This window comes from Alteromonas sp. 5NW40-0090 (assembly GCF_057552975.1).
This window is the reverse complement of sequence record NZ_BAAJLT010000007.1, coordinates 1-115,343: the sequence shown is the minus strand read 5'-3', so window position 1 is coordinate 115,343 and position 115,343 is coordinate 1. Positions and strand designations below refer to the sequence as shown.

Sequence of the window (115,343 nt, the reverse complement as noted above, 5' to 3'; positions counted from 1 at the left end):
CGGGTAACATTAAGCCCCATATAAGCCGCCTCTTTTTCACCAAGCGCGAGTAAATTAAGCGCATTACGTGACTTCATAAGACCAGTAAAAGCAACAAGCCCTGCTAGCGCAATAAGACCACAAAGCGTCCAGCTTGCTCCGGCTAAACTACCCATGGTCCAATAGCTTATTTGGCGAAGTGCATCATCGCTTGCTACATAACTAATAGCCCCTATCACAGTTCCGGTTAAGGCGTTAATGGCAACCCCAGCCAAAATAAGCGCGGCTACTGAAACGCCTTGCGGTCCATTTGAAAACCGAAGCACTGTCCATACAGAAAGTAGTGCACCACCAAAGGCCCACATGGCTACCCATATAGACTCAAGCGCAGGGATGAGCGGAGGTACTATGGTCATACTAAGGGCTGCGGCTGCGGCTGCGCCACCTGCAATACCAATTAAACCAGGGTCGGCAAGCGGATTGCGCACTAGCCCCTGCATTGCACAGCCAGATACGGCTAGAAGCGCGCCAATCAGCATTGTCATGATCACCCTCGGCAGCCTTATTTCAGACAACACATACCAATGAGTGGTATTTGCTACCGTATTTGCTGCCGTATTTTCTACCGTATTTGCGCCGCTAATGAAGTATCTAACTTGCTGTTCAATATCAATGGGTAAACTGCCGCAGGTTAACCCTACATAAGCACAGATCAGCAGCAATACAACCAGTATTCCCATACCTATATGTTTTCGCTGCGCGCGGGCATTAATTAGCTGAAGGACTACAGGCCCAGATGAATAATCGCTAGGATAATCACTTGAATAATCGCTTGGGTAATCACTTGAATAATTGCTTAAATAATCGCGTGGGTTATCACCTAGATTATCACTGCGCTTTGCTGCGGAAGATAACTGCATTATAGACTCGTTCTACTGTTAGCAGCATTTTGCCTTTGTTTCATATCAATGGCTTTTCCTGCGTGCTCTGCAACACGCTGAAGCGCCACATCAAAGCGCGGAGAAAGCCCCAAACTAATGCTGCTATCCATGGCTTCAACTAGGCAATGAATACCAGCAAAGGTGGCTGCCAACGCATGGTGCGTACAAAGTGCGTCCTTTGCGCTTTTCCCATGTAGCATGTGACCAGCGGCAATCACAATATCAGGGTTTTGCATCAGCACATACTCGGCACTCATCACTTTGTAGCCTTCCACTGCTGCACCTATATTAACGATACCCAGCGTATCGAATAGCGCTTGGGGCACGGTATTTTTACCCGCAACCGTTATTCCTCTGTCATTATTCGCCACCACAAAAAGCGCTTTAATTGGCGTATTGAACGCTAAGGTTTTATCTGCGTACCGCGCTTTTTGTTGCTCTACCTTCTTTTCAATATCGTGAACAAGGGTAACGGCGTTATCACTTGCCGATAGTTTTTCGCCAATATCCAGTACCAGGCGCTTTAGACCACTTAAGTTTTTGTCTACGTTAAAGGTAGTAACCTCTACGCCAGCATGGGCTATTTGTTCAAGCGCAACACTTGGGCCTGTCGCCTCAGCTCCTAATAACATTGTGGGCTGTTGGGCCAATACTCCTTCAGTGCTGAGCTGACGAAAGTACCCAAGCTTAGTTAAACTTGCCGCTTCTTTTGGGTACATACTGGTACTGTCAGTTGCAATTACCCAATCGCCTCGTCCTAACGCGAAAACAATTTCGGTGATACTGCCGCCAGCGGTAACAATTCGAGGTGATGCAGTTTGCGGTTCATCTAAAGGGGCGCTAAACGCCCCTACCGCAAACAAACTCCACCCAACCATCACAGTACACATCGCTTTTAAGGCAATAGATAAAAGTGAAAGAGCGTGTTGCAACATCATTTACTCTCCACTTACCGGGTCGGCGCGGAAACTATAGGCACCAGATGTCCCCTCTTCATCGTAATAGCTAGTAATTTGAAGCTTGTAAGTCGTATCGCCTGCCTGAATTAAATAAACGCCAAACTGTGAGTAAAGTAAGTGGCTGGCGCTGTCGTAGAAATACCAATTGTTCGAACTCATCGCGTACTCGCTAACGGTCTCTTCACTGAAGCCATAAAACTGTGCCGCTTCGGAATCTACGCCATCGTACGTTTCAGCGTCGGTGCGAAGCACGGTCGCATCATCAGCAATAGAAAGGGAAAACTCCCCCGCTCCGTCCGCACACGGCACTGATAAGTCCCAACCGTCTGCTTGTGTAACTACTTGCTGCATATCGAAGTCAACGTAAACGGCGTCGCTACAACCCACCGCATCAACGGTCAGTGCAACTTCTTCAGCAAAGGTGCTTTGCCCGTCAAGAACGCTTTGATGCATAACGCCAAGGGTTATTTCACCGATACCTCGCCCTTCAGTAACAATATCGGTAACGTGAAATTTTGTGTAGTTGCTGTCAGAGGACACGATGTAATATGTCTCTTCATTTGGCGTTACTACGTGAGTGGTAAAGTCGTAGTTGTAAAAAGTATCGCCGATCACTTGGGTTTCTGTATCTGTGCTGAACGCGTCAGCTTCTGGTATATCGCTTTGAGTAACAGCCAAGTAATCATCTAGTTCGCTGTCAGCACTAGCATTTAGAAACAAGTCAGACACTGGCGCGCCCGTATCATCGTAAAAGTCGCTATTATTTCCGGTAAAATAAAGGCTAACAGCGGTTTCCTGGTTTGTATTTAAAAACACATTGGTACGCTTAAAGCCAATATCCCACGTAGTATCCGTTGCGGCTTCTTCTTCAGTGAGCGTAAGTTGCGTTTGTGTATCTAAGTCAAAGTACACGGCCACAGGCTCGGATGTAGACCCTGTACTAAAAGGCCCGTAAATGGTTCCCTCTTCGTTTTCGCCGTCACTGCTTCCGGCATCTGAATCTCCGCTACCATCGGTCACTTCATCAGGCGTTTCGACTAAGGTGTCATCGCTACTTGAGCTGCCACAAGCAGTTAGTCCGAATGTCATGGCAAGCAGTAACGCTAAATAGGTTTTGTTCATGTGTTTTCCTTTTTAAAATTCGCCGAATTAACCAGCGGTTTTTAGTTGTTGGTTTGGGTTCTGCCGTTAGGTATTTTTTGTTTTGATCTCAAACGCTGTTTTCTGTGTCGGTGCTATCGTTTTATGGTTATTTCAATACTGGTAACTCACACCCAGATACAATCGCCTAGCAGCAATGGGACTTGCATCAAAAGCGCCCGCCACAAGAGCGTCGGATGAGCGATGTTCATCAGTGAGGTTTTCAAGTCCAAGGCGCACTTGCCACTGAGGCGTGAAGTGGTGCTGCACGACTGCGTTTAGCGTGGTAAAGCTGTCTTTGGCAATTGTGATATAGCCACTGGAAGGCGACACATTTCCCTCATGCACTCCGTAAATCTGCAAGCTGGTGTTGGTTTGGCTAAACTGATAGGTAACGGATGCTTTAACTAAATGAGTAGGGCGTTCAGGCAAGCGCTGTGAACTGCCATCTTCTGCAATTAAATAACTGTAATTCAGTTGCCACTGCCAATTATCATTCTGCGCGCTGGCGCTTAAATCTGCACCGTAAAGGGTAGCTTCATCGAGGTTTTGATAAACTGAAATATCTAAACCTGCCTCTTGCGATGCGTCCACGTCTACCGCCGTGGTGATGAAGTCATCAGCTTTAGTGTAATGAAGGTTAATATCAAGGTGATATAACCAGTTACTTTGGGTCGGTTCTACTCGAAGGTTACCGCCTAAGTTGGCATTCAGCGCTGTTTCTGGGGTAAGTGCGTCGTTACCTAGAACCATATAACCTAAGTTACTATGGTCGAAGATGTAATAGCGTTCCTTGAGGTTAGGCACGCGATAGCTACTGCCAGCCCCTGCGCGAAGTTGCCACGAAGTACTGTCAGCACTAAATGACTGGCTTGCACTTGCTTTAAATGCAGTATGCCAACCAAAATCAGAATCGTTTTGTATTCTTGCGCCAGCTAAAAGCTGGGTGTCGTTTTTCTGCCAGTTTCCTTGTAAATAAAGCTCGGCACTTTCTCTACTTACATCGTCAACTTCAACCGTGCCCGTGCTGAGGTTTTGCTGCTCCAGCGTGTCGCCATGCAAAACAAGGCCGCCTACCCACTCAATATCTTTGGTGGAATAAATCTTTTGCGCTTCTAATTCCGCAAGCTGGATATCGGTTTGACGTAACCCATTGCTGTTCCCGCTTTCTTCATTATGTGAAAGATAGCGTGTGTTGATATGCCAATCGTACTGCTGCTCAACGCGAACATCGTGCTGCCACTGGGTAACGTTTGAAAGATAACTAATAATGGTGGCTTGACCCGGTATCGATGACTGAGGTTTGTTTTTTTGCTCGTCCAGCCATTGCCCTTTGTATTGCACGCTAATGTTATTTATCAACGTCGATAAAGACATTTGCACAAAAGATTTGTCTACCGCGCCACCATCTTGTGATGTAGTTTCGCCTTCGTAATCGAAACCGGGGTTAGTAATATTTTGGGCCGTTATGCCAAGCTGCCAATTGCTTACTGCTTTCGCTGCAGTCACCCTAGACGTATGCCCGAATTCATCACCGTCAATTGCATCATCGGTAAAATAAGATGCCTCGTAGTCTGCTGAAAACTGCGAGCCTTCTACCTTTTCGGTAATGATATTGATAACGCCGCCCATCGCAGAGCTGCCGTAAAGCACAGAAGCAGCGCCTCGCACAATTTCAATTTGCTTAATATTAGCAACGCTAATTTGGTCAAGGTCGACCGAAGAACCTGTAGGTGAAATGATGGGCTGGCCGTTGATTAACACCAATACGTGATCACCATTGAAGCCATTTAACTGAACGTTGTACCCGTCTTTTTGACTGCGCCTAACCACAACACCGGGCATCACTTCAAGCACTTGGCGAAGCGTGCCTTTACTTAATCGCGCAATGTCCTCTTTATCTACCACGTCAACTTTTACAGGTGAGGATGCCAATAACTTTGGTGTTCTTGTGCCTGTAACAACAACGCGTTCAAGATCACCTTCTGCTAAAGCTGAAAAAGCCAACGGAAAGCTAGCGGCTACCAAAAGTGAAGGTAAAAAGTGAACTCGTTTCATTTATTTTTCTTTTAACGCAAATGATAATGATTTGCGTTTGATCTTATTTATTTAGAAAAGTTTTGCAAGGCGAATTCTTAGATACGCCCATAAAAATAAGGTAAACGACTAATAAATATGACTTTTTAATTGTTTCTTGTAATTCAAAATGATGAATGGAGAAATTTAGCAAACTTGGCAAGATAATTGATTTACAAGGTAGGAATTAAGGTTTTAACAACGGGATTTTGACACTATGCGCCTGCCTACTAAACAACTTATCAATAAAATCGAAAATTTGTCTAATGGACTGACGCCCGAACAACTATCGAGCTTCTTAGATATTATTGACGCTATGACGGCACTGGTTGAGGAAGCTGGAGATTTTAAAGAAAGTAATAAGCCCGACAAAAAAATAGAGCCAGCGCCGGTGCCGGCACTCTCTAGCGCTGTCCATTAAGCAATATGGTTGGCGTTAAGACCGCTAGTAGTTGATAAATGCTGCACATTGCAATACCTTAGCGCGCGTCCTACTTAGAAAAAGAGATACGCGTGCTTTATCTTGTTGCAGTCACTGTCCTATGGGCATTTTCCTTTTCACTTATTGGCGAGTTTTTGGCGGGCGAGGTAGATAGTTACTTTGCTGTACTGACCCGCATTATTCTTGCTGCTTTGGTATTTCTGCCGTTTCTTAAAATATCACTGCTAAGCGCCAAGCAAAAAGCAATTTTGGCGAGTTTAGGTGCTGTCCAATTAGGGCTGATGTACATCTTCTTCTATCACGCATTTTTGTTTTTAAGCGTGCCAGAAGTGTTGCTTTTCACCATTTTTACGCCGCTTTATGTCGCCATTTTGAACGACGCCCTGTTTAAGCGGTTTACCCCTTTTTATTTATTGTGCGCACTTATTGCCACCGCAGGTGCAGCCATAATTCGCTTTGATGGCGTGACTGATAACTACTGGTTTGGTTTTGCCATTGTTCAGGGTGCCAACCTTTCCTTTGCACTAGGACAAGTAGGTTATAAAAAGCTGACATCGACTTTTACTACACAAGTCCCTTATCACAACGTATTCGCGTGGTTTTATTTAGGCGCACTGGCTGTTGCCTTGCCTGCGTTCTTCCTATTTGGCAACCCAAGTCAACTACCGCAAAACACCGAGCAATGGGGAGTGCTACTGTGGTTGGGTATTGTGGCGTCGGGGCTTGGATATTACTTTTGGAACCAAGGGGCGCTAAAAGTATCTGGTGGTACGTTAGCTATTATGAATAATGCGCTTATTCCGGCAGGGCTTGTGGTTAACTTGCTGCTTTGGCAAAAAGACACAGATTTTACTCGCCTGTTTCTTGGTGGTGCCATCATTGCTGTTGCGCTTTGGATGTCTCATCAATACGCCAAAAACAGGGGCGAGCATAAGCCTTAGCAAAGCCAACACTAAACAGGACTATATTCACTTATCATGGTGTAGTCTTTGCGCGGCCCAACGACCTGCCATGTAGAACGCCACACAGGCCACGCTGTGAAGTCATAGCGGACTACATAATTATCGTCGCCGCATAAGTGCTCAGCGTTTGGGTTGGTCGCACTAAATGTATGAAAATAGCGCTTATCGTCAAACAGCACCTCAAACAACCCCGTTTGAGGCTGCTGCCAGAAATACCGACGCTCAGCTAGCATTATACTGCCGTTAGGCGCAGTAACCTCGCCTTTTTCGTAATACGCCAAGACGCTACTTTCAGCTTGTAAGCGGTCTTTGAGCAAGTTAAATTCAGCCTCGCCAGAAAAGGTAAATACATCGCCACTTCGCTGGATGATTTTGCGCGATAGCGTCCATCGTCCAGCAAAGTCGTCCAAGTTATGAGGAGAATTAACTGTCATTGCACCGTCCTTACCAAAAATAGGTAACAGTGGCAGAGTATTGGTCGCCGCGACCCGGCGTTCCTGGGATTTCTTCAAAGCGCTCATCCCACAAATTATCCACTGCCAATACTAACTTCAACCCTTCAATCTGAGCCGGTGAATAGGTAAGGGTAACATGCGAGAAGAATGCTGAGTCACTGCCGCTTCTTAGCGCATTGGTTTCTTGTTGTCGCCACTCGTTGTCAATGCGTACTTCAACCGTATCGGTTGCAAACCACACCAATCCAAGGGTTGCGCGATGCGGCGGATAGTTAAGCGCGTAAAAGCTCGCGTCTACTTCATCAATTCGATAGTCTTCAGACTTATCTAAAAAGGTATAGCTAGCAACCACATCCGCGCTATCAAAGCGTTTAATGGCAATCACCTCAACACCTAGGGTTTCTATATCAACCGGGTTTGCACTGCGAGCTGAAGTAGCGTCGAAGCTATACGTCCAATCCGTCAGTTCGTTATCCCAGCGATAGAATACGGCAGTATCAACTTTGAAAGACGATTTATCAAATGACGCCCCAAACTCTAGGTTTTTGCTGACTTCTCGCTGTAACTGGTTGTTACTTCTAAACAGACCGCTTGTGGTGCTGCCGCCTACAGCAGTGTAGCCAGCAACCTGCGTTGCTTCTGCATACGAAAGATAGAGCGTACGCGAGGCATTGCTCCCTGTTTGTGTAAGCCAACTGATATCACCCACAAAAGACAGTCGGTCGTCGTCGCGATTCGTATCGTCAAACGCCCCACCTAAACGAACGGTAAGCGATTCATTGCTGTTCAACTGAGTTCGATACTCGGGCACTAGGCTTATTTTGTAGTAGTCGCGAGAGGTGAAATTGTTCTCTAGCGTGGTTGATGTAATGTCGTCTGCAGTAAGCTGTAATGCGTAGTTGATACCAAATTCTTGCGATACATTATGAGTACCATAAAGCGCCAATGACTTCACTTTGGTTTCGTGAAACGCCTGAAACGCTTCAGGGTTTTCACGTGAGAACACGTAATGGTCGTCATTCTCTCTGTAGTAAGCTGAAACCTCAAAGGTATTTTTCATGCTCTCTTCGCCGTAGCGCTGTTTGTGATTTAGCATGACCAAACGTGTTTCAATATCTTCTGTTTCGTTTACGTTAAAAGGCGTGTACAAGTTAGGCCAGCCAAAAAACTTTTGCTGAAAGCCATAAAACACGTCTGTTTGTGAGTCATTACTTGCCAGCTGAATACGTCCTGACGCGCGTTCGAAATTATGATCGCCATTAGCAATAGTGCCATCACTTTCAGAGCGAGAATACTCTCCTTCAACCCCAACCGACCAGCCGGGTAAATCACTAAGCGCGTGCTTTACTGCACCGTGTACACGCTGCAAATTGAAGTTGTTATTACCTACACCCACTGACACACTGCCTGCTGTTTGGACGGGACGCCAGCCGTAAGACACCGTACCTACTGAGCTATTTACGCCGTAAAGTGCGTTATCTACGCCCGTGAAAATACTCGGTTTCGTCAGCATTTCTGGCGCAATAGGAATTTCAGCGAAATAGTGACCCGTTTGTGGGTCGATAAGCGTTGCGCTTCCTATGCGGAAGCCCGTGTTTTCGAATATACCACCACGAATAGTTACGTCAGCCTGCGCTTCTGCCATGTTCCTTGATTGCAAATCGACGCGCGGATCGTATTCTAAGTTAGATATAGGTGAATTAAACGTCCCTACCGGCTTGGTGTTCGCCGTCGCCGCCCCTTCAATCGTGATTTTTTCTACGCCTTTTTCGTGGTTGTCCACGCCAGAATTAGCGTTTGATGAATCAACACTTTCAGCGGCCATGGTGGCAAAAGGTAAAGTACAAAAGAGCAAAGATAGGGTTGTGTGACGCATTCAGTGTCCTAGTTAAAAATTTAGGTTCAGCCTGCAGGCAAGAGTAATAAAAACGCGAAGTGTATAGCATTAGTAGACCAAGGAAAACGCTGCGCAGGTCAGTTTAGACCAGTAAGTTTATTTTTACTCACAGCTCTGCACATTTCCATTTATCAATATAAACAGGCTGTAGTATCTGTAGCAGCCCGCAATAATCATCAATCTCACCTTATTGCCTGCTTACCTTCCTTGCCAAAAGAAACGAGATAACATAACATTCGCGATCTTTACAAAAATTGCCAAAGATACGTGATACCTTGCTTGTGCTTGATCTTAAAAGACCGTTTATATTTTCTTTAGTTGCATTATCAGTAAGTGCCGCTGCGCAAAGTGATGAAAGCTCCCTTCAAGGTGCTCATGATGAACTTGAACACATTGAGGTAAAAAGACACTTTCAACCTTACCGTGGCAACGTACCGCTAATCGATACTCCCCAAGCAATCGACCGAATTACTGCCGATACATTAGCGAATGAAGGGATCACGCGATTTATCGACGCATTAGATTTTGCGCCCACTATTGTTAGACAAAACAACTCTGGCGGCATGTTCGATAGCTTTGCGATCCGAGGTTTTTCTGGCGATGAAAATAACCCATCGGGTTATTTAATAAACGGCTTCAACGTGCGTGGCTATAGCGGTAATAGAAGCACGGTTAACGTTCAAACCATAGAAGTAATGAAGGGTCCAGGATCTGCCCTATATGGTCAAGGGGAGCCTGGCGGCACCATTAACGTTATTACCAAAAAACCTCGGTTTGAAGAGCAAGGCTATATCCAAGGTACCGTAGGTAGTTTTGATAAAAAACAAGTAGAGTTTGATTACACGAACGGTATTAATTCAGATATGGCGTATCGCGTTAACGGTTCATACGAAGACTCTGATACTTATCGCGATAACGTTTTTTTCAAGAATTTGAACCTAAACCCTTCATTTATGTGGAATATTTCTGATCACACCAGCTTAAGCTATCAGATGGAAATACTGGATCAGGAGAAGCCGCTTGACCGCGGTGTATTCATATTGAATAACGACTTTGACGCCGCAGATGCCGAAGACTTTTATGGTGATGTTAGAGACGGAGCCCATGAAGTTAAAGCCTTTGGACATCAGTTAGTGTTAAATCACGAGTTGAATCACAACTGGCATTTACTCAGTGGCTTCGCCTACAGAGACTCTTCTTTTGAAGGGCAGTCTTCAGATACTGAACTGTCAGAAGGCCGTCAGCTTTTGTATACCGACCCATCTATACTTTCAAGGCAACGTAGAACCCGCGACTATCAAGCGCAAGACTTATCACTACGCTTTGAATTAAGTGGCGAGGTAGACGTGGCAGGCTTCGTAAATAACGTCTTATTTGGTTTGGACTATTACAACTACCACATCGATACAGACTATCGTCGTTGGCGCACTGCATGGGGTGCGGGTGATACCACTTACAGCATCGACCCTCAAAATCCAGACTACACCATTTTCAGACCTGAGGTTACGCCCACTACACTCACGGCTGAAAAGCAAAAAGGGTTAGGTTTCTACGCACAAGATGTCATAGAACTTAGCGAAGCAACGAAGCTTTTAGTTGGCTTTCGCGTGGACAAATTCGAGCAAGACATTCTTAATAAGTTAAGCAATGAAGGGCAAGAACAAGACCAAACGGAAGTGACGCCACGCTTTGGCTTCGTGTATGAAATCAATAATTCTGTAAGCCTTTACACTAGCTATGCAGAAGGTTTCAGACCCAACCCAGGACTTGACTCTGACCGCAATGCGTTTGACCCTGAAGAGACTACCTCTTTTGAGGTAGGTGCTAAGTGGGAAAACATTGCTGATATGTTTTCTGGTAGCGTCGCTATTTTTGATGCTGAAAAGACCAACATGCTTACCGCTGAACCTAACACTGGCTTTTCAGCTACGCTCGGTGAAGTTGAAAGCCAAGGGGTAGAATTTCAGTTAACGACTGACCTTACTTCAGACATTCGCCTTGATATGGCCTACGCGTACATAGATGCTAAAACCGCGAACGAAGTTAACAACTTGGATTGGGGCGTGCCTATTCCTAAAGGGTCGCGCTTAATCAATATTGCCAAGCATTCGGGGTATATCTCGCTTAACCATTTCACCAGCGTATTTGAAAAAGAAGCGTTCATTGGTGTGACCATGCGTTACGTGGGCGATCGCTTAGGGCAAACCACCGATCCAACATTCATTTTGCCGTCTTATACCCTTGTGAACTTAGCAGGGTCGGTGAATATCAGCGATGCGCTTTCTATGAGATTTGACGTGAATAATCTGTTCGACAGAGATTATTTTGAGAACTCATACCATCAGCTTTGGACCATGCCGGGCTCACCGACTAACTATACAGTGAGCGTTAAGTACCAGTTCTAGTTTTCTAATTCGAAGGCTTATTATTGTGGTAGTGTTTTTTATCTGCGCGAGAAGCAAATTCAAAACTTTAGCACATACAGATTTAGTATCATGAGAACCAAAAACTATTAGTCCATCATTCGACATTGCAGGTAAAGTTGTAAAAAAACCTCTATGTCGTAACGCCACATCTGAACTCCATCAGAGTTCAACGTATAAAACCTACAACAATAGAAAGAGCTGCCGTTGTTAAAGTGATAAACCCAACATTATAAAGACTCCAAAGAACTTCCCCATCACTACATAGCGCATTGACTCTGCGGTCGGCGCGCTTAGATAAATATTTTCACTATTATCAATCACCGGGCTTGATGAGGAGCCACAGGGAGCCCCCACAAAACCGTATTAAAAAGAACATATCCAGATAATATTCAGGTTAGTAATTCCACTCTTTTCTGCAACGAGAACATCATCGCTTTTATCGATCGCAACACCATCTGGAATCTCTTCTGTTAAAAAATCGAGCTCGATTGCAAACCTTTCATCGCCCACTGCGGGAAATACCTTATTCGAATAGCTGAAATAGAAATATAAAAAAGCTCTCATAAATCACTCTAATGATGTAGCTCTGTATTCACAAAAGAAAATCGGAGAAATAAATAATAGATAAACCTACTGTCACTGTTCCCTAAATATTACCTAGGATAATACACGTAGAAATGATCAAAAATCACACTTCAAACCACACTAACACACCCGACTGTAATAGATAGCTTAAATAAAAATTTAATGGGGATATTTAGTAAAATTTCACTTTGCTACCTGCCAAGTATCATCAGATGTTCTGAGAACACCTTTGGCTTTAACAGTGATGCCGTCCATTAAATGCACTAGGTTTTTTGAATCCGGGGCGTGGCGCCACAGGAAGTCGGCTTTGCCGTCGCCATCGTAATCACCAACGTTGGCAATTTTCCAGTCGGTGTCGGCTACCTTATTTATCATGGTGCTTTCTCTGATAAGTCCACCTTCCATGAAATACGCCCAGTTATCACCGCTTACCTTATTACGCAGGATAATGTCATCAGTACCATCTCCATTCAGGTCACCAGTGCCCGCAATATCCCACTCGGTATTTACACTGTTGAGAATGTAACGGTTAGCTATGGCACCGCCCTGCATTATCCACACATAGTTAATGCCACTGGCCGTGTTACGCCAAATCACATCATCGTCACCATCACCATCAATATCGCCCGTCGCCGCTATTTCATAGTTCAGGTCGGTTACCCACAGTGAGGGCAGGCTGTCTCTTATCACACCGCCTTCCATCAGGTAGAACCAGGTGTCACCGCGGTTGACGTTATGCCACAGCACATCACCAATGCCATCACCATCAAAGTCACCGCTACCGGCTAAACGCCAGTCTTCTGCACCCACATAGTTGAGCGTATAGCGAGACTTATACACCGCGCCGTTCATCAGGTAGATAAAGTTATGCCCTGTATCACGGTTACGCCAAAAGATATCCGACTTACCATCGGCATCATAGTCGCCCTGACCCACTATATCCCAGGTGTATTCTGGCACCACGTTAATCGGCGTGACGGTGGCTGTTTGAATACCATCCATCGCCCACAGGAAGTTCCAGCCCTTGGCATAACTGCGCCACAGGATGTCGGATTTACCATCGCCGTCTACGTCGTTACTTATTTTTGAATTTAATTTATATATATATAATTCATTTCCGCTTTGAGTAGATGCATTAACGAACAATCCATTAGATGATGCATATATAGTATTTATATTTCCACCGTCCAAATCACTAATATCAACTGTTTTTATTTCTTCTGTTTCAATAATAACTTCGTAGAGCTGCTGTGATGAGCCATCATTAGTAGCAGTGAAGAACACTCGTCCATTTGCCTTCACAAAGTTGGCAGGAGAACTACCTAACTGGCCAGGGTATAAATCGCTCAGCAAAGTAAGGGCACTTGTAGCTACATCAAACTTAAATAATTCAACACCGGCAGCGGCATCTAAGGCCCCCAAAAATAATTCATTATCAGTAACGATAATGTCAGTTGGCGACTCAACCAGTTTCGCGCGAACTCCGCTCTCTGTGTTGTAACTATAAAGAGCACGGTTATACACCGCCCCCTCTTCTGCCGTAAAAAAAAGGGTGTTTTCAATACTTCCAACCGGGGCAACATCAGTTAAATCAGTAAGCGATATTTGAATAACTTGCTCGCGGTTCGCATCTATTTGATATATTTCAGATGATGCGAAAAAATAAAGTTTATCATTTCTTTTCAGTATCTTTTCGCTTGAAATATCTGTCAGATGATATCCTCCTAAAAAATCCATGCCCAGATTTCTATAGCTTTTATCAAGCCGGGTCCACTGATTAGCGTTGCAGAAGTTTAAAAACAAAAAGTTGGTTGTGGCTACTACATCACAAACACTCTCCTGACTGATAGATGATAGGTCAACAAGCTCAGAGCTTGTTGCATCTGGATTGGATTTAAAAAGGTGCCGAACTCCATTATTTAATGCCGTAAAATATACATCACCATAATAAAAGAGGAAGTCCTGAGGATTGCCCGAATCTTCACCCGATACCAAATCCTGACTGATAAGTGTACTGCCTAATGAACGAGATACAAAAAGCTCTCTCCCTTCTGCTGCGGTCACAGCAGAAAAAAAGACATGGTCGCCGGATGCGAAAAAGTGTTTAGGGTCAGAGGATGCTGGATCAATTTCAGTAACCTCACTCAATACCAGTGAATCCATATTGAGGTTTACTATAGATTCGGTTCCATATGTTTTAAAATAGAGACTTAAATAAACCGTCGTTCCATGTACTGCAAAATCTGTCAGTTCTCCGATAGGTGGTAATTCACCTAGCTGTGAAAGGAGAATGGGAAAATCAGGAGTAAGTGCAGAAGTCAGGTCCTGAATTTCAGACGAGGCAGGATTATATGAATAAAACGCGAACGGGTTATCGTTAGCCACCGTAGAAAAGTAAATTATTCCGTTGACCTCAAATACACTACTAACCAAATCCATTTGGCTGCTACCAGCCATATTTTCAAAATTTTTAAGCTCATTGATATGCGAATCAACAAATAACGGAAAACGCTCACCGTCTAAAAATAAATTAAAAAATATGCCACTATCAAGCGATTTAAATAAACCTATCCTAGGTGTACCACTTGTATTTTCCAGGCTAATATCAAATCCGAAGGCCCATGTTTTAGCTGTAAGGTCGTAAAAGTAGAAGTCATAAGTGTCGTCGACAGGGTTTTCAGATACATGGAGTAACTCCCCCTTGTGAGCAATAAAAGAAATAATCTCAGAAGAACCAGCACCAGACGTAAAATCCAAGGTATAAGCCTCATTATTAACCAAATCTAACACTCGAACCTCATGGCCGTATGTGGATTCGGTAGCATCAAAAATGATTTTTCCATCGTACTCGATGATTTTACCAACGTTTGTTAGATCACCAAAATCCCCCAAAAAATCTAGCTCCCCGGTCTCCGGTGAGTAATACATTATTCTGCCACCTTGATAGGAAAAATTAGAAAAATTCGCTCTCAAATAAATCGCATCGTTTATTGCGATAAGAGAGCTAAAACTTCCGTTTATGTCGGTAACTTGCTCAGTTTCATAAGAGTCAAGTTCAAGCTTATAAAGCTCTCCGCTACCACCACAAATGAAATATAAGTAATCTCCCGCAATGACGGCGCTGGACACGTGGTTCCTGCTGGATACTGACGCAATAGTTCGCTTTATCTTAGTTGTGAGATTAATCGTATTGATATGAGTGACATTGTCTGAAAATTCAGTGTCAAAGTAAAAAGCCGTATCGCCCTTCCTGACTAGAAACCGATCACTTAAAACATTAATCTCAGTTGATGTATCTATATCAATAAAGCTAACGGGATAGGAAACCTCTGAAAAATGCTGCTCTTTAGCAAAGGTCAAAGAGGGATTAGTGATCGTTAGACCAACAAAAATGAGTAGAGTTGAAATATAACTAATAAAAGCCTTCATCACATTCCCTTTGTTTAGCGTTCAAGAACGATTAATGCTATCTCCTATACTTAATAACAATAACACTTTAGGACAGGTTGATCATGTATTCAGTGTTATTTAAATAGAAATGTTTGAACAATTTGCTTAGCGTTATCTATAAGTGCCTGTCCATTAGAACAGAAAAGGATAGGTGGACGTAAGTTTGCTTGAACCGTCCTAATCTTGAATTTGTCGGTAGTATTTTTACTTTGGCGTCACAGATAAAATCTTGTTGGATCGTTTATTCATCTTCAAATGTTACTTCTGGCGGTGCACAAAGTGGCGGTGATGGCCGAGGTTCAGTAATACAAGCAATGAAATCTAGCGGTTAAAAGAATATGGGTGCTGTACCTAAATGGTAAGGAGTCTTTAGTTCGTATCTGACCTTGCCTATGGATGCCAGACTTAAGCGATTCTCACTTACTGCTGTCCTCGTAATGTTACGGCATAGTCGCTTTCATTTTCGTATCAGCAAGCTCTTTCTTCAGAGCCTTAATACGCTGTTCTGGAGTGAGCTCTACTTTGGACTTATACACGCAGTTACCTCGTTTAAGAAGCTTAGGTCTACCATCCGTCCAATATAGACGACCATGCTTACGAAGCCAAACTAAAACCGTTGAACACCCCTTAATTCCGTAGTGGTCTTGTGCTTGTTTATATGTGAATTCGTCTTTTTCAACTTGGTCTACAACGGCCAGTTTAAAAGCGAGGGAATAATCACGTTGAGTTCTTTTGCTATTTGATTTCATTACACTCTCCAAATTAAGTTTGAAAAGTGTCAACGCTATTTAGGATGGGTCACTTCTAGAAAAAAAGGCCAGAAAGATAATATCTTCTGGCCTTTTTTATTTACAAGTTTTAGCTAAAAATTGTAGACATATAGCCTACAAACTCTCTAAATCAAACGCGCCTTGCTTTGAGAGCTTTTCGTTCAATGGCTTCACTTCTTCGCCAAATAAGGTTTCTAGCTGCACTTTATATTGCTGCCACTTTGCTTCTAAGTCTTCCAACCTTTTCAGTGCACCAGCTTGTGCAGGCGCCCCTGTTCTGTCGAAGTTGTCCATTAAGAAGCGTACTTGTCTGTCGAGCATATTCGGCCAGTTGATGTCGTCTTCAAAAGTTTGATGTTTAGGCTGTATAACTAATGCTTCCCAGTCATCGATTGCGCTAACAATGCGTTCAATTGACGCTGACACATCGCTAGCTAGCATCACGTTGTCTCCAGAAACACCATTGAGTTGAGCTCTTACATCACGGGCTTTTTGCAGGTGTGCAAACAAATCATTCAGTAAGGTTTCTGTTGCCTGAATGCTCTTTTCGACCACTTGAAGCTGCGCTTTATCCGCTTCTTCCCTTGGGTCTGGAAGCACTTTAAACGCACGGGTTTGTGACTGTTCACCTACTGTGATTTTCGCTTTGTAGTCTCCCGGCATAACACGGGCACCGTTCCAACCGCCAAACAGTTTTACGTTATCAATACAGTTCAACGGCTCGCGGCGAAGATCCCATACAAACTCGTTATAACCCGCCTTTGTTGAAGGGTGTTTAAATTTAACGGGGCTGCGAACGTCTTCATTACCCTTCGCACACTTCTCAAATGCATTGGGCGCAGATGATAGTGTGCGAACCAGTTCGTTATCTGCATTAAAGATATCAATGCGTAGCGTTTGTTCTTCTTCTAACGCGTCTTTCAGGTAATAGCGGAAGGTAGCGCCACGCGGCGGGTTTTTCGCTTGTGGCTGGTCGGTCATGCCGCCACCGGATAACAAACGAATACCATCAACGGGTTCAAACTGAAACAGCGCTTCGCCATCAAGTGATTTATGCACTTCTCGTAACGGACTTATGTCATCTAATATCCAAAAACCTCGCCCTTGCGTTGCAACAACTAGGTCATCACCTTTTACCTGCATATCGGTAATCGCTACGGGCGGCAGGTTTAAGTCTAGTTCTTGCCAGTGTTTACCGTCGTCGAAGCTAATAAACATGCCGCTTTCTGTCCCCGCGAACAGCATGCCCTCGCGCTCTATATCCTCGCGCACTACGCGAACAAAGGCGTCTTCTGGCAGCCCTTCGTCAATACGCTTCCAACGCTTGCCGTAGTTGTCGGTTTTATAAATATATGGCGTATAGTCATTTAATTTATAGCCTGCTACCGCAACGTAAGCTCTGCCTTGTGCGTGAGGGCTAAGTTCTATGGCATTAACCTGCGCTTCTTTTTTGTGAGGGGTAATATCTTTCCAGTTTTTGCCTTCATCACGGGTTATATGCAGCTTACCGTCATCGGCTCCCACCCAAAGCTCACCTTTGTTAACTGCCGACTCAGCAATGTAGAAAACCGTGTTGTAGTATTCAGCACCAGCTTGCTCATTCGTTATTGGACCGCCATTGAGCCCTTGTTTTTCTGGCTCATTTCGAGTCAAGTCCGGGCTAATTTCCTGCCAATTCACACCGCGATCGGTGGTTTTTAAGATCATTTGGGTGCCGTAGTACACGGTGTCAGGATCGTGCTTTGACACTATCACTGGAGCATTCCAGTTGGTACGGTACTTTTGATCTCGCGCATTTCTGCCAAACACGTATTCAGGGTAAGGCATTATGGGGCGCGTAAGCCCGGTATCGCGGTTGTATTCAGTGAGTGTCCCATTGATGGTAGTCGCGTAAATAAGGGTTGGATCGTCAGGGTTAAACGCAATGTGTGCACTTTCACCGCCGCCCACGGCGAACTGGTCTTCTATTCCCATGCCGTCTCCCCAGGTTTCAGATGGGGTTGCCATGGTTGAGTTATCTTGCTGCCCACCATAAACATAATAAGGGTTTAGGTTGTCGGTAATGACGCGATAAAACTGCGCCGTTGGCTGGTTGTAAATGCTTGACCACGATTCACCGCCGTCAAAGGTAACCGTTGCGCCACCGTCATTAGCGTTGATCATATTCAAGCTATTTTCAGGATTTATCCACATATCGTGGGTATCGCCATGGGGTAATGAAACCGTTTCGAACGTTTTGCCGCCATCAATAGATTTGTGCAGCTGCACATTCATAACATAAAGGGTGTTTTCGTCGTTAGGGTCAACTTTGATGTGGTTGTAGTACCACGCACGGGCCTTAAGAATATTGTCGCCGTTCATTAGCGACCACGACTTACCAGCGTCATCACTGCGATAGACGCCCCCTTCTTCAGCCTCGACAATGGCGTACAGGCGCTTCGGGTTAGATGCGGAAATATCCACTCCCACTTTACCAATAAGCGTAGGTAACCCTTTTTCTAGCTTATCCCAGTTTTCACCGCCATCCGTTGACTTATAAAGGCCACCGCCCTCGCCGCCTGATTTTATAAACCAAGGCGTTCTGCCGTGATGCCACATGCTGGCATAAAGAATCCTGGGGTTAGTGGGATCGATTGCTAAGTCAGCGGCGCCGGTATCGGCATTCACTTTTAACACGTGCTGCCATGTTTTACCGCCGTCTACCGTTTTGAATATACCGCGCTCTTCATTAGGCCCCCAAATATTGCCTTGTACCGCCGCCCAGGCTACGTCGGGATTGGTTGGATGTACGCGAATTTTGGGGATTTGACCGCGTTTATCTAAACCCACCAGTTTCCATGTTTCACCGCCGTCAGTAGATTTATAGATACCTTTACCGTGGCTAGTGGTTACGCCTCGAATAGGGCCTTCACCCGTACCTACGTAAATAACATTAGGGTCTGAGGGGGCAACGGCGATAGAACCAATACTGCCCAATGTGAAAGTTTTATCAGATATGGCTTTCCACGATAAACCCGCGTTTTCGGTTTTCCAAACACCGCCACCTGCGGTGCCCATAAAATAAAGGTTGGTATTGCCTTCAACCCCTGTAACCGCTACCGAACGCCCACCGCGATAGGGCCCAATAAAGCGATACTCCATTTTATCGAAAAGTTCAGGGTTAACTGTATCTTCAAGTGCGAATGCAGAATGCGAGAAACCAGAAAGTGCGCTTACGCAAATAGCAAAAGCTGCCACCATTTTCCGAGAAACCAGTCTCTGTGAAACCATAGATAGTGCCTTGTCGTGTTTTTTATTTTTAATAATAAGAAGTTCTTATACTGCTTTGTTATAGGCGCTATAGCAAAAGTTTTTGTAACGAACGCTTTAAACGTTCATAGAAAGGGAATAGGAACAACGAAATACTGGATGCGGCGTCTTTTCACGCCGCTGCTGGAAACTAATGACGCAACTTCTCTACGGCAGGGCAGTTGCGTCTATAAAAGGCTAAAGTGTGTGGCTTGCGAAGATCCAAACACCTACCGAAACAAGCACAATGCCACCAAATGTCTCTGCTCGTTTACCTATCAATGTTCCCATAACACTGCCCAACATAATGCCAATAGTTACCATCGAAAAAGTGGCTATCCCAATTAACGTCGCAGCAATAGCAATATTCACCTCAATTAGCGCGAGACTTGCCCCCACTGCCATTGCGTCGATGCTTGTACCTAACGCAGTAATACACAACAAAATAAAGGATTGTTTTTGAGACGTTGACTCTTCTTCGGCAGGTTTCAGGCTCTCGAGTACCATATGAACACCAAAACCAGAAAGAATGATTAGCGCAATCCAATGATCCCATGCTTCAACGTATGAAGACGCTGCGCGACCAATGAACCAGCCTATAAATGGGGTTGTTGCCTCTATGAGTCCGAACAAAAGGCCAATTTTAAGGGCAAAACTTAAACGAGGGCGGTTGATTTTGACACCTTTGCCTATCGCGGCGGCAAACGCATCTGTTGACATAGCAAAGGCTAGCAAGATAAGAGCGAAGATACTCATAGTTTTAGAACTCCGGTCAGGCTAATTGAGTCCATGACAAATCCACACGCCTGACCTTTAAGCGTGGACTTATCGATGGTCTCGCCAACCAAGAGGTGTTTGTACCATGGTAATGTGACCAATTATGTTGATACAAACTTTTCCATTTGAAACGGAAACAGGCTACTCCCCAACCGAGAGCGACACGGTAATACAGCTGCTATAAACTAATCAAGTTGATTGCGACAAACTGCCCAACTTGAGATATAAATGACGGCATGTTCACGCTCTTTCGATTGCACATATTCCACCAGTGGTCATTAAGAGTTGGCAACCCAGTATTTTCTAAGCGTTACGCTTTGTGCCTTTCTCCTACTCATGGATTCCCCGAATAGGCCGCTGTCTTAGCGGTTTAACGATTTCATTGTTTATTCCTTACCTGAGCCCGTACAATACAAGCACTTCGTTGTTGCAGCATGAGTATTCAAGGCTCACGCTGTGTAATTCAACAACTTATTGCTAAAAGAGACCTTTTATGAGAATTCTACTTTCTGTTGCCTTCGCTACCTTACTTGCAGGCTGCGCGACGCTATCTCAACTGGCGGTTTATACCGTTTCTAATGCCGAGTTAGAACAAGTACTTGATAGCCAAGTAAGTAAGCTGCAAAAGCGAACTTCACTTGCAGGTATTCCTCTGTATTTAGACGTGCAGGACATGACAGCAACTATAGGCCCAGATGGCAGAGACGTGGTGCAGTTAGGCGCTATTGCGACGGCACGTGTCAGTGCGTTTGGTTTGAACTACCCTGCAAAAGTAAGCCTTTCGCTGGAAGGCACGCCTTACTATGACAGCGAAGAGAAGGCCATTTTTGTGCGTTCACTGTCATTACTCGACAGCACCATTGATGCAGGCGGCTTTAAAGGTAACTTAGCACCTGTCAGCGGCGAATTCATGCAGCTCATTAATGGCTATTTAGCCAATAACCCTGTTTATCGCTTAGACCCTTCAAACAAAGCAGTAAGCATGCTTTCAACCGTACCCTTGCAGCTAACCGTAGAGCAAGGGCAGCTCGCACTTAGACCTAAGCAATAGCCCAGTAGCCGCTACTTCCAAGCTGGTTAAAAGCTTACTATGTCGTTTAGTTGCGGAATAGAAGCATTCCCCCCTTTGTTCCTTATGGCGCTTTGCAATTCCTGTTTAGCGCCATCTTCTCCGTGAACGAGGTAAACTTTCGGTGGCTTAGTAAAATGCGATAGCCAGCCGATAAGCTGCTCTTGACTCGCATGCGCTGAAAACCCTCCTAATGTATGGATTTGTGCGCGCACAATAATATTTTCTCCAGCCATTTTCATGTGTGTCGCGCCGTCGATAATTTTTCGTCCCGGCGTACCCATTGCCTGAAAGCCGACAAACACCACGTGTGACTGCTTACGCCATAAATTTTGCTTTAAATGATGTCGAATACGACCTCCGTTGCACATGCCACTGCCAGCAATAATAATGGCACCACTTACTACTTTATTAAGCGCAATAGACTCTTCCGTTGATGTGGTGTAGCTCAAAATGGGCAGTAGGGAATGTAAGCTTTGGTTGTGGCTATGCGCACGCTCAGCACTTTCTTCAATGGCATCGAGATCTTCATCATTATAAACATCTTGATAACGGTGATAAATTTCAGTGACCGCGATGGCCATTGGGCTATCTAGAAATACCTTCTGATGACGTAATTTTCCTTGTTGATAGAGCTCACCCAACCGAAAAATAATCTCTTGGGTACGCCCTACAGCAAATGAAGGAATGAGGATATTTCCGCCATTCTCACTGGCCTGCAAAATCACTTGTTCAAATTCATCGAGGGTGTCTTCCATTGACCGATGATTGCGGTCGCCATAGGTCGATTCCAACAGCACAATATCAGCATCGGTCACTATGTCTGGGTCGCGGAGTAACGCCGCCTGCGAATTGCCAAGATCGCCAGAAAAAACCAGTTTTTTAGTCTGGCCATCTTCAGTAATAAGTATTTCGACTATCGCTGAGCCGAGAATATGACCTGCATCAGCAAAGTTAATTTCCACGTCTTGCGTGATTTTACGCTTAGTGTGGTAGCGCGTCGGTATGCACTGCTTCATCACACCGTCCACTTCTTCTTGGCGATACAAAGGCTCAATGAGCGGTTTCCCCGAGCGCTGCCGCCGCTTGTTTTCCCATTCTGCGTCGCGCTCTTGTAAAGACGCCGCATCTTTTAATAGCACTTCTATTAGGTCAACGGTGGGTCGAGTCATATAAATAGGCCCGCGATACCCTTCTCTGAGTAAAATAGGCAAACGGCCAGAATGATCGAGGTGTGCATGCGACAAAATAACAGCATCAATTTCACTTACGTCGATAGGCAGAGGCTCGTGATTCTTCGCTTCCTCATCCCGCCTGCCCTGGTAAAGACCGCAATCTAAAAGCAAAGTACTATGCGCAGTTTTGAGCAGGTGCATCGACCCTGTCACCCCCTCCACCGCACCTAAAAAAGTGAGTGTTGCCATATCAGGCTCCTTTCATTATGTTAGGAATGTTTGACTATCGGTTTGACTTACATTTGCTGTTGTTATGCTGTCCTCTACCTGTTGAACTCGGCTGAACACTTTGACCCACATTTGGGCAATCTGTAAAAGGTATTCCATACACTCTGTTGCATCAGTCATTTGTGCGACCGCAATGTCACCTTGTGTCGCCCCAAGTACTAATGCTGATTTGAGTTTATGATGCTCTTTTTCTAATAGGCCAAACTGCAAATTTAACGCTTCGCTATTATCAAATTGTCTCCAGCGCACCATTTTCATAAACTCGGTTGTGACTGATAAATGATTCAGTAATTGCCCTTCTAATTCTGGTCTACTGAGTTTCTCTCGTCGGCTGCTCAACATTAATATTGCTGAGGACTTTTGCGCTATCGAATAAACATAGTGCTCAACCCGCATAAGAAGCGATAATGCTTTAGTGGTTTCTTCACTGAGTGCGGCTCGCTCAACTTCTACGATAAACTGCGACACGTGTTGGCAAAGGGTTTCTACAACGTTAATTTCATTTTCGACAACATTTGTCTCGTTACTTCGCTGAGAAAGTAATTTGGGGTAGGTATTGAGAAAGCGATCCGCAATTGACAACAGTTCAAGAATGAGCGCGTTTACTGCCAAATCTGGAGTCTGCGCTATATTTTTATCTAGATACTTTGGTTTAGACGCCTCTTCCTCGAACGATACAAAACGTCTCTCAAGAAAGCTCGCTAGCTTGTCGTTCATGGGAAAAATAAGTGCAACGCCCAATACATTAAATAAGGTATGAAAAATGGCTAGCGTGATGCCAGGGTTGGCGTCTATGTCTGCAATCGCCGTTATCCAATGGATTAGCCCAAACAACAGAGGTAAAATAAGCGCAGCCACAACGGCTGTCACTACGTTAAACACAACTTGTGCAGCGGCAACGCGCTTCGCGCTAGAGGTAGCGCCAATTGACGCGAACATAGCCGTAGAGGTTGTGCCTATATTTGCACCAATAACCATTGCGCCGGCGGCATAAATACCCACCATGCCTGAGGTTGCCGCAGTAATAGTAAGCGCGATAGATGCACTAGATGACTGGGTTAGCACTGTCATTACAAAGCCAATCACTAGGTACATAAGAAAACCTTCAACGCCTTCAGCTTTAAACTGACTAAGATCAAAGGTACTTACTATTCCTTCAAAGGCTGTTTTTAAACTGTCTATCCCTACAAAGAAAAGACCAAAGCCGGCGATGGCGATACCGACTGACGCTAAACGGCTATTGGGCTTTAATAATTTCAGGATCATGCCTACGCCTATCATAGGCAAAGCAACGGCCTGAATATTTAATTTAAAGCCTACCATTGCGACAAGCCAGCCTGTCATGGTGGTGCCGATGTTGGCGCCGTACACTATACCTAAGGCATGGCGCATACTCAGTAAACCGGCGTTAACAAAGCCTAAAGATGCCACAGTGACTGCACTTGAGGACTGCACCAAAGCGGTCATTGCCGCACCCGACACCACGCCTCTAAATGGCGTTTTGCTCCATTTAGCGAGCAATGTGCGCAGTGCATTGCCTGCCGCCAACTTAAGTCCGTCTGTCATCATTCCGATGGCAAGTAAGAACAGACCTAACCCACCAATTATGCTACCCAGCAGTACGACACTTTCCATCTACCAGCCTCTTTGCTTTATTCATCGCCGACCATTCGCTATTTCTGATCATTTCTTCTGAGCACTTCGCCAATAAGTAAAAGTCGCGGTTGGCGCTTCATGCCTTCATAAAAGTATAGATAAGAGTACAATGCGCGTAAGTCTCATTGTTTGTTCTTGGTCAAACAATGAAGAAATACAGCAACGCAATGCACAGCCGTTCAGGGGCTCAACTTGATGATTGAGCACTCGGCAAATGAGTAATAAACCACGGCTACGCAACAAAAGGTGATGGAAGTGACAGAACGTATCAAAACGCTAGATGAATTCGCAAAGCATGTAGATTACTCTTTGCTCGACACGCTCAGTCCAGATCCACAAGCAACCATTGACGGTAACGACCATGACCCGCGCCAAGTGTTCTCTGGTCACTATGTGCCGGTTACTCCGACCCCATTAACTGCACCGACATACATTGCGCACAGCAAAACTCTGTTTGCCGAATTAGGCTTAGACGACAGCTTGGCTACATCAAAAGATTTCACCCAGCTTTTTTCAGGTGATATGTCGGGAGTACCCGCCCCAATGAAACCTTACGGCTGGGCAACTGGCTACGCACTTTCCATTTATGGGACGGAATACACACAGCAGTGCCCGTTTAGAACGGGGAACGGCTACGGTGACGGACGAGCAATCTCTATTGTTGAAGCAGTATTAAACGGCAAGCGTTGGGAAATGCAGTTAAAAGGCGCGGGTCGCACGCCTTACTGCCGTGGCGCCGATGGGCGCGCCGTATTGCGCTCTAGCGTGCGCGAATTTTTAGTGCAAGAACACATGCATGCCCTTGGCATTCCTACCTCACGTTCACTGAGTTTGTTTATGTCGGAATCAGACACGGTAGACAGGCCGTGGTATCGCGAAGGCTCTCATTCTTATGAGCCTGAAGTGATGGTCGAAAATATCACGGCAATCTCCACACGCGTTGCCCCTTCCTTTTTGCGCGTTGGGCAAATTGAGCTTTTTGCTAGGCGTGCTCGCTGCAACGAACACAGCGAAGCGCTAAACGAACTAAAAGCCATTGTTAAGCACCTTATTGAGCGAGAGTACTCAAGTGAAATTGACACAACCACGCCGTTTGACGAGCAAGTGGTAACGCTGGCTGCACTATTTCGAGACCGGCTAACGCGTCTTGTTTCTGGTTGGGTTCGCGTCGGTTATTGCCAGGGCAATTTTAATAGCGATAACTGCGCCGCAGGAGGCTTTACGCTGGATTATGGGCCATTCGGCTTTTGTGAATTTTTTGAAGCAGACTACCAACCTTGGACAGGCGGCGGTCGTCACTTCTCGTTTTTAAACCAGCCCATTGCTGCGCAAAAGAACTTTGATATGTTCTGCCGCTCACTGATGCCGCTAATTGACGGCAACAGTGAACAGCTCTCTAAGCTTGACGAGATCAACGACGGTTTTTCTGGCGTTATGGAGCGCGCCATGGAGAGTATGTGGGCAACAAAGCTTGGCCTTGCGAGCTACGACCACGACTTGCTTATCAAGCTACTGCAATTAATGCTGCGCACAGGCGTGGACTACAATCTGTTTTTCCGAGAGCTATCGTCAATACCTGACGATATGGCAAGCTTGACGAGAAGCTTTTATTACCCGCCTAAAGCAGAGGTCATGACAGAATGGGAAGCATGGCTACAAACGTGGCGTGAGCGAATTGAAAAAGACGCCGAAGCACAAGGTAATGTAGCAAACGCTATTGCTGCTACTGCAGAGAATATGCGTAAAGCAAACCCTAAATTCACATGGCGCGAATGGCTTATTGTGCCTGCCTATAAAGCCGCAGAAAAAGGTAACTTTACGCCAATTCACGAACTTCAGAAGATACTTACTGCGCCTTATGATGAGCAATCAAAAGAGGTAGAGAATAAGTACTACCAGCTGCGCCCACTTGAATTTTTCAGTGCTGGCGGAGTCGCGCACTACAGCTGCTCTTCGTAACAAAGAGCAGCTTTATTTTAGTCTACTTACAAAGAGTCGATAGATTCACTAGGCTCAGTAAACCACACTGGGCCCTCGTCGGTCATATAAAAGTGATCTTCTAATCGAATACCAAACTCGTTCGGCACTACGATCATAGGTTCGTTACTGAAACACATGCCAGGTGCTAGCGGGTGAGGATTGTCTTTCACCAAATACGGCCATTCGTGAATATCCATACCAATGCCGTGCCCGGTTCGATGGGGCAAACCTGGTAAGTTATAGTCTGGCCCTAAGCCATCTTTAGCTAAGCTGTCTCGCGCGGCTTTATCCACATCGCCACAGGGAACACCAACTTTTGCAGCGTTAAATGCGGCAAGCTGCGCGCGCTTTTCGCTTTCCCATAATGCCCGTTGCTTATCGGTTGGCTCACCAAAACAATAGGTTCTCGTGATATCAGAGAGGTAGCCATGCACCTTACAGCCAGTATCAATCAATACTAAGTCGTTCTTCTTTAGTACTTGAGGGTCTTTAACGCCGTGGGGAAACGAGGTGGCTTTTCCAAAAAGTACAATGCAAAAATAGTTACCAGCGGCCCCCACTTTCTTATGTGCATCGTTAATAAATGCTTCAACTTCAATAGTAGTAATGCCTTCATAAAGCATACTGGCAGTCGCTTTATGCACAGCTAGGGTCATGTCCATAGCACGTTGAATAAGCGCTAGTTCACTTTCAGATTTGTGCATGCGACAGTGTGCTGTTACCTCAGCACCATTGATAATTTGCCAAGATTGGCCAAGCATCTTATTCAAACCATCTACGATAAAAAACTGGGTCGACTCATCCACACCCAGTTTATCGCCTCCAGCGGTATTTAGTTTATCTAGCATGGCTATGACAAGCGCATATGGGCTCTCGTGCTCTTGCCAGCCAATTATGTCGCCTTCCACTAATTTACGTTCGTTTAAAGAGTCGATTTCAAAGGTAGGAGCTAGATATACAAGGTCACCTTTTGCAGGCAAAAGCGCACCGACTAAACGCTCACTGGCGTACCACTGCATGCCTGTAAAATACGCTAAGTTAGTACCAGCGTTTAAATAAAGCGCACCAATGCCATTTTCCTGCATATAATGCTGCGCCATGGCAATTCGGGCCTTGTATTCAGAAAGTTCTATGGGGCGCAGATCGCCTGTCATGTTGACGAGGCTATTTAAAGCCTGCTGTGGTGTCTTTGTGCCTATTATTTTGCCCATTTTTTTGTCCCTACGCTGGCGCAAGGCTGATTATCTATTGATAATGGCCATCAACCCGCCTTAACTATGAATTTATCAGAACGGGCACACTGTACAATAATGGGCAGGAAAGTCGAGATAAGTGAGGGTAGCGATGCCTGTTAAATGGCGTAACTAATGCTGAACACTCGCTTACTACAACTCAATTTTACAGAGCACTTTTCCACGCAGCTTCTGGAAGTAAGTACAAACCTTTCTCGCTTGTTGCACCTTCATTCACAATATAGCCAATGCCTGCAGCCATGACGGCTAGGGTTACGTCGAAGGCATTAATACTGTCACCATAGCCCGCCGTTAAGTTAAACATAGAGCCGTCGGCTAGAAGATACAGTGTTTTATCGCCCAGTTTATAGGCATTTACATAAGGCATTAGCTCACTGTGAGTCGCGTTGTTTTTAAGGTAAGGCACATCAATTTCTTGGGCTACATGGCCTACGTTTAAAATAAACGTTCCGTCTTTCATGTTGTCTAGATGACTCGCATTCACCACGCCATACGCACCAGTTGCAGTGGCAACAACGTCAGCTTGACTAGCTGCTTCATTTAAATCAACCACTGGCCAGCCGTCGTATTTCGCTTGAAGCGCTCTTGCAGGGTCAAGCTCTGCAACTTGAACCTGTGCCCCGAACGCTTTAGCCGAGGCAGCAACGCCCTGCCCAACCAAACCATAACCAATAACAACTACTACTTTTTCGTGCAGGGTTAGATGAGTGGTTTGGAAGAAGGTTTGCCATGCGCTTAAGCCCACCATGTGCCTGTTGTGAAGCCCTTCTTTTACTGGTAAATCATCCCAGTTAAATATTGGATAGTTTGGCGCCATACCATTTAAACGGTTAATGCCAGAGCCCGTTGCTTCTAAGCCCGATACAATGTTCGGTACTGGTTTATTTGCTTTTAATTTTTCGTGAAGTCGAGTTGTCAGATCAGCGCCCATTTCACACAAATGGGTAGGCTGCCACGCCAGCGCTTTATCGAATGACTCAGACCAGTCAGCCTCGCTCATATCACGCCATGCATGGGCCGTTGCGCCTTTATCAACAAGGTAAGACACCACGTCATCTTGCACTGTAGTGGGGTTACACGTGGTAAGAAAAATGTCGCATCCTCGTGAAAGTAGCCCTTCAACCAAAGGCGCCATTTTCAAATCTAAATGCATGTTACAAGCAAGTTTAACGTTCGACAGATCGGGAAGTGATGCAATGGCATTACGAGTGCGCGGCATGTGAAGGCTAGCCCACGCCAACTCTGCTTGAAAGTCTTGGTACATGAAAAGGATACTCTGAGAAAATGAAAAGCAGAATCATACGTGAGAATGCTGTATTTATAAATCAGCTAGATACTTCCCTTTATTTCTCCTCTTGGTTATTTCCTCTTATTCTGAATCTTCCTCCCAAAGCACCACTTTGTTTCGACCTTTTGCTTTCGCTAGGTACAAGGCTTGGTCTGACTGTTTAATGAGAACATTAATATCCTCTTCGCCTGGCGAAGTGCCTGCCACACCTATACTTACTGTCACTCGTATGAATTTGTTGATGTCGTGGGTGAAAAGGTGTACGCGGAGATTCTCGGCAATTTGCTTGGCGTAATGCACCCGAGTATTGGGCAAAAATACCAAAAACTCTTCGCCGCCCCAGCGAAAGGTAATATCAGAGCCCCTAACTTGCCCTTTAATTTCTTCTGCTACTTTTTGCAGCACCTTGTCGCCCATGTCATGACCATACCTATCGTTAACTTTTTTAAACCAGTCGATATCAATAAGCATAACTGACATAAACTTATTACTGCGCTTTCCCAGCTCCCAAATAGGATAAACCAAGTCTTCAAAAGCTCGCCGATTATAAAGCGATGTAAGCGGATCAAGCCTTGCGTCACGCTCGGCGTTTCTGCGCGCTTGCTGTACTTGTTTGTAGTTAAATGCCAGTGAGATAGATAGCAAAGACATTTCCAACACCATACCGATTTCAATGCCTCTAAATGCCCATTTCGAGTATGGAATAAGCCCCCATGTGGCTAGACTCGACACCATCGCACCGCCGGTTCCGCATAAAATGGCTGGAAGGAAAAATTTAGCTAATGTGTCGCCATTACGGTAGGCAAAAATTCCTATCAACAACATCCAAATCGCTATTGTTGTTAAAACGGCAAGCTGCGACATCACCGCGAAAGAGCGACTTCCAATCAACACAATGATGACAGCGAGTGCGCCCAATGCGCCATAGATATACTTCCTACACCGATAGAGCTTTGGTAGATAGAGTTGGGTATTAAGAAACTCGATGGTGAATCTTACCGCACTGAACAAATACAAAAACATTAGCGCGGGCAAAAGCCACTGTTGAAGGAATATCGATTCTGACCAAAGCCACCAGAAACCATGACCGGTATATGTGAAGTTAAATAGTAAAAACGAGAGAAGGTATAAGGAATAAAGCAGGTAGCGCCGTTCTTTAAGATAGGAGTATAGAACCAAGTTGTAGACCAATAAAATAACGAGTGCGCCGTACAACGCGCCATAAAAATACGCATTTTCCGTTGTCTTGTTTTTGGCAACTACTGGGGGCCCTACATATATGGGGATCGTCATAGGATCTTCAGAGGAAAATCGAAAAACCACCAGCGTTTCAGGTTGGGTAAATCGATAGAATACGGAAGGCATTCTTGCGTCTTCAAAGCGAGCACTATGCACCTGATTATCACCGAGTTTTACATGACGCTTTCTTTGACCGTTTTCGAAAAAATAGAGGTCGATATCGTCTAGCCACGCATTATCTATTTCTATTTTCAGAGGAAGAAAAGGTACGTTTATTGGGCTATTTTTAGCAATACGAGTAACAAGAACACCATATGTATCTAATTCAACAGCCAACACACCCCAAACCGTGTTACCAGTGAACCCATAACTAACGCGCCCATTAGTATTTTTTATAAGTGTATTCTGCTGATATTTAGTCAGGATGTCTTCAGCAGTAAGCTGACTACCTTCCTCGTAATACATCCACAGCTTGTCGTTAACTAACTGCATTTTATCTAAAGACGCAGTACTTTTAGCGTAAGCGTGAGAGAGCCCGCCCCACAAGCAATGAACTATTACAAAACCAATAAATAAAAGAAGTGCTTTCATACATCAATTCTTTTGAATAGGGGCTTTTAAACACAGGGCTAGCTCTTGTATCGGCAACCCTTTCTTATATAAATATTAAGTTACGCTTATCAAAACCGTTTGTGAATAGGTTAAATTCATCAATATTCTACAAATGCGTTTTTATGTTGTTTCGTTTCCACATGTAAAGGTTTACGTATCGTTTATGCTTAGTTTTATTACCAGCACGCTGATTCCTGTTTTGATACTTCTGTTAATGGGATGGCTATTTTTTCGCATTAAATGGCTCAATGAAGGGTTTATAGAAGCTGGATCTAAACTGGTATTTAACGTTGCGCTCCCTGCGCTGTTATTTTTATCGATAGCGCGAGCAGACTTTTCTAAAGCCGCCAACCTATCGCTGATAGGCGTTGGGGTTATGGGCACGCTCATTGTTTTTGCAGCTCTGATGATTACCTCTCATCTGACCGTACATCCTTACAAAGCCAGAGGTGTGGTTGTACAAGGCGGTTTCAGAGCCAATATGGGCATTATTGGCTTAGCTTATTGTGCCAATACCTATGGGCAAGAAGGGCTTGCTGTAGCCTCGGTCTATATGGGGTGTATTACTATATTGTTTAACGTATTGTCTGTCTTTGTTCTTAATTTCTATCAAGGCACGTCGCGTTCTTTATTGGGTCAAGTTACTGGCATGGCGAAAAACCCGCTAATTCTTTCTATCGCGGCAGCGCTCCCCTTCTCTTACTTCGAATGGCAATTGCCCACCACCTTGATAAAAACCGGTGAATACTTTGCGCAGCTAACACTGCCACTTGCACTTATTTGTACCGGTGCTTCCCTACAGTTCCGCTCATTTTCCAGTGACTGGTTTAACATTGTGCTTAGCACAACCAGTAAGTGCGTGGTTTATCCCACCATATTAGTCGCGTTTGCCTATGCTTTTGGATTTAGAGGTATGGAGCTGGGCATTGTTCTTCTTCTCGCCATTTCACCTACTGCTGCAGCAAGCTATGTCATGGTCAGAAACTTAGGCGGTGATTATCGTTTGGCGGCAAGTATCATCGCAGTGAGCACATTGGCATCTCTGCCTATTACCGCCCTCGCCTTTGGAATATTAAGTAAACTACAGCTGGTGTGATGAAGATACATCTTTGTTAAGCGCATTTTAAGTTTATAAACAGTGAAGAGTGAGGCTATTGATGTGTTGTTAGACGTTATTGGAAACGAAAAGCGCCGGGTAACTCGACGTTAACCCGGCGAAAAAGGCGTAACAGACGTCGCCCTAATCTGCTTCGATCTCACCCTCTTCAATGGCCACAACGCGACGTGCTTCAACGTAGGTTTTAATAGCCCAAAGTGTCTCTTGGTCTAAGATAGGATCGGTTTGACCTTCAGGAATACCGCCAAGTGCAGGCATGCCTTTCGCCGAGCCAAAACGCAAGCGCTCAACGAACCATTCGTCGTCTTCAAAACTTTCTGGGTCGAGTTCACGAAGGTCTGGGTTTATTCCGCCAGACTGCGCGTGCAAGCCGTGACAACCTGCACAGTTATTTGCATAAGCTGATTCACCAAACTTGATGACCTTCGTTTTGGTTTCTTCATCAAGGCTTCGATATGGGTTTTCAAACACCCAGCCATTTTCAGACTCATCGCCATCAGTGATTGGCGGCATAGCTGAGCTATCTGCTCCTTGAGGGATAACATTTCCATGTGCAAGCACGTGGCCAGAAAAGCCAGTTACCACGAGTGCAGCAAACAACATCGATATTTTTGTTTTCATAATTCATACATCCTCAAAAGACTATGAACTAAGTATACGTACGAGGAAATAAGGGGTAACTCTACTTTGGTTTTGAAAGGCTCCTCCTTTGGTAGGAGGCCACATTGATAGCCACTGAAGGCGCAAGCTTTACCGTTGCTGCTTTAACGTTAGTGCTAAAGTCAGAGTCGAAATAACGCCCATAAGAATGATGAAGACTTACCTTGCCAACAGGTGAATGAATAGGTGATCAAAAAAGGCCAGCGCACGTAGGCGCTGGCCATGTATTAATCACTATATACTGCTCAGCTAAGGTTAGTTTTTTGCCACCTGCTGATAGCGCTTGGGCAATTTAAACGTCCACACGGTGCCGCCTTGGTTGAAATGCTTCACGCGTTTAGCAACTTCACCGCCCCATAATGGCACTGCGCCGCCCCATCCTGATAGAACAGAGATGTACTGCTCACCATCCATTTCCCATGTCACTGGTGAGCCAACAATACCTGAGCCAGTTTGGAACTTGTAAACCATTTCGCCGGTTTTGTCGTCAAAGGCCATAAGATAACCTTCAGGGTTACCGGTCCAAACCAAACCACCACCTGTAGTTAACACACCGCCCCAAAGTGGAGAGAAGTTGTTATAGCGCCAAACGGTTTTACCTGTTTTAGGGTCAATCGCTTTAAGCACACCGATAAAGTCCTCATTCACTGATTTGATGGTGAAACCAGCACCTAGGTACGCTGCACCTTTCTTGTAAGAGGTAGGCTCGTTCCAGATATCCATTTCCCATTCGTTTGAAGGCACATAAAAGAGTTCAGTATCCTTTGAATAGGCCATTGGCATCCAGTTTTTACCACCTAAGAACGCAGGACGCGCTACGACCTGTGCGCCTTGTTTACCATCAGCTGATTGCGCTGGGCTTCCTGGGCGATTTTCTTCAATGTAGATAGGTCGACCTTTTTCATCCAGTCCCTTTGCCCAGTTTAATTTGTCAACAAACGGGAAGCCGCGGATAAAGTCACCGTTTTCGCGGTTAAGGACGTAGAAAAAGCCGTTTCTGTCGGCGGTTGCCGCCGCTTTCACTGTCTTGCCGTTTTCCTGGTAGTCAAACGAGATAAGCTCGTTTACGCCATCAAAGTCCCAGCCATCGTGTGGTGTGGTTTGGAAGTGCCACACAATTTTGCCTGTATTAGGGTCGATAGCTAAGCGCGACGACGAGAAGTAGTTATCGCCCGGACGTAGGTGAGAGTTCCACGGTGCAGGGTTACCCGTACCGAAGAATAGCAAGCCTGTATCTGAGTCGTAAGTGCCGCCTAGCCACGTTGCTGCACCACCAGTTTTCCATAAATCAGCAGGCCATGTTTTGCCTGGCGCGCCGCCTGAAATTCCATTTTCGGTTTTCTTACCGTCTTTCCATAGATACCCCATGTGCCCTTCAACGGTAGGTCTAACCCATAGCTGTTTGCCAGACTTCGCGTCGTAAGCATACACTTTACCGACGATCCCGAACTCACCACCGGAAATCCCTGTAATGACTTTTCCGTCAACAATAATAGGTGCCGCAGTAATGGCATAGCCAGCTCGGTAGTCTTCAACTTTTTTCTTCCAAACGGTTTTGCCCGTGTCTTTATCCAGTGCGACTAACTTGGCATCCAAGGTGCCAAATATGACCAGATTATCGTAAAGCGCAACGCCACGGTTTATCACGTCACAGCAAGGCATAATGCCGTCTGGCAAACGCGCTTCATATTGCCATAGCTCTTCACCAGTTCTCGCATCGATGGCCCACACACGAGAGTAAGATCCGGTTACATACATCACGCCATCTTTTATCAGAGGCTGCGATTCTTGACCCCGCTGCTTTTCACCACCTAATGAAAACGCCCATACCGGACGAACTTCTTCTACTGTATCGCGGTTAATGGCGGTTAGCGGGCTATAGCGCTGAGCTTTCAAGCCCATTCCATACGTCACTACGTCGTCAGTGGTAACGTGGTCATTTTGAATATCTTTGTCGGTGACAACAGCATGGACAGGAGTTAACGCACTTGCACAAACCAGCATAGATAGGGCAAGTTTTTTAATTGGCATATTATTATTCATAACGGTTCCTAGTTGCATGTAGGCCATAAATGGTCTGTTTCAGACTATTCGTTAGAATTAGCATAGCTAGGGGGGATGTCGATGCCTATGCAACAGCGGAGTGATTTGACTCCTCCTTTAGGAGGAGGAATGAAGGGCTATTTTCCCTTTTATTTAACACCTTTACGCTTTCACGTCTTTTTAAAGTAATGCGTGACTGATAACGGCGCTAGAGGTAAAAAGGCGGTTGGCCATAGAGTTATTGTCTAAAGTGCTTTCGTTCTGAACGCTATTGCTCAGAGTGCGCTTATTCTGAAAGCTCTTGCCCCGCAAAATAGGGCGGCATCTCATAAATGGTTTTGTATTTCTCAAATAGCCGTTGCATATCGCCCTCTACCACCATTCGCGTAATTACATCACCAATTTCATAGCCTAGCGCGCGATAATTAGTATGAACAGCAAGTCCTATATCCCACTTTTGCTTTCCAATAAGCGGAAACGCGTTGCTTGCAAGACGATATTGCTCATTATCAACAAACTGACTGAGGTAGGATATTTGCGAGCGCAATCCCATTACCGCTTCGACGGTTCCTGCTTTCATTGCGTCAAACGCTTCTGCGTTTGAGCCATAGTGCGATGTTTTTTCTCGCAATCGGCCGCCAAACGCTGACGTTAAGTAAAAGTGGGGAATGCTGTCTATTTCCGCACCAATCGTGTGATACTGAAACATGCCCATGGTTTCCACTTCGGGCAAGGTGTGCGTGTTGTGAATGATTTGCCAGCTTTCACGCTGATAGGGGGCAAACATGTGAACGAGCTCATTAACCAACAAGCCCACGTCGTCACGTTTTTGAGAAAAGCTTGGGTCGTAAGGCGCGCGCATCATTACATCGGCCTTAATGCGGTGAATTATATGGCCCTTCCATAGGTAATTTCTGAAATCGTCCTCTGTCGTTTCACCTGGTGTCATCCATATCAGCTCTAGCTCAACACCAAGGGCGCTCGCGATTTCACGGGCGATATCAATATCAATACCTGTGGGGCTGTCGTTTTCAATAAATGAAAATGGAGGATAGTCGGTGTACACCGCAATTCTAATTAAACCGCTGTCTTTAATATCGTCTAACGATCTTGCTTCCCCGAACGCAGAAAGCGCAGAACCCGTTATCAGGCAAAGTAAAATGAAAATAACTCGAAAAGGTTTAACTAACTGCACAGCTTACCCACATATTCAATCGAACTTCGTAAGCATACTAAGGGGTTAGCGTGATTTTACTAATGCTACTTTAGCGCCATAGCATTCCTCCTTTAGGAGGATGTTCTTCGGGAAAATTGCCATATACCCTTATGTCAGACAAACAGATATCAGCAAAAGCATGCAGCTGGGCTCGGGGTGGTATATGGCAAAGGGTGTAATAAGTACGGTTGAAAGACGATTAACCGGCAAGCGCTATCAAAAGTGTGTAGCGTCACTTTTTTGCTGCGTTCTGTTGCCGTTTTTAAACAGCGCGCTCGCATTTAATGAAGCGCAATCTTCACAGGCTCAACAAGCTGCACCACAGGCCTCTTTTGCCACTATTGTGGTCATTTACATAAAAGTTGCGGGCACATCTCCACCAGGCACACCAGACTATTTAAAGTCCCCCAGCAATGAGGGGATAGCTGGCGCAAGTGTGGCGATAAAGGATGCCAATATCACGGGAAAATTTCTTGGTTATCAGTTTGAGTTAACTGAAATCCGTGTGCCTTCTATCGGCGAACTGCAAGCTTCTTTAGCTAAAACACGCCAGCACTCTGCTTCAGGTGCTAACGCAAATCACAAAGAAATAAGCAGCAATCAGCAAGGCAACATTGCACCTGTTGTACTACTGGACATGCAAAGCAGTGATAAGGTAAAGGCTGCCTCAATTGAGCAGTTGATTGCCACTATTCAAAGCACGCTTCCTAATGCCGTATTTTTTAACGTAGCTAATAGCGATGATTTGCTGAGACAAAATTCATGTCGCCTGCCCTTGTTTCATACAATCCCCAGTTATCAGATGAAAGCCGACGCGCTAGCCCAGTGGTTTCGCACTAAGCGTATTGACGAGATATTTGCAGTTTACGGAAAAACCGCTGACGATGCTGCATACCTAGCCGCGTTTAAACGCAGCGCTAAAAAATTTAAGCTTTCACTTGTTGAAACTAAACAGTGGCAGGACAGTTTTGATTTACGCAGGGCTGCCTTTGCTGAAATTCCTCAATTTACGCGAACAACAGAAACCTATCAGGCTGTTTTTACCGCCGATAGCGCGGCGCAATTCGCGTATAGCCTACCCTTTAACACGTATTATCCCGTACCTGTGGTAGGTGCTGCCGGCCTGAAAGCGCTAGGTTGGCATTTTACCCACGAACAATGGGGCGCCCGTCAGCTTCAAAGCCGTTTTAACGACGGGTTTAACAGACACATGAATGAAGTCGACTTCGCCGCGTATCTTGCGGTAACTGCGGTGGCAAATACTGCGCAGCAAGGAAGCGATTTAACGCAGCAGGGAATACTTAAAACCTTGCTTAGCGACGACTACACGCTGGGTGCTTATAAAGGTCGCCCCCTTTCTATTCGCCCCTACAGCCACCAATTTCGTCAGCCTATTGCGCTGGCCCACGAAGACGCACTGGTGACTCATGCGCCCTTAGAAGGCTTTCTGCACCAAACCAACGAACTGGACACAATAGGCGCCACACACACTACCTGTAAGGACAAGTTATGAGCTATCGCTTTGCACTCTTGCTGGGCAGTTTAATGGCAAGCTTTGCCTTTGCACTTCCCCAAGCCTTTGCACTTCCTCAAGCGTATGTCACTAACGAAAAAGACAACACGCTATCTGTCATTGATATGACGACATTTGATGTGGTTGAAACTATCGAGGTTGGAGAGCGCCCCCGAGGATTTATTTTAAGTGCAGACCAGTCCCACGCGTATATCTGTGCCTCTGATGCTGATCGCATTCAAATTATGGATTTGTCTACCCATTCCATAGTGGGCGATCTTCCCTCAGGTGCAGATCCTGAAACCATAGCATTACATCCTAACGGCACCACTATTTACACAGCTAATGAAGACGATGCCCTTCTTACCGTTATCGACATTCCAACGGCTCAGGTCATTTCTCAGATAGATGTGGGCGTAGAGCCTGAGGGGCTGGCAGTGAGTCACGACGGCAGCATGATGGTCGTCACATCAGAAACCACTAACATGGTGCACTGGATAGATACCCAAACGCACGAAAATATTGCGAACAGCTTGGTTGATGCAAGACCCAGAGATGCTCACTTTACCAAAGATGACAAGTACCTTTGGGTAAGCTCGGAAATAGGTGGCACCGTCAGTATTTTCGATACTGCTACTAAGCAAAAAGTGAAGACCCTTTCCTTTGCCATTAAAGGCGTTTATCGCGACAAGGTTCAGCCAGTGGGTATTGTGCTTATGAAAGATAAGCCCTACGCCTTCGTGGCGCTTGGCCCAGCGAATCGCATAGCGGTCATCAATACCGATACCTTCGAAGTGGAAGACTACATTTTGGTTGGGCGACGAGTGTGGCAGTTAGCGTTTAATCAAGATCAGTCTTTATTACTGACCACTAACGGTGTAAGCGGTGATGTTTCTGTCATCAATACCCGTACGTTAAACGTAGAGCATACGGTAAAAGTGGGGCGTTACCCTTGGGGCGTGGCGGTTAAATGGAAATAGCGGTTCAAGCGGTTTCACATCAGTACGGCGGCCACCACGCGCTGGACAATATAAGCCTTTGCCTAAAACCAGGCTTAACCATGCTGCTTGGGCCAAATGGCGCAGGCAAAAGTACCTTATTTGCGCTTATTACGGGCCTTCAAAAACTCACGCAAGGCAGTATTACCTTTGATGGTGCTACCCTGTCTCAATCTCGCACAAGTATTATGGCGAAAATGGGCGTGGTATTTCAGCAAAGTACCTTAGATATCGACTTATCAGTAAAACAAAATTTGTCCTACTTTGCTTCGCTGCACGGCATAAGTACCGCTAGCGCGCTATCTCATATTCAAGGCCTGCTCGACGAACTCGACCTTACGAGTAAGCTCAACACAAAAATTAGAAACTTAAATGGCGGGCACAGACGTCGGGTCGAGTTAGCTCGCTGCCTTATTCACAAGCCATCCTTGCTGCTACTAGACGAGCCTACCGTTGGCTTAGACATAGGATCCCGTCATCTTATTTTGCGGGTAGTACAAGCACTCGCACATTCCCAAAACGTAAGCGTACTGTGGGCCACGCATTTATTTGAAGAAGTGAAGCCCAACAACAACTTGATAGTCTTATCAAAAGGACGAGTGTTAGCTCACGACCAATGTGAAGCCTTGTTAGCCAAGTATCATCAACAGGATATTGAGCACCTTTGGCAGCATTTGATGCAGGAAGGTTCCTGATGTATTGGCGCTGTTTTGTGGGCGTACTTACCCGAGAGATGCTGAAGTTCTGGCAGCAACGTACACGCCTGTTAAGTGCATTGGTGCGCCCGCTGCTTTGGCTATTTGTTTTTGCCGCAGGGTTTCGTTCGGCGCTGGGTCTTTCAATGACCGAGCCGTACGAGAGTTATATTTTGTACGAAGAGTACATTGTACCCGGGCTTGCCGCCATGATTGTGCTTTTTAATAGTATGCAAAGTTCATTGTCCATGGTGTACGACAGGGAAATGGGCAGCATGAAAGTACTGCTGTTAAGCCCGGTTCCCCGCCCTTTTCTGCTAGGCAGCAAGCTTATTGCCAACACCTTGGTAAGCGCTATTCAGGTATACATCTTCTTTGCCTTTGCGCTTTTACTAGATGTACGCCTATCTGCGTTGGGATACGTTTATGCGTTGCCTGTTATTGCACTACTGTCATTGTTTTTAGGTTCGTTAGGATTGTTACTGGCAAACTATATTAAGCAGCTAGAGAACTTTGCCGGGGTCATGAACTTTGTCATTTTCCCATTGTTCTTCCTATCAAGCGCCCTATACCCGCTTTGGAAAATGCGTGAGGCCAGCGAATGGCTGTATCAGATTTGCGCCTTTAACCCCTTTAGTAGCGGCGTAGAATTACTGCGATTTGCGCTCTATGAAAAACTCGAACACAACGCGCTTGCTGTTGTACTTTGCCTTACGGCTATCACTTTTATTTTCGCTGTGAGAAGCTTTCGTCCCAAAGCCTCAAAAGGGCGCTTCTCGTGATAAAAGCAAACCTAATCTGGGCTGACGAAAACAATAAAGTTAAAACGTTAAACGACAGTGACTGCTTACTTATTTTAACTACACCCACGTTGTTGGCGAGCCAACTCTTTCACTTTTCAACACCCGCTAAGACATATATTGAGCAGGTTTTTGACGATGAAGGTTTTGCAGGAAATAAAGGCGAATGTGTATTCGTACAAGGCCTTAAGGCGTTTAAAACAAGTGACATCCCAGACAATGAAAACAGCGGACAAAACGAAATTGGCCAACAATTAGCTGAAGTAAAACGGGTGCTGTTTTATGGTGTCGATTTTGCGCTTTTTGAAGCGTCAGATGCACCCAACGTCTCTAGCCGTGCCTCGACTTTATCTAAAACTAATGACCCCTCCATGGTTAACCGCTCAAGCTACGCTAGCGATTCAAACTCCGCGTTTAATTCGAAAAGCACCAGTGACTTGAAGCAAACTAACGCGCCAGCATTTCGCTACCTAGAACAGCAGTTCGATGCATTGTTTAAAAAGCTTAAAAGCGTGTCGGTAACCTTGGAAAAGCTGTCGTTAATGGCGCTTTCTACCACTGAAGCATCAAGCAGTGACCCTGTTAACACCATTGCTAGCCACTCACAGTTTCTGAGTGCGCTACTTAGAAGCTATTTCAAGCACGGCTATGACTTTAAAGGCTATAAGACGAATAATCGTTCGGTTTCTAGCAGTCGAGCCCACAATGGCATCAACGACGCAAACAATGCATTAAATGATGAAGCAATTAATCAAGCACTTGATATTAGGGGCTCGCTGTCTCTTGCATTAGATGCCAACCATTTTAATACCGCGCAAAGGCATCTCGTTTCACACACTATAAGCTATGAAACGGCCCTTAATGCCGCGATGATCTGGGCTAAAGATCTCGCCCACATGCCAGCCAACTTATGTACGCCAGATTATCTGGCCGAACAAGCTCAGCATCTGGCGCAAACCTTTAATACGGTGTCTTGCGATATCCTCAATGAAAGTAAGCTGAAGCAGCTAGGAATGAACGGTTATTTGGCAGTAAATGCAGGTTCACAGTTCGCTGCCACCATGCCTATTCTTCGCTACTCAGCCAAAGGTTTAGAGAATTTACCGCCGGTAGTGTTAATTGGCAAAGGTGTAACGTTTGACAGCGGCGGCATAACGTTAAAACGCAGCCCTGATATGCGCCATATGATTTACGACATGGCAGGCGCCGGCTGCGTAATGGGCGTTATTCAGGCTGTTGCCACGCTGGGGTTAAATATAAATATTATTGGTATTGTGGCGAGCGCCGATAATGCGATTGATGGCAAAGCCTATCGCCCGGGTGACATCATTACTATGCACTCAGGAAAAACCGTGGAAGTCATGAGTACCGATGCAGAGGGGCGTATGCTTATGGCCGATGTAATCAGCTACGCGAAACAGTTTTCCCCTTCGGTTATTATTGATGTTGCAACCCTAACCGGCGCGGCTATTAGCGCACTGGGGCACAAAGCCACTGCGCTTTTTAGCAACGCTCCAGCGCTTGAAAGTGCGTTAGTTGAAGCGGGTGAACAGGCTAACGACAGGTGCTGGCCTTTCCCACTGTGGCCAGAATATCAAGACGCCATCACCTCTCAACACGCGGATATGATGAATACGGGCATAAACTCTCCCGGTGCTATTTCGGCAGGCTGCTTTCTCTCTCGTTTTGCTGACGGCACGCCGTGGGCTCACCTCGATGTGGCAGGAACCGCTTTTACCTACACCAAATCGTTATCGGCGACCGGCCGCCCTATCCCTTTGCTGTTATCTTACTTAAGCAGCTGCGCTATCAAAAATAATCAATAAATCATCAAAATTCATGACAGTTCTCCTCCGTTAGGAGGATATCTGTTAACACATATTCAACATATACTCAGTCATGCGTTTAATCATAAAGAAGAGGAACAACTATGTGGACTAAACCCCAATACACAGAAATGCGCCTTGGTTTTGAAGTAACTCTTTACATCAATAACCGCTAGGCAACGCCCTCTGGGATGATGAACAAAAAGGCTGCCGATGCAGCCTTTTTTTACTTGTAGTATGGAGTTGTTATGCACGTATTGATTCTTGGTGCTGCCGCCGGGGGTGGATTTCCGCAATGGAACTGTCACTGCCCCAATTGTAAGGGTTTACGCGAAGGTAAAATAAAGGCGAAAGGTAGAACACAGTCGAGCATTGCTGTCAGTAGTGATGGTAAAAATTGGGTTCTCATTAATGCCTCCCCCGATTTACGGGAGCAGATAAATAGCCACCCGCAGCTGTGGCCCGACGCCCATGTTTCTCGCGGCACACGCATAAGCTCAATTGTGCTTACCGACAGTCAAATAGACCATACTACAGGCCTGCTAACATTGCGCGAAGGCTTACCCCTTCCCGTTTATTGTACCGATGTTGTGGCCGAAGACCTAACCACCAGCTTCCCGCTTTTTACCGTATTAAAACACTGGCACGGCGGACTACAGCAGCATTCAATTAATACCGATTATCATCAACGCTTTGTGCCAAAGGGGGCAGAAGGCCTGACTTTCCAACCCGTGGTACTAGAGTCTAATGCGCCCCCTTATTCGACATATCGCGACAACATTGTGCCGGGCAACAATATCGGCCTGAAGATAACTGACGACACCACGGGCAACGTGCTTTTTTACGCGCCGGGATGTATGCAGGCAAACGACACAGTAAAACAGGTGATGCGCGAATCTCACTGCGTGCTTTTTGACGGTACGCTGTGGGCCAATGAAGAAATGATAGATCACGGCTTTAGCAACAAGCTGGGCACTGATATGGGACACATGCCGGTTAATGGAAAGGGCGGAGCCATTGCGCTGCTAAATGAATTTAACGTTGAGCGTAAAGTGCTTATTCATATCAACAACACAAATCGCGTGCTTGACGAAGACTCCAGTGCTTATCACAGCCTGTGTGAACAAGGTATTGAATTGGCTTACGACGGCATGGAAATTGAGGTGTAGTAATGACAGAACACGCATGGTCTAGACAAGAATTCGAACAAAAACTGAGAGAAAAAGGCGCTTACTATCATATTCATCACCCCTTTCATAAACGCATGAATGAAGGACACTGCAGCGTTGATGAGATTCAGGGCTGGGTGGCCAACCGACTGTATTATCAAATGGCGATACCGGTTAAAGACGCGGCAATTTTAGCGAATTGCGAAGATCAATCGGTACGCAGAACTTGGATCCAACGAATAATCGATCACGATGGACGGGAAGGTGAAGACGGACTTGGCGGCATAGAAGCCTGGTTGCGGTTGGGCGAAGCGGTAGGCTTGAACCGCAGTGAATTACTTGATGAAACCCACCTGTTACCAGCGGTTAAGTTTGCAGTAAATGCCTATGTGAATTTTGCCCGCCGAGCTTCGTGGGAAGAGGCGGCCTGCTCATCGTTAACTGAAATGTTTGCCCCTGAAATACATCAAAGCCGATTAGATACCTGGCCTGGGCACTATTCATGGATTGATAGTGAAGGCTTTACCTACTTTCAAATGCGGTTAAGTCAGGCGCGCCGTGATGTAGAGCATGGCCTGCAGATTACCCTTGACCACTTTGTTACCCGACAACAGCAAGAACATGCGCTCAATATACTGCAATTCAAAATTGATATTTTGTGGAGCATTGCTGATGCCATTTGCTTTGCCTATGAATATAAGAGAAAGCCGTTTGATGGTATTGCCGACCAGCGGGTGTGCCATAAAGGGAGGTTTTAATGATGTCGAATTTACAATCGCAAACCGAACACCACTTAGATGCTGATAGCGTCGGTGCTGAAAACGTGGAAGATAACATTGAAAATAGCAGCAGTCACAACAACGAGGGCGGCCGCACAAGAGACAAAACAGCTTCTTTAAATCCGCTTTTTCGCATGCAGTACGAGAAAGCTCAGGGTTGTTATGTTTTGTTATTCCCCGAAGGAATGATCAAACTGAATCCTTCTGCGGCAGAAATTCTTAAGCGCGTGGATGGCAGCAATACGGAAAATGCCATTTGTGCTGAGCTTCGCCAGGCGTTCCCTGATGCACCTGAAGATTTAGAAGAAGATGTTCATGCATTTCTGGTTCATGCCAAGCAAAAGAAGTGGATCCGCTATGACGAATAATACAGACGTTGATTTACAAACCGACGTACCAAATACCATAACGCCTCCGCTGTGGCTCCTAGCCGAAATTACCTATCAGTGCCCATTACATTGCCCATATTGCTCTAACCCAGTAAACATGGAAGAAACATTTAATGAGCTCTCTACTGAGCACTGGGAGCGTGTGCTGCGTGAAGCGCGGGAAATGGGCGCCGTGCAATTGGGCTTTTCTGGCGGAGAGCCATTGCTTCGAAAAGACTTAGAGCACTTAGTCGCTTATGCGCGGGCTTTGGGTTTTTACACCAACTTGATCACCTCTGGCATTGGCATGACAGAAAAACGTATTGCCAAACTCAAAGAAGCCGGCCTTGACCACATTCAGCTGAGCTTTCAGGCAGCCAATGCTGAAGTAAACGACTTAATAGGCAACAAGCGTCACTCATTTGAACAAAAACTTAAAATTGCGAAGCTGGTAAAACAATACGACTACCCTATGGTGCTTAACTTCTGTATTACCGCGCAGAACATTCACGAAATAGAAGACGTGATGGCGCTCAGCGAGCAGCTTAACGCTGATTTTGTCGAGCTAGCTACCGTGCAGTATTACGGCTGGGCCTATGAAAACAGAGATCATTTGCTGCCTACGTCACAGCAGCTACAGGAAGCCGAGGCCGCAGTGAACCGCTACCGCGCGCAGCAAAACGGTAAAGGCCCAACCTTCATATTTGTGTCGCCCGACTACTACGAATCTCGCCCTAAGGCGTGCATGAATGGCTGGGGCACAACGTTTTTAACCGTAACGCCAGATGGCAGTGCCCTTCCGTGTCACAGCGCAAAGATATTGCCCCTTCGTTTTCCTAATGTGAAAGAACGCTCGTTGCACGATATTTGGCACCAAGACTTTAGCTTTAATCATTTCCGTGGCGATAGTTGGATGCCTTCGCCCTGTAGGGACTGCGATGAAAAAGACAAAGACTTTGGCGGCTGCCGGTGTCAGGCCTACCTGCTAACAGGTGATATGTATAAGACGGATCCGGTTTGCAGTAAGTCGCCCGATCACCATTTGATGAAAGGCATTACCGATAAAGCAGGTACTGCACCGTCGAAGGCACTACAGTATCGGAAGGTGGAAAAGCCGATTCCCGTCTTAGAAGTAAGTGCTACGAAGTAAGCGCTACGAGACAAGTACTGCGAGACAAATACTACGAAATCAGTGCGCTGCAATAAGTACTAAACAAAAAAAGATACCGTTAACCCGTAATGATAAAAGTGTATGTTTGGATTTCATTTCATTGATGCCGGCTTTGGGTCAAAAGTGCATAGCGTTGTTTTTGCGCTCAAAACCCCTGCTGCGGGCCACACTGGCTTGTCCCATTTAGCTGAGCACATGAGCTTTCGACGCTCTCGCCAATACCCTGCTGCCCACGAGCTTTTTACGGCCAATACGCTTCTGCCTGTCACTATAAACGCTACTACACTCGCCGAATACACCTTCTTTTTCGCCTCGTCTGAAAAAGCGAATGTACTGCTTGATGCAATAAATTACCTGTACTATGGCCTGCTTAACCGGGATTACGGTACCGATGAGGTTACCTTAGAACGTGACGGGGTTATTTTTAACGAGCTCGCCATGCTAGAGGCAAACAGCGACTATGCATTAAACGCCGCTATTCGATTAGCCGATACCGATAAAAATGCCTATCAACACGCGGGTGGTTTTACACAAACCATAGGCAGCAACAGCATTGAAGCGCTTCAAGACTACAAACGCCAGTGGTATCAGCCAAGCAATATCACCACGCTGGTTTACAGTAAATCAGCCCAATTTTTTGAACAGTGCAAAGAGGCTGTTACAGCCCTGAGCGAAGAAATAGCCCTGAGCTCGATGAAAGCCCTGAGCGCTGAAACAGCCTTGAGCGCGGAAACAGCCCTGAGCGAAAAAGCGGCTTTGAGCAAAGAATCCTCCCTGAACAGAAACGCCCCTCTGAGTCAGCACGCATCTCAACGCGAACACTCACATTTAGACAAAGAAGCCTCTTTTGATACACAAACAACAAAAGGCGAAAACGAAACGATAAGGCATGTATTAACCTGGTGGTTTCCTCAGTGCTTTCTAAAAGGTTTACAACAGCAAGAAGCAACACTTTGCACCGCAGCTGGCCTTGAAAACACCTTATTTATCGACCCCGAAATTAATCATCAAGGCAATTTTGCAATTCGCCTCGTCACAAAGGAAGCGACGAAGGACGAAGCAAGCGAGTTTTCGATAGAAGCACTTCCAGAGCTTTCACAAAAACTGACACACAAGCTCGTGAGCGATGAGAATGATAAAAGGCTGCGACAACTAAAACATGTGGTATCCGCGTGTCTTGCCTCATTTGCTATTACGCCTTCAAAGCCGATGCCAGACACTGATAAACACGCAGAAGGTGTGGGGGCGGCTATTCGCTATTTTGCGCAACTAACAGATGCGTTGGGTTCGAACAAGTGTGCCGCCAAAGATAGTGCCACCAAACGCGCTTATTTGGCGTGTGCTAGTAAGGTATCGCACTCCTACCTGAGGGCTCTACCTTCACCAGAAAAGTCAGTCGCTCTCGAGCGGATCAGAAAGGCACGTAAAGGCTTTTCCGCACAGGCCAGCACATCCAATAGCGAACAGTCACTTTTCATATCCCGTCTTACCTCTAAATACCGACATTTTATTGCGTTAGAGCACTTGCCTACACTTCCACGTTTATTGCGGCCTCTCGCCAACAGTACCACCAATTTAAAACGCTTTAACGCTGAAAAAGTTGCTTCACACTTAACACAGTCTGCCATCCCATCGCCCTCAATAACGCTAGAGTCAGCTTTTCCAAATTCAGCTTCTGGTTATTTGGCCTCACACTGGGTGTATCGCATTGCGTTCTATCAACAGTCAAGACTGCAAGCGGTATTGGCAAACCACCTTTTTTGGCAACCAAGAACCTCGGGAGAATGCTACGCACTAGGCGCTGCAACCTATGAAAATAATCTTTTTCTGTTCGGCGCCAGCGATACAAATATCGAAGAGCGTGAAAACTGGTGCCATAAGATTTTATCAATTGTCTTCTAGGGAATTCGGGAAAAAACACTGCTACCAATTTATGACACTTCCTCCCCCTTAAGGAGGATATTTTTAGGGAATGGTTAAGGCAATACTGAAAGTATAAATAATAACGAAGCAGCCAAGACCATGCCTACACGTAAATCTTTGCAATGCCCAATAGAAAAGCCTGCTGACAGCCCCTTAAAAAGCGAGTCACAATTTGAAGCTACGCCTGCTTTTACAACTAGAACGCCTTTGGTATTTACTGTCATTGCCAGCGCGGTAGCCGCTGTATGTAACACCGTTGCAGCAGCGAATAATGCATTCGAGCACTACGAGGTCATAGAGGTACAAGGAGTCACCTCCCTTAATGCCAATGGCAATAACTCTGCCGTATTTGGTAACGTTCAGACACTCACGCAAGACGACATTGAAGGGAGCGTCAACCGTTCACTACCGGAGCTACTCAAAGCTCAGCTGGCAAGCGTAAACCTAAACGATGTTCAAAACAATCCGTTCCAACCCGACCTGCAATACCGCGGGTTTACTGCCTCTCCGTTGCTTGGCTTACCTCAGGGCATTTCGGTGTATTTGAACGGCGGTAGGGTTAATGAAGCGTTTGGCGATACTGTGCATTGGGACCTCATGCCTCTAGATGCTATAGATACCGTTTCTTTGTACTCTGGTTCAAATCCTCTGTTTGGCCAAAACACGCTAGGCGGTGCCCTTGCGCTAAGAACGAAAACAGGGTTTAGCTTCAACGCCAATGAAATAGATTTACAGGCTGGACAATTCGGCCAGAAAGCCGCTTCTGTGGAATCAGGTGGTCATAACGATCACTGGGCGTATTACGTGAACCAGAATCATTATGAGGAAGATGGCTGGCGTGACTATTCGCCATCTGAAGTGCAGCAAGTATTTACATCGCTTGCCTATAAAAGTGACAAAATGCATCTCGACATGAACCTCTTTATGGCCGATAACGAGTTACTCGGAAATGGTGCGTCGCCTATTGAACTGCTGGATATTGAAGGAAGAGAAGCGGTCTACACCCACCCCGATCAGACCAACAACGAACTTACGCACGTTAATATAACCGGTGATTTCGTTTTAACTGACACCTTATCTTTAACCGCCAATATGTTTTATCGCGACACACAAACTCAATCAATCAACGGCGATGACAGTGATTTTGGTGCCTGCCAGTTCGCTGATGGACGCGTAACACTGTGTGAATTTGAAGATGATGACGACGATGATGATGATGCTCCGCTTGATAGTGATGATGATGGCGACGACGATGATGACGATGATTTGCCTGTTGTAGGAGAAGGCGACGATATAGAAGCGGTTGAATTTATTGGCTTTGATGACGACACCGCGCTTGGTGAAATATCAGATGTGGACGCAGATGAACTTGATGGAACATACAATACGGGCCGGACAGACGCCAAAGCTACTGGGTTATCTTTTCAGCTAGCAAAACAATATGCCTTAAGCGGCTTCAGTTCAGAGTTAATTGTTGGTGCCAGCTACACCAAAGGAGATGTTAACTACGCCGCTGATACTACATTTGGTATTTTGGAAAACGAATCTGCACAAGACTCACGCACCGTTTTACCCATCGACGGGCTCATGGCACAAGAAGCCAGGGTTAGATTAGATGTAGACACCACCGCATGGTCGCTATTTTTCATGAATAGTACACAGCTCTCTTCAGCCGTATCACTCAATCTTGGTGGACGTTTTAACCGAGACCATATTGTTATGGAAGACCTGATTGATGACGGTGAAGGTTCATTGGACGGCAATCACCGTTTTACCCAATTTAACCCAGCGGTAGGTGCAGACATTACTATTGATGAGCAAAGCCAGTTGAATCTTGCAATCAGCCAGTCTTCAAGAACGCCAAGCCCAGCAGAGTTAAGCTGTGCAGATGAAGACGACCCGTGCCGCTTACCGAACGGTTTTGTGGCCGATCCTCCTCTGGATCAGGTGGTCACCCAAACTATTGAAGCGAACTACACCACACGCATTGATAACATCGACGTGATGCTAAATGTTTTTCACAGTAGAAGTAAGGATGACATTATCTTCCAACAAGCAGGCTCTGTTGCCTCTCGCGGATACTTTATTAACGTTGATGAAACCCAGCGTCAGGGCGTTGAATTCAGCGTAGGCTCAACGTGGGAAAAACTAACCTACCGGTTAAACTACAACTATCTTAACGCAACCTACGAATCGACATTCACGTCGTTTAGCCCCTTTAACCCTCAGGGGCCGGATCGGGTCGTAACGCCAGGTGACAAAATTCCAGGCCAGCCAGAGCATCTAGTCAAGCTCTATGCAGATTACGCCTTAACGGATAAAGCGCGTTTGGGGGCAGAAGTTATTTCAGCATCTAGTCAGTACTTTAGGGGCGATGAGGCTAACGAAAATGAAAAGATTGACGGATACGTTATTGCAAACATTTATGCATCGTACCGTTTCAACGACACATTTACCGCATCGCTACGTGTGAACAATGTGTTCGACAAAGACTATGAAACCTTTGGCACGTATGGCGAGGCTGATGAGGTATTAGAAGACATTTATCCCGACGTAGAAGGTGCAGAGTTCGTGGGCCCCGCACAACCGCGAATGGTCAGTGTAAATCTAAAAGCGAGATTCTAATCAGATAGCAGTTGTTACCACACGCGCTTTTATCCACACAAAAGCTGAACAAAAATCAAAAAAACGCGACTTACTTTTTCACAGTAGTCGCGTTTTTTATGATTTTTACATTTAATTTTCCCGCTACTAAAGAAGGAGATTAACACGCCTTACGGCCGATGGTTCAAAATTCAATAGAACCTATTATCAATTTACTGGACACCGAAAGTATTAAAACCAGTCAAAAATAAAAACAAAAAGCCACTGTAATTAATCAACACTACCAAAATTGGGACAGTAAAATGAAAAAGAATACATTTACAAAAACCTGTTTATCTATTGCCATTTTAAGCACAGTCAGTAGCCATAGTTTTGCCCAGGACGAGCCCTATTCATGGAATATCTCTGGATGGATAAATGAAGGCTTAACCTATTACGACGACGGTGTGGGTAGTGATGTGGCACAACTTTCAGACAACGGTACAACGCTAGGCAGCCGTATTACGCTTTCAGGAAACTATAAACTGGAAGAACAAGGCATGGACGTGGGCTTTGAGGTCATTATTGAACCTCTTTCAGGCGCACCGAACTACGCCGGTGGTGGCCATCAAACCCCGCTTTTGTTTGCCAATCAGGATAACTTAGACACCTTCAATGGCGGCGACATTGGCCTGTTGGGCAGTAGCCTCTACTTTGGTGGCGACTGGGGTAAAATCACCATTGGTTTACAAAGCCTTCCCACCGATAACATTGCCGTTCTAGCCGATCCTTCTGGCACAATCTGGTCGGGAATTTCTCCATTATTTAGAGCAAATGGCTTCTTTATTCGAGGCGTAGAAGAAGGTTCAACCAATGTCGCGTGGGGTCAATTTGCTCAGTGCTTAGCTACGCCTGGCTTGGGTATTGGTATTGACTGTAACGGTATATATCGCAACGGCGTGCGCTACGATCTCCCTCAAATGGGCAACGTGAGTATTGCAGTAGGTTATGCAAACGACGAAATTTACGATATTGCGGTTAAGTATGCGGCTGAGCACGAAGGCTTCAAAACTAACCTTCATGCAGGTTACTCAGTGAATAAAGATGGCGGTAGCAATGTTGGGGGCAACAGTTCAACTACGCTACAACTGCAAGCAGGGCTCATGCATATTGAGTCAGGTGTATTTGGGGTAGCCACTTATCAGATGGAAGAGGCTGACGACGCCATTGTTGGGTCGGGTGACGATACGGATGCCTATTACTTTAAAGCAGGTATTAGAAAACAGTTTAATCGCTTTGGTGATTCTGCTTTCTATGCTGAATATGCTAGTTATAACGACCAATACGGCATGGCTCATTTAGATGGCGTTACCGGCTCAGAGCTTAGTCAGTGGGGTGTTGCAGCAGAACAATATTTTGGCTCGCGCTTCTTGGTGTACGCGAAATACGAAAACCTAAGTTTAGATATTGATGGTTCAGAATCTGCGCAAGGAATTTATAACAGCGCAGAAGACTTAACCCTAATTCAACTAGGTGGCACTGTGTTCTTTTAATTGAGAATTAAAAATCAGTCATATTTTAACATTGAACTTATATCTAATTACTCTGAAATTTAAAATTACTCGACTCATTTAATTAATGATAAAAAACTGATTAATTTTACACTTAAATAATAAATTAAAATTAAGCTAAAAGATATGACATAAAAAGCGAGATTCACTCTCGCTTTTCCTATTGAAAAAGGAAAGATCATGAAAAATATATCTCTATTTTCATTACGTTCAGCTCAACCCATTCTGTTAGCCCTACTCTTCATAACGACAGTACATATCGCAGACGCACAGGTCATATTTCAGGAGGACAAAAACAACTTTATTCGCCTTTTTGAAAAGCAAAACGAAACAGACAGTGACATGCGTGCCAACCAGCACCCCTTTACGCTGCAAGAGCAGGATGTATCCGCCATACTTAGCGCTATTCAGGTGGTTAAGAACAAAAATACGTCAACACCGCTTTTTTCCAACGAACAGGTTGCGTTACTTGCCGCCTATCTGCCTGAGGCGCTGCGAACAGCGACTGCTCAGCAAGACGTAATTTTTGCCCTTAGTAAAGAGAAGCGCTATTTGGCAGGCCTTAAAACCCAAACGTATTACGTTGCAGGCAGTATTTTCGTTGCAGACGACCAGCTCAATATTCTTATTGGCGAGTTCGATAAAGTAGCCAATAAAGCCTACGAAATGGCTTATGATCCTACTTCTCAGGGCTTGGTAAAATACGACTTTGATTTTGGTAACCGGAAACAAGCAAAGTTCTCATTCGATTCCCCACTCTCTTTTTCCGCACCTGGTATAGAACTGAAAACGAAAAATCGCTTCGATTGGGTGGTCGCACCGACTCAGCTGGCATTTGAAGCACCTGTAGAAAAGGAAACACTTTCCCCAGCGAATAGGGAAAACACACCCAGTAAGAAAGACGTAGCTGGCTCGGCCCCCTTACCAGCAGAAAACGATATCGTTGCTCGTTTTAAACGGTTAGACGCACTAAAAAAGGCAAACCTAATTAGCGAAACAGAATACGCCGAAAAAAGAAGGCAGTTACTTGACGAGTTATAGAACGAAAGTCCCGTCAGTACTGGTCTTACGTGCTTTTTTATTATAAGCCATTGGTCTTATTAGGCCTGATTTAATGTTATATTAATGTTAACATTGTAAACATGTGAAGTGACTGTTTAGCTTTTAATATTTCGGAGAATTTGGTCACTTTGAAGCGTTTCATTTACGCCATAATTTTGTCTTACTAAAAGGCTTATGTGTGAATAAAACGCCAGCCCAAATAAGTCACAAGGCCAGCGGCAAATGTCGCTTTTTTAGCTGAGGGAAAGACCATGCACCGTATCTTGATAATTGACGACCACCCTATTTTTCGTCACGCAATGATTACTATCTTAGGGAAAAAGTTTCCCGACTCAGAAACCCTCGAAGCCAATTCAATTTCTGAAGCGTTAACGTTACTAGAGCAAGACGCGAAGTTCGACTTAATCATGCTTGATTTAAATATGCCGGAAACCTGTGGCCTAAACGGACTTTTAGAAATTCGAAACCAACACCCTAACGTACCTGTAGTGATTATTTCCGCTGAAACGGAAAAGCAAAATATACTGCAAACCATTTCTTATGGTGCCGTTGGCTTTATTTCAAAAAGCAGCAAAATTGAAGAAATAGCCACATCTATCGAGAGTATTTTTGAAGGGAACGTGTGTTTACCATCAGAGATATTGAGAACGCCGTCTACCAGAACACGCATGACCAATGACAACGGTATTTCGCCGGAGCAAATTCGTTCATTAACACGAAAAGAGCTGACCGTACTGAAATATCTAACTCAAGGGTTAGCCAATAAAGTGATTGCCTACGAGCTTAATATTTCTGAAACCACGGTTAAGTCTCACGTCTCATCTATTCTTAAAAAATTAGGCGCCAGCAACCGAGTAAAGGTTGTGGCCAGTGCCGCGAATATCGACTTTAACCAATACGTCTTTAATTAAGACCTGTTGATCTTTGCTGTGCACCGAAGATTAACAGGCCCCATGTTCCTATACTTTTAGCCATTCAAGCTTGAGACTAGCGCCGCCTTAAGCACCGCGGAGTTAACAGGTTTGTGCAGCAGCTGAATGTCGGTGCCTTCAAGTTCATTCGCTAACGCTTTTGAGTGATTAGCGGTGCAAATCATAATGGGCATTGAAGGCGCGATTTTTCTTACGCGTTTCGCAATGTCTAAACCGGTTTCTTCTTCATCTAGGTGGTAATCGACAATAAGCATGTCGCACTCGTCAAAACTGCCATTATTTACAGCACTGCATTGTTCAAAACCTGAGAAAGTGTCTACTTCCATGTCCCAGTTTGCGAACAACGTTTGCATAGCAATGCGCATATTCGCATCGTTATCAATGTGCCATATATGCTTATCCAAAACGTAATCTGGTAACGATGGCTCCAAAGTATAAAGATAGTCTTGTTCCTGACTCGTATCACACACTTCGGTAATAGGAATGGTCACCGTGAAACATGCGCCTACGCCCTCTTTCGAGCGCACTCGAATATCGTGCTCTAGCAACTTACTCATTTTATCTACAATGTATAATCCCAGACCCAAACTGTAAGAGTAGTTAAAATCGTTTTCTAATCTGGAAAACTCTTTAAAAATAACTTTCTGATCGTCTTCGCTTATACCCACACCTTGATCATAGATGCTAATTTCTAGGTTCTCCTTCACCTTTCTTGCAGCCAATAGCACCTTGCCGTTCGCGCCGTATTTCATTGCATTTATTAATAAATTTCGCAATATTCGAGAAAGTAAGTTCACATCTGTCACCACGAAGGCTTCTTTCAAGCGATAGCGAAAATCTACACTGTAGTCTTTACTGATATGCGTAAACTCTTCGGCTAGCTGCATAAGTAACGGCAATACATTTTCTTGCTGCTTATCGGGCTGTAACACCCCAGCGTCCAGTTTGGATGTTTCAATAAGCGTGCGAATAAGGCCATGTAAATCAGACAGTGAATTATCGAGGGCGGCAACAATGGGGCTGGATGAACTATCCACTTGATCTTTCAATGTTTCGTTGAACAAGATGGCAGCGCTAAGGGGCTGCATAAGATCGTGGCTAATAGCAGCCAAAAATTTGCTCTTTGAATCAATGGCTTCTTGAAGGGCGATGTTGGCGTGATTGAGTTCACGGGTACGCTTTTCTACATTCGATTCTAATTGGTCTTTAGCCGCTTTAAGCTGGAGTTGGCTTTCTACCTGCTGCGACACGTCTGTTGCCAAGACAAAGTGCCCGGTGATATCGCCGGATTCATTGAAATGAGGCAAATAAACTTTCTGTAAAAAGCCAACGTCGCCATGAGCATTTTTTTCTTTGCTTTGAAAGCTCACCACTTCGCCTTGATTAACTCGGCGCAAGTACTGAATAAGATTGGGGTAAACCTCTTTCAGGTGGCTGCGTTCCATAGGCATATCGTTGATGTCTTGCTCACTAATGCCGTACCAATCGCGATAACCTTTGTTGGTGTATTGAAACTTTTTATCAGTACCAATATAAGCAATAAGTGCTGGCACATTATCGGTTATCATGCGGATCCAGCTTTCGTTTTGCTTCAGCGTTTCCGCGTAGTGATGCTGCGATGTAACATTGGTAAACGTGCACAGTGTATTGCCATCGGGCAGTGTAGTGATGTTGCGTTCAACCACCAGTTGCTCGTGGATAATCTGGGTACTTGGCCCAACCGGATTTAAGTTGAGCCCGCTCCAGTGTCGGCTATTTTGAAGGGCATAAATATTCTTACTGTTTACCAGAACGTGCTGGGGCACGTTTGATTGAGTCAAAAATGTATTATTCCAAAACGCAATGCCACCTTCTTTATCAATAAGCAAAATTCCCACATCAATATTATCGATAAGGCTTTGCAGCAACTTGTTTTTCTCTTTAATAACTTGCTCGTAGCGATTCGACTCAAGCAGTTTCACTTCAGTGATGTCGTTAAACAGAATAACGTTCCCGCCTTCTTGTGTGGGTCGGTTGGTAAGCTGATACCATCGTCGGTTCGACAACTGGTAGATCATCCTGCCTTCGACATCAGCAGGCAGGGCGCGGCGAATAACCCCAGAGTGCTTGGCAGCTTGGGTAATATCGTAATAGTTGTCACCAATTTTTGGAGTAATGGAAAGGTCATCCCAAACAGTTTCAAAATGCCGATTAAAGAAGATGATCCCGCCCAGCCTATCTAGCAACACCATCGCCTGATTGGTACTTTCGATGGCATCGTGTAAACGCTGTTTTACCTGATTGGTTTCTTCGTGAGCGTGCACCAGTTCGGCGTTTGACTGCTCCAGCTTTTGCAGCACTGACTGTAGCTCTTCCGTTTTTTGACTCACTTTTTCAGAAAGTTGAACCGAATGTTCGAAGGCGCGATAACTGTGATGATTAAAACCGCCCTCTTCCATGCGATACATCAGCGCAGCATTTATTTTCTCAAGCTTTTCGTTTTCACGCCGTTGTTCATGCAGCGCCTTTTGAAGCGCCTCCACGTCGGTAAGTTGATTATTGGGCTGCAAAATACACCCCCGTAAACGTTTGGTTCAAGTGAACCGAATGAATATGCTCGCCATAGGCATTGAAGCCCGCTACATTGTATCTTTGCTGTAGCCGTCTTATTTCATGGTCGTTTTTGCCCTGTTGAATTTCGAGCCTTCGCAGAAAGCAGTCGCAAGCATAGACAAATTCGGGCTCGCCAAGCTGAGCGCGCAGTTTGTCCAATTTACTTTCTAATGCTTCAATGCAGTCACCCAGCTGAACAAACGTAAGAATAATGCCAATATCTACCGCACAGTAAAAGGTAATGGCGTTAGTGGCCAAATCTACTTTTTGAATAGAGCGGATGAAATATTTGCCACCTACCATCACTGCAAGGGGAAACATGGAAAACACATCAGGCGTTAAGTCTTCAGCTTTCATTCCCAATAAACTGGCGTAATACTGCGCAGCAGGTTCACCGTTAATCTCATACACGGTTCGCGATTCTGGATCGGCGTGGGTGACCACCAGCTTTGAAACAGGAGAGTTAATGTGATCAATGGAGAACACGGTGAAGGGCTTTCCCGTGCCAACAAGCAGCAGTACTGCTGCGTCTCGATGAAATTCACCGTTGTAAAACACGTAGGTGGCTTCAAGTTTTAAATCGTCGCCGGCGCTACCGCCTAAGTGTGGGATATTGCCAAATGCAGTCGCAAAGGTCTCTAGAAAATGTTCTTCATGGCGGGTAAGTCCATCGAGCACAGAAATAACGAAGTGCTGCTCTGTATCGTAGCGACGTTCCCTCCCCTGTAAGGCCCGGCGCAAACCGCTGGCAATATCGTGGGCTTCATCAAAGTTTACTTCGCCTAAATTTGGCACCAATGCTGTGGCAATAGAAAATTCGTTTTTCAAAAACGCAACGACCAAGAGTTTTTCTGTTCCGTAGCCATTTTTATTAAATTCTCCAGCACTGGTGCAGCCAACAATGTTCACGTGCGGAAAACGTGCGGAGATTTCCTTTGCTACGGTGTCTAAGTCAAACAGCGTGCTGGTATGAAAAAGTAATAATTCTATTTCATCGCATTTAACGTTGGCTAAAATCTCATTGGCCACATCGCGGCAGGCTTCTTTTGCACCGTATAAACTAGCTTGGTTATCATCGTTAACCTTGCTATTAGCAGGTTGACTAAGTGCGGACAGGATTGAGGTTTTTGACACGCGTTGGCACCTTTTTCTTTTTATATTTATCGATTTTGCACAAGTCAGGGTTATCTAACGTAACCACACACTCAAGGCACTGAATACATTCAGCATAGTCAATGCTGCCGTCTTGTTCTATAGCATCAATACCACATTTCTTTTGTTTGCACAGCTGACACGGATTACCGCAGGCGTCTTTACGGGTGAGCAACTTAACTAAAGGGAAACGCCCCAGAATGGCAAGCCCTGCTCCCAATGGACATAAATAGCGGCAGTACACTTTATGAATTTTTAAGCTAAGTAGCAGCAATAAAACCGAATACAGCACAAAGGGCCAATATCGAACAAAGTGTAGGGTTATGGACGTTTTAAACGGCTCTATCTCAGCGAGCTTCTCCGCAAGGTTCAGCGAATAGAATGAGCACGCGACTAGGCCTATAAGCAATACATATTTAATTTTTTGCGCCCGTTTGTGGTGCTGAGGCTTAATTCTAATTTGTTTTATCCTGAGCTTTTCAGCCAGTATTCCCATCATTTCCTGAAGTGCTCCGAAGGGGCAAAGCCAGCCACAAAATAGTCCCCGACCAACAATAAACAGCGAGACAAATACAAAGCTCCACAAAATAAAAATGACCGGGTCGAGAAGATATACCTCTAAGGAAAATCCATCGACAATATCCAGTAGCAGCGTGTATATGTTGACAACAGACAGTTGCCCTTGAGCGTAAAAGCCAATAAAAAACAGCACGAACACAAGGGAAAATGCCCGCACTGTATGCACAAACTTGGTGTAAGGCGTTAGCCTTTGCTGGAATGCAAAAAACAACGACAGCGCTACAAGATAAACAATGGTGATGCTTATCGTTAAGGTTCTGTCCCTCCAAATTTTCTGCCACAACGGAATGGGCTTCGCTAACTGAGCCTCAGGATTTTCCATAAATAGTTCACTAGGCAGTGTTACTTTCAAAGGGAACAGATGCTCATCTTGCTCGAAGAAGCTTGGCTTAAACGGCACACTAATCGCTATTTCCATTTCTTGGTCAAGTGAGAGCCCACCTTTCGATTTTACTCGAAGTACTTTGATCTCGTTGTAGTCGGGCAATGCTTGTGAAAATGCGGGGTCATAGAAGCTATAAAAATCGATATCGCGGATAGCCGTGGGAAAACCGCCTTGAGATACCCGTAAATGCTCAGGTGTGGTTTGGGGAATAAACTCATCGCTGATAAAACTGAAACCTTTCGTATTCAGCACCATCAGTGCCATTTCTCCTGGATTTAGATTTTCTTGTAACCGAGCAAATTCCTCTTCATCTAGCAGGTTTCTCCCCACAATAGGAAGACTTAAAAACGCATAGTAGTGTTCGGCGATGATGTCACCGTTAAGAGCTAACTCGCTCTGAATATCGTCAACCGCCCGAACCACTTCTCTCGGGAGGCCTTTGGTATTTTGCTGGGTAATCTGGTGCTTTTGGATGTAGCCCTTGTCCACCAATTCGCTAAAAGTAAGAGGTTCGTAAAAGTCTGGATTGATAATATTGTTGCTAGGCGCAACAAAGCCATCGAGCTTAGCTCTGGCAACGGCTAATGCAGATGTCACGATGGTATCGTTGATAACCAGCACCGATACGGTGGCTTTCGTAACCCCATCAAAGTAGGTAGCGTCTTTGCCTACATTGCTTTTTCCACCAATGATAAAACGTTCTTTGACACTGTGCCCTTGATATTGAGCAACGAAATCAAACATGGATTTCTCGCCAAACCCATGCAAAAAAATCGGCTCGCTATGCTGCTTGACGAAAAGGTCAACCACATTGCCTTGAGTATCTAGCCCAATCACCACATTAACCGGTTTGCCTGAAAAGCCTATGAAGTCGACAAAGTCATTCGACTCAAAAACATATCCGAGTAGTTGCTGAAGCTGATAGACCGGGGTTACCTTGATATCTGTGTGCATCTCCCCCACGCGTGTAGCGTTGGGAAATATCTTGTAAATGTCTTCTGGAATGTCTGTCGCGTCAGATTGCGCCAACACATTGGTGCTGAGAATCAACAAGAAAATGATTAAGGAAAATGCGATGCGCATAAAAATAGCGGGCGGCGTAGGCGCCGCCCTCAGGTTTACTTAGAAGAAACCAAGTGGGTTGATGTCGTAGCTTACCAATAGATTTTTTGTCTGCTGGTAGTGATCTAGCATCATCTTGTGGGTTTCGCGGCCAATGCCCGATTTCTTGTAGCCGCCAAACGCAGCGTGAGCTGGATACAAGTGATAACAGTTCGTCCATACGCGACCTGCTTCAATCGCTCGACCTACGCGGAATGCTACATTCGCATCGCGGCTCCATACACCAGCGCCAAGTCCGAAGCTTGTATTATTGGCAATCTCAATCGCCTCTTCTTCGGTTTTGAAGGTTTGAACAGCGATTACCGGACCAAAAATCTCTTCCTGGAACACACGCATGTGGTTTTCACCCTTCAAGATAGTCGGCTGAATGTAGTAGCCTCCATCAAAGCCTGGTAGCTGCTCTTTCTCACCACCAGTGACAACCTGAGCCCCTTCTGACTTACCGATATCGATGTATTTAAGGATCTTTTCGAACTGCTCGTTAGATGCCTGTGCACCTACCATGGTGTCTGTGTCTAGTGGGTTGCCACGTTTGATCTTCTGAATTTTTTCCAACACTTTTTCCATGAACGCATCATAGATGTCTTCGTGAATAATCGCTCGGGAAGGACACGTACACACTTCGCCTTGGTTGAAGTAGCCAAGCACTAGACCTTCCGCACACTTATCAATAAATTCAGGCTCGTGATTCATGATGTCTGGGAAGAATAAGTTTGGCGACTTGCCGCCAAGCTCCACCGTAGATGGAATAAGGTTTTCCGCAGCACAGCGAAGGATATGTCCACCAACAGGCGTAGAGCCAGTAAATGCAATTTTTGCGATTCGTGTGCTTGTTGCAAGGGCCTGTCCAGCCTCAGCACCAAACCCGTTAACAATGTTTAGTACACCCGGTGGTAGTAGGTCTTGGATTAGTTCGGCGAACAATAAGATAGATACTGGCGTTTGTTCTGCTGGCTTTAGCACCACTACGTTACCGGTAACAAGTGCGGGCGCAAGTTTCCATGCAGCCATAAGTAGCGGGAAGTTCCATGGAATAATTTGCCCAACTACACCATAAGGTTCATGGAAGTGATACGCCACCGTGTTTTTATCGATTTCACCAATGGTGCCTTCTTGGCTTCGAATACAGCCTGCGTAATAACGGAAGTGGTCTGCGCACAGTGGGATGTCTGCATTTAGTGTTTCGCGAACGGCTTTACCGTTATCCCATGTTTCCGCAACGGCAAGTAGCTCTAGGTTTTCTTCAATGCGATCGGCAATTTTCAGAAGAATGTTAGAACGCTCAGCTACTGACGTATCTGCCCAGCCCTTTTTCGCAGCGTGAGCTGCATCTAACGCAAGCTCAATGTCTTCAGATGTTGAGCGTGGGATTTGTGCGATGTCGCTGCCGTCAACAGGAGATGTTGCGGTGAAGTACTCACCTTTAACCGGTGCTACCCATTCGCCATTGATAAAATTACCGTAGCTTTCTTTGAAGCTTACGACCGAACCTTCACTACTTGGCTTTGCATAAATCATAAGAAATACCTTTTGATGACGTTGCGCGTACCACGCGCAGTAACTTGGTTTGTTGTGTAGTTTGATAATGGTACTTTTACGCTGTGCCTACCATGATGCGATAGACCGATTTGACTCCTACTTTAGGAGGGGAAACCTATGGCTGCTTCTCACTCTTCTCGACAAAAGACACCGAGTGAGACGCTGAAAGCTCTGCATCACCGATGTAACCGTGTTTAGCCGCAATGGCTGAAAACTGGGAGGGCACCGCGTCAAGCTTCCGCTTAATGACGGTAAGTGCGTTAGAAACAGTCTTAGCCGATAGGCCCAGCTCATCAGCAATATCGAAGCGGGATTTATTCATCGCTATCGCAATAAATATCTCGAACTCACGTTTTGTTAATTTGGTAGCAATGTCCACATTGGTATCGAGAAGTTGATTGGCTAAATTTACCGCCAGACCACGCTCAATATACTTTTGCCCTTTTGCGACGACCTTAATTGCCGATATCAGTATTTCAGGCGAACTACTTTTACTGATGTACCCCATAGCACCGGTTTGCATAGCGCGGTGCAATATGACGCTGTCTTCGAACATACTGAAAAAGATAATTTTTAAATCTGGATGTCGCTTTAAAAAAATCTTGGCTAAAACAAGGCCACTTTCATTTGAAAGATTTATGTCGAGGATTAGGATTTCAATGTTACTACTGGCTAATAAGCGATGGGTTTGCGCGCCGTTTTCAGCATCCAAAATACGGCAGTCAGGCATCATCGTATTGAGCAATGCTTTGTAACCTTCACGCACCACAGCGTGGTCGTCTACGATAAGAATATTCATGCGACGTTAGCGCTCATAAGAGGAGGCATTTTTTTAAGGGTAAGCGACAGCGATACAGCAACGCCGCCATCATCGGGGGACGTCACACTGCAATTTGCACCTATACAACGCGCTCGGCTGCGCATTGATGACATGCCTATATTTTCTACAATGTGGTTCCCCAATCCCCGGCCGTTGTCTTTAACCATCACAGAAACCCGATGAGTATCGCCATAAATTTGAATGCTAACTTTGGTGGCCTTCGCATGCTTAATCACGTTGTTAATGGCTTCTTGAGCAAATCGGTAAAGGTGAATATCTCGCTCATTATCTTCTTGATAGCGCTTTAGATTAATTGACACGTCCCACTGCGTATCGGGCTGCGCCACTTCTTGTTCATAAACCAGACGTTCAAGCGACGACTGAAGAGAGACTCTATCTAAAACAAGCGGGTGTAGGTGAGCAGTGAGTTTTCTAATTGCATCGCTTATTTGATGTGACATCACTTGAACCTTCTGCGCCGACAGTTCAACAACAGATCGCTCTTTTGCGTTAACCAAAATATAAGCGTGGGCTTTTATCGTGGTCAGCAACTGCCCCACATTATCGTGAAGCTCTCTGGCAAGGTAATTTCGCTCTTGCTCTTGAAGAAGCGCTAATTGCTTATCTATTTTGATGAGCTGCTTCTCTTTTGATTTAAGCGCATTTTGAAGATGCTTAAATTGGTCCAACACCCTATTCATTTCGGTAATATCTGAATGTGGCAGGGGCTGTGACTCCTTACCCTCACGTAATTTAAATAACGCTTCGGCCAGTTGATTTAGCGGCACTAACCTCTGTTTAACCGCCACTTTTAACGTAAACAGCAACAGGACAAAGGTTGCGAAAAACAGTCCCGCCACCAAGGCAAAAAAAGTGAGATTCTGGGTGAGTTCAGTAGCATCAAAAGGCGTAACAATAAGATACTGATTTTCCTGAATTGGGATGATGACAGGTGTGAGTGCAGTACGTTCGGTTGTCGGCATCACTGAGGTCTGCTCTGCCTGAAGGCGCCCCGTGAAATAATGGGCGGATAAGTGAGGGCTAGGCTCTACAATCGCTTCGATATCAGCAACAGGGATATTGAGGTTGACCATTTCTCGCACTTGATTAAGCGCGCCCGTCATCTCTTCCTCAATGTTATCTTGTATGTGGAAGTAGACCAGACAGGTAAAAACCAAAAAGCAGCCAATGAATACGGCCACTATAGCTGTAGATATTTTCGTAAAACCTGACATAACCGCCCCTGCAAGCCTTTTATTACAGGGTTATGCTATACAGGCTACGTTAAAAAGCACATCCTGCAATAGGGGCGAATTCATCCTACCAAGGTAGGATGAATTAACTTTCTCAAACATAGGGATTATAGAACGGAGATTGATATGCTTTTCTATTACTTTCTGCAATTTCAGGTAAACACCGTTTAATAATGTTTAATTTCCTAAACGACTGGTAAACTGCCCTACCGCATCTACCACTTCTTTCGCACCACCTTGAATTTGTTCAATGACTTCACCCGCTTCTTTGGCATAATTCAAACCAGATTGCGCTTTTTCATCACCTTCGTTAACCAAGTTCACCGCATCGGTGGCTAATGTCTGGTTATGCTTAACCACGTTGATGATTTCTTCCGTGGCTTCTGTTGTGCGCGACGCTAACTGGCGCACTTCGTCCGCAACAACCGCGAAGCCTCGGCCCTGATCCCCTGCTCGTGCCGCCTCAATGGCAGCGTTTAGCGCGAGTAAGTTGGTCTGTTCTGCAATAGCACTAATGCTTCCAATGATTGTGGCAATTTGTTGAGACTGAGCATCTAAGGCGTTAATCCCCTCTTTGGCCCTGTCCATTTGCTGCGAAAGCGAAGACATTTCTGAGAGCAACTCACTAATCACTTCTTTGCCTCGAGAAGCAATTTGATCCGTATTGTTTGAAGAGCGGTAAGCGATGTCAGCAGCGCTAGAAACAGCGTTTTCTCGCGAAACTTGTTCAGTAATATCTGTAGCCAGCTTAACCACTTTGTACATGCGCCCGTGAGAGTCACAAATAGGGTTGTACGTAGCCTCTAACCAAAAGCTATTGCCATGGGCATCGAAACGCTCAAAACGTCCAGCAACAAACTCACCGCGGGCTAGGCGATCCCAAAAGTTTTTGTACTCAATGGAATTAGCGTATTCGGTATCACAAAAAATTCTGTGGTGCTGACCCTTTATGTCGTTCAGGCTATATTTAACGGTTCTAAGAAAGGCTTCGTTAGCATCCTGAATTACGCCGTTAAGATCAAACTCAATCGCCGCATTAGATTTGTGCAAAGCAGCAACAAGGTCTTCATGTTCTTTGGACTTCGCAATGGTGCGCGTAAGATCATTAAGGTTTACCGAGAACTTATGAATCTTACCTTTAATGTCAAAAATTGGCTCAACCACTCCCCTTAGCCAAGCTTCATCTCCATTTTCACGGGCGAACTCTATAGCGCCCCAGTAGTGAACGCGTTGCTCGATAGCATCCTTCAACTTTTTAAAATGAGGAGTATTTCTTGCAATTTCAGGTACGAACTCAAAAAAGCGATGACCTTTAACCTGAGAGAGAGAATATCCTAGCTCTCTTTCAAACATCTCGTTGACATCCTCAATTTCTCCGCGCTCGTTGAGTCGAAGAAAAATCATGTCTTCTCGCAAGCCATCTCGCACTTGCTTGAGTATATGTAGTTCTTCTTTAAGTGCTTCGTTTTCTTTAACTAGGTGTTTGTTAAACATGAACGCTTCCCTGACAAAAAATTTTCGGTAATAAGATGTTTATCGGCTAACTTGGAGTTTCACTTAGTAAATTTACAATTCAATTTAATAGCTTACTTAAGAGTAAGTATAGGCTTCGTTTCCTATGTTGGCTTTAGCCATTTCATTGCCGCTTATGTTAAGCATAAACGTTTTTTTATTAAATTAAACTTAGGTCTGTACTATTCTGGATGCGAAGAAAGTCTTACATATTATTGCTCTCAAAAAGCGCGGTCCACGTTGATGTCGCTATCATCACTTATCAATAAAGCTTGCCCGATTACGCGCTACGTTTTCCATTAGCCATTGCGTAAACGCTTGGAAACGGGCTTGAGAATGGGTTTCTTTATGCGTAGCCAACCAAAACGTACGCTTAATGTGGATCTCGTTTTCAATGAGTCGAACTAAACCAGGTTGTTTTTCAGCCATGAATTTAGGCAAAATGCCGACCCCCGCGCCATTTACAAGCATTTGATATTGCGCATTGATGCTGGTGCTGCGAAGTGCACTCAACTGCGAAAGTGCTGTTTCTTCAATGAACTTCAATTGAGGCGCATACACTAAATCGGGAACATAACTTACTAAATTGAACGTGGTAAGGTCTTTTAATGCTCGTGGCTTATAGTCGCTGATAAGGGACTGATGGGTATAAAGATAAAGGTTATAGTCCGTCAGTTTTTGTGTAACCAGCAGGCCTTTACTGGGCTTTTCAAGCAAGATAGCCATATCGGCTTCTCGTTTATTCAGATTTAAAAAGCCGCTGGTAGCTACAAGCTCGATACTGATCCCCGGATATTGCTTCTTGAAGTCGGGTAGCAATGGCGCCAAAAACCAGCTGCCAAAACCTTCAGAAACGCTCACTCTGATCGTACCTGCCAAGTGAGAACGCTCATCACCCAGTTCGTTTTGGGCCTCTAAAAAATAGTGCTCTGCTTTTTCGATGTAAGAAACGAGCTCACTACCGTGCGTAGTAAGCACATAGCCCTTTTTAGTTAGCTCAAACAGCTTGCAATTTAGTGAGTCCTCCAGCTTTTTTACACGACGAATTAACGTTGTAGGGTCCACCTTTAAGCCTTTAGCTGCAATGGCTACACGACCATTTCTTGCCAAGCCAAGAAACAAACGCATGTCGTCCCAATTCATTTAAATACCTGCATTTTTACAGCATTATACTGCAAGTATATGTATTGTCTTTGCAAACACAAGGTTTCAATATTGTTAAAAATCATTGGAGCTATGTCATGAGAAAGATTGTTCACTTTATTGCAGGTAAAGATTTTGAGGATAGCAGCGAAAATACCGCGTCGGTATTTGCGCCTAACACAGGTGATGTTCAGGCTGAAGTTAGCTTAGCCAACACTTCAACTTTGGCCTACGCAATTGAAACAGCCCAAGCTGCACAGGTTGAGTGGGCAGCAACAAACCCTCAACGACGCGCTCGTGTAATGTTCAAGTTTAAAGAGCTCGTTGAAGCAAACCGCGACCGCCTAGCGGCACTACTATCAAGCGAGCACGGTAAAGTGTTGGTTGACGCACAGGGTGATATTCAACGCGGCCTTGAAGTTATCGAGTTTGCCTGCGGTATTCCTCATGCGCAAAAAGGTGAATATACGGAAGGCGCTGGTCCGGGGATTGATGTGTATTCCATGCGCCAAGCGCTGGGTGTGGTGGCGGGTATTACACCATTTAACTTCCCCGCCATGATCCCAATGTGGATGTTCGGCGTTGCAATTGCCTGCGGTAACGCGTTCATTTTAAAGCCATCAGAGCGCGATCCGTCAGTACCTGTTGAACTGGCAAAGCTTATGATTGAAGCTGGCCTTCCTGCTGGCGTGCTTAACGTTGTACACGGCAACAAAGAAGTGGTTGATGGGATTTTAGATCATCAGACAATTAAGGCGGTGAGCTTTGTAGGCTCTTCTGATATTGCCAATTATGTTTACGAGCGTGGCGCTCGTGCTGGAAAGCGCGTTCAAGCCATGGGCGGCGCGAAAAACCACGGCATCGTAATGCCTGATGCAGATCTGGATCAGGTGGTAACCGACTTAGTTGGTGCTGCATACGGCAGTGCCGGTGAACGCTGTATGGCGCTGCCAGTTGTCGTCCCAGTGGGCGATGAAACTGCTGAGAAACTGAAAGCCAAGCTTATTCCGGCGATTAGAGACATTATGGTAAGTCATAGTGAAGATCCTAAAGCGCACTATGGCCCTGTGGTTACTGCTGCTCACAAAGAGCGCGTGGAAGGCTATATCGACCTCTGCATAGAAGAAGGTGCTGAGCTTGTTTACGACGGTAGAACCAGTCAGATCCCAGACGACAGCCAAGGCTACTTCATCGGCCCAACGTTCTTCGATCACGTAACCAAAGACATGCGCTCATATCAAGAAGAGATTTTCGGTCCAGTGCTTCAAATGGTGCGCGCGAAAGATTTCAACGAAGCGGTTAACTTAGCAAGCGACCACCAATACGGTAATGGTGTTGCTATGTACACCCGTAACGGCCATGCAGCGCGCGAATTTGCGCAACGTGTAAACGTGGGCATGGTTGGGATTAACGTGCCTATTCCTGTGCCAGTTGCCTACCACACTTTTGGGGGCTGGAAGCGCTCTGCATTTGGGGATACCAATCAACATGGTATGGAAGGAGTGAAATTCTGGACCAAGGTTAAAACCATTACGCAGCGCTGGCCTGATGGCTCAGATACGAACGACAACGCCTTTGTTATTCCAACCATGGGTTAAGCGAGGAGACTATTATGACCACAGTTGCATTTATTGGCCTAGGTAATATGGGCTCAGGGATGGCAGATAACCTAGTTAAGAACAATTACAACGTATTGGCTTTTGACTTAAGCGAAGCGGCGCTGGCCAAAGCCAAAGAAGCAGGCTGTACTATTGCGCAAAGTACCGAGCAAGCTGCTGCTGAGGCAGACATTGTTATTACAATGCTGCCTGCAGGCAAGCATGTACAAGATATCTATTCAAATCAGATCCTGGCTTCTGTACGCCAAGGCACCTTGCTTATTGACTGCTCCACCATTGACGTCGAAACGGCGAAGAGTGTGTCGGAACTGGCAGAGAAAAAAGGCCTTAAAATGCTGGATGCGCCAGTTTCTGGTGGTGTTGCAGCGGCTGCAGGCGGCACACTCACGTTTATGGTCGGTGGCGATGCTGACGCATTCGATAAAGCGCAAGGCGTACTCGGAGCAATGGGTAAGAAAATTGTTCATGCGGGCGGCCATGGCGCGGGTCAAGCTGCGAAGATTTGCAACAATATGCTGCTTGGGGCAACTATGATTGCGACTTGCGAGAGTTTCCAACTTGCTCAAAAGCTCGGTTTAGACGCGCAAGTATTTTTCGATATTGCGTCCAATGCTTCGGGCCAGACATGGTCAATGACCACCTACTGCCCGGTAAAAGGTGTAGGGCCACAAAGCCCTGCTGATAAGGATTTTGCTGGCGGTTTCGCTTCAGCGCTTATGCTCAAAGACTTAGGTCTTGCCATGCAGGGCGCGAAGGGTGTAAATGCCCAAGTACCTATGGGTGAACTTGCTGCAAAGTGGTTTGAAATGCATTGCGAAGAAGGCAATGCAGGGATGGATTTCTCTTCAATAATCAACCGATTAGCATAAGAGAAAACCAACGATTCTCCGACGGCTACTTTCCCTCAGAAGAGGTGGCCTTCTTACTGAGCGAGTAAAGGATTTTACTCGCTCTTTTTTATTTTACCCAGGCAATGGTAACAATTATTTATAGCTTGTCGCTTTTAATCACCAAAGTTTACTCTTTAGGCTGCGTCAACATGTCATCATACGCATCCATTTCCCAAGGCAGTTCACCTGGACTGGTATCAAGGAAGTGCAAATAGCTTTCGAACTGATCTAGGATATCCTTGGCAATACTTTCTTTATCGTAACCGTAAATATCATAAGCCTGACCGCCGCGGCGCAGAAATACCTCAGCGCGAAAGTATTTTTCCGATTCATCGTCTTCTGAGCGTAATTCTGCATAGCTAAAGCCTGGGACTAAATACTCGGTCATTCGAATGTCATAGATAAAGTCCATGTGATCGTGACGCTCGACAGTGAAGGTGGCCCTTCCCGTTTCCTCATCAAGCTTAACAAACGCCTCCCACTCTCGCGCTTTCAAAGCAGCTTGTACGTCTTTCATCGCTGCAATCACAGTTTTATCAACAAACTCATGCACCTCATTTCGGCTGGGGTAATCTACCATTGCAGCAAATCTACCTTTGAGGCTAGTCGACCGGCCGTGATTTCTATTAAGCGTATTCGCCTTTAAACTGTTATTTCGGTAGCCTTCAATGACAAGCGCACGCCATAGACCTGCTGCAGACGCTAGCATAATGAAGGCGAATGGTAATGCGCTCGCAATGGTCATCGTTTGCAGGGCATTCAGTCCACCAGCCAATAGCAGTACAGCAGCAACCGTACCTTCTAAACACGCCCAGAAAATACGCTGCCATACCGGGCTTTCCTCTTTCCCACCAGAGGCAAGCGAGTCGATAACCAGCGACCCAGAATCTGATGACGTCACGAAGAACGTAATGATCAATAACACGGTCAAGCCTGACATGATTGACGCGCCAGGTAGCAAGTCATAAAGTTTGAACAACGCAACCGCTTCGTTTTCCTGTACATCGCTAATGAGTGTCGTAACACCTTGGTTCATAATGGCATTTAGCGCGGTGTCGCCAAACACGGAGAACCAAAGGAATGTGAACATGGTGGGCACAAGCATTACTCCAAAAACAAACTGTCTAATGGTTCTGCCGCGGCTTATTTTGGCGATAAACATACCCACAAACGGCGCCCAAGCGATAGTCCAGCCAAAAATAAACAGCGTCCAGTTACCAATCCAATCGCTGCGACTATAGGCCTGAAGGTTAAAAGTGCGCTCGATAATACCGTTGACATAACTCCCCGTGTTTTGCAGGAAGGTCTCCAATATGTGTACGGTTTCTCCCATGATAAAGACTGTGCCCATCAGCGATACCGCTAAAAGCATGTTCAGAATAGAAAGGCGCTTGATGCCTTTGTCCATACCTGCAATCACCGATATGGTTGCCGCTAAGGTTACAATAGCGATAGTGCCTACCTGCACCATAATGTCGATGGGGATCTCACCGGAAAGATAGTTAAGCCCAGCATTAATTTGGGTAACAGACAGGCCAAGCGTGGTGGCGATACCAAATAATGTACCTAAAATCGCGAAAACATCTACCGCGTGACCAATGGGACCATATATTTTTTCTCCGATGAGCGGATACAAAGCTGAACGGATGGATAACGGCAAGCCATGTCGAAAAGCAAAATAGGCAAGAACCAAACCGACTAGCCCATAAATCGCCCAGATGTGAAAACCCCAGTGAAAAAATGCGATTTGCATAGCTTGTTTCGCCGCATTAACAGTTTCAGCCGCTCCTGCAGGCGGCGATGAATAATGTAGAACGGGCTCAGCCACGCCGAAGTAGAGCAGTGCTACGCCGTAGCCTGCTGAGAACAACATGGAAAACCATTCAGGAAAGCTGTACTGAGGCTCTGCATGATCGGGCCCCAGCTTAATATTCCCCCAGCTAGATGACGCTACCGATACAATGAACACCAAAAAGATAGCGACCGACAACATGTAGAACCATCCGAAGCTTTCAGTGATCCACGCAAGGGTACTATTAAAAGCCTCGGCAGCAAGTTCGGGGTTACTAATTGTTCCGATGACCAGAAGCAAAATAATGGCGACGGCAGGAATAAATACAGGAAGAAGAATGGTGGCGTTGTTTACTTGGCCTTTCATAGCAAATCCCTTTTCACTTACAGGTAAGTTGATAACCTGCGAAAGTTTAAACACTACCTTTTGTTACTAGCGGGGATCGGGTTTGGTTCAGGTTAGGCCCGATTAGACAACGTGGTGGTGATCTCAGGAATTGTTTTAAGAGCTAACTGCAAAAAGTAAGTTGGAAAGAATAAGGGTTCTGCATGGCTTCAATTAAGAAAACGACAAGCAGAACCTTTTGATGTGTATTTTATTCAATCAGGCTTTTAGTGATGTCCACCGCAACATCCGCCTTTGTGCTCCGCCCAGTTTTTAAGCTTGGTGGTTTTGCCTATACCTGGGTTAAAGCTGTTGGTTGGATCAAGTTCGCGATAGAAATTTTTAAGCGCATCTTTGGCAAAGTATTCATGACCCACATTATGCTCTGCGGGGTATTCAGCGCTTCTTGCATCAAAGGTTTCTAGAATTTTATTTTTAAGCTGTTTGGCATCCGCGCCCTTCTTCAACACGTAATTTTGATGCATTACATGACAGAATAAATGTCCGTAGTACAGTTTTGTGTCTATCTGGTCGTCTATTTCTTTGGGTAATACTTCAAACCAATCAGGATCATTGCGGCGAAGTGCAACATCGATGGTCATCATGGCCCCAACTTCTTTACTGTGCATTACGTGATAGCGACCTATTGCTCCACCGGCAACAAAGCGGTGTAAAATAGCTTTATCGGCTTCTTCCTCGGTACACTCAAAGTAGCCGCCTTCATTGCTTTTGAAGAACTCATCAAGGTAGGCTTTGGCTTCATCTACCCCGTCATTGCTCATTTCCAAAATCCAGTGATGCTGATATTTGTCCCTAAACGCTTCCATACGCTTGGGTAAGTGATTAGGGAAAATATAGCTCATGTACTGCATAACGCGGTCTGACATTTTGTTGGGTAAAAAACCTAACTTGTCAGTAAATGCGTCGAACTTTCGCTTAAACGCAAATAGCTTTGGAATAAACTTCGCACCGAGTTTACTGATAACGATGAACATGTCTTTACCGTATTTCTTCGATACGTCGTAGCAATCACGGTGAAGGTACTCGCCAGAGTCAGGTAAATTTCTAAAAGTGGAAAGAATGTCACGACGCACTTTGGTAAATACCGCAGCGTCGTTAGAGCCTACATAGAATACTTGCTTTTTTTCAGGAATAGGAAACGTGTCTAACCTGACCGCGAAGACAGCAAGTTTACCAGCACAGCCTGAAGCTTCGTGAAGTCTTCTGCCGTCATTGTTAAAGCGAGAGGGGGTATCAGAGTCAACATCTCGCACCCGCTCATCATATTCGTTGTCTGACGCACGAGCGTCGGGGTGCTGAACATCGCTCTCTTTATAACGCTTGTTCTCAAGGTTACTTAGAATTTCTTCTGGCTCACTACCCAGGTTTATGCCTAGATTATTTATCAGCGACAAGTTGCCGTTCGCATCAATTTGCGCAAAAAGTGCAAGTTCGGTATAGGCTGGCCCGCGTTTAACTAACGCGCCACCAGAGTTATTGCAAATGCCGCCAACAATAGATGCACCAATACACGAGGAGCCAATCACAGAATGAGGCTCTCGACCGTAAGGGGCAAGCGTTTCTTCTAGACCAAATAAGGTGCTACCTGCTAAACCAACAATCTGCTTTCCATTATCAACTAACTGGATGTCATCAATTCGCATGGTGCTGATTATCACTAGCGGCCTGTCGTAATCTTTGCCATCTGGTGTAGAGCCACCAGTAAGTCCCGTATTAGCCGCCTGCATAATGACTGCAACATCAGCCTCAACACACAGCTTCAACACACGCCAAATTTCAACCAGCGTACCTGGTCTTACTACTGCGAGTGCTTCGCCCGCACCAAAGCGAAATCCTTTGGTATATGGCTGCTTCTTCGCTTTATCTGTTAACAAATAGGCTTGCCCTACTACATCGCGCATAGATGCAATCAAAGACTGAGTGTCAACGTTTACGGTCATGATTCTCTCTGTGTTGAAGTGTTGGAAGGATGAACTTGGTGATGAACTATACACTAACGCCATTTTTAACAAAGGGGGGAAACGTTTTTTATAGATATAATTTACTTATATTTAATGCGTTGTGCATTGCAAATTAGGCTATTTCTAAGAAACGCTAATAAGCGTTTTTCATCGTTACATTTTGTTACGCTTTGACGCTGCAAGTAAGACCACTGGAGTATTGTAAAGACACTGTATAGTTCGTAAGGTTGATGCACACGAAAAGGAGTTTTCATGTCATATCAAGCCTTCGTTTTAACAAGAAACAGTTTCTCAGGCAATACCAGAGCAAAAGAGGCTTACGAACGGTTTCTTTGTATTTTGCCAAGCTGCGGTTTCACCGTCACAACAGGTGCCATCCAGCCTCCTCGAAGCGTACTTAATAACACCTATACCTTTTTTATCGATGCGCAGTATTGTGATCCAGCCGCTGTGCTCAACTTGCCTGTAGTCAACGATAACCCAGAGTTGAACAAAGTAATTTTCAATGTGCCAGAATCTGACGTCGATTTTCACTATGCAGCACTACAACATGGTATTAACGGTATTTTCCATATTGAAGATAATTTAGAACTTCTGGTTCGCGGTGTTCAACAAGTCCAGGCGGGAAACAAATGGTTCAGTCGCGAGATAATGAGCCGCTATATTGATGCTAACCTAGTGCCAAAAACTAAGCCGGTTGCTGCGCTTCAATCGTCAACTACAGTCCTAACCAAACGAGAGTTAGCCATTACGCGTAAAATTGCCGATGGTGCGCAGAATCAAGAGATTGCAGACTGCTTGCATATCAGTGTGAATACAGTGAAAACACACGTGTACAGCATATTCAGAAAGACAGACTGTAGGAATCGAGTTGAACTCATTAAATGGTTTGATCATCAATTTAGTCAGCCCCAACAGGTGAATTACTAAACCGATAATCAATTGAAATAAGAATGATGTATGGCGCTTACGCTTTAGCGCGCCATACACCTTTTTCCATTCCTTGTAACACCAATTCGGTCACCGCTTTTTCTATACTTTGTTTAACGCACTCGAACATGGGTTCGTTAGTGGTATACCCTGTCTCAGCTTCAAGCAAGCGCTTAAGCGAAACATATCTAAACAAACCTGCTCTAACCTCCTGGCTTAGTACTTTCTTAGATGTTGAAACCGACACTAATACTTGACCTGTTCTCACGTCAACTGCACGCATGTAAATGGAAATTTGATCTTCTCTAAACAGCTCACTCGCACCTATGCCAAAGTATTCAATGCCAGCCCCACCCGTGCGAATATTGGTATCGTAGCTAATAATGCCGCCTTCTATAATAATTCTAGCTGTAGTAAGTGGCGGCAACTCGCCACCGTTACTTTCGTCAGCTCGAATAATTTTGCGCTCGGTAAGAATATTCTGCAGTCCTTCGCGCTCAACGGGTAAAAACCACGACGTTTCGCTTAAAGTCTGAACAAGAATAGAGGTTGCGCCTTGCGTCACCGCAGTAGAAAACGAACTTGCCCCAGTGCTCGGCTTGTATTGCCCAGTCTGATCTCTAAACGCGTACACAGAAACGGGAATTTGCCCCATAGGCGCGGGCAAGCCTTTTACTTCAGACAATGTGGCACTGTCTTTAATTACATCAGCAGCCGTCGTATCAGGCGGCAGTGTATTGGTGATAGACTGGCATCCAGAAAGCGCCATTGCCATTATTAAAAAAACGGTACTTCTCATGTGTTTCCCTACCCAAACCGTGGAATTTCAACGACAGTAACCTCACCTGTCAGTAAGTTAGTAATGTTGACAACAATGCTGTCAGGATTGCTTGTTATAAGCTCTACCTGAAAGTCACCACTAACAAAAATACTATCCTGATTGAATATGCTGTCTATCGGGTTGCCGTCTTCATCATATTCTTGTTCACCAAATGCGATATCCGTAATTTCTCGAACGATACGGTTAATGTAGGCACGTTCTAGTGACTCTTGAAGTCGCTCATCGTATGAGCGTTCGCTCAGTGGTGCACTATGCGCATTTTGTGAATTTGCTTTACTTAATAAAAATGAGCCGTTAAGTGGATTACCACCAAATGATGGATTTATCGGTTCATATACTAATTCAGTTGCTTGCGCTGGCGCGATTAGCGCAGTCGCTATGAATGTTGCAACCACTATCCTTTTAATCATTACCATTCGTCCCCTGCTAAATCTGGGCTTCTACTGTCTATACTCGCATTTGCTACCGCATCTAATACCAACATAATGGCTTGCTGTACTTTCTCATCTATCGGAACTTGCCTACGCCCCATGTACGTTTGGTAAACTACTTTGTTGTCATAGATTACTGATAGTAAGGTACCTGCTTGTGGCACAATAATCTCTTTAACAACAAGGTTTTTACCCGAACTGTCTGAAACTTCTCGCCAGTATTGGCTAATTCGAGAGGCAAATTCGTGGCCCTGGCGGCTTATACTGTTATCAAGCAACAGCCCGCCTAACCGAATTTCTTCTGCGTGAATCGGAGAAAAGAGCACACATAAAAACAGTGTGAAAAGAGAGAAACGGTACAAGTACTTCATTTTGAGAAATATAGCCAGGCACTCGCCCGGCTATTCGCTATGTACGTTAGTACATTTACATTTGAACCACGGTAGCTACGTTATAGTCACCAACCTGCGTAACACTTACTGTACCGCCATTGCCAGTGATGCTACCCGTAACTAAGTTGTCGTTACCCATCTGCGTAACTTCAAAGGTGTTCATATCGCCTGAAATAACGAACTGCTCACCCGTCTCATCTGTTACCCAGTTACCAACGCCTTCTTGCGTGACGCTAACAACATTTTCGTCACCGTTAACCAGCAAGTCGAGTAAGTTAAGCTCACCTGTTTGCGAAACCATAATTTCGTTGAAGCTTGATGTAACATTGCTTGCCAATTCAACTGACGCGTCATTTTCAACGCCTTCTTGGGACATTTCGATAATGTTGCCATCTGCGTAGTAACTTGCGTCACCAATACCAGCTTGCGCTAACGCCAAGTTACCATCACCATCTTGCTCAATTTCAACGGTATTAAGAATACCATCGAAATTAACTGCGCTGATTTCATTGCCATCGCCTACCTGCGTTAAGTCGAACTCATTTAATAAGCCAATCACGCCAGCGTAAGCCGTATTTTCTTCGCCTACCTGGTTAATTTCAAACGTATTAGATGCACCGCCGATGGTTTCAACCGTAGCAAGGTTTACGTCACCGATTTGGTCGATATTTACTTCGTTACCAGAACCTTCAAAGACACCCGTTGATATTTCATTACCGTCACCATCCTGTTCAAACTCGAGCGTGTTGCCATCGCCAATCATGGTCCAACCAATAACATTTTGATCGCCATCCTGATCAATTTCGACTTCATTATCCGAGCCGGCAACAGTCAAGTCAGAAATGTTGTAGTAACCGTCTTGAGTAACATCAATTAGATTAGCGTCGCCACTGAGTTCGCGAACATATGACTCATGCCAATCGCCGCTTTGGTCAACAACAATCGTATTGTCATTGCCAGAAATAGCATTGTTGGCCCAGTTGCCACCATCGCCCTGATACACTGACAAGGTATTTCCACTGCCCGAAATACTGTTTATAGAGCGATTAAAAATAAAACCAATCGGGCCGCCGTCACCTAACTGTACCAGTGAGGCCATGTTGTCGTCGCCTTCAACTACAAAATCTGCTGTACTGTTTAAACTGTCTTGCTCAGATTCCAAGAAGTTGCCATTTCCAGTAACGCTCGCGTAGAAGGTGTTGCCTGATTGCATTTGCGAAGCGAGGACTTCGTTTGCGTCACCCGTTACCTCAACAAATATGGCGTTTAGGTCGCCCTCCTGGCTTAAAACTGATTCATTACCTACTTCGTTTCCCTCTGGTGCCGTTTGGGTTAGCGTAATTTCATTGCCTTCTGCCGCTGCTACAAAATCTGCTGTGGCGTTAAAGTCGACAGTTTTAGTAGCAGGAATTTCCTGAGCTGAAGCCCACCCTGTCGCTGCAACTAAAAGCAATGCGCTCGCTATCTTTGTTTTTTTCATTTTCACATTTGTCTCCCTATGGCAATCACATCATTCTTGATATTGTGTGATGTTAATCACCATCTCGTTCCCTATCTGATAAACAGTGAAAGACTGTTCACCCAATTGATTAACATTGGCAACATTGTCGACCCCATCTTGAATAATTTCGAAATAATTGTTGTTGTTTTGCTGCAGCAAGTTAATAACGTTACCTTCACCAAGTTGAGTGATGATAGCTTCGTTATTACTGCCGTTTTGAACAACGTTAGATAGGTTGGCGCCGTTGCCGCTTTGGATAATGTTAGTTATGTTATTTAGCCCAAACTGACTGACAGCAATGAAGACCGTTTCATCGTCTATCGTAATAGCTTGAGCATTCAGACTCATTGAAAGAGAAGATTCCACCATGTCGGAGCTTGTTGATAAATCGGACTGTTGGGCATGGACAGGTGAATTGACGGTTAGAAGACTACATACCGTTAAAGCTGAAAACACAGTGGCTTTTATCGCTCCTACGTTTTTAGTGCACTGGTATTTTTTAACCTTTAGTTTCTTGTCCATGAGAACGACTACTTCCTTGATTAACAACAAAGGTGACCCTTTTATAAAACGCTTTAAAAGCACGAGAAACCATCACTATTAAGTTGTATTTATTAACGGCAAAATAACGGCTGTTGCCCTGGAGCCTGCGGGCTAGCGAAAAACACTCATACCTTAGTGCTAGATTTAACTAAAAATGACACAGGAAAATACATTGGTTAGACCACCTACTTGCTTAGCGGTCCAACGTTTTGCATTCACTCTAATTTCTAATAAATTAGTACCACTTCACGTCATAGCTCAACGTATTCCCTAGTGGTTAAGTAGTATTTTTAAACAAAATTTAAAGTTAGGGGTGGCAGGTTTTCAAATTTGCGTTATAAGTTTTAACCGTTAGTTATATCAGACCGAACGAGAAGGTTCTGTGATTAAAGCATTATTGCTAATTATGGAATCTAATTATGAAAACAAAGCCTTTTAAAACAGGCCTTTCAGCACTGTCATTAGCCCTTCTACCGCTAATGGTATCTAGTCATGCACACGCCGCAAAAGCCGAAATCTTCGACGACAGCGTGATCGTTATATATAAAGAAAATGTGAGCAAAGCGGAAAAGATGCGCGCTCGCTCTTCGGTAGGTGCACGAATTAGTGACGCCAACCGTGATGAAGTAGATGATCGCTTCTCTAACCTTTTAAATGGTCGCATTGCCAAACTGGAACTTCGTGGCAAGTCTGTAAAAGACGCCATAGAAATCTTAAAGAAAAATCCTGCGGTTAAAATCGCCGAGCCAAACTTCTTGTACCGCAAAGCCCTGGTACCTAACGATCCTTCTTATGGCGACCTATGGGGTTTGAATAACACAGGCCAAGCCGGCGGTACTGCAGGTGTGGATATTGACGCACCAGAAGCATGGGATATTACAACCGGTGATAGCGATGTGGTCATCGGCGTTATCGATACGGGTGTTGACTACAATCATGAAGATCTTGCAGATAATGCATGGGTTAACCCAGGTGAAATTGCTGGAAACGGTATTGATGATGATGGCAACGGCTATATTGACGATGTTTACGGTATCGATGCCTTTAACGGCGATTCTGATCCTATGGACGATGATTCTCACGGTACGCATGTCGCCGGGACAATTGGCGCTGTGGGCGGAAACGGAATTGGCGTAGTCGGTGTAAACCATGACGTGTCAATCGCTGCATGTAAATTCTTAGGTCCTGACGGTGGTTCAACCGCTGGCGCTATTGAATGTATCGATTACTTCACCGACCTTAAAGAGAACCGCGGCATCAATATTAAAGCTACCAACAACAGCTGGGGTGGCGGCGGCTACAGTGAAGCGCTAGAAACCGCAATTGAAGAAGCTGGCCAAGCGGGTATTTTGTTTGTTGCTGCTGCAGGTAACTCTGGTTCAAACAACGACAACGTAGATAACTACCCGTCTAACTATGTCACCACAACAAACAGTCTGCTTGCAGTTGCTAGCCACACACGTACTGACGGAGACAGCGGCTATTCATACGGCATTGAAACTGTAGACATCGCGGCGCCGGGTACAGCTATCCTGTCTACAGTGCCAGGTAACGGCTATGCTGCATACTCAGGCACATCAATGGCAACGCCACATGTTGCGGGTGCAGCAGCACTTGTTTGGTCGCTAAACCCAGAACTTACGCCATCTGAGATGAAAGAGCTGTTAATGTCTACAGGTGAAACCAGTCTATGGGCTGATGGTCGCACCGTGTCTGGCAACCGCCTAAATGTACTTAACGCACTTGAAGAAGCTGATCCAACTCCAGGTTTTAAACTGGGCATTACACCTGGTTCAGCTGAAATTGAAGCGGGTGAGGCCTACACCTTCACTATTGAAGTTGGTTCAATTGCTGGCTACGAAGAAGAAGTACAGCTATCGCTTGCAGAGCCAAGTGATATCGCGTCTTTAAGTGCAAGCTCGGCAATGCCTGGCGATACGGTAACACTGACCGTAGAGACATCTGAAGACACGCCTTGGGGTCCGTACAGCTTTACGGTTAACGGCGTAAGCGGTGATATTGAGAAATCTAAATCAGCGAATCTTTATGTTTACCCTCAAGGGCTAAACGAATTCCCTTACGCGTATTCTGGTGATGCTGTACCTACGTTACCGAATGAAGAAGATCCAGACGATGTTGGCGTGGACCTAGTGATTAACGTTCCTGACGACTTAACCGTATTCGGTATGCAGGCGTCGGTAAATATCACGCACACCTATAGCGGTGACCTCGTACTATCACTGACCTCTCCTCAGGGTACGACCACCGTTCTTCGTCAGAATCAAGGTGGCGCTACAGATGATATCGTTGAGAGCTATAACTCTGATGCCTTTAATGGCGAAGTAGCAACAGGCGATTGGACCTTGAACGTGCTTGATACGTTCAACGGTGACAACGGCACTGTTAACACATGGAGCCTTGTGGTGACTGGTATTGGTGAAGTAGGCCCAACACCGCCTAACTCTGCGTTTACCTATGACGCTTCAGGCTTATCAGTAAGCTTTACTAATAACAGTAACGACGTTAATGACGACATTGTTAGCTATAGCTGGGACTTTGGTGATGGCTCTACTTCAACGGAAGAGAACCCAACGCATGTTTACGCGAGCACTGGCGCCTATGACGTAACCCTTACGGTTACCGACTCTGAAGGCCAAACTGGCGTATCAACAGAAACCGTATCAGTTTCAGATAGCAACATTGTTGCCGAGGTTGATCGCGCTATGCTGTCTCGATTCGGTTCGTTACGCGTAGATTTATCATATAGTGGCTCGATGGCCGATACTGTAATGATTTATCGCAACGGTGAGCTACTTGAAGAAGTAAGCAACACTGGACGTTATCGCGATAGAAGCAGAGGCGTTCAACCTGGTGAGTATACTTATATGGTTTGTGACGAAACCTCTGCATGCTCTGCACCAGTGTCTGTAAACCTTTAATGTAGTTTACGTATCGCTGACGCGCTCTTCGTGACAGTTGGCGAATGAAACGCTGAACAGTTAAGAGTTAAGCAATTGCCGGCCAAGGATAGGCCGGCTTTTTTTATTCTGAGAACTAAAGAGAGCACCAGTCTAAGCCATCGGCTTATTCACTATAAGCCAAATACAACGTACACTTGATGCATTAAGAAATAATAAGCATTTTTTCATGCACATACTCATTATTGACGATCACGAAATTGTAAGGGATGGCATTAAAACACTCATCGAGCAAGAGTATGGCTGGCATGTTTCTTACGCAGTAAGCTCTCTGAATGCTCTTCCCTCCTTCGCTACGTTAGACTATATTGACGTTGCCATTCTAGATGTCTCGTTAGCACAGGAAAGTGGTTTCGACACGCTAATAAAAATCAAGAAAGACGCGCCGTTTATAAAGTGCTTAATGCTGAGCATGTATGATCATGTAGGCTATATCAGTAAAGCGCTTGAGCTCGGTGCCGATGGCTATGTTACAAAGAATGCCGCCACTAAAGAATTAATGGACGCGCTGGAATCTCTAGAAAAGGACGAGAATTATCTAAGCTCAGATATCAGTAAAAAGTTAGCTTTCGGTGATAAACGGCTAACCTCTATCCTTACTGAAAGGGAAAAGGAAATTTTCTTATTGTTAGCAAAAGGATTCCAGCCAAAACAGATTGCCTACTATATAGACACTGCCCCGAAAACAGTGATGGTTCATAGAACTAATATTTACAAGAAACTCAATGTAACTTCCCAATTTGGTTTACTTAGAATTGCGTTAGAGACTGGGTACCTCGACGTTTCTGACGTTATCTACGACGATACGCTAGTCAAAGCAAATTGATGAATTTAACGCGGTATTTCAACGTTACCTATGTACTAATGGGATTAGGTTATACCGCGCTATTTCACGGCGTGTGGTTGTTCAGCACTCAATTTGAAATTATTTCAGGTACGGTGAGCTGGTATTTGCCTGCTGGTGTTCGCCTGGCGGCGTTTTTACTACTGCCAATTTACAGCTGGCCACTGCTACTCATCGCAGAAAAATCAACCCACTTTATTTTATTTCACCCCGGTGGCATTCTCGACAACACAGCGTTTTTAAGTGGAACCATAGGTTGGTACTTAGTCCATTTAGTGCTGTCACCTGCGGTAATTTGCACCTGCGTTTATTTATTCAGACGTCGCTTTAGCGCACCTTATATAGACAATGTTTCCAGCACCCTTGCCACGTTGGCTTTTGGTGTTCTTATAAGTGTTGCTCTTGGGGCGGTATTTTTGGGCAGAAGAGCTATTGAACTGCAAACAGGCATAGAGATTTTTCTTTCTATCTTGTTTGATTTTTCATTAGGTGACTTTGTAGGAATTGTTGTTCTTTGTCCGTTTCTCTTCGCATTATATAAACGGCCATCTATCCGTAAGAGTCACTTAGCACTATACCTTACAACAATCGCTTGGCTGGTTTTGCTGATACTGAGCAGCTATGCCTACTCCCAACAAATTAACATCAGCTATCAGGTTAAGTATCTAGCGGTTTTCCCCGCGCTGTTTTTATCGTATCGCTATGCCATAGTTGGCAGTGCATTTTCGTGTTTACTCATAGGTCTTACTGCGTTCGTGGTGGCAAGCCAGAGCGCACTTCCTCCCATTGAGCATCAGTTTTACATCTTAGCATCATGTACAAGTTGCCTCATTTTAGGTGCTTCAATTAACCAATCTACCTTGCTGAATATGAAGCTTGCGAAGAAAAACGAGGATCTTGAAGTGTCGGTGCAAAGCGCTCAAGCACTGGCCAGTCAATTAGTGGTAGTGCAAGAAGATGAACGAAAGCGCTTATCGCGGGATTTACACGACGACTTTGGTCACCGCATAGTCGATTTGAAACTTCAACTGTCGCTAGATAGCAGAGAAAGCGACAACGACATGATGCTCAATAAGATAGATGCTCTATACCACGCAATGAAGGAAAGCTTAGGGGGATTACGTCCGTCCGGTATTGATACACTTCCCATTGAAAGCGTGATCCAACGTTCAGAGATCATTACCACGCTCAAGCGCGCAAACATAGATTATTCGTTTAACGTTAGCGGCACGCCAGTACCGTTCGATTCAGACCAGAAAATACACATCTATCGTATTGTGCAGGAAGCGGTGACAAACAGTATAAAATATGCCAATGCGACGTCGCTCAGCATTGATATCAACTATGCGCAACACAGTGCCGTGTTTATCGTCACTGACGATGGCGGCGGCATCCCTGAGCATATTGCCCACTTAGCAAACGCTGAACCCACACTCGGCCTGCTGTCGATGAGAGAACGCGCAAAGTTGATAAATGGTGAGTTTGCTATTTCCCAGAACAAACCATCAGGCACCCGAGTTTGCCTGACTTTACCCTACAGTGCTTAAGTTACTCTACTGCGTTTTAGGTGCGTCGCTGCATCCTTTTTATGCTACATTGCTGTTGATTTAACTACTATTTTGATAACCGTATGCAAAAAAATTTCATTACTCGCCGAGCCCGCTTTTTTAGACAGTGCCTGAACATTGCTGTCCTAATTGCCACTTTCACCACGTTAAATGGCTGTGTAAGTACTCAAAATGAAAGTCCTTACACTTACGCTCCGTCTGCATCCCCCTATCAAGATGTGGTCAATGCACAGCAGCGAGCTGTGGAACAAAGTAAATTACTTTTGGTTGTACTGGGTGCTCAGTGGTGCCACGACAGTACTGGCTTAGCTGAGCGTTTTGCGACAAAGGAAATGGACCTTATTCTACGAGCTCATTATGAAACCGTATTTGTTGATGTGGGAACACTTGAAGACAGAAGAAATATAACCGAGCGATTTGACTACCCCATTTATTACGCCACACCAACAGTAATGGTGGTTGAACCTAAAACCAGCGCATTGTTAAACAGAACGTCAATGGATATATGGGGGCGCGCTGACAGCATACCCTTATCGGAGTACATTCAGTATTTCTCTCGCTTCCCTGCAATGACAACTGCGCAAAAAGCCCCGTTTATTAACTGGGAAGCGACAGATGAAGAAGAAGCTTACAATAAAGAGCAAGCACTCAGATTACAAAGCGCTTATGACAAACTTAGTCCGCTACTTGCGCTAGATTTACAAGGTAATACCCCACAAGGGCTTAACGAGCTATGGAAAGAGACCAAAGGGTTTCGCACTGAACTGCAAAAAACGCTGATAAAGCGCGCCGAGCTTACGTTAGATTCTGAGAATGGCAACGGAGTCAACACCACGCCAGCATTGCGACACTACAATCCGTTTTCGTGGGAACATAACTAATACCAGTCCACATAATTCATTACCCACTCAGCGAGATTTAAGATGTTCGTAATCGCGGCGTGTTATCGCAGGTATAGAGGTTCTACATCAAGGTGACGGGACATACGGACATTAAAAAGGGCCTTTCCAACGGCCCTTTTTTAATAAACTCGGTTTTATGAAGCGCAGTTCAACTGTTTACGCTTTTGCCCTGTTTGACGCCGTATTATTAGTGGTACTATTTGACGGATTACTTCTGCGCTTAGCTGGTCGTTTAGCGGCACTTCCTTCACTTCCTGAGCGTCTTCGACCTGCAGGCTTTCCACCGCTATTGTTGCGCGAATCCGATTTACCAGCGCGCGGACTACCATTTCCGCTACGGTTACCTTGGCGTTGACCCGACTTTTTATTCTCGCCACTTCGTTTACCTTCGCTGCCGCTCTCACCTTGTGGCGCTTTCGGCTTTTTCGGCTTCTTGGGCTTTTTAGGCTTAGACAGCGTGGTAACAGGCACGGCTTGCTGAGGCTCGAAACCTTCCAACGTTTCACGAGGAAGCAGCTTTTGGATCAGCGTCTCAATATCTTTCAGGTTTTGCAGTTCTTCGGCACATACAAATGACCACGCCTGTCCGCTCGCGCCAGCGCGCCCTGTACGACCAATTCGGTGAACATAATCAGCTGCCGTATTGGGTAAGTCTAGGTTTACAACAATAGGCAATTCACTAATGTCGATGCCGCGTGCTGCGATATCGGTGGCTACCAGTACTTTAATTGCGCCATTTTTAAAGTCAGCAAGCGCTTTAGTTCTCGCTCCTTGGCTTTTATTCCCGTGAATCGCGGCACTTGGAATTTTTGACCGAGTTAGCTTTTCTGCAATACGGTTAGCGCCGTGTTTCGTGCGGCTAAACACTAAAACCTGCTCCCACTTCTGCTGTTTGATCAGACAAATAAGCGCGGTCGTCTTTTTAGATTTATCAATGGTCACTAAGTGCTGCTGAACAGCTTCCACCGTGGTATTGGCAGGCGCGGTTGAAATACTCACAGGGTTGCGCGTTATTGTTTTCGCCAGCGCAGTGATTTCATCAGAAAACGTGGCTGAAAACAGTAAGCTTTGACGCTCTTGTGGCAATAGCTTCAATACTCTCTTAATGTCGTGAATAAAGCCCATATCAAGCATTCTGTCGGCTTCATCCAATACCAACACTTCAAGCTGAGAAAACTTAACAGCGTTTTGCTGGTAGAGGTCAAGCAATCGTCCAGGCGTAGCGATTAACACATCTACACCTTTACGCAGCTTCATCATTTGAGGATTAATACCTACACCACCAAATACCACGGCAGTTTTTAACGGCAAAAACTCACTGAACGCTCTGATACTCTCTTCTACCTGAGCAGCAAGTTCACGCGTGGGTGTTAAGATAAGTGCCCGAACATTGTTGCCAGATACAGGTTGTCCTTCCATCAATCTCTGTAAAATAGGAAGTCCAAATCCTGCAGTTTTCCCTGTTCCCGTTTGCGCAGCTGCCAACACATCCTTTCCTTGCAATACTTCTGGTATTGCCTTTTCCTGGATTGGTGATGGTGTACTAAATCCTCGTTTTTCAATAGCTTTTAACAAGGGTTCAGCGAGCCCTAATTGGGTAAATGACATTAATAAACTCCTGTCATAGGTATTTATAAAAAATTGCATACCGCAAAGGTATAAGCGCTAGTGCTTTATTGCTAACCGTGGGGGTTATAGATTACTGGGAAAACCTAAAGAGATACGCCATTGCCAACTTGGCTTAGTGGTGTTTGACATCAAGAAAAGAACGTAGGTGTTTACTCTTACAAATTGCGCGCGGAGTCTACCACTAAACACTAAAGTCCACCAGAGCATTTTTTGTTCAATTGATAGTTTAATATTGCGCCCTCACGTAATTTCACCCAAATTGCTAATCAAGAAATAATGTAAAGCGTCTATACTGGTAAAAAAGAAAAAACGGTTTTTTCTAATACTTTTAAAAAAATATTTGCTGCCACTTAGTTCAACTTAAAAGAGTACTTTTTGAAAAGCCTTCGTTCTGAAATATCATTCAATACGCTTGCGTCTATATCCGTTGTCAGTGCGCTGATTATTGGTCTGTCTATCTATGTCTATGAGAAGCTTTACGTTGAATTTGTGTCTGCAGAAGTAGATGCTATAAGTGTAAACATAGCTGTTGATCTCATCGACTACATCGATGAGCCTGCCGGCAGTTTCAATCAAACGGGAATTTTGCTTCGTTTAGACGAGTATGAATATGCTGAAGCTGCCTATATTTTCAGTAATGACGGTACGCTGTTGAGCCATTATATCGGTCCTGCCGGCTTTAAAGGCGGGCTAACTAAACCGCAAGAAAAAATGTCTCCTCAACTCAGCCAAACTGACATCGATAAAAGTATCGCAACACTCTCCACTGGGTTACATCTCACTTCTAGCAAAGTAATAGTAGTGAAAACAGTAGGCGAAGAGGTTTTTCCCATGGGGAGACTTGCACTGGTTTTCAATCTTGAAGAAGCGTTAAAAGCAAGCCGGCAAAGATATATTGTTTTGGTCACGCCTTCCGTTGCCTTACTCATTATTATCTCGTTATTCATATCATCAAGAGCGCAGAGCAGAGCAATGCGTCCGCTGAACACCCTAATTAAAACAATGGACAGTGTAGTAGATGACAACGCTTACAATGTTAAGGTTGAGGAAGTAAACAAAGAGGAAATGCTTGCTTTGTCTCGAGCCTTCAACAATATGATGGCAAACATAAAAAAACAGTCTGAGGCGAATCGTCAAAAAAACGAAATGTTGCAGAAGCAACAGTCTCAGATGGAGCGGCTTGCTAATTTCGATGCATTAACAGGATTGCCGAATCGACAGTGCTTAATGAAGCTTTTATCAAATGAACTCGCCCTAGCGCAGAAAAATTCTCATGAATTGGGTTTGCTGTTTATCGATTTAGACGGCTTCAAAGCTATTAATGATTCTTTCGGCCACGACACGGGAGATAAGTTTCTCCTTCACATCAGTTTATTAATGGACAGTACACTTGAAGATAATTGCACATTAGGGCGTTTAGGCGGAGACGAGTTTATTGTTATTGTGCGGGAGCTTATATCGCCTAGTGACCTAGAAAAAATAGCGCTAAAGCTCGTAGAAGTAGTGTCTCAACCTCATATCATTAACCGACTGAAGCTAGACTCAAGTGCCAGCTTAGGTCTTGCACTTGCAAGCGAGTGTAAATACTCACTAACTAACCTTATAACTAACGCTGACGTCGCCATGTACAAGGCTAAAGACGATGGTAAATCTAGATTCGTATGGTTTACCGATGAAATGCTGGCACGTACCCAACGTAAAGTGCTTGTATCCACTCGCATAACTGACGCTCTTGAAAACGACGCGTTTTACCTCACTTATCAAGCAAAAGTGGATTCAGATAAGAACATCACGGGTTTTGAGACTCTGCTTCGCTGGAAAGACGAAGTGTTAGGTCAGGTTTCCCCAGGTGAGTTTATTCTTGTCGCAGAACAAACTGACAAAATATCACAAATAAGCCTATGGGTTTTAAAGCAACTTCGGTACGAATTCCCGCTTCTCCTTGAAGCCTTTGGCAGCAACGTCGTTGTATCTGTTAACTTGAGTCCTCACGATTTAAACAACCACAATGTCACGCAATTTTTACTCCACGAGTTAAATATAGGCAAACTCCCCGCTTCAAACTTAGAAATTGAGATTACGGAATCTGCTTATATGAATAATTTCAACGTGGCGAACCCGTTTTTTGCATCACTGAAAGAGTTAGGCTGTAAACTTGCCCTTGATGATTTCGGTACAGGCTACTCTTCTCTGAGTTATTTAACGCAGTTTGATATAGACACACTAAAAATAGACAGAAGTTTTGTAAGCAAAATAGGTGAGTCTAAGCAATCAGAAATGATTACCAAGACCATCATTGATATGGCTAAAAGTTTGAACTTTTCTGTGTGTGCAGAAGGCGTTGAAACACACGAACAAGCCAATTTTTTAATACGCCAGGGGTGCAATACGCTTCAAGGCTTTCTTTACAGCCGACCAATTCCACTGATGGAATTGGTTGGTAAAACTACGAATCAATCGCAAAACGCCTAATATGTACGGTTACTTAAAAGCTTCGATAAACCACCTTAACATTTTCGGGTAACGCCGTTCCAGCAGGAACATAACCTATCGCACCTTCAGTATTTGTTACGTGCTCAAGCAATGCGTCTAAATTATTGAACTCAACAGGCGGCGTTTGTCGTCCACTAAAGCGCATTTGAGCCCAATAGGATTGAATTCGTGATTCGGTCAAAGCAATTATCTTGGTGTTGAAAATGGCCCGCGCTCTATTGCCTGGGCTCATAGCTACGGGTATTAAGGCATCGCTGGAGGATGTTGTACTTCTCATGAAAAGATTACGTACTTCTGCTTTTGTTAGTGCGAAATTTTGTTCAGAAACGTTTGCGACTACCCAAACACCATCTTGCGCAACGGCTATACGAGAACAAAGTAAGAGAAAGAAAATGAGCATGTGTTTTCGCATTAAAATACCCACTCTACTGCCACTTGATACAAGGCCGTATTTCTATCGAAATTATTCTCTTTAATGTCGTAAAACGATGATTTTCCTTCTTTACCGTCAAGAATCGATAGTTCACCTTTAAGTGCAAGATTGGTTTTCACATCCCATCGAGCGCCTAGTGTCCAGGTATCAAGGTCATCTGTAGGGAAGAAGCTATTTAGTTGCTCAACAGCGAAATAAAGTTGATCTAACGCGGGAGACACACCTACTGGAATAGTGTTTTCGATGGTATTGAGTGATTGCCTAGATGAAGCATAGGTCAGATGTAAAAGGACTTCATCAATATAGTAACCATATGAGACATAGAAACTTTCTAGGTTGGCAAGCACATCGATATCAGACGAAACTTTCATCCATTCGCCGCTTACATACCAGTTTAGTGCGTCATAGCTGACACCCAACAAAAATGAACCTGCTCTGTCATTAATTTCAAAATTCTCAGCTATAGAATTAAAACCTGCGGCTTTTAGCCCCTGTAGCAGGGGAGCAATTTCATCAATGGTAGTTTCAACTTTAGGCGCGTTAACAGTGGCAGTTCTCAATTGCAAGCCACCATAGTTGACTTCGATCACACCACCGAACAAGTTGTCTACCTCAACATCTACATTAATACCGCTAGACTCTAGCTCATCTTCATACTTTCCATAGTAAGCTTCAAAATCAACCACAACATCGCCAAATGACCTTCTCAATCTAGTATTTGCACCTTCATATTGAGAAAACAAATAACTGCTGTAGAGTTGTTGCGGCGCGTTGATCCAGGGGTACGCAAACCCAACATCGATAACATCAGAGTACTTCAAAAAAGGTGTACGAAGCCGGCCAGCGTTAATTTGAAAACTTTCACTAGGAGCATAGGTTAGATACAGCCACTCTATCCCTGTCTCCCTGTCATCGTCAGTGTGAAGAAGAAGTTGACTTGACACGGAGAATGAGGACGACAAAGTATAGTCAGCTTGAAGTGCTATGAGCGACTTTTCAGAAAAGCTTATGCTGTTGTCATAACCTTCATAGGTAGCTTTTTCAGTATCTATTTTGCCGGCAACCGCCCTTGCAAAACCGGAAAACTCGAGCCCTTCCGTTCGCCCTACGGGAGCAAATAAAAATATGCCGGTAGCGATAATAACAGGCAGCAACATCAATTTGGTCATAGTCAATTTACATTTAAAAGTGTTTAAGGCTTAGTACTGTTTGTATCGCCTCTACTGAACAACTACATTAATGATAGCTTGGTAGGAAGATAACTCCAATCAAAACACCGAAGAATCAAGACGCTGGCTCAACTACCACCGTTTTAAATTAATTAAGTGTCGAGTTGCGCCTCCCCATAAATTCCAAATGAAATCTAGACACTAAATGCCAATCTTCTTATGAAAAATAACAAGTAATCGCACCACTAATTAGGAAAGAAAGCATCGTTTTTTAAGGCTCCGCAGTACTTTACTGACGCCTTTACTAACACCCCCCTGCAGGAACTAGACGCGCGATGCATCAAAATTTTCGTAATCGCAGTGTGTTACTTATTCCAGTATCTTTTTGAAAAGCGCTGCATTTTTTCTATCTAAACGACAAATATTTTTATGAATGAAGAATAGAGGTTAATGTGAACCACCTTTAATCTTTAAATAAAAAATAAATTAATAAACAAATACATATGAGCAAAAGACGCTTAATTCAAATAACATTAAAACTAGATAACATCAGTATTTTGCATCTATTTCGCTAGGAATTAACACTAAAAAAGGTATATCCAGCTTTCAATTATTGTTCAATTTTTATTAGATGAATAAAAAAAGCTTTACCATATTTGTTATAACAGATAAAAAGCGCGCAGTTATCCCATGCTCAAATTACATCCACGCTGCCGCAGTGTGGTAAACAAGTGAAGTAGAAAACATGAATGTTGATAGTTTAGTCCAGCACTTTGAGGAAAAGTTGGCTTTAGTCAATGCATCAGTGATGTCTGATAGCTTTGTTATCCAGCTTACAATAATTGCAATTATTTATTGCGTTGCGTTTGTGCTTGCACGACAAGTAAAAAAGCCATTTAAGTTTACCCGAGAAAAGCCACAGCAAGGCGCACATACTATGCACGGCTTTTTATACAACCTTGGTGAGGCACTATTCCCGCTTATCACTATAAGTATGCTAAAGCTCACTACCGTCCTGGGTATGCAATTTCAGTTTGATGCATGGCTATTGGAAATAGCCGTTGTTGTAGCCCTTATGCTATTTGTTAATTCCTTGATTACCGGCTTTGTCGAAAACAACACCATTGCAGCGTTTATGCGATGGGTGGGTTTACCTATCCTATTTTTACACTTAGTTGGCGTGCTTCCGCTGATAACTTCAGCATTGGAGTCAATGGCAATATCAGTCGGCAACGTCGAAATTTCAGCATATGGCGTAACAAGAGTGTTGTTGTTTGGTGGCTTGCTGTTCTGGCTAGGCCGTAGCTCGAACGCCATTGGTCAAGATATTATTCGAAACCATAAGTCACTCGACGTTTCTACCAAAGAAGTATTCGCAAAGCTGTTTGAAGTTGCCCTGTTCTGTGTGGTCTTTCTTTTATTGCTTAACGTTATGGGAATTAACCTTACCGCATTAGCCGTGTTCGGTGGTGCAGTAGGTGTGGGTTTAGGCCTAGGTCTGCAATCCATCGCATCAAACTTCATTTCAGGCATCATTATTCTATTGGATAAGTCGTTGACCGTAGGCGATTACGTTGAATTGGAAGACGGGCAGAAAGGTATCGTCAGAGAATTTAAAATGCGCTATGCCGTATTAGAGACTTATGACGGTAAAGATGTACTGGTGCCTAACGAAAAGTTCATCAGCTCCTTGCTAATAAACTGGACACACAAAAACCAAAAACAACGTTACCGCATCGACTTTTCCGTCGCCTATAAAACTGATATCCGCGCCATGGTAGAGATTATTAAAGAGGCGGTATCGGAACATCCGCAGGTGATCAGTGGCGATGATGTTCCATTTGAAGAGCTTCCTGACTGTGAAATAGATAGCTTTGGCGACTCTGGCGTTAACATGTTCGTTGAGTTTTGGATGGAGGGTGTGGACGATGGTAAAAACCGCGTGGGTGGCGATTTGCTGCTTACTGTGTTTGAAACATTACGCGAGCACAATATTGAAATACCGTTCCCTCAACGCGAAGTAAGAGTTATCAACGAACAAGGCATTGGTATTCGAAATACCACACCGTAGCTATACTCGCTCATGACATGAGCGCTTTCAGTCATACCTTCGCGCTGGCTAAAACCTAGCGCGAAGTGTATCCCACTGCCACTCTTGAGCAGACAAACCTAACGTCTGGACAAACTTTGTATAGTCTTCTTTGCCCATCGCTGACGCTACGGTTTTTAATTGAGATTTGGCTTTTATTGCTTTTACCTGCAGTAACTCTAATCGCTTATCGGCACTTGAATCGAAGTTTTCACTGATGATTGCATTCGCTTTATTGGTCGCTTCCCATGCTGTAATAACATAGCCCACCAGCTTTATGTACACACCGAGCATACGCTTTCGCTCAAATATGTTCTCAAACAGTGAGCCGGATAACAACTTTTGGAAACTGGCCTCTGTTTCTAAGGCCACAAATTGCTCTGCGTTCTTTAGCTCATTCAACACATTGTGTAAAAGCTTAATGTGGGCGTGTGTATTAAGTGCATCAACGTGAAGTGCATTAATATCGTCGCTTAGCATTTCTAAATTGACCAACGTTCGTTGAAGACTAGCCATTGTGGTAATTGTCTGTAGAAGCGAAAAATAAAGAATTAGTGTATCGAATTAAAAGTGGGTTTGCGATGGTCTAGCGGTCGTTTTAATCACATTAAGAATTCATAACACAACGTATAAAAATCAAATAAAAAAGGCGCCGAAGCGCCCTTTTAGTCTTTATGTCTGTCGAGAATTAGCGGTTAAACTAATCCGCGATAGCAGTTCTACCGCATCTATTTACCCAAGCTGGCGTTTAGGTCGTGACGTAAATCAAAACGGTCTAATGTCATCACTTTGGTCCAAGCGTCGACGAAGTCTTTAACAAAACGGCTTTTCGCGTTGTCATAAGCATAAACTTCGGCAACTGCACGCAGCTCACTGTTTGATCCAAAGACCAGGTCCACAGGCGTACCTGTATACATAACTTCACCAGTACTTCTGCTTACACCTTCGTATACCGACGGGTTATCCGTTTTTCTCCACTTAACGCCCATATCTAGTAGCGTTACGAAGAAGTCGTTGTTCAGCGTGCCCACTTTGTCGGTAAATACACCGTGGCTAGAGCCACCTGTGTTAGCTCCTAATGAACGCAAACCGCCAAGTAGAACAGTCATTTCTGGTACCGTTAGATTAAGCTGATCAGCTTTATCTACTAGCATATCAGTTGGCGAACGATAACTCGCTTCTGCATTGTAGTAGTTTCTAAACGCATCGGCTGTTGGCTCTAACAAAGAGAAAGAGTTCACGTCAGTCTGTTCTTGAGTTGCGTCTGTACGACCTGGAACTACAGGTACGGTCATTTCAACACCCGCATCTGCCGCTGCTTTTTCAATGGCTGCAGCTCCACCAATAACAATCAAGTCAGCTAATGACACTTTCTTCTTAGAGAACATGCGCGAGTTGTAGTCTTCTTGCAACTCTTTGAGCTTCGAAACAACAGCTTTAACCGTTTCAGGTTCGTTAGCTTCCCAGCTCATTTGTGGTTCTAGCGCGATACGAGCACCGTTCGCACCACCGCGTAAGTCAGATGCTCGGAAACTTGCTGCCGCTGCCCAAGCCGTTTTCACAAGCTGCTGAACGGTTAAGCCACTGTCTAAAATGTCAGCTTTAAGCTTCTTAACATCTTTATCAGAGATCATCTTATAGTCAGCTTTAGGCACTGGATCTTGCCAGATGAAGTTTTCTTCTGGAATATCGTTACCCAAGTAACGTGCTTTAGGACCCATATCGCGGTGAGTTAGCTTGAACCACGCTTTAGCAAACGCTGTTTGGTACTCCTTAGGATCTGCCAAGAAGCGCTCAGCAATTTTACGATACTCTGGGTCGTACTTGAGCGCCAAGTCAGCTGTGGTCATCACAGGAGGATTTTTCTTACCTTCTACGTGCGCATCTGGTACTGATTTATGAAGCGATTCATCGGTAGGGATCCACTGGATAGCACCGGCAGGACTGCGAGTTTGCTTCCACTCAAAGCCCAATAAGTTTTGAAGATATAGGCTCGTCCATTTAGTAGGTAGCTGTGTCCAAGCCCCCTCTAAACCGCTCGTTACTGTGTCTTCCGCATTGCCTTTACCGCAGTTGTTTTTCCAGCCTAGTCCCTGCTCTTCTAAGCCTGCACCGCCTGGCTCAGCTTCTAAACAATCAGCAGGTTTGTGCGCACCATGCATTTTTCCGAATGTATGGCCACCAGCAATTAGCGCTACGGTTTCCTCGTCATTCATCGCCATGCGGCCAAATGCCGTGCGAATGTTTTTCGCTGAACCCATAGGATCAGGAACACCTTTCGGGCCTTCAGGGTTAACGTATATTAGGCCCATGTGCGTTGCCCCCAACGGGCGCTGAAGCTTACCGTCACGCTCTTCACGATCGCTCGCAAGCATTTCTACTTCTGGTCCCCAGTAAACCATGTCAGGTTCCCAATCGTCAGTACGGCCACCTGCAAAACCATAGGTATCAAAACCCATGTTTTCCATGCCTACGGTACCAGCGAGGATCATCAAGTCACCCCAAGATAAACTTTCACCATACTTTTGCTTAATTGGCCAAAGTAGGCGGCGGGCTTTATCTAGGTTACCGTTATCGGGCCAGCTGTTCAGCGGATCAAAACGCATTTGGCCACCATCACCACCGCCGCGACCATCTAATGTACGGTAGGTACCGGCGCTGTGCCATGAAAGACGAATAAAGAAAGGGCCGTAATTACCGAAGTCAGCAGGCCACCAGTCTTGAGATGTGGTAAGCAGTTCGTTTACGTCTTTTTTCACTTCATCGAGATCAAGTTTTGCAAACGCTTTGGCGTAACTAAAATCTTCACCAAGTGGATTTGAACGGTTGTCATGATCTCGAAGCGGTGAGAGATCAAGTTGATCGGGCCACCAAAACTGGTTTGTTTTTGCTTGAAACGCTTTAGACATGCCCGTGCCTTTAGCACCAGCGGGTTTACTAATTTGATCGTTGGCAATAGCCCCTGTTGCACCAAGCGATAGGGCAATAAGTACTGATACTGTGGTTTTTTTAAACCTGTTTATAGTCATGTTTTTTTCCCGTCTGAGTTTGTTGTAGTCCAAAGCGTGAGTGCGAATTACATCACCACCTTGTTAACATTTTGTTTACCTCATAAGCAGTTAAAAGATAGACAGGCTTAGAGAATATTTACAGTTGATAAAATGAATTCAACTGATTAAAAAATCCAATCAATAAAAAAAGACCAAAATTCATAAGCTTACAAAAAAACATTAAGATCACCCAACGGTTGACCCCAAAAAAACTTGTGATGCTTGTCGACCGATCGAACATCTGTGAATCTCTTTCAATGGTTATGAAAATTTTTCGCCTTTAATTTTTTAAACGTAGGTTCAACTTCCAAAAGCGATTAATAAACAAACAGATACGCAATGCATTATGTAAAGTTTGCTCTCAATTGAAACGAAATTTGAAATTTCTACCATGGCACAGCAATTGATACAGAGAGTATGTAATCAAGACGCATTAGCTTCATAAAAGAAGTCGATGGAATGTTAAGAAGTAATGAGGATGAACTTATGAAAAACACACTTAAAACACTTACTGGAATTGCCGCGGTTGCATCTTTAAGCGCCATGGCGTCTTTCGGTGCCCATGCTCAATCAAATCAAATTGAAGCAAAAGACAGTGGTTTCTACGTAGGTGGTAATTACGGTTATCTACGTGTTGAAGGTGAGGATGACTTTGACGACGACAAAGACGTTTGGCAAGGCCTTGTGGGCTATAAGTTTAACGAGTGGATTGCGATTGAAGGTGGGTACATCGATTTTGGTGACTACGGCAACGACATCGCAGGTGCTGAAACCGACGGTTACACTGCAGCCATTAAAGGCATTCTACCACTAACGGAGCGTTTCTCGCTGTACGCGAAAGCTGGCCAACTTTGGTCAGAGACAGAATACAACTTTGCAGGTATTTCACGTGATAACGATGATGAGAGCCTTTTCGTAGGTGCAGGTCTGAGCTATGCGGTTACTAGCAACTTTTTAGTGAACGCTGAATACACGGTATATGACACGGAGCTGGATGCAGACGAAGCGTTTGACGACATTGATGATACTGATTTTGAAACTGATCTAAAACAGGCAAGTATCGGGGTAGAATACCGCTTTTAATTGAACACGAAGCATCTGTTTTTAGTTTTAAACGGATAATCTGTGAAAGCCTTCGTCATTTAACGAAGGCTTTTTTGTGTTAACCATCTATACGCTGAATAAGTTGGGCTAACTCTTCTATTTTTGATACCGTTGTCTTAACAAGGTTATCAATTTCATTTGACGATGATTGTGAGTTACCTGCCAGCGTTCTTACTTCATCAGCAACGACAGCAAACCCTCGCCCCATTTCTCCCGCTCTGGCCGCTTCAATGGCAGCGTTCAGCGCTAACAAATTAGTCTGTTCAGAAATTGAGTTAATTGTGCCAACAATGTTACTAATAGTTTGGCTGGTCACTAAAAGTTCTTTCATGGCGTCTTGTGTATCATTCACCGCTTGCTTTCTCGACGTAACGTTGATAGCAAAGAACACGTACCGCGTTACTTGCCCATTGAAATTTTTAAGTGCACTTATTCGCGCGTCAAACGCCAAGTAATTACCCCCAATATCAAACTCAGCAATTTTTGAAACGAATCCAGATTTCTCTAATTTTGATTTATCCTCTTTAGTGAGAGTTCCCATAACTTCGCTAGCAAATGTTTCTGTACTCATCACGCCTTTTAATGTTTCACGAAGTAGTTTGTTGGCCTCAATAATTTTGCCGCTAGGTTCGATTTCAAGTAGTACCAACGCACTTCCGATTGCCTTCAACTTGTTAGTAAAGTCGAGTGCCATTTGTTTTACTCGGGTGATATCAGCCTGAACGGCAATGAAATTGACTAAATTTCCCTCTTTGAAGACGGGGTTTATCGATAGTGACGTCCAGTAAGGCGCACCATTCTTTTTGTAATTAAGGATCTCATCGTAAAAGGCTTCGCGGTTTTTAAGTTTTTGTCGTATTACGCCAACGGTCCGCTGATCAGTCTCTTCGCCTTGTAAGAATGAGCCCGGCTTTTTGCCTTTGACTTCTTCAAGCTGCCAGCCAGTGAGCCGGTAAAATCCATTGTTCACATATTCTATTAGTCCGTTGGCGTCGGAAATAATAACTGCGTTATCCGTCTCGTTAGCAACAAGAGAAAGCATTCTCTGCATCTCTCGCTGTTCAACCTCTTCGGTAACATCTTTTATGAAGGCCGTATAAAGCGTTCTATCAGCGAGTCTTACCTTCGACAACGAAAGCCTTCCCCACAAGCTTTTTCCGTCTTTTCTCTCTACTTTTACTTCGCGGCTCGTGCCGACTATCTTATCTTGACCCGTTTCTCTATTCGCGTTCACGTAATTGTCGTGGTTTGCTTGAATCTCTTGGGGAACAAGCATCTTCACATTTTGTCCGATAACTTCTTCTCGCGCGTACCCCCACAACTTTTCAGCAGATGCATTGAATAAGGTGACATTGTTGTTCTCGTCTATACACACCACCGCATCTAGTGCTTGCTCCAGGGTTTGCTCCACAATTTCTCTAGATTCACGCTCTTCTGTAACATCACGAACAAACGCAGTGTAATGCTTTTTGCCTTGGACAATAACTTGTGACAGGGCCAACTGCACCCAAATACGCTCACCGCTTTTGGTTTCCAGTTCAACCTCTCGTGAGCTTCCAACAATCTTATTAATATTGGTTTGTCTGTGTGAATTGACATAGCTATCGTGATTCGCTTTATGCTCTTGTGGTACCAATATTTTTATATTTTTTCCCAATACCTCGCTAGGCGTGTAACCCCATAAATTTTGAGCTGCGCCGTTATAAAACGTGATGTTATTTTTCTCATCAATCGTCACGACCGCGAGTATCGACTGCTCTAGTGCCTGCTTCGACGCGTCTTCTTTGGGAAAAAACCTCATTAACTTATCCTTTTGTATAACCCTAAAGCTATATAGAAGATGTTCAAACCTTTTTCCAGTTCTGAGCATTAATCTCGCCTTGTTGTGAAAAAATTACACAGATTTAACTGAAACTCGCTTTCAAAAAGTTGATAAAAGCTAAACAAATAAATTAAATCATATACTTAACATTCCTATCCCCACTGATTAATAAGGTATGAATTCTGCAATGTCCCATAGATAAATAGATAAATAGATATGTAGATCGGTAAAAATAGGTAATGAACCATGCAATCAGGTAAGAGTGTTTTTCAACCAGGTCAAAACTGTTGGGTAGAGAGCAAAGCGCGTTTTTCCACGCCTCTAATAGATTGCGGGAACTATTACAAAGCGCTACACAGCTCGATAGTCAAAGCGAAGCACAGTATTTTTATTGTGGGTTGGGATATTGATAGTCGTATTCGCCTGTTACGAGGTGACGATGAAGCCTCTAGCGAAGCGCCTAGTGTTATTAGCGACTTGCTTAAATGGAAAGCTGAGCAAAACCCCGATATTAAAATCTACCTATTGCGATGGGACTCGTCATTAGCCTTTTTTGCGCAACGTGAGATGTGGGCTAAAGAAGTATGGGAAGAGAAAACGCCAGATAATGTTCAAACGGAGCTCGACGATACTATTCCTATGGGCGGAAGTCAGCATCAAAAAATCGTGGTTGTTGACGACGAACTTGTTTTTTCAGGCGGCATGGATGTGTCGACCAATCGTTGGGATACCCGAGACCATCCAGTGGTTTCCGAAGAAAGAGATGGTCCTGACGGTGAGTATGGTCCGTTACACGATGTACAAATGGTTTCGAGCGGTCCCGTCGTTGCCGATTTTGCGCAGCTTGTTAGATGGAGATGGCAGCGCGTGGCTGAAGAATCTCCTATCGACATGCGTGAAGAGGCACGTATTGACGAAAATGCCCCTCTGCCGGATGTATGGCCTGAAGACTTCCCCCCTCTTTTTGAAAACGTAGAGTGCGCCCTTGCCCGCACCATCCCGTTTATGGATGAAGTAGAGCCGGCTCAAGAAGTTCGCCATATGCTGCTTGACCTGATCGGTGAAGCAGAGTCGGTTATATACATCGAAAACCAATTCACGACCCGTCAAGAAATTGCTGAGGCTCTTAACAAGCAACTAAAGTTAAAGCCAAATCTTTCGGTCATCATTGTGAGCTCTTACGAGCCAAAAGGTAAGTTTGAATGTGAAGCCTTTTGGGCAAGTCGAATCGAATTTAAAGCAATTTTGGAAAAAGGGATCGACCCCAATCGAGTCAAACTGACTTATTCTTCAATCGAAGATATGCAAGGTCGCAAGGCGTACAAACGCATTCACTCTAAGGTGATGACAATAGATAACAAGTACCTTGTTATCGGCTCTTCAAACCTAAGTAATCGTTCAATGACATTAGATACAGAGATTGATACGGTTATATTCGGCAATAGCAACGACAATCGAGCATGTATAGAACAAGTAAGAAATGACTTACTTGCTGAGCATACAGGTCGTGATATAGATGCAATGCCGGAAATATTTAACAGCCAATATCCTGTTGAAGCATTGATGCAGGGTCAGATCGCACACGGCTATGTGCTTACTGAGGTCCGTGATGAAGTATTCACAGAGCACTCGGTGAAAAATGTATTTCGCGCACTATCAGACCCAGAAGAACCACTTATTTCAGTACCCACACTTGACGGTGACGCGCTACCCGCGCGCAACCCTAAGCGTCGCAGCATAATGATTTTAATTGGTGTTGCTATTATTGCGGTACTTGGTGGGTTGATGTTTTGGGCTAGCCAATCAATCCCATGGTTGAGCTCAGACAGTATCAATGCCTTTTTGGAGAAAAGCAGGGGCACTTATTTTGCTCTTCCAACAGTTTTGCTCGTCTATGTAGTTGGCGGCGTTCTATTCTTCCCTGTGACTGTACTCTCTCTGGCAGTAGCCGCTATTTTCGGTCCAATATGGGGGCCTATTTACGGCATAATGGGCGCACTAATGAGCTCAGCGATTATGTTTGGTCTCGGAAAGCTATCGGGTAATGTCGGCCTTCGAAAAATTGGTGGGCCAAAGGTTGCAGCAGTTGATGAAAAATTGAAACGTAGTGGCATAGTTGGTGTGGCGGCAATTCGCATGTTGCCTATTGCCCCCTTTAGCCTGGTGAATTTGGTTGCGGGCATTTCATCTATCGGCATTTTCCAGTTTTTAGTCGGTACATTTTTGGGAATGTTCCCGCCTATGATTGCGAAAGGCCTTGTTGGCGACTCAATTGCTCAAATTTGGCAGAACCCTTCTGTGGAGACTATTAGCTACCTTGTGGGCGGAATCATTATGTGGGGCCTCATGATATGGGGTTCACAAAAATTTGCACGCTATTATCAAGCTAGAAAGGAGTCAACTGGTGACGCGGCACAAACGAGTAACAGTAGGAAAGATGAGGGCGAAAAATGTGCCGCATAGTGACCTACAATATTCATAGTGGCGTGGGTAGAGATAAGCGGCATGACTACAAACGCATAGGGCAGTTTCTGGCAAACAGCGGCGCTGATATCGTACTACTTCAAGAGATGGATACACGGCCCGTTGAACGTGACACCGCTCAGGATATTGAAGACATATGTGCAAACAATACGTTCAAACTGATCCCCTCGCCTGCCATAAGAGAATCGAATGGTTGGTATGGAAATGCCATATTGACGCGATTTGACGTGTTGAAACACGATACTGTGGATGTAAGTCAGAAAGGGCGACAGCCAAGGAACGTGCAAATTGTCGAATTGAAGACTGAAAAAACGCCACTCACAGTGGTAAATACCCATAAAGGCCTGAAAAAGCTTGAGCGTCGTTCGCAGTTCTCCATGCTTCACGAACACCTTTCACACCTTTTGGAAGAAAGAAAAAAACCGTTATTTCTAGCCGGTGATTTTAACGAGTGGCAGTTTTTTTCTAAGGCATTTAAAGGATTAAATCAGTTGCTATCTCAGCAAAAAATCGGCGCTACGTTCCCCAGTCAATTTCCGGTTTTTTCTTTGGACCGAGTATGGGTAACAGAGGATATCGAAGTGAAGTCGTGCAGAAAGCTTAAAAATGCAAAAACTAGGGTGTATTCTGATCACTTACCGGTGTTAGTGGATATTGTCTTGCCTGAATCGTAAATCTGTCTGTGTTCTGTAACGTTGCAAGTTCGAAAGTGTTGTATTATGCCGATTTCACGGCAAACGCAGAGGCCGCAAATTCCAGCGTGCCACACCAATGGTTTAGTGCGTTCTCTTTCGCTACGACTTTCCGAATAATATCGATAATGCTTCCATAGTCGAGCGCAGACTTTCTTTGTTTGTTTGTCGCCGCCAGCACGGTTCTATGCATTTCAGGCTGAGTAATTTTGAGTGTCGATACCAGCCCTGACTCTCTTAAATGGAAAATAGCCGAGGTAGGTAAGATCATCACGCCCTCACCTTGCATTACCTGCCTTAACCCTGTCATAAGCTGCCCTGAGTAAGCGAGATCATGTTTCAAACTCACTCCCGTAGCCCTCTCATAATCGGCAATAAGCTGACCTAGTGCATCTTTGTTTCCAGGTGACAAAAGGGGTAGCTCACTAATCTCCCAAAAATTTATAATCGCTTTATCTCGAAGCTTGGCATACTGGGTGTAGGCTGAAGAAGCGGAGAAAACGAGGTGTAGTTCTTCTTGAATTAAAGGCGTCACACTCATGAATTTAGGGTCTACTGCCTGCTGGTAAGTCAACGCAATATCCACCTGCTTAGAATCGAGCCAATCGTTGATTGTGTATGAAGGCCCAGTGCTGATTTCTACTTTTAAATTTTTATGATTCTTCGTAATCTCAGTTAATAGCGGCAGTGAAAGTACGTTTCCAATAGAGGGGAGCATGCCTATTTTTATCACCCTTTGCTGCCCTACATGAAACGCCTCTAACGCTGTTTTTACGTTGTCAATTTCACCCATTATTTTTTCAGCGTGCGTATAAAATACTTCCCCTGCGGGTGTTAAGCTAACCCCTGAAAAGCTTCTTTCTAACAGCCTCGCTTTTACTTCCCGTTCTAGACTCGCTAGTTGCTGACTAATAGCAGGTTGGGCAATATCCAGGGCGCGAGCCGCTGCAGCTATACTGCCTTTTTGCACCGTAGTAATGAAGTAATGTAGCTGTTTAGAGTGCACTAGTTCCCCTCTTGAACATGGCTGAGTTTGAAACGCGTTGAATTGCCGTTGAAAGAATCTCTGATAAAGGCAGCAAGGTATATGCCATTCCATTAGGTTATATGCAGCGAAAATGTAAAATATGAAGGCCGTTCTTGAATTAAAAAAATCTCATATAAGATACTACTTAAGTCTAATGCCAAGAAAATCGCGAGCTTCGAGATGGCTCAATATTTTTTTTATACCCCTGAATATTCTTCTTTCTTCCACCAGCGGCAAAGAGTTTTTAGCCTAGTTCCTGTACACGAGTTACACAACAACAATTACAAGATGCCTCTGCATCAAAGTGGTGCTCGTGCGTGCCAAGAAAGAGTGCAAGTTCTAACAACGCGCATTCATAAATTAAGTAGCAATAAGCACGATTGGGAACACTAATGAAACAAAAGAAACTCCACACTGCAGTACGTTACGCACTTACCGGATTAACTCTCTTCACCACCTCAATGTTTGCGCAGGCACAAGAAGTTAGTGAAGAAACCACAGAAGCAAAAGACCTAGAACGTATAGCCGTTGTTGGCGCGCGTGGGGCGCCGCGCTCAGTAACAAGCTCACCTGTTCCCGTTGATGTGCTAACCGCAGAAGACGTAGAAGCCGTAGCGTTTACCGACATGAACAATGTGTTAATGACCCTTGTACCTTCCTACTCTGTTGGCAGACAGCCTATTTCAGACGGCGGTACCTTTATTCGTCCCGCAACGCTTCGAGGTATGCCCACAGACAAAACCTTGGTTCTAGTGAACTCAAAACGTCGTCACAGAGCAGCACTTGTTTCAATCGGTGGTTCCGGCACACAAGGGCCAGACATTGCCACAATACCTACCGCAGCTATTCAAAGTGTAGAGGTATTGCGTGACGGTGCAGCAGCCCAGTATGGCTCCGACGCCATCGCAGGTGTAATCAACTTCCAGCTTAAAAAAAATACCGAAGGCGGCTCTTTCACTATCGACTATGGCACTTACTATGAGGGTGATGGAGACCAAGTTACCGTTACAGGAAATAAAGGCTTCGCCCTTGGCGATGATGGCTTCTTTAGCATTTCTGCCGAGTATTCAGATAGTGAAGCAACGTTCAGAGGCGAACAATATTGTGAACCATGGTTCTGCGTAGACGAGCAGTCAGACGAATACATCGCAAATGCAACTGCTATGGCCAACAGTGTTCACGGTTCTGATGTGGTACAACCTTGGGGTCAACCTAATACCAGCGGAAAACGGGTCTTTTTCAACTCTGGATACGCGCTTAGTGCTGAAGCCGAACTTTACGCTTTTGGTAACTATTCAGAAAGTGAGGGTGACGGCTCTTTCTATTACCGTTATCCGGGCAACGGCACTATTGAAGACATTCGCCTTGAAGATGGCTCTATATGGAATCCGACAGAATTTTTCCCGGGTGGCTTCACTCCACGCTTCTTCGGAGATGTCACTGATTACTCATTGGTAGGTGGCATAAAAGGTATGTCTGGCGACCTTACCTACGATATCAGCGGTCGCTACGGGAATAACGAAATTTCTTATACGTTATCGAATACTATTAACCCGTCTCTTGGTAATGAATCGCCTACGTCATTTGAGCCAGGCGACCTGACTAACGAAGAAACGCAATTACAAGCTGACTTCACCTACGACCTGAGCGGTTACGTTCTCGCTTTTGGTGCAAGTTACTTAGATGAGTCTTATGAAATTTCTGAAGGTGAGGTAAGCTCGTACTTTGCGGGGCCTTATGCCACATCTGATCCATATGGGTTCTGTGACGGAACCGCTGCTACCGCCGCAGGTTTAGCCGTTATCGCAAATGGTTCAACATTAAATTGTGCCAACTTTACCGACAATGATAGCGATGATGACGGTATTGAGGATGACGGAATAGCAGGTGTAGACGCTGTTTATACCGTGGTGGGTGTAGGCTCCAATGGTTTCCCAGGTTATTCACCAGATTACTCAGGCTCGTATGAACGTGACTCTTATGCGATATACACCGATATCTCGGGTGACATTACTGACGAGCTATTTGCACAAGCAGCATTGCGCTATGAGGACTACTCAGACTTTGGCTCTGAGGTAGTTTATAAAGTAGCAGCATTCTACCAGCTGAATGACGACGTAGGTTTTAGATCTTCATTTGGTACAGGCTTCCGCGCCCCCACTCCAGGTCAGCAGGGTACTACTAACGTATCTACACGATTACCTAATGGTTTTCCAGTAGCAACAGGCTTATTCCCAGCAGGAGGAGAAGTTGCGCAGGCTCTTGGTGCTGATGAACTTTCACCTGAAAAGTCGACCAACTTTACCTTAGGTATGACGGCTAACTACGGTGACGCAACGCTTACCGTAGATTACTACCATATTAAATTAGAGGACCGTCTCTACTCTGTATCCACACGTGATGTATCCACTACGGTCGTCACCGACCCAGATGCTAATGGTTACGATGCTTATCAGAATTACCTAGCCCTTGCGGGAGCAAATGTTTCTGGTGCTGAATCAATTGGTGGAGTTTTCTTCTTTCAAAACGCATTCGATACGATTACTGAGGGTTTAGACGTAGTCGCTACTTACCAAATGGAATCGAAGTACGGCTCCACCGTATTAACCGGTTCAGTTAACTACAACAAAACAGAGTTCGATTCTGATGCAAGCGCGTTCTTTGACCCTGAAGATCGATTCGATTTTGAAAATAGTACTCCTGAAATGCGTGGGGTGTTTTCAGTCACACATAGCTATGACGTATGGTCTGCAGTTGCTCGTCTGAGCTATTACGGCGAGTACGAAAACGCGGGAAGTGATGACGGAGAAATTGTAAACGAAGACAGTATTCAAACCTTCGGCGACGAATTCATGTTTGATATTGAAGGCTCCTATCTCATAAATGAAAACCTCACGTTGTCAGTGGGTATCAGGAATCTTTTCGACAACTATCCAGATGTAAGCACTAACGGCGACGCCTGTTGTGGCCAAGTTTACGACTCTGGTTCCATCGTCGACTGGCAAGGTGGGTATTACTACACGCGCCTAGCCGCACGCTTTTAATCGAGGTTATCACACACCGGCTTAGGCCGGTGTTTGCCTATTTTAACAACGGTATATAAGTAAAAAATTAAAGGTCATTCAATGTTCAAAGCTGTAATGTGTGGAGTAAAAAGTCAATGGAAATAGAACTACTGTGGTTTGTAGTTACCTTGTGTATCACCGGCGCCATTGCTGGTATCACTGCAGGGCTGTTCGGCAATGGTGGAGGTTTCGTTGTTGTTCCTGCTCTACTCGCTGTTTTTCCTTTTTTTACCCCTCCTTCTGAAGCGCTGGTAAAAGTTGCTATAGGCACATCGTTAGCCTCTATTGTCGTTTCCAGTGCACGTTCCGTTATGGCTCATCGCGCCAAAGGCGCCGTAGATTTCGATATTCTCCGTTCTTGGAGTATTTGGCTTATTCTTGGCGTTGGCGGAGGACTGCTAATCGCTAACAACTCTAGTGCAAACGGCTTAACCGTAGTTTTCGCTGCGGGTGTACTGCTTTACTCGGTGTATTTTCTTTTCCCAGAGTTCGTTGTACGCCCTGGTCTTGTTTTCAATATGCCTAAAGGCATAGGAAAAGCAGTTTTAGCATTTGTACTGGGTGGTTTCTCAGCCCTGCTTGGAATAGGCGGCGGAACTCCAACGGTTATCACCATGGTGATGTGTCAGCGCACTATACAACAAGCCGTGGCAACTGCCGCAGGTGTGGGCTTCTTAATTGGCTTACCTGGGGCCATCGGTTTTCTATTTATGAAACACCCAGACACCGCCTCTCTACCTGTTGGCACTATAGGGTATATCAATATCCCAGCGCTTATTGCTATCAGTATAGGGGCAATTTTTACGGCACCTATTGGAGCGAAGATGGCGCATAACTTTAGTGAAAAGAAGCTAAAACGATTGTTTGGCATTTATCTCGTCATTGTTTCTAGCGCAATGTTCTATAAAGCCATTTAAAATAAAAAGGAGAATATCTGTGAGTTATAACCGTTCAAGACGTTTATTTTTAGGTGGCTCGGTTGCAGCTTCTGCGATAGGTGCGACAGGCTTCACCAACTTGGTAAGTGCTCAATCTACCAGTGCAGCCGCAAGTGAAGCGGCGTCGGTCACGTATGGACCCAAACCGGGCGTGGCGAAATTAAATGCTAATGAAAACCCTTTCGGCCCCAGTCCAAAAGCCTTGGAAGCGATTGCTATCGCATCGGCTCAAGGTGGAGCCTACTACGCTTACCCTGCCGCTATGACACTGTTAGATATGATAGCAGAGCGCTATGGCATAACTAGAAAGCACATTTCTTTGAGCGCCGGTTCAAGCCCCATTCTTTCCTATGCAGCCCTAGCAGCCAGCAAAAACGGAAAAATTCTTGGGCCAGACCTCTTTTGGGATACCACGTCTAAAGCACCAGAAAAACAAGGTGCACCAGAAATAGTAAGGGTTGCCAATACAGCAGATCTCGATATTGACCTTGACGCCATGTATGCCGCTATTGATGATTCAATTGGCATGGTACATATCTGTAATCCGAATAATCCAACGGGAAAAGTGCTCGACCCAATCAAGCTTCGCGAATTCTGTATAAAAGCTTCTAAGAAAACACTGGTTTTAGTTGATGAAGCCTATAACGAACTTATCGATGAGCCACCTAAGCATTCCATGATTCCACTTGTTAAAGCCGGTCACAATGTGATTGTAGCCCGAACCTTCTCAAAGATTTATGGATTGGCTGGTATGCGAGTAGGCTACTTAATCGCGTCAGAGGAAAATACCGAGTGGATTAATCGCTACGGTATGGGCGGTTATACATTAAACCAAGCGGGCCTTGCGGCCGCAATTGCCAGCTACAATGACGATGCGTTTTTAACGTTTTCAAAAGAAAAAATTTACGAAGGAAAATCCATGGTTATGGATGCCGTTAAAGCGAATGGTTTGACAGCCCTCCCCTCAAGTACTAACTTTATTTTTGTGAATCTAGGTGACGGCAACGCCGAATATTTCCGTCAAGCTATGGCTGAAAAAGACGTTCTTATACGAGGTATTTATCGTACTTACGATAATTGGTCACGAGTGAGCATGGGCAAAATTGCTGACGTTAAACGTTATGTTGATGCCATGCCCGCCGCATTAGAAAAAATGCAGTCAATGCAAAAAAGTTAAATATCAATGGCGTGTGTCAGCATCGATACACGCCGACTCGTCTTCTCCATCTTCTTCGTACTCCTGCAACCTGTTAATTCAACTAAAAGTCTAATACGCACAAAAGTCACCTTTGTCATATACTGAAATCATCTAATAAGCAGTGTAGAGCATGACTACAACAATAATTTTTGAAGGTATTGTTGCAGTAACGCAAAAGTTGCACATACTTTACTAAAAAGGCATAACAGTAAATGCCGCTCAAGGAGGCTGTAAATGTCACTTTCTGTACTAGTTGCTGATGATTCGAAGCTGTCGAGGCGCAGCGTCATTCGCTCGCTCCCTCAAGACTTGGAGTACGATATAACCGAGGCAACAAACGGACAAGAAGCGATAAATTCACTTTCCGAAATCGAATTTGGACTTATTCTGTTAGACCTCACCATGCCCGAGGTAGATGGTGTTGGAGTGCTAGAGTTTTTACGTGCAAGACCTAACATGCCAAACGTGATAGTAATAAGTGCTGATTTTCAGCCTGAAAAACAGAAAATTGTTATGTCGCTTGGTGCCAAACGCTTTCTTCGTAAGCCTTTAGATAAAGAAGAGTTGGCAATGGCGTTGTTTGAGCTGGGGTATCTATGAGCATTGTACTACCACTGGACGAAGAGCAAAGAGATGCCCTTCAAGAACTGCTAAACATTTCAATGGGGCAAGCTGCAAACTCACTTGCTCAACTAATTGAAACCAAAATCGATATTTCTATACCTAAAATTTCAGCCGTCACCCCCACTCAGCTTTACAGCCTTCTGTTTGAAACTGAAGATGCTTTCTATACTCGTCAGTCTTTTTTGGGGGATGTACACGGTGAAGTTATGTCTGTGCTATCTCAAGCTGGTTTAAGTGAGGTCGCTACGTTAATGGACTATGAAGAACCACTGAGCAAGGAAGACATTCAAGAAATTATTTTAGAGCTTTGCAATATCTTAGCGGGCGCATGTTTAGCGGGTCTTTCCGACCAGTTGGAACTTACCACTAATTTGAACATGCCCACGTTATTCTTGCCCGATAAAGCAAACTTCGATGAGTTGCAATGGCAGCACAGCTTAGTGATGGAAGTGCAGTTTATTATCGCGATCTCGTCGTTTAGCATGCGCGTTGTTTTCTGCTTAGACGATGAATCTCTTGCACGCATGAAAGACACATTGGATGAGTTACTCGCATAATGTTTGAACAGCTGGTAGGTAAATTACCTGTCGGAATTGGAATAGTCGATGAGAATTTTAACGTCGTTTACCTGAATGACTTCTTTTTAGATCGACTTCCTCACAGTATGCGCGACAGCTATAAAGAAACGCCAGTCGTTGAGTTATTTCAAGGACAAGGTAAGTTTCTAAAACGCAGGCTAAAATCAGTATTTGTCCTACAGCACCCAAGTTTTAGCTATTGGGAGCAACGACCACATATCTTCCCCTTTAAAAGCTCTCGCCCCATAACCGGTGAAGAAACACAGATGTATCAGAATATGGAAATCTTGCCCATTAAAGACAAAAAATCGGGGCAAAAGCTAGCGTGCATCTTTCTTCAAGATGTCACCGCGCAAGCGAGTTATTTCAGAGCACAGCAAAAGCTTTCCGAAGCGCTAAAAAAAGAGCACGAAGCGCAAAGAAAGCTTATTCGCAAGCTAGATACTGCGCAAAGCCAGCTTATCCAAGCTGAGAAAATGGCCTCTACCGGGCAGCTAGCGGCAGGTATCGCCCACGAAATTAATAACCCTATTGGTTTTGTGAACGCTAACCTCAATACACTTGAGCAATACGCAACTCACCTTATTGCAATTTGTGATGGCGTTCAAGGACAACTCGAACACTTCACCGACGAGCTCAAAGAACAGATCGACGCACTGTTTGAGTCTAATCACTACGACTTGTTAAAGGACGATATTACTGAGCTAATTGCCGAGTCTACAGACGGTCTTACCCGCGTAAAAGACATCGTCGAAAACCTTAAGAACTTTTCGCTGGAGACTACCGAAGGCGTGCAAATAGTAGATATCTGCGCCGTGTGTCACCAGCTGATCACGCTTATTTCCGCCCAGTACAGCGCGCCTAAGTATAGGTTTGAATGTGAGCAGGAGAAAGTGGAAGTAATGGGGAACCCCGGGCCGTTGAAGCAGGCGCTAATGAATGTCATGATAAATGCTGCGCAGGCTATAGAAGAAAAGGGCTTCATCAAGCTTACAGTTATTGAGTCCCCTAAGACAGTGACCATCAAAATACTGGACTCGGGTTGCGGTATTCCTACAAAAAATCTAAAGCGAGTCTTTGAACCCTTCTTTACTACAAAACCCGAAGGGCAAGGTCAAGGGCTGGGCCTTTCTGTGGCTTACACTGCTATAGAACAACATCAGGGTAAAATATCGATTAGCAGTAAAGAGGCAAAAGGGACCGTAGTAGAAATTACTATACCTAAACAGCCCACGGCTGAGGCATCTACTGACGAAGGTAGTGAGAAGAACGAAGCGGAAAACCCTCAAACGGCCTAGCAACGGTTACTCAGTTCAGAGTGAGACGTTAATAATACTTATTCTGCTTGTATGTCTTCTGACTGAGCTAACAGGCAAGCTTTTTTACTTCACAGGCTTTAAATGTATATACACCCTTGCTGTTTAACGTCCGCGAAATGGCCTCTTCGTTAAGCAAGTAATTAAGGTGAGACAAACACTCTGCCACTGCAAACACCATGTTTCGGCTCGAGAGCTTGCGCTTAAACATAACCGGTAATAGCTCTGCGACCGTTTGAGGTTGCTCGCACGCATTTAACAGAGCCTTTAGGTGCTCGTGATGATGAGCAATAAGCGAATCTACTCGCTCATGCAGGCCGATAAAGGGTAGCTTGTGGGCGGGTAACACTGTCGTATCTATCGGCAAGCTTTTAAATTGCGGCAGCGTGCTGAGGTAGTCGTCTAAGGTGTTGGCATCAGGCTCTGTTGAGTAGGCGCCAATGTTTGGCGTGATAATCGGCAAAATATGATCGCCCGAAATGAGAATATTTTTTTGCTTATTGTAAAGGCACGCATGCTCAGGAGAGTGGCCGCGGCCAATGATAATCTGCCATTCGTTATCGCCAAGCGATAGCGTCATCCCATGTTTTAGACGAGTGTAGCTAATAGGTAGTGGTGAAACAACGCTGCTGTAGCCATTGCCTTCACCAGAAGTAAGCTTGTCGATCATAGATTCGTCTAAACCTGCTCGCTGGTAATATTGCACATCCCGTTCGTTAGTTGCGCCATTTCTTCCTGCCGCAAACGCTCTGGCAGTAAAATACTCAGTTTGAGACATATAGAAGGGGACGTTATACGTGTCGGCTATCCAGCCCGCTAACCCCACATGATCGGGATGTAAGTGCGTAACGATGACACCAACTATTGGCCCGTCTAATTGCTTGAATATACGCTCCCACAGCGCTTTGGTGGTGGACGTTCCTATGCCAGTATCAATGACCACCCAACCGCCTTCACCGCGGATCAGATACAAATTTATGTGGTCAAGTTCAAACGGAAGCGGCATTGTTAGCCAAAGAACACCATCGGCCACTTCTATTAGCTCGCCCGGCTCTACCTGTTTATCGAATAGATATTCCATATCGCCCTCACCTTTTCTATCGTGCATGAACTAACCCGCACAAAGACTGTACGTTTTCGTTTTAACTCGCGCTGCATACAAAAACAAACATATCTGTCGAATAGAGATCTATAGGAGTAGGTGATAACAAACGTTATACTACGCCTACTGCCGTTTCTCGTGCACAGTGGTAGCGCAGTTTTATTGCACCTTTGCGCCAGTTATTGAACAGATAATGGTAATGCGAGTTTATAAAACGTACACGCCCATGAGGCTATTTAAAGAAATTAACGTCAACAAAGCCGGTTAGTAAATCAGATTCATGTCAGCCTCAACAATACAACAAGGGTTCATACTCAATAAAGGTACGTTTACCCGGCGAGGCAAGGTGTATGTTGAGCTATGGGTAAAAACGCTCAGTAGCACCGCTAGGTTAATTTCTTCACCCCAATACCCCACTTGCTTTGTATCTGTTGATCACGCCAATGATTTACGCAATATAGCCGAGCGTATTTCAGCAAAGATCAGTATTTCAGATGACGGGTTTCACACGCTGGAACAAGTTCCTGTTGCGACAGTAAAAACCGCAACCGAATCACACATGCATCAGCTTCGCCAGCATGCGCAGGAAAGCAGTATTGTATTGTACGAAGCCGATATTCGCGTTGCCGATCGCTACTTAATGGAGCGCTTTGTGTATGGCGCGGTGGAATTCCTGGCCCCGCAACATTTCGACGATACGTCACAAATCGTTATAGAAAATGCGCAAATCAGACCCTGTCAATTCAGAACCACATTTACATCACTTAGCATAGACATCGAATGCAATGAGAATGAAGAACTCTTTAGCATTGCGTTAGCCGGTGAAGAACTCAACGTTGTGCTGCTACTATGCCCACCACATTTTGTTGGGCAATCATTGCCTGGAGAAAAAGGCAGTGCATATGAACTTATCACCGTTGAGTCCGAAAAGGCGCTGCTAGAGGCATTTTTTTCGTATCTGACATCTTACGACCCAGATATTATTTTAGGCTGGAACGTTAAGCAGTTCGACATGGCGGTACTCGAACGCCGCGCTAGGGCTAACTCGCTAAAGTATGCCATCGGCCGCCATGGCAGAGAGGCTTCTGTAAGACAGTGGGAGGATCAAACCCTTGTTGATGTGCCAGGACGATGCGTTATTGATGGTATCGAAGCACTAAAAACAATGACTTATCAATTCGAGTCGTTCTCACTCGATCACGTTTCTGAAGAACTGCTTGGCGAAAATAAGCTTATTCAGGCTGCAGACAAGCTTGAAGCGATAAAGCGTCTTTATCATAGCGACCCTATTGCACTCGCTAACTATAACTTTAAAGATACGGAACTGGTCAACCGCATTCAGGATAAAACTCAATTTATCGATTTTCTGGCGCTGCGCAGTATTCTTACCGGCTTAGATATGAGCCGCCCCGGCGGCTCAGTGGCTGCGTTTTTAAATGTGTACTTGCCTAAGCTGCACCGCAAATCTTATGTCGCGGGGGTAAGACCTGAAAATGGAGGCTTGGCTAGCCCTGGTGGTTATGTCATGCGTTCCCAGCCAGGTTTATATAAAGATGTTTTAGTCCTCGATTTTAAGAGCTTGTATCCTTCCATAATTCGTACATTTAAAATCGATCCATTGGGACTTGCAGAAGGGCTTAAGTCCCCCGACACGGCGATTGAAGGTTTTAAAGGTGCAGTATTTAGCCGCGAGTCTCATTTTCTGCCTTCCATCATTGAAAACCTATGGCTTCAGCGCGACGAGGCGAAAAAACAGAAAGACGCACCGCGATCTCAGGCCATCAAAATATTAATGAACTCCTTCTATGGTGTCCTTGGTAGTGGCGGCTGTCCCTTCTACGATCCTCGCCTGGCTAGCTCTATTACGCTGCGGGGTCATGAGATCATGCAAACCACTGCGGGTTGGATTGAAGAACTAGGCTATACGGTCATTTACGGTGATACCGACTCAACATTTGTTCATGTAGAAGGGAATGATGCACTGGGTTCGCCGTCAGAAACTGGACTTGAGCTAGCTAGCATTATTAATCGAAAGTGGACTGAGTTACTAAAAAGTGAGTTCGACATTGAATGCCACTTAGAAATTGAGTTTGAATCTCACTTTTCTACGTTTTTTATGCCGACGATCCGAGGCTCTTCCGAAGGCAGCAAAAAACGTTACGCAGGAATGAAGGGCGGTGAACTTGTCTTTAAAGGCTTAGAAAATGTCCGCTCTGATTGGACGGTACTAGCTAAAACCTTCCAGTACGAGCTGTACAAAAAAGTGTTCACCGGACAGCCTGTTGAAGACTACATAAATAGCACGATAGCAGCGATAAAGTCCGGTGAAATGGACCACGCTTTGATCTATAAAAAGCGGCTGCGAAAGCCTTTGTCGTCGTATACAAAGTCGCTGCCTCCCCACGTAAAGGCAGCGCGATTAGCGGACGAGTACTATAAAGAACAGGGGTTGCCACTTCGCTATCAGTTTAATACGACCATTGCCTATTTCATTACAGTACAGGGCCCTCAAACCGTAGAAACCGCCACGGCCCCCCTTCAATATGACCACTATATTGAAAAGCAAATCCAGCCCATTGCCGATAGTATCTTGCCTCTTATTGGCCTACATTTCGAGACAATAGCGAACGATCAACTCTCGCTGTTTTAATCTCATTAATGGGGTTCTATCTATATCTGAGATCAGCTTAAGTTTGACGTATGAAGATCTTGCAAACACTGCGACAATTTAACATAGCAATAACATTAAAATCCTCGCCTTAAAATTTTATTACCTCATCAAATCAGTTAGTTATGCATTTGGCACATTCAATGAATAATGAATTACGTAAGTCATTAGCGGTGTCAGATTGAAACTTACTTCTAATCTGCACCTGTGTTGAGGTCTGTGGACCTAGTGGTTAGGGCAATTGAGCGCCCAAGTTCACTGTAAAAGCCAGAAGGAATTTGATTATGAAGATCACAAAACTAAGTATGATTACCAGTGCTGTTATTGCTGCAACATTATCTGCTTCAGCCGTAGCAGGCCACCACGAAGAGAAGATCTCTATGGGATTTAACGCAATGGATAAGGATGGAAACGGCTATATCGTCGGTTCTGAGTCTTCTGGTGTTATTGACAGTAAGCTTCTCGAAAAAATGGATACCGATGGTGACAGCATGATTAGCCGTGTTGAATTCAACAAGTTTGTTGATGACAAACCCTCTATGTTTAGCGACGACATCATTACTCAGGTGAAAACTGAAGGCAGCAATGACGCTCTACTCTCGGAAAAGGGCAATCCTGAATTATTCTCTAAAGCTGACGGTGAAATGATATCAGAGAAGAATAAGGAGCTTCGCACCGAGATGTCAGCTACAGCCGACAATAAGTTTACTGAAATCGATGTAGACAGCGACGGTAAGCTTACAGCCGAGGAGTTAAAGGTTGCACATGTCGAAGGTGACTTTGAGATGATGGATGAAAATGGCGATTCTTACGTTACCCGTATGGAATATCGTGCATACTTCGAAGGTATTGAGTCTGAATAGACGCTCACCACTCGTAAAGTAAACATTTTTAAGAAGCCTCCTTCGTCGGAGGCTTTTTTGTTTCATTAAAGTCGAGACAAATTTATTTAGACATCAAATACATTGTCACTTTTAGTTATTACTCTCCTTTCAGCGTGTACGACGAGTCACACAAATTCATCGTTGAATAACGCCATATACGACTAACATCTTGTCGACAAAACCCGTTTGCAACAATATTGTTAATAAAGATTGAATTATTTGTTTTATTCGTTGCGTATTCAGCATTTATTGCAATTGTTGCCATTGGTTATTCGGTACCAAAACCCGAAACAGCCAACTCTATTATTTATATATAAATCAGATGCGTACGCGCATGGAGGCAAGATATGATGGAATCAAAATTTACACCAAACTCACTACTCCCTCTTCAGAAAAGTGAGTTTACTGGCTCTGATGACGCTGAACTGACGTCGCTCACAATCGGTCAGCATTTCAAAAATGTTGTCGACAATTATGGCGATAACCCTGCGATCATTGTAAAACATCAAAACGTTAGCTGGACCTATCAGCAGTATTGGTATGAAGTAGAGCGTGTTGCTTGCGGCTTAATTGTAAACGGTGTAGAACCTGGAGACCGTGTGGGTATATGGTCTCCGAACAATATCGAATGGTCGATCGTACAGATGGCCACTGCGCGGATCGGGGCGATCATGGTATGCCTGAACCCTGCTTATCGTCCTGATGAATTAGCGTTTGCCATTAATAACGTTGCCGTAAAATACTTAGTCATGGCGCAGTCATTCAAGCAGTCAAATTACGTCGCCATGTTGAAAGAGCTTGCGCCAGAAATAGACAGCCAAGATAAGAACACGCCAAAGCGCCCACTAACGCTTGCTAAGTTACCTTCTCTTAAGCATGTATACACAATTGGCGATAAGCCTGTAGAAGGATTGCAGGCTTTTGCTGCATTGCAAATAGAACCAACGGCAGCGCTTCAATCTCAGTTGGAGGCCATTGAATCGAACCTTAGCGCGGATGATAACATCAATATCCAGTTTACCTCCGGCACCACGGGAAATCCGAAAGGCGCTACGTTAACGCACCGAAACATTCTAAATAACGGGTTGTTAGTATCACAAGCAATGAGGTTCACACACAAAGACAAACTTTGTATTCCCGTACCGCTTTATCACTGCTTTGGAATGGTATTGGGCAACCTAGTTTGCTTAGCATCGGGTGCATGCGCAGTATTCCCCGGGGAGTCATTCGACCCTGAGACAACACTCCGTACAGTAGAAGAAGAAAAGTGCACGGGATTACATGGTGTACCAACCATGTTTATTGCCGAGCTCGAACTATCCAACTTCAAGAGCTTTGATCTATCAACACTAAGAACCGGCGTTATGGCAGGTAGTACCTGTCCAGAAGAGCTAATGCGAAAGGTTCATAGTGAATTTCATATGACCGAAGTCGTCATAGGTTATGGTCAGACAGAGTGTAGCCCTATCAATCATATTACTGACATTGACTCGCCATTTGAAAAGCAGGTCAAAACAGTAGGACGCGCTATGCCCCATACAGAAGTGAAGATCATAGATCCCCAAGGCAATACGGTGCCTATTGGAGAACCTGGCGAAATCTGCGCGAGAGGCTACTGTGTAATGAAAGGTTATTGGGGTGATGAGGTTAAGACGAAAGCCACCATAGACGATGAAGGTTGGCTCCATTCTGGTGATCTCGGAGAAATGGATGAAGAAGGCTACGTCACAATAGTTGGTAGAATAAAGGACATGATTATTCGCGGTGGCGAAAACATTTATCCAAGAGAAATTGAAGAAGTCCTATATCAACATCAGGACGTGTCAGACGCCGCTGTCTTTGGTATTCCTGACAACAAATATGGCGAGCAAGTCTGCCTATGGATTAAGGCAAAGGAAAATCGACATATAGACGAAGATCAGATACGCGACTTCCTGAAGTCTAAGCTTGCTTACTTTAAAGTACCCAAATACATCAGCATAGTGAAAGAGTATCCCATGACAGTAACAGGGAAGCTTCAGAAGTTTAAAATGCGCGAGTACATGATAGAAACACTGAAAAAGCAAGCCCCACAAACCGAAGCATAACCCTTATAAAGATAATGGGGTCAGAGTCGTGACTCTGACCCCAGTATTTTTCTTTCTTCCAGAC

The 115,343-nt window shown here is 44.8% G+C and carries 83 protein-coding genes, 1 pseudogene and 1 riboswitch (1 of these 85 running past the window's edge); of the genes and pseudogenes, 42 read left to right on the top strand and 42 right to left on the bottom strand.

The genetic code is table 11. The features are described from left to right. The 4 genes from AC27KT_RS10315 to AC27KT_RS10300 form a co-directional block, all read right to left on the bottom strand. A protein-coding gene (locus AC27KT_RS10315) for a FecCD family ABC transporter permease (protein ID WP_487129666.1) crosses the window boundary here: on the bottom strand, positions 1-899 show its 5' portion. It extends 310 nt beyond the left edge of the window; only the first 899 of its 1,209 coding nucleotides appear in the window; it begins with the start codon at positions 897-899; its stop codon lies off the left edge, out of view. Further along, complete coding sequence (locus AC27KT_RS10310; protein ID WP_487129664.1) at positions 899-1,858, bottom strand: heme/hemin ABC transporter substrate-binding protein; 960 nt, start codon at positions 1,856-1,858, stop codon at positions 899-901. Before AC27KT_RS10310 ends, AC27KT_RS10315 begins: the two co-directional genes overlap by 1 nt. After that, complete coding sequence (locus AC27KT_RS10305; RefSeq protein WP_487129662.1) at positions 1,859-3,001, bottom strand: HmuY family protein; 1,143 nt, start codon at positions 2,999-3,001, stop codon at positions 1,859-1,861. Between the two features lie 132 nt (positions 3,002-3,133). Then, positions 3,134-5,077 (bottom strand): TonB-dependent receptor plug domain-containing protein, encoded by a 1,944-nt coding sequence (locus AC27KT_RS10300; protein ID WP_487129660.1) that lies wholly within the window; start codon positions 5,075-5,077, stop codon positions 3,134-3,136. Between the two features lie 235 nt (positions 5,078-5,312). Here AC27KT_RS10300 and AC27KT_RS10295 point away from each other — a divergent pair, with 235 nt between their 5' ends. Both AC27KT_RS10295 and AC27KT_RS10290 read left to right on the top strand, forming a co-directional pair. Further along, positions 5,313-5,516, top strand: a complete 204-nt coding sequence (locus tag AC27KT_RS10295) for a hypothetical protein (protein ID WP_487129658.1) — start codon at positions 5,313-5,315, stop codon at positions 5,514-5,516. 92 nt (positions 5,517-5,608) lie between these two features. Continuing rightward, positions 5,609-6,478 (top strand): DMT family transporter, encoded by an 870-nt coding sequence (locus tag AC27KT_RS10290; RefSeq protein ID WP_487129656.1) that lies wholly within the window; start codon positions 5,609-5,611, stop codon positions 6,476-6,478. An 11-nt stretch (positions 6,479-6,489) separates the two neighbouring features. On the opposite strand, the gene AC27KT_RS10285 is transcribed toward AC27KT_RS10290, so the two are convergent. Next, positions 6,490-6,933, bottom strand: a complete 444-nt coding sequence (locus AC27KT_RS10285) for a DUF6314 family protein (RefSeq protein ID WP_487129654.1) — start codon at positions 6,931-6,933, stop codon at positions 6,490-6,492. A 10-nt stretch (positions 6,934-6,943) separates the two neighbouring features. Further along, a complete protein-coding gene (locus AC27KT_RS10280; RefSeq protein WP_487129652.1) occupies positions 6,944-8,830 on the bottom strand; it encodes a TonB-dependent receptor domain-containing protein in 1,887 nt (628 codons plus the stop codon). A gap of 302 nt (positions 8,831-9,132) precedes the next feature. Between AC27KT_RS10280 and AC27KT_RS10275 the strand changes: the two genes are divergently transcribed. Continuing rightward, the gene (locus AC27KT_RS10275) at positions 9,133-11,256 is read left to right on the top strand and encodes a TonB-dependent siderophore receptor (RefSeq protein WP_487129650.1); all 2,124 of its coding nucleotides are present in this window, start codon (positions 9,133-9,135) and stop codon (positions 11,254-11,256) included. A gap of 384 nt (positions 11,257-11,640) precedes the next feature. Here the strand turns inward: AC27KT_RS10275 and AC27KT_RS10270 are convergent, their stop codons facing one another. The 5 genes and pseudogenes from AC27KT_RS10270 to AC27KT_RS10250 form a co-directional block, all read right to left on the bottom strand. After that, positions 11,641-11,841 carry a hypothetical protein gene (locus tag AC27KT_RS10270; protein WP_487129648.1) on the bottom strand — a complete coding sequence of 67 codons (201 nt, stop codon included), beginning with the start codon at positions 11,839-11,841 and terminating at the stop codon, positions 11,641-11,643. A 204-nt stretch (positions 11,842-12,045) separates the two neighbouring features. Next, positions 12,046-15,291: an FG-GAP-like repeat-containing protein gene (locus AC27KT_RS10265; RefSeq protein ID WP_487129646.1), complete on the bottom strand. Its 3,246-nt coding sequence runs from the start codon at positions 15,289-15,291 to the stop codon at positions 12,046-12,048. Positions 15,292-15,764: 473 nt separating this feature from the next. Next, a pseudogene (locus AC27KT_RS10260) lies at positions 15,765-16,061 on the bottom strand (IS3 family transposase); the annotation flags it as partial. A gap of 135 nt (positions 16,062-16,196) precedes the next feature. Continuing rightward, entirely contained in the window at positions 16,197-19,352 is a 3,156-nt protein-coding gene (locus AC27KT_RS10255) for a WD40/YVTN/BNR-like repeat-containing protein (RefSeq protein ID WP_487129644.1), read from the bottom strand. A 216-nt stretch (positions 19,353-19,568) separates the two neighbouring features. Beyond that, positions 19,569-20,126, bottom strand: a complete 558-nt coding sequence (locus tag AC27KT_RS10250) for a manganese efflux pump MntP (RefSeq protein WP_487129642.1) — start codon at positions 20,124-20,126, stop codon at positions 19,569-19,571. Between the two features lie 52 nt (positions 20,127-20,178). Continuing rightward, a riboswitch (yybP-ykoY riboswitch) is annotated at positions 20,179-20,306 on the bottom strand. Positions 20,307-20,640: 334 nt separating this feature from the next. On the opposite strand from AC27KT_RS10250, the gene AC27KT_RS10245 reads away from it, so the two are divergent. Next, the gene (locus AC27KT_RS10245) at positions 20,641-21,198 is read left to right on the top strand and encodes a YceB family lipoprotein (RefSeq protein ID WP_487129640.1); all 558 of its coding nucleotides are present in this window, start codon (positions 20,641-20,643) and stop codon (positions 21,196-21,198) included. Positions 21,199-21,224: 26 nt separating this feature from the next. On the opposite strand, the gene AC27KT_RS10240 is transcribed toward AC27KT_RS10245, so the two are convergent. Both AC27KT_RS10240 and AC27KT_RS10235 read right to left on the bottom strand, forming a co-directional pair. Further along, a complete protein-coding gene (locus tag AC27KT_RS10240; protein WP_159493531.1) occupies positions 21,225-22,640 on the bottom strand; it encodes an MBL fold metallo-hydrolase RNA specificity domain-containing protein in 1,416 nt (471 codons plus the stop codon). A 15-nt stretch (positions 22,641-22,655) separates the two neighbouring features. Further along, positions 22,656-24,314 (bottom strand): Na/Pi cotransporter family protein, encoded by a 1,659-nt coding sequence (locus tag AC27KT_RS10235; RefSeq protein WP_487129638.1) that lies wholly within the window; start codon positions 24,312-24,314, stop codon positions 22,656-22,658. 270 nt (positions 24,315-24,584) lie between these two features. Between AC27KT_RS10235 and AC27KT_RS10230 the strand changes: the two genes are divergently transcribed. Next, complete coding sequence (locus AC27KT_RS10230) at positions 24,585-26,294, top strand: protein adenylyltransferase SelO (protein WP_487129636.1); 1,710 nt, start codon at positions 24,585-24,587, stop codon at positions 26,292-26,294. Between the two features lie 26 nt (positions 26,295-26,320). Here the strand turns inward: AC27KT_RS10230 and AC27KT_RS10225 are convergent, their stop codons facing one another. The 3 genes from AC27KT_RS10225 to AC27KT_RS10215 all read right to left on the bottom strand — a co-directional run bounded on the left by AC27KT_RS10225 (position 26,321) and on the right by AC27KT_RS10215 (position 30,686). Beyond that, entirely contained in the window at positions 26,321-27,526 is a 1,206-nt protein-coding gene (locus tag AC27KT_RS10225; protein WP_487129634.1) for a M24 family metallopeptidase, read from the bottom strand. 187 nt (positions 27,527-27,713) lie between these two features. Next, entirely contained in the window at positions 27,714-28,832 is a 1,119-nt protein-coding gene (locus tag AC27KT_RS10220; protein WP_487129632.1) for an adenosylhomocysteinase, read from the bottom strand. 105 nt (positions 28,833-28,937) lie between these two features. Continuing rightward, positions 28,938-30,686 (bottom strand): sensor domain-containing diguanylate cyclase, encoded by a 1,749-nt coding sequence (locus AC27KT_RS10215; protein WP_487129630.1) that lies wholly within the window; start codon positions 30,684-30,686, stop codon positions 28,938-28,940. 184 nt (positions 30,687-30,870) lie between these two features. Between AC27KT_RS10215 and AC27KT_RS10210 the strand changes: the two genes are divergently transcribed. Beyond that, positions 30,871-31,803 carry an AEC family transporter gene (locus AC27KT_RS10210; RefSeq protein WP_014950661.1) on the top strand — a complete coding sequence of 311 codons (933 nt, stop codon included), beginning with the start codon at positions 30,871-30,873 and terminating at the stop codon, positions 31,801-31,803. Positions 31,804-31,947: 144 nt separating this feature from the next. On the opposite strand, the gene pedF is transcribed toward AC27KT_RS10210, so the two are convergent. The 3 genes from pedF to AC27KT_RS10195 all read right to left on the bottom strand — a co-directional run bounded on the left by pedF (position 31,948) and on the right by AC27KT_RS10195 (position 35,722). Next, complete coding sequence (gene pedF / locus AC27KT_RS10205) at positions 31,948-32,445, bottom strand: cytochrome c-550 PedF (RefSeq protein ID WP_159493538.1); 498 nt, start codon at positions 32,443-32,445, stop codon at positions 31,948-31,950. A gap of 294 nt (positions 32,446-32,739) precedes the next feature. Then, entirely contained in the window at positions 32,740-34,527 is a 1,788-nt protein-coding gene (locus AC27KT_RS10200; RefSeq protein WP_487129627.1) for a PQQ-dependent methanol/ethanol family dehydrogenase, read from the bottom strand. A 286-nt stretch (positions 34,528-34,813) separates the two neighbouring features. Beyond that, positions 34,814-35,722, bottom strand: coding sequence for a substrate-binding periplasmic protein (locus AC27KT_RS10195; RefSeq protein ID WP_487129625.1), 909 nt, complete (start codon positions 35,720-35,722; stop codon positions 34,814-34,816). Positions 35,723-35,906: 184 nt separating this feature from the next. Between AC27KT_RS10195 and AC27KT_RS10190 the strand changes: the two genes are divergently transcribed. From AC27KT_RS10190 to AC27KT_RS10120, 15 genes are all read left to right on the top strand, one after another. Continuing rightward, positions 35,907-37,256, top strand: a complete 1,350-nt coding sequence (locus AC27KT_RS10190) for a type 1 periplasmic-binding domain-containing protein (protein ID WP_487129623.1) — start codon at positions 35,907-35,909, stop codon at positions 37,254-37,256. Continuing rightward, complete coding sequence (locus AC27KT_RS10185; protein ID WP_487129621.1) at positions 37,253-38,236, top strand: PQQ-dependent catabolism-associated beta-propeller protein; 984 nt, start codon at positions 37,253-37,255, stop codon at positions 38,234-38,236. The genes AC27KT_RS10190 and AC27KT_RS10185 overlap by 4 nt, the downstream gene beginning before the upstream one ends. Then, positions 38,227-38,949, top strand: coding sequence for an ATP-binding cassette domain-containing protein (locus AC27KT_RS10180; RefSeq protein ID WP_487129619.1), 723 nt, complete (start codon positions 38,227-38,229; stop codon positions 38,947-38,949). The genes AC27KT_RS10185 and AC27KT_RS10180 overlap by 10 nt, the downstream gene beginning before the upstream one ends. Next, positions 38,949-39,731, top strand: a complete 783-nt coding sequence (locus AC27KT_RS10175) for an ABC transporter permease (RefSeq protein WP_015068005.1) — start codon at positions 38,949-38,951, stop codon at positions 39,729-39,731. Before AC27KT_RS10180 ends, AC27KT_RS10175 begins: the two co-directional genes overlap by 1 nt. Then, a complete protein-coding gene (locus tag AC27KT_RS10170; protein ID WP_487129617.1) occupies positions 39,728-41,575 on the top strand; it encodes a leucyl aminopeptidase in 1,848 nt (615 codons plus the stop codon). The genes AC27KT_RS10175 and AC27KT_RS10170 overlap by 4 nt, the downstream gene beginning before the upstream one ends. Before the next feature lie 104 nt (positions 41,576-41,679). Beyond that, positions 41,680-41,751, top strand: coding sequence for a pyrroloquinoline quinone precursor peptide PqqA (gene pqqA, locus AC27KT_RS10165; RefSeq protein ID WP_071953288.1), 72 nt, complete (start codon positions 41,680-41,682; stop codon positions 41,749-41,751). 72 nt (positions 41,752-41,823) lie between these two features. Continuing rightward, positions 41,824-42,744 (top strand): pyrroloquinoline quinone biosynthesis protein PqqB, encoded by a 921-nt coding sequence (gene pqqB, locus AC27KT_RS10160; protein ID WP_487129615.1) that lies wholly within the window; start codon positions 41,824-41,826, stop codon positions 42,742-42,744. Positions 42,745-42,746: 2 nt separating this feature from the next. Continuing rightward, positions 42,747-43,502: a pyrroloquinoline-quinone synthase PqqC gene (pqqC, locus tag AC27KT_RS10155; RefSeq protein ID WP_487129613.1), complete on the top strand. Its 756-nt coding sequence runs from the start codon at positions 42,747-42,749 to the stop codon at positions 43,500-43,502. After that, positions 43,502-43,891, top strand: a complete 390-nt coding sequence (gene pqqD / locus AC27KT_RS10150; protein WP_487129611.1) for a pyrroloquinoline quinone biosynthesis peptide chaperone PqqD — start codon at positions 43,502-43,504, stop codon at positions 43,889-43,891. Before pqqC ends, pqqD begins: the two co-directional genes overlap by 1 nt. Further along, complete coding sequence (gene pqqE, locus AC27KT_RS10145) at positions 43,881-45,041, top strand: pyrroloquinoline quinone biosynthesis protein PqqE (protein ID WP_487129609.1); 1,161 nt, start codon at positions 43,881-43,883, stop codon at positions 45,039-45,041. The genes pqqD and pqqE overlap by 11 nt, the downstream gene beginning before the upstream one ends. Before the next feature lie 102 nt (positions 45,042-45,143). Then, on the top strand, positions 45,144-46,964 hold the full coding sequence (locus AC27KT_RS10140) for an insulinase family protein (RefSeq protein ID WP_487129607.1): 1,821 nt from the start codon (positions 45,144-45,146) through the stop codon (positions 46,962-46,964). A 120-nt stretch (positions 46,965-47,084) separates the two neighbouring features. Then, on the top strand, positions 47,085-49,610 hold the full coding sequence (locus tag AC27KT_RS10135) for a TonB-dependent receptor (protein ID WP_487129605.1): 2,526 nt from the start codon (positions 47,085-47,087) through the stop codon (positions 49,608-49,610). 281 nt (positions 49,611-49,891) lie between these two features. Next, the gene (locus tag AC27KT_RS10130; RefSeq protein WP_014980250.1) at positions 49,892-51,121 is read left to right on the top strand and encodes a porin family protein; all 1,230 of its coding nucleotides are present in this window, start codon (positions 49,892-49,894) and stop codon (positions 51,119-51,121) included. A 198-nt stretch (positions 51,122-51,319) separates the two neighbouring features. Continuing rightward, positions 51,320-52,180, top strand: coding sequence for a hypothetical protein (locus AC27KT_RS10125; protein ID WP_487129603.1), 861 nt, complete (start codon positions 51,320-51,322; stop codon positions 52,178-52,180). Between the two features lie 272 nt (positions 52,181-52,452). Continuing rightward, positions 52,453-53,112, top strand: a complete 660-nt coding sequence (locus tag AC27KT_RS10120) for a response regulator (protein ID WP_014950680.1) — start codon at positions 52,453-52,455, stop codon at positions 53,110-53,112. Positions 53,113-53,168: 56 nt separating this feature from the next. Here the strand turns inward: AC27KT_RS10120 and AC27KT_RS10115 are convergent, their stop codons facing one another. The 8 genes from AC27KT_RS10115 to AC27KT_RS10080 all read right to left on the bottom strand — a co-directional run bounded on the left by AC27KT_RS10115 (position 53,169) and on the right by AC27KT_RS10080 (position 65,230). Next, positions 53,169-55,682: a hybrid sensor histidine kinase/response regulator gene (locus tag AC27KT_RS10115; protein WP_487129600.1), complete on the bottom strand. Its 2,514-nt coding sequence runs from the start codon at positions 55,680-55,682 to the stop codon at positions 53,169-53,171. Beyond that, entirely contained in the window at positions 55,669-56,859 is a 1,191-nt protein-coding gene (nosP, locus tag AC27KT_RS10110; RefSeq protein WP_014999509.1) for a nitric oxide-sensing protein NosP, read from the bottom strand. Before nosP ends, AC27KT_RS10115 begins: the two co-directional genes overlap by 14 nt. Then, positions 56,828-58,924 carry a 4Fe-4S binding protein gene (locus tag AC27KT_RS10105; protein WP_487129597.1) on the bottom strand — a complete coding sequence of 699 codons (2,097 nt, stop codon included), beginning with the start codon at positions 58,922-58,924 and terminating at the stop codon, positions 56,828-56,830. The genes nosP and AC27KT_RS10105 overlap by 32 nt, the downstream gene beginning before the upstream one ends. A gap of 39 nt (positions 58,925-58,963) precedes the next feature. Further along, positions 58,964-60,481 carry an acetaldehyde dehydrogenase ExaC gene (exaC, locus tag AC27KT_RS10100; RefSeq protein WP_487129595.1) on the bottom strand — a complete coding sequence of 506 codons (1,518 nt, stop codon included), beginning with the start codon at positions 60,479-60,481 and terminating at the stop codon, positions 58,964-58,966. 136 nt (positions 60,482-60,617) lie between these two features. Continuing rightward, positions 60,618-61,301 carry a response regulator gene (locus AC27KT_RS10095; protein ID WP_487129593.1) on the bottom strand — a complete coding sequence of 228 codons (684 nt, stop codon included), beginning with the start codon at positions 61,299-61,301 and terminating at the stop codon, positions 60,618-60,620. Further along, positions 61,298-62,557, bottom strand: a complete 1,260-nt coding sequence (locus AC27KT_RS10090; protein ID WP_487129591.1) for a sensor histidine kinase — start codon at positions 62,555-62,557, stop codon at positions 61,298-61,300. Before AC27KT_RS10090 ends, AC27KT_RS10095 begins: the two co-directional genes overlap by 4 nt. 195 nt (positions 62,558-62,752) lie before the next feature. Then, positions 62,753-64,069: a methyl-accepting chemotaxis protein gene (locus AC27KT_RS10085; RefSeq protein ID WP_487129589.1), complete on the bottom strand. Its 1,317-nt coding sequence runs from the start codon at positions 64,067-64,069 to the stop codon at positions 62,753-62,755. A gap of 273 nt (positions 64,070-64,342) precedes the next feature. Beyond that, positions 64,343-65,230, bottom strand: a complete 888-nt coding sequence (locus AC27KT_RS10080; protein ID WP_487129587.1) for a LysR family transcriptional regulator — start codon at positions 65,228-65,230, stop codon at positions 64,343-64,345. Positions 65,231-65,328: 98 nt separating this feature from the next. Here AC27KT_RS10080 and AC27KT_RS10075 point away from each other — a divergent pair, with 98 nt between their 5' ends. After that, positions 65,329-66,828 (top strand): CoA-acylating methylmalonate-semialdehyde dehydrogenase, encoded by a 1,500-nt coding sequence (locus tag AC27KT_RS10075; RefSeq protein WP_487129585.1) that lies wholly within the window; start codon positions 65,329-65,331, stop codon positions 66,826-66,828. A gap of 14 nt (positions 66,829-66,842) precedes the next feature. Further along, a complete protein-coding gene (mmsB, locus tag AC27KT_RS10070) occupies positions 66,843-67,718 on the top strand; it encodes a 3-hydroxyisobutyrate dehydrogenase (RefSeq protein ID WP_487129583.1) in 876 nt (291 codons plus the stop codon). A 148-nt stretch (positions 67,719-67,866) separates the two neighbouring features. Here mmsB and AC27KT_RS10065 read toward each other — a convergent pair whose 3' ends face one another. Together AC27KT_RS10065 and dld are read right to left on the bottom strand one after the other, a co-directional pair. After that, positions 67,867-69,897: a BCCT family transporter gene (locus tag AC27KT_RS10065; protein ID WP_487129581.1), complete on the bottom strand. Its 2,031-nt coding sequence runs from the start codon at positions 69,895-69,897 to the stop codon at positions 67,867-67,869. 245 nt (positions 69,898-70,142) lie between these two features. Beyond that, positions 70,143-71,876 carry a D-lactate dehydrogenase gene (gene dld / locus AC27KT_RS10060; RefSeq protein WP_487129579.1) on the bottom strand — a complete coding sequence of 578 codons (1,734 nt, stop codon included), beginning with the start codon at positions 71,874-71,876 and terminating at the stop codon, positions 70,143-70,145. A gap of 273 nt (positions 71,877-72,149) precedes the next feature. Here dld and AC27KT_RS10055 point away from each other — a divergent pair, with 273 nt between their 5' ends. Then, positions 72,150-72,827 carry a helix-turn-helix transcriptional regulator gene (locus AC27KT_RS10055; RefSeq protein WP_487129577.1) on the top strand — a complete coding sequence of 226 codons (678 nt, stop codon included), beginning with the start codon at positions 72,150-72,152 and terminating at the stop codon, positions 72,825-72,827. Between the two features lie 37 nt (positions 72,828-72,864). Here the strand turns inward: AC27KT_RS10055 and AC27KT_RS10050 are convergent, their stop codons facing one another. Genes AC27KT_RS10050 through AC27KT_RS10030 form a run of 5 tightly spaced genes read right to left on the bottom strand, consistent with a single transcriptional unit; the run spans position 72,865 to position 76,514 of the window. After that, positions 72,865-73,626, bottom strand: a complete 762-nt coding sequence (locus AC27KT_RS10050; protein WP_487129575.1) for a CsgG/HfaB family protein — start codon at positions 73,624-73,626, stop codon at positions 72,865-72,867. Between the two features lie 8 nt (positions 73,627-73,634). Beyond that, entirely contained in the window at positions 73,635-74,084 is a 450-nt protein-coding gene (locus AC27KT_RS10045) for a curli assembly protein CsgF (protein ID WP_487129573.1), read from the bottom strand. Continuing rightward, positions 74,078-74,470, bottom strand: coding sequence for a CsgE family curli-type amyloid fiber assembly protein (locus tag AC27KT_RS10040; RefSeq protein WP_487129571.1), 393 nt, complete (start codon positions 74,468-74,470; stop codon positions 74,078-74,080). Before AC27KT_RS10040 ends, AC27KT_RS10045 begins: the two co-directional genes overlap by 7 nt. A 55-nt stretch (positions 74,471-74,525) precedes the next feature. Further along, positions 74,526-75,971 (bottom strand): curlin, encoded by a 1,446-nt coding sequence (locus AC27KT_RS10035; protein ID WP_487129900.1) that lies wholly within the window; start codon positions 75,969-75,971, stop codon positions 74,526-74,528. 30 nt (positions 75,972-76,001) lie between these two features. Continuing rightward, positions 76,002-76,514, bottom strand: a complete 513-nt coding sequence (locus AC27KT_RS10030; protein WP_487129569.1) for a curlin subunit CsgB — start codon at positions 76,512-76,514, stop codon at positions 76,002-76,004. A 440-nt stretch (positions 76,515-76,954) separates the two neighbouring features. Here AC27KT_RS10030 and AC27KT_RS10025 point away from each other — a divergent pair, with 440 nt between their 5' ends. From AC27KT_RS10025 to AC27KT_RS10010, 4 genes are all read left to right on the top strand, one after another. Beyond that, positions 76,955-79,474 (top strand): S8 family serine peptidase, encoded by a 2,520-nt coding sequence (locus tag AC27KT_RS10025; RefSeq protein ID WP_487129567.1) that lies wholly within the window; start codon positions 76,955-76,957, stop codon positions 79,472-79,474. Positions 79,475-79,682: 208 nt separating this feature from the next. Continuing rightward, positions 79,683-80,339 carry a response regulator gene (locus AC27KT_RS10020; protein ID WP_487129565.1) on the top strand — a complete coding sequence of 219 codons (657 nt, stop codon included), beginning with the start codon at positions 79,683-79,685 and terminating at the stop codon, positions 80,337-80,339. After that, on the top strand, positions 80,339-81,904 hold the full coding sequence (locus AC27KT_RS10015) for an ATP-binding protein (protein ID WP_487129563.1): 1,566 nt from the start codon (positions 80,339-80,341) through the stop codon (positions 81,902-81,904). Before AC27KT_RS10020 ends, AC27KT_RS10015 begins: the two co-directional genes overlap by 1 nt. Positions 81,905-81,987: 83 nt before the next feature. Continuing rightward, positions 81,988-82,806, top strand: coding sequence for a thioredoxin family protein (locus AC27KT_RS10010; RefSeq protein ID WP_487129561.1), 819 nt, complete (start codon positions 81,988-81,990; stop codon positions 82,804-82,806). A gap of 177 nt (positions 82,807-82,983) precedes the next feature. On the opposite strand, the gene AC27KT_RS10005 is transcribed toward AC27KT_RS10010, so the two are convergent. Next, entirely contained in the window at positions 82,984-84,435 is a 1,452-nt protein-coding gene (locus AC27KT_RS10005; RefSeq protein WP_487129559.1) for a DEAD/DEAH box helicase, read from the bottom strand. Between the two features lie 396 nt (positions 84,436-84,831). On the opposite strand from AC27KT_RS10005, the gene AC27KT_RS10000 reads away from it, so the two are divergent. Next, positions 84,832-86,928 carry an EAL domain-containing protein gene (locus AC27KT_RS10000; RefSeq protein WP_487129557.1) on the top strand — a complete coding sequence of 699 codons (2,097 nt, stop codon included), beginning with the start codon at positions 84,832-84,834 and terminating at the stop codon, positions 86,926-86,928. A gap of 13 nt (positions 86,929-86,941) precedes the next feature. Here AC27KT_RS10000 and AC27KT_RS09995 read toward each other — a convergent pair whose 3' ends face one another. Together AC27KT_RS09995 and AC27KT_RS09990 are read right to left on the bottom strand one after the other, a co-directional pair. Beyond that, the gene (locus AC27KT_RS09995; RefSeq protein ID WP_487129555.1) at positions 86,942-87,361 is read right to left on the bottom strand and encodes a hypothetical protein; all 420 of its coding nucleotides are present in this window, start codon (positions 87,359-87,361) and stop codon (positions 86,942-86,944) included. Next, positions 87,361-88,551: a hypothetical protein gene (locus tag AC27KT_RS09990; RefSeq protein WP_487129553.1), complete on the bottom strand. Its 1,191-nt coding sequence runs from the start codon at positions 88,549-88,551 to the stop codon at positions 87,361-87,363. Before AC27KT_RS09990 ends, AC27KT_RS09995 begins: the two co-directional genes overlap by 1 nt. Before the next feature lie 745 nt (positions 88,552-89,296). On the opposite strand from AC27KT_RS09990, the gene AC27KT_RS09985 reads away from it, so the two are divergent. Continuing rightward, complete coding sequence (locus AC27KT_RS09985) at positions 89,297-90,622, top strand: mechanosensitive ion channel family protein (RefSeq protein ID WP_487129551.1); 1,326 nt, start codon at positions 89,297-89,299, stop codon at positions 90,620-90,622. Positions 90,623-90,670: 48 nt separating this feature from the next. On the opposite strand, the gene AC27KT_RS09980 is transcribed toward AC27KT_RS09985, so the two are convergent. Both AC27KT_RS09980 and katG read right to left on the bottom strand, forming a co-directional pair. Further along, positions 90,671-91,156: a hypothetical protein gene (locus AC27KT_RS09980; protein WP_487129549.1), complete on the bottom strand. Its 486-nt coding sequence runs from the start codon at positions 91,154-91,156 to the stop codon at positions 90,671-90,673. 212 nt (positions 91,157-91,368) lie between these two features. After that, the gene (gene katG / locus AC27KT_RS09975; protein ID WP_487129547.1) at positions 91,369-93,669 is read right to left on the bottom strand and encodes a catalase/peroxidase HPI; all 2,301 of its coding nucleotides are present in this window, start codon (positions 93,667-93,669) and stop codon (positions 91,369-91,371) included. Between the two features lie 507 nt (positions 93,670-94,176). On the opposite strand from katG, the gene AC27KT_RS09970 reads away from it, so the two are divergent. Then, positions 94,177-94,773 carry a porin family protein gene (locus AC27KT_RS09970; RefSeq protein ID WP_039223688.1) on the top strand — a complete coding sequence of 199 codons (597 nt, stop codon included), beginning with the start codon at positions 94,177-94,179 and terminating at the stop codon, positions 94,771-94,773. 79 nt (positions 94,774-94,852) lie between these two features. Here AC27KT_RS09970 and AC27KT_RS09965 read toward each other — a convergent pair whose 3' ends face one another. Further along, positions 94,853-96,595 (bottom strand): PAS domain S-box protein, encoded by a 1,743-nt coding sequence (locus AC27KT_RS09965; protein ID WP_487129544.1) that lies wholly within the window; start codon positions 96,593-96,595, stop codon positions 94,853-94,855. Positions 96,596-96,862: 267 nt separating this feature from the next. On the opposite strand from AC27KT_RS09965, the gene AC27KT_RS09960 reads away from it, so the two are divergent. Both AC27KT_RS09960 and AC27KT_RS09955 read left to right on the top strand, forming a co-directional pair. Further along, a complete protein-coding gene (locus AC27KT_RS09960; protein WP_487129542.1) occupies positions 96,863-99,079 on the top strand; it encodes a VTT domain-containing protein in 2,217 nt (738 codons plus the stop codon). Beyond that, positions 99,067-99,774: an endonuclease/exonuclease/phosphatase family protein gene (locus AC27KT_RS09955; RefSeq protein WP_487129540.1), complete on the top strand. Its 708-nt coding sequence runs from the start codon at positions 99,067-99,069 to the stop codon at positions 99,772-99,774. The genes AC27KT_RS09960 and AC27KT_RS09955 overlap by 13 nt, the downstream gene beginning before the upstream one ends. 43 nt (positions 99,775-99,817) lie before the next feature. Here the strand turns inward: AC27KT_RS09955 and AC27KT_RS09950 are convergent, their stop codons facing one another. Continuing rightward, positions 99,818-100,798, bottom strand: coding sequence for a LysR family transcriptional regulator (locus AC27KT_RS09950; protein ID WP_487129538.1), 981 nt, complete (start codon positions 100,796-100,798; stop codon positions 99,818-99,820). A gap of 413 nt (positions 100,799-101,211) precedes the next feature. Here AC27KT_RS09950 and AC27KT_RS09945 point away from each other — a divergent pair, with 413 nt between their 5' ends. The 6 genes from AC27KT_RS09945 to AC27KT_RS09920 all read left to right on the top strand — a co-directional run bounded on the left by AC27KT_RS09945 (position 101,212) and on the right by AC27KT_RS09920 (position 108,520). Beyond that, positions 101,212-103,863, top strand: coding sequence for a TonB-dependent receptor plug domain-containing protein (locus tag AC27KT_RS09945; protein WP_487129536.1), 2,652 nt, complete (start codon positions 101,212-101,214; stop codon positions 103,861-103,863). Positions 103,864-103,979: 116 nt separating this feature from the next. Beyond that, the gene (locus tag AC27KT_RS09940) at positions 103,980-104,801 is read left to right on the top strand and encodes a sulfite exporter TauE/SafE family protein (protein ID WP_487129534.1); all 822 of its coding nucleotides are present in this window, start codon (positions 103,980-103,982) and stop codon (positions 104,799-104,801) included. A gap of 19 nt (positions 104,802-104,820) precedes the next feature. After that, on the top strand, positions 104,821-105,999 hold the full coding sequence (locus tag AC27KT_RS09935; RefSeq protein WP_487129532.1) for a pyridoxal phosphate-dependent aminotransferase: 1,179 nt from the start codon (positions 104,821-104,823) through the stop codon (positions 105,997-105,999). A 255-nt stretch (positions 106,000-106,254) separates the two neighbouring features. Continuing rightward, positions 106,255-106,620 (top strand): response regulator, encoded by a 366-nt coding sequence (locus AC27KT_RS09930; RefSeq protein WP_487129530.1) that lies wholly within the window; start codon positions 106,255-106,257, stop codon positions 106,618-106,620. Then, positions 106,617-107,201 carry a chemotaxis protein CheX gene (locus tag AC27KT_RS09925; RefSeq protein WP_487129528.1) on the top strand — a complete coding sequence of 195 codons (585 nt, stop codon included), beginning with the start codon at positions 106,617-106,619 and terminating at the stop codon, positions 107,199-107,201. Before AC27KT_RS09930 ends, AC27KT_RS09925 begins: the two co-directional genes overlap by 4 nt. Next, a complete protein-coding gene (locus AC27KT_RS09920) occupies positions 107,201-108,520 on the top strand; it encodes a sensor histidine kinase (protein ID WP_487129526.1) in 1,320 nt (439 codons plus the stop codon). Before AC27KT_RS09925 ends, AC27KT_RS09920 begins: the two co-directional genes overlap by 1 nt. Positions 108,521-108,587: 67 nt before the next feature. Here the strand turns inward: AC27KT_RS09920 and AC27KT_RS09915 are convergent, their stop codons facing one another. Further along, positions 108,588-109,619 (bottom strand): MBL fold metallo-hydrolase, encoded by a 1,032-nt coding sequence (locus AC27KT_RS09915; protein WP_487129898.1) that lies wholly within the window; start codon positions 109,617-109,619, stop codon positions 108,588-108,590. Between the two features lie 301 nt (positions 109,620-109,920). On the opposite strand from AC27KT_RS09915, the gene AC27KT_RS09910 reads away from it, so the two are divergent. From AC27KT_RS09910 to AC27KT_RS09900, 3 genes are all read left to right on the top strand, one after another. Next, the gene (locus AC27KT_RS09910; RefSeq protein WP_487129524.1) at positions 109,921-112,290 is read left to right on the top strand and encodes a DNA polymerase II; all 2,370 of its coding nucleotides are present in this window, start codon (positions 109,921-109,923) and stop codon (positions 112,288-112,290) included. Between the two features lie 302 nt (positions 112,291-112,592). Then, on the top strand, positions 112,593-113,171 hold the full coding sequence (locus AC27KT_RS09905; RefSeq protein ID WP_487129522.1) for an EF-hand domain-containing protein: 579 nt from the start codon (positions 112,593-112,595) through the stop codon (positions 113,169-113,171). Positions 113,172-113,539: 368 nt separating this feature from the next. After that, the gene (locus AC27KT_RS09900; protein WP_487129520.1) at positions 113,540-115,279 is read left to right on the top strand and encodes an AMP-binding protein; all 1,740 of its coding nucleotides are present in this window, start codon (positions 113,540-113,542) and stop codon (positions 115,277-115,279) included. Positions 115,280-115,343: the final 64 nt, after the last annotated feature.

Bases quoted from the DNA above. Each gene is read 5' to 3' on its own strand.
- AC27KT_RS10185 (WP_487129621.1), top strand. From the start codon at position 37,253: ATGAGCTATCGCTTTGCACTCTTGCTGGGCAGTTTAATGGCAAGCTTT.
- AC27KT_RS10090 (WP_487129591.1), bottom strand. From the start codon at position 62,557: ATGTCAGGTTTTACGAAAATATCTACAGCTATAGTGGCCGTATTCATT.
- AC27KT_RS10190 (WP_487129623.1), top strand. From the start codon at position 35,907: ATGGCAAAGGGTGTAATAAGTACGGTTGAAAGACGATTAACCGGCAAG.
- AC27KT_RS09925 (WP_487129528.1), top strand. From the start codon at position 106,617: ATGAGCATTGTACTACCACTGGACGAAGAGCAAAGAGATGCCCTTCAA.
- AC27KT_RS10285 (WP_487129654.1), bottom strand. From the start codon at position 6,933: ATGACAGTTAATTCTCCTCATAACTTGGACGACTTTGCTGGACGATGG.
- AC27KT_RS10125 (WP_487129603.1), top strand. From the start codon at position 51,320: ATGAAAAATATATCTCTATTTTCATTACGTTCAGCTCAACCCATTCTG.
- AC27KT_RS10240 (WP_159493531.1), bottom strand. From the start codon at position 22,640: ATGGCAACACTCACTTTTTTAGGTGCGGTGGAGGGGGTGACAGGGTCG.
- AC27KT_RS09920 (WP_487129526.1), top strand. From the start codon at position 107,201: ATGTTTGAACAGCTGGTAGGTAAATTACCTGTCGGAATTGGAATAGTC.
- AC27KT_RS10055 (WP_487129577.1), top strand. From the start codon at position 72,150: ATGTCATATCAAGCCTTCGTTTTAACAAGAAACAGTTTCTCAGGCAAT.
- AC27KT_RS09915 (WP_487129898.1), bottom strand. From the start codon at position 109,619: ATGGAATATCTATTCGATAAACAGGTAGAGCCGGGCGAGCTAATAGAA.
- AC27KT_RS10200 (WP_487129627.1), bottom strand. From the start codon at position 34,527: ATGAATAATAATATGCCAATTAAAAAACTTGCCCTATCTATGCTGGTT.
- AC27KT_RS10210 (WP_014950661.1), top strand. From the start codon at position 30,871: ATGCTTAGTTTTATTACCAGCACGCTGATTCCTGTTTTGATACTTCTG.
- AC27KT_RS10035 (WP_487129900.1), bottom strand. From the start codon at position 75,971: ATGAAAAAAACAAAGATAGCGAGCGCATTGCTTTTAGTTGCAGCGACA.
- AC27KT_RS10095 (WP_487129593.1), bottom strand. From the start codon at position 61,301: ATGAATATTCTTATCGTAGACGACCACGCTGTGGTGCGTGAAGGTTAC.
- AC27KT_RS09990 (WP_487129553.1), bottom strand. From the start codon at position 88,551: ATGACCAAATTGATGTTGCTGCCTGTTATTATCGCTACCGGCATATTT.
- pqqC (WP_487129613.1), top strand. From the start codon at position 42,747: ATGACAGAACACGCATGGTCTAGACAAGAATTCGAACAAAAACTGAGA.
- AC27KT_RS10255 (WP_487129644.1), bottom strand. From the start codon at position 19,352: ATGGTTTCACAGAGACTGGTTTCTCGGAAAATGGTGGCAGCTTTTGCT.
- AC27KT_RS09955 (WP_487129540.1), top strand. From the start codon at position 99,067: ATGTGCCGCATAGTGACCTACAATATTCATAGTGGCGTGGGTAGAGAT.
- AC27KT_RS10050 (WP_487129575.1), bottom strand. From the start codon at position 73,626: ATGAGAAGTACCGTTTTTTTAATAATGGCAATGGCGCTTTCTGGATGC.
- AC27KT_RS10025 (WP_487129567.1), top strand. From the start codon at position 76,955: ATGAAAACAAAGCCTTTTAAAACAGGCCTTTCAGCACTGTCATTAGCC.
- AC27KT_RS10075 (WP_487129585.1), top strand. From the start codon at position 65,329: ATGAGAAAGATTGTTCACTTTATTGCAGGTAAAGATTTTGAGGATAGC.
- AC27KT_RS10020 (WP_487129565.1), top strand. From the start codon at position 79,683: ATGCACATACTCATTATTGACGATCACGAAATTGTAAGGGATGGCATT.
- AC27KT_RS10045 (WP_487129573.1), bottom strand. From the start codon at position 74,084: ATGGTAATGATTAAAAGGATAGTGGTTGCAACATTCATAGCGACTGCG.
- dld (WP_487129579.1), bottom strand. From the start codon at position 71,876: ATGACCGTAAACGTTGACACTCAGTCTTTGATTGCATCTATGCGCGAT.
- AC27KT_RS10005 (WP_487129559.1), bottom strand. From the start codon at position 84,435: ATGTCATTTACCCAATTAGGGCTCGCTGAACCCTTGTTAAAAGCTATT.
- pqqE (WP_487129609.1), top strand. From the start codon at position 43,881: ATGACGAATAATACAGACGTTGATTTACAAACCGACGTACCAAATACC.
- AC27KT_RS10130 (WP_014980250.1), top strand. From the start codon at position 49,892: ATGAAAAAGAATACATTTACAAAAACCTGTTTATCTATTGCCATTTTA.
- AC27KT_RS10135 (WP_487129605.1), top strand. From the start codon at position 47,085: ATGCCTACACGTAAATCTTTGCAATGCCCAATAGAAAAGCCTGCTGAC.
- AC27KT_RS10015 (WP_487129563.1), top strand. From the start codon at position 80,339: ATGAATTTAACGCGGTATTTCAACGTTACCTATGTACTAATGGGATTA.
- AC27KT_RS10235 (WP_487129638.1), bottom strand. From the start codon at position 24,314: ATGGAAAGTGTCGTACTGCTGGGTAGCATAATTGGTGGGTTAGGTCTG.
- AC27KT_RS10080 (WP_487129587.1), bottom strand. From the start codon at position 65,230: ATGAATTGGGACGACATGCGTTTGTTTCTTGGCTTGGCAAGAAATGGT.
- AC27KT_RS10270 (WP_487129648.1), bottom strand. From the start codon at position 11,841: ATGAGAGCTTTTTTATATTTCTATTTCAGCTATTCGAATAAGGTATTT.
- AC27KT_RS10085 (WP_487129589.1), bottom strand. From the start codon at position 64,069: ATGTTTAACAAACACCTAGTTAAAGAAAACGAAGCACTTAAAGAAGAA.
- AC27KT_RS10230 (WP_487129636.1), top strand. From the start codon at position 24,585: ATGGAAGTGACAGAACGTATCAAAACGCTAGATGAATTCGCAAAGCAT.
- AC27KT_RS10300 (WP_487129660.1), bottom strand. From the start codon at position 5,077: ATGAAACGAGTTCACTTTTTACCTTCACTTTTGGTAGCCGCTAGCTTT.
- AC27KT_RS10175 (WP_015068005.1), top strand. From the start codon at position 38,949: ATGTATTGGCGCTGTTTTGTGGGCGTACTTACCCGAGAGATGCTGAAG.
- AC27KT_RS10305 (WP_487129662.1), bottom strand. From the start codon at position 3,001: ATGAACAAAACCTATTTAGCGTTACTGCTTGCCATGACATTCGGACTA.
- AC27KT_RS10220 (WP_487129632.1), bottom strand. From the start codon at position 28,832: ATGTACCAAGACTTTCAAGCAGAGTTGGCGTGGGCTAGCCTTCACATG.
- mmsB (WP_487129583.1), top strand. From the start codon at position 66,843: ATGACCACAGTTGCATTTATTGGCCTAGGTAATATGGGCTCAGGGATG.
- AC27KT_RS09960 (WP_487129542.1), top strand. From the start codon at position 96,863: ATGCAATCAGGTAAGAGTGTTTTTCAACCAGGTCAAAACTGTTGGGTA.
- AC27KT_RS10245 (WP_487129640.1), top strand. From the start codon at position 20,641: ATGAGAATTCTACTTTCTGTTGCCTTCGCTACCTTACTTGCAGGCTGC.
- AC27KT_RS10065 (WP_487129581.1), bottom strand. From the start codon at position 69,897: ATGAAAGGCCAAGTAAACAACGCCACCATTCTTCTTCCTGTATTTATT.
- AC27KT_RS10140 (WP_487129607.1), top strand. From the start codon at position 45,144: ATGTTTGGATTTCATTTCATTGATGCCGGCTTTGGGTCAAAAGTGCAT.
- AC27KT_RS09995 (WP_487129555.1), bottom strand. From the start codon at position 87,361: ATGCGAAAACACATGCTCATTTTCTTTCTCTTACTTTGTTCTCGTATA.
- AC27KT_RS10265 (WP_487129646.1), bottom strand. From the start codon at position 15,291: ATGAAGGCTTTTATTAGTTATATTTCAACTCTACTCATTTTTGTTGGT.
- AC27KT_RS10250 (WP_487129642.1), bottom strand. From the start codon at position 20,126: ATGAGTATCTTCGCTCTTATCTTGCTAGCCTTTGCTATGTCAACAGAT.
- AC27KT_RS09980 (WP_487129549.1), bottom strand. From the start codon at position 91,156: ATGGCTAGTCTTCAACGAACGTTGGTCAATTTAGAAATGCTAAGCGAC.
- AC27KT_RS10120 (WP_014950680.1), top strand. From the start codon at position 52,453: ATGCACCGTATCTTGATAATTGACGACCACCCTATTTTTCGTCACGCA.
- AC27KT_RS10310 (WP_487129664.1), bottom strand. From the start codon at position 1,858: ATGATGTTGCAACACGCTCTTTCACTTTTATCTATTGCCTTAAAAGCG.
- AC27KT_RS10105 (WP_487129597.1), bottom strand. From the start codon at position 58,924: ATGCGCATCGCATTTTCCTTAATCATTTTCTTGTTGATTCTCAGCACC.
- AC27KT_RS09940 (WP_487129534.1), top strand. From the start codon at position 103,980: ATGGAAATAGAACTACTGTGGTTTGTAGTTACCTTGTGTATCACCGGC.
- AC27KT_RS10030 (WP_487129569.1), bottom strand. From the start codon at position 76,514: ATGGACAAGAAACTAAAGGTTAAAAAATACCAGTGCACTAAAAACGTA.
- AC27KT_RS09900 (WP_487129520.1), top strand. From the start codon at position 113,540: ATGATGGAATCAAAATTTACACCAAACTCACTACTCCCTCTTCAGAAA.
- AC27KT_RS10010 (WP_487129561.1), top strand. From the start codon at position 81,988: ATGCAAAAAAATTTCATTACTCGCCGAGCCCGCTTTTTTAGACAGTGC.
- pedF (WP_159493538.1), bottom strand. From the start codon at position 32,445: ATGAAAACAAAAATATCGATGTTGTTTGCTGCACTCGTGGTAACTGGC.
- AC27KT_RS10180 (WP_487129619.1), top strand. From the start codon at position 38,227: ATGGAAATAGCGGTTCAAGCGGTTTCACATCAGTACGGCGGCCACCAC.
- AC27KT_RS09905 (WP_487129522.1), top strand. From the start codon at position 112,593: ATGAAGATCACAAAACTAAGTATGATTACCAGTGCTGTTATTGCTGCA.
- exaC (WP_487129595.1), bottom strand. From the start codon at position 60,481: ATGATTTATGCAAAGCCAAGTAGTGAAGGTTCGGTCGTAAGCTTCAAA.
- katG (WP_487129547.1), bottom strand. From the start codon at position 93,669: ATGACTATAAACAGGTTTAAAAAAACCACAGTATCAGTACTTATTGCC.
- AC27KT_RS09910 (WP_487129524.1), top strand. From the start codon at position 109,921: ATGTCAGCCTCAACAATACAACAAGGGTTCATACTCAATAAAGGTACG.
- AC27KT_RS09930 (WP_487129530.1), top strand. From the start codon at position 106,255: ATGTCACTTTCTGTACTAGTTGCTGATGATTCGAAGCTGTCGAGGCGC.
- AC27KT_RS09970 (WP_039223688.1), top strand. From the start codon at position 94,177: ATGAAAAACACACTTAAAACACTTACTGGAATTGCCGCGGTTGCATCT.
- AC27KT_RS10215 (WP_487129630.1), bottom strand. From the start codon at position 30,686: ATGAAAGCACTTCTTTTATTTATTGGTTTTGTAATAGTTCATTGCTTG.
- AC27KT_RS09985 (WP_487129551.1), top strand. From the start codon at position 89,297: ATGAATGTTGATAGTTTAGTCCAGCACTTTGAGGAAAAGTTGGCTTTA.
- AC27KT_RS10040 (WP_487129571.1), bottom strand. From the start codon at position 74,470: ATGAAGTACTTGTACCGTTTCTCTCTTTTCACACTGTTTTTATGTGTG.
- AC27KT_RS10280 (WP_487129652.1), bottom strand. From the start codon at position 8,830: ATGCGTCACACAACCCTATCTTTGCTCTTTTGTACTTTACCTTTTGCC.
- pqqB (WP_487129615.1), top strand. From the start codon at position 41,824: ATGCACGTATTGATTCTTGGTGCTGCCGCCGGGGGTGGATTTCCGCAA.
- AC27KT_RS09965 (WP_487129544.1), bottom strand. From the start codon at position 96,595: ATGAGGTTTTTTCCCAAAGAAGACGCGTCGAAGCAGGCACTAGAGCAG.
- pqqD (WP_487129611.1), top strand. From the start codon at position 43,502: ATGATGTCGAATTTACAATCGCAAACCGAACACCACTTAGATGCTGAT.
- AC27KT_RS10225 (WP_487129634.1), bottom strand. From the start codon at position 27,526: ATGGGCAAAATAATAGGCACAAAGACACCACAGCAGGCTTTAAATAGC.
- AC27KT_RS10295 (WP_487129658.1), top strand. From the start codon at position 5,313: ATGCGCCTGCCTACTAAACAACTTATCAATAAAATCGAAAATTTGTCT.
- AC27KT_RS09945 (WP_487129536.1), top strand. From the start codon at position 101,212: ATGAAACAAAAGAAACTCCACACTGCAGTACGTTACGCACTTACCGGA.